Source organism: Catenulispora subtropica (genome assembly GCF_039531675.1).
Classification (GTDB): Bacteria; Actinomycetota; Actinomycetes; order Streptomycetales; family Catenulisporaceae; genus Catenulispora; species Catenulispora subtropica.
Genome location: NZ_BAAAQM010000003.1, coordinates 1 through 113829, shown reverse-complemented (window position 1 = coordinate 113829; position 113829 = coordinate 1). Strand labels below are relative to the sequence as shown.

Here is a 113829-nt window from a genome sequence, read left to right as displayed (position 1 = left end):
CGCCCGGGAGTAGCCGACCGCGTCCACCAGCGGCTGTGTCCCGGCCAGGTCCGGCACCAGCCCGAGAGCCGGCTCCTTCATGCAGAACAGCGCGTCCTCGGCGGCGATCCGGATGTCGCAGGCCAGGGCGAGCTGGAAGCCGGCGCCGATGGCGTGCCCCTGCACCGCGGCGACGGTGATCAGGTCATTGCGACGCCACCAGGTGAACGCCTGCTGATATCCGTCGATGGTGGCGTCGACCTCGGCGTCCGAGGCGGCGGCGAAGGTGGCGAAGTTCTCGAACATCGACCGGTCGAGGCCGGCCGAGAAGGACTTGCCCTCGGCGCGCAGCACCACCACCCGCACGGTGCCGGGCAGCGCCGCGCCGAGCTCGGTGAGCGCGGCCCAGAACGCGGGCGTCTGCGAGTTGCGCTTCTCGGGCCGGTTCAGGGTGATGGTGGCGGTCTCCCCGTCGAGCACCGCGTCGATCCCGGCCTCGGCGGCCCGGCGTGTCGTGTCGTCCCAGCTCATCGCGCTCTCCTGTGGTCTGCGGCAGCGTGCCGGAAAGCGAGACTACCCGTGAGTAACTTGTTCTGCCACCGCGGGTCCGCACAATGGAGGGGTCGGCTGGACCTGGAGCGCCGACATGGCGAGGGGCGGGGTGCCCATCACGCACCCCGCCCCTCGCACGCGCTTACGCAGATCAGGCGGTCTTCGCCTTGCCGCGCGTCGCGCCGCCCCGACCCCGCAGGGTCACACCGGATTCGCTGAGCATCCGGTGCACGAACCCGTACGAACGGCCCGTCGACTGCGCGAGGGCACGGATCGACTCACCCGCCTCGTACTTCGCCTTGAGGTCGACAGCGAGCTGCGACCGCGCGTCGCCGGTGACCCGGCTGCCCTTCTTGAGAGTCTCGGCCACACGTGCCTCCTGGAGTGGATGTGCGCTCTAGGTACACATGATCACCCCTCGCAGCGCTCTTGGCCACCGATTCGGCGATGTTGCCCATAACATCAATGTCACGTCGCCCGATCCGACGAGTGGATCACACCGGTTTGTCCCGATATCACATGATCCAGATCTCGGGGGAAATCAGCCCCCTTGGTTACAGCGACGCGAACGCCCCCGCGCTAAGCCAGCGAAACCAGGTCCAGGTACTGCTCGCTCCACAGGTCCTCGTCACCGTCCGGCAGCAGGATGACCCGCTCCGGGCCCAGGGCCAGCACCGCGCCCTCATCGTGGGTCACCATGATCACAGCACCCTCATACGTGCCCAACGCCCCCAGGATCTCGGCCCGCGACGCCGGGTCCAGGTTGTTGGTGGGCTCGTCGAGCAGCAGCACGTTGGCGGTGGACACGACCAGGGTGGCCAGCGCGAGCCGCGTCTTCTCCCCACCGGAGAGCACGCCGGCCGGCTTGTCGACGTCGTCGCCGGAGAACAGGAACGAGCCGAGGGTCTTGCGCACGTCGGCCAGGTCCAGGTCCGGGGCCGCGCTGCGCATGTTCTCCAGCACGGTGCGCTCCGGGTCGAGGGTCTCGTGCTCCTGCGCGTAGTAGCCGAGCTTGAGCCCGTGGCCCTTCTCGACCTGGCCGGTGTCCGCCTCCTCGACGCCGCCGAGCAGGCGCAGCAGGGTGGTCTTGCCGGCCCCGTTCAGGCCCAGGATGACGACCTTCGAGCCGCGGTCCACGGCGAGGTCGACGTCGGTGAAGACCTCCAGCGACCCGTAGGACTTGGACAGCCCGGTGGCCATCAGCGGGGTCTTCCCGCACGGCGACGGCGTCGGGAAGCGCAGCTTGGCCACCTTGTCCGACTGCCGCACCTCCTCCAGCCCGGCCAGCATCCGGTCGGCCCGCCGTGCCATGTTCTGCGCCGCGACGGTTTTCGTCGCCGAGGCCCGCATCTTGTCGGCCTGCGCGTGCAGGGCCGCGGCCTTCTTCTCGGCGTTGGCGCGCTCGCGCTTGCGGCGCCGCTCGTCATCCTCGCGCTGCTTGAGGTAGAGCTTCCAGCCCATGTTGTAGTAGTCGATGGCCGCGCGGTTGGCGTCCAAGTGGAACACCTTGTTCACGCACTGCTCGACCAGGTTCACGTCGTGGGAGATGACGATGAACCCGCCCTTGTAGCTCTTCAGGAAGTCGCGCAGCCAGACGATCGAGTCGGCGTCGAGGTGGTTGGTCGGCTCGTCGAGCAGCAGCACCTCGTTGTCGCCGAACAGGATCCGGGACAGCTCCACCCGGCGGCGCTGACCGCCGGACAGGGTGTGCAGGGGCTGGCTCATCACGCGGTCCGGCAGACCGAGGGCCGCGGCGATGGTCGCGGCCTCGGACTCGGCGGCGTATCCCCCGGCGGCGAGGAACTCGTCCTCCAGCCGCGCGTACCGGCGCATCGCCTTGTCGTGGACGGCCGGGTCGGTGGAGGCCATCCGCTTCTCGTTCTCGCCCATCCGCCGCAGGATGTCGTCCAGCCCCCGGGCGGACAGGATCCGGTCGCGCGCGATCACGTCCAGGTCGCCGGTGCGGGGGTCCTGCGGCAGATAGCCGACCTGCCCGGAGCGGGTGATCGTGCCGGCGGCCGGGATCGTCTCACCGGCCAGGGTCTTGGTGAGCGTGGTCTTGCCGGCCCCGTTGCGGCCCACCAGGCCGATGCGGTCGCCGGGGCCGACCCGGAAGGAGGCCTTCTCGATCAGGATGCGGCTGCCGGCCCGGAGCTCGACGTCGGTGGCGGTGATCACGACGCACTATTTTACGGGGCGCCGCGCGTGCTCCGGTCCATCGGTATTACCGGCACTGTGACTATCACCGGCACTGTGACTCAGATCGCCTGCAGACCCGCTATGAGACGGCTGCCCAGGCCGCGGTCCACCCGCTTGCTGTCCCGCCAGCAGACCGCGAACGAGCGTCCGGCCCGCCACGAGCTCAACGCGGTGCGGGTGTAGCCGACGGTGGCGGAGGGCAGCTCGTCGACCTTGAACCAGCCCAGTTGCTCGCACTTGCCGGGCTCGGCGTTCACCGGGCCGCCGGACCAGCGGCTGGCGGTGAAGAACAACTGCATGCGGGGCTCGCCCCCGGCCTCGCGGTGGTGGACCGTCACAGCGTGCTCGAGGTCACCCGGGTCTATGCGCACGCCGAGCTCCTCGCGCGCCTCACGGACCAGAGCCTGCATCGCGTCCTCGCCGGACTCGACGTGTCCGGCCGGCACGTGCCAGCGTCCCGCGCCCCACACGCTGCCCTTGCGCAGACCCAGCAGCACACGGCCGTCGTCGGGCCGCTGCAGAATGAGATGGACGGCCAGCAGGCACGACGCCCGGCCCTTGTCCGTGAGCTGACGGGTGGCGGACACAAGCTCCCCCTTTGAACACGCGGCACTTGACCATCTCGTTACTTCAACAAGTACCAACCTACCCACAGGTACCGGCCTTTACGCAAGGGTCAAATGCACATGCATTTGGCGAGTGCGGCGGCTGAACCGTTATCGCCGCGGGTTCCACGCCATGCAAAACCGCCCGATCCATCACGGACCGGGCGGCGCACGTCCACCCTCCGAGCCCTCCGAATCAGGAGTCTCAGTCGTTGGAACGCAGAACCCTCATACGTTGAACCCGAGCGCGCGCAGCTGCTCGCGCCCGTCGTCGGTGATCTTGTCCGGACCCCACGGCGGCATCCAGACCCAGTTCACCCGGAAGTCGGCGACCAGACCGTCCAGCGCCATCCGCATCTGGTCCTCGATGACGTCCTGCAGCGGACAGGCCGCCGAGGTCAGCGTCATGTCGACGACCGCGATGTTCGCGTCGTCCACGGTCAGCCCGTACACCAGGCCGAGGTCCACGACGTTGATGCCCAGCTCCGGGTCCACCACGTCGCGCAGCGCCTCGGTGACGTCCTCCACCGGCGCGATCGCGCTCTCCGCCGTGCTCATGCCTTCACTCCGCTCTTGTCCTCGGACCCGAGCGCCTGGGCGGTCGCGTCCTTCCACGCCATCCACGACAGCAGGGCGCACTTCACGCGCGCCGGGTACTTGGAGACGCCGGCGAACGCGACCGCGTCCTCCAGCACCTCCTCATGCGCCTCGGCGAACTCGTGGCCCTCGCCCTTGGACTGCATCAGCTGCAGGAAGGTCTCCTGGACCTCCCGCGCCTGCTCCACACTCTTGCCGATGAGGAGGTCGGCCAGCACCGAGGCCGAGGCCTGGCTGATCGAGCAGCCCTGGGACTCGTACGAGATGTCGCTGATCACGTCGCCGTCCAGGTCGACGCGCATGGTCACCTCGTCGCCGCACGTGGGGTTCACGTGATGCACCTGTGAGGCGAACGGCTCCCGCAGACCCTTGTGGTGCGGGTTGCGGTAGTGGTCCAGGATGATCTCCTGGTACATCGATTCCAGCTGCATCTGTCGCTTCCCAGCCTTCCCCTTCGCGCCTTTCAGACTCCGAAGAACCGCTTCACCTGGTCCAGGCCGTCGACGAGGGCGTCGACCTCGGCGGGCGTGGAGTACAGATAGAACGACGCCCGCGTGGTCGCGGGAATTCCGAACCGCACGCAGACCGGCCGCGCGCAGTGGTGGCCGACCCGGACGGCGATGCCGTGCTCGTCGAGCACCTGGCCGACGTCGTGCGGGTGGATGTCGCCCAGGGTGAACGAGATCGCCGCGCCGCGGTCCTCGTTGGTGCTCGGGCCGATGATCCGCAGGCCGTCGACCTCCTGCAGCCGCTTGAGCGCGTACTCGGTGATCGCGTGCTCGTGGGCGGCCACGTTCTCCATGCCGATCGCGTCCAGGTAGTCCACCGCCGCGCCGAGCGCCACGACCTCGGCGATCGGCGGCGTGCCGGCCTCGTACTTGTGCGGCAGGCCGGCGTAGGTGGACTTCTCCATGGTGACGGTCTGGATCATCTCGCCGCCGCCGAGGAAGGGCGGGAGCTCCTCCAGCAGGTCCCGGCGGCCCCACAGGACGCCGACGCCGGTCGGGCCGAGCATCTTGTGCCCGGTGAAGGCGACGAAGTCGGCGCCGAGCTCCGTGACGTCCAGCGGCATGTGCGGCGCGGACTGCGAGGCGTCCAGCACCACCAGCGCGCCGACCTCGTGGGCCCGCTTCACGATCGTCTCGATCGGGTTGACGGTGCCCAGGATGTTGGAGATGTGGACCAGCGAGACCACCTTGGTGCGCTCGTTGATCAGCTCGTCCAGGTTCGACAGGTCCAGGCGGCCCTCGTCGGTGATCCCGAACCAGCGCAGCTTCGCGCCGATGCGCTCGGCGGTGAGCTGCCACGGCACGATGTTGGAGTGGTGCTCCATCTCGCTGATGACGATCTCGTCGCCGGGGCGGATGCCGTAGGGCTCGCCGGCCCAGCCCAGCACGTTGGCGACCAGGTTCAGCGCCTCGGAGGAGTTCTTGGTGAACACCACCTCCTCGCGCGGGGCGTTGATGAACGCGGCCACCTTGTCGCGGCCGCCCTCGTACAGCGCCGTCGCCTCCTCGGCCAGCACGTGGATGCCGCGGTGCACGTTGGCGTTGTGCAGCGAGTAGTACTCGACGATCGCGTCGATGACCTGGCGCGGAGACTGCGAGGTCGCCGCGTTGTCCAGGTACACGAGCTTCTTGTCGCCGTGCACGGTGCGGTGCAGGATCGGGAAGTCCTCGCGGATCCGGTCCGTGTCAAGGAACTGAGGGGTGACAATCATGAGGGATCAGGCTCCAGCCTCTACTGCATAGCTCTGGTAACCCTCGGATTCCAGCTTGTCGGCCAGCTCCGGGCCACCCGATTCCACGATGCGGCCGTCGGCGAAGACGTGGACGTGGTCCGGCTTGATGTAGCGCAGGATCCGCGTGTAGTGCGTGATCAGCAGCGTGCCGACCTCCCCGGACTCGCGGACCCGGTTCACCCCCTCGGAGACCGTCTTCAGCGCGTCCACGTCCAGGCCGGAGTCGGTCTCGTCGAGGATCGCGATCTTCGGCTTCAGGAGCTCCATCTGCAGGATCTCGTGGCGCTTCTTCTCACCGCCGGAGAAGCCCTCGTTCACGTTGCGCTCGGCGAAGGCCTTGTCCATCTGGATGGCCTCCATCGCCCCGTTGACCTCCTTGACCCACGTGCGCAGCTTCGGGGCCTCGCCGCGGATCGCGGTCGCCGCGGTGCGCAGGAAGTTGGAGACGGTGACGCCGGGGATCTCCACCGGGTACTGCATCGCCAGGAACATGCCGGCGCGGGCGCGCTCGTCCACGGTCATCGCCAGGACGTCCTCGCCGTCCAGGGTGACGGTGCCCTGGGTGATCGTGTACTTCGGGTGTCCGGCGATGGAGTAGGCGAGAGTGGACTTGCCGGAGCCGTTGGGGCCCATGATGGCGTGCGTCTCACCCTGCTTCACGGTCAGGTTCACACCGCGCAGGATCTCGCGGGGGCCGTTCTCGCCCTCGACGGTGACGTGCAGGTCCTTGATTTCCAGAGTGGCCATTCTCTTACGCCTCCTTGACGGCGACGTACAGATCATCGCCTTCGATCTTCACGGGGTACACGGGCACCGGCTCCGTGGCCGGCAGGCTCGACGGCTTGCCGGTCTTCAGGTCGAACATCGAGCCGTGCAGCCAGCACTCGATCTCGCAGTCCACTACCTCGCCCTCGGACAGGGCCACGTTCGCGTGCGAGCACACGTCGTGGATGGCGTAGAACTCGCCCTCGTGCAGCACCAGGGCCACCGGGGTCTCGCCGACCACGACCGCCTTCGGCAGGTCCGGGGTCACCTCCGAGACGCCGCACGCCCGGATCCAGGTCTGGGCCGTGCTCTGCTGGCCGCTCACGCCACGGCCCCGGCGAGCTCGTCCTCCACCTTGGCCATCAGCCGCTCTTCGAGCTCGGCGATGCCGATCCGGCCGATCACGTCGGCGAAGAAGCCGCGCACCACCAGGCGGCGCGCCTCGTCCTCGCGGATGCCGCGGGCCTGCAGGTAGAACAGCTGCTCGTCGTCGAACCGGCCGGTGGCGCTGGCGTGCCCGGCGCCGACGATCTCGCCGGTCTCGATCTCCAGGTTCGGCACCGAGTCGGCGCGCGCGCCGTCGGTGAGGACCAGGTTGCGGTTGAGCTCGTAGGTGTCGGTCTGCTCGGCCTCGGCGCGGATCAGCACGTCGCCGACCCACACCGTGTGCGCGTCCTGGCCCTGCAGCGCGCCCTTGTAGGTCACGCGGGACTTGCAGTGCGTGGCGCTGTGGTCGACCAGCAGCCGCGCCTCCAGATGCTGGCCGGCGTCGGCGAAGTAGACGCCGAGCAGCTCGGCGTCGCCGCCGGGCGCGGTGTAGGCCACCTGCGGCGTGATCCGGACCAGGTCGCCGCCGAAGCTGACGTTGATGGACTGGAAGCGCGCGTCCCGGTCGAGACTGGTCTGCTGCTGCGACAGGTGCACCGCGTCGTCGGCCCAGTCCTGCAGCGCGATGACGGTCAGGGAGGCGCTGTCGCCGACCAGGAACTGCACGTTCTCCGAGTAGGTGGCGCTGCCCTGGTAGTCCAGGACCACGACCGCCTTGGCGAACGGCTTGACGTCGACCAGCAGGTTGCCGAAGGCGGTGCCGCCGGTGCCGGTCAGCGTCACCCGCACCGGCTCGGCGATCTCGGCCTCCTGCGGGACGGTGATGACGGTGGCCTCGGTGAAGTGCGCCCACGCCAGCGCCGAGGTGCGGTCCACCGGCGCGCCGGCCTTGCCCAGCCGGGCGTCGTCGCGGCCCACGGTCTCCACCGCGACCGGCTCCGGCGCCTTGACCTCGATGCCCACCTTGCCGTCGGCCGAGGGGCTCTCGTGCAGCCCGCGCAGCCGTTTCAGCGGGGTGAAGCGCCAGTCCTCCTCGCGGCCGGTCAGCACCGGGAAGTCCGCGGGGTCGAAAGACGTGTGGCGCTCCACGCGCGCGTCGGTCGGCTGGCTCACGGCACGGCCGGTGCCCGGGCCGGCCAGGCGGTTGCCCGCGCCCGGCTCGTTCACGGTCACGGCGGCGGCCGTCTTGGCGCCAACCTGGTTCTGCGGGTCAGACATCAACGTCCCGTATCTCTGCTCTTCGGGTGGGTCTACTACTCGTCTCGGGTCCAGCGGGCGCGTCAGCCGACCGCGCCCTCCATCTGCAGCTCGATGAGCCGGTTGAGCTCCAGCGCGTACTCCATCGGCAGCTCGCGCGCGATCGGCTCGACGAAGCCGCGCACGATCATCGCCATCGCCTCGTCCTCGGTCAGGCCGCGGCTCATCAGGTAGAACAGCTGGTCCTCGCTGACCTTGGAGACGGTCGCCTCGTGGCCCATGGACACGTCGTCCTCGCGGACGTCCACGTAGGGGTAGGTGTCCGAGCGGGAGACGGTGTCGACCAGCAGCGCGTCGCACTTCACGGTGGACTTGCTGTGGTGCGCGCCCTCCTGCACCTGGACCAGGCCGCGGTAGGAGGTGCGGCCACCGCCGCGCGCCACCGACTTGGAGACGATGGTCGAGGAGGTGTGCGGCGCGGCGTGCACCATCTTGGCGCCGGCGTCCTGGTGCTGGCCCTCGCCGGCGAAGGCGACGGACAGCGTCTCGCCCTTGGCGTGCTCACCGAGCAGCCACACGGCCGGGTACTTCATCGTCACCTTGGAGCCGATGTTGCCGTCGATCCACTCCATGGTGGCGCCGGCCTGCGCGGCCGCGCGCTTGGTCACCAGGTTGTAGACGTTGTTCGACCAGTTCTGGATGGTGGTGTACCGCACGCGGGCGTTCTTCTTCACCACGATCTCCACGACCGCCGAGTGCAGCGAGTCCGAGGAGTAGATCGGGGCGGTGCAGCCCTCGACGTAGTGGACGTAGGAGTCCTCGTCGGCGATGATCAGGGTCCGCTCGAACTGGCCCATGTTCTCGGTGTTGATGCGGAAGTAGGCCTGCAGCGGGATCTTCACGTGCACGCCCTTGGGGACGTAGATGAAGGACCCGCCGGACCACACCGCGGTGTTCAGCGCGGAGAACTTGTTGTCGCCGGAGGGGATCACCGTCGCGAAGTGCTCGCGGAACAGCTCCGGGTACTCCTTCAGAGCGGTGTCGGTGTCCAGGAAGACGACGCCCTGCTCCTCCAGCTCCTTGTTGATCTGGTGGTAGACGACCTCGGACTCGTACTGCGCGGCGACACCGGCGATCAGGCGCTGCTTCTCCGCCTCCGGGATACCCAGCTTGTCGTACGTGTTCTTGATGTCCTCCGGCAGCTCGTCCCAGGAAGCGGCCTGCTTCTCGGTGGAGCGGACGAAGTACTTGATGTTGTCGAAGTCGATGCCACCGAGGTCGGCACCCCACACCGGCATCGGCTTCTTCTCGAACAGACGCAGCGCGCGCAGCCGCATGTCGAGCATCCACTGCGGCTCGTTCTTCTTCGCGGAGATGTCGCGGACGACGTCCTCGTTCAGGCCACGGCGCGCCGACGCCCCGGCGACGTCCGGGTCGGCCCAGCCGTACTCGTAGGTCCCAAGGCCTTCGAGCTGCTCGTGCGAGGTGGTGGTCATGATGCGTTCCCTCCGGAAGCCTCGGTGCTCTTGCTGGTCCCGGTGGCGCTCGTCATCGGGATGAAGGTCGTACAGACGCCGTCGCCGTGGGCGATGGTCGCGAGTCGTTGGACATGGGTTCCCAGCAGCTCGGCGAAGGCCTCGGTCTCGGCCTCGCACAGCTGCGGGAACTGCTCGGCGACATGCGCCACCGGGCAGTGGTGCTGGCACAGCTGCCCGCCGGCGGCCGGCGCCAGGCCGGACTCGCGCAACGTGGCTGCGTACCCCTCTTCGGTGAGGAGCTTGGCCAGCAGTGCGGGCCGCTCGTCGGCGGGAACACCGTCGAGCCGCTCACGGAAACGATCGGCAAGCTCGGCGACACGCCTGCGCGCGAACGCCTCCACAGCCTCATTCCCGACACTGTCCGCCAGGAACTTCAAAGCGTCGACGGCCAACTGGTCGTACGCCTGGTAGAAGACGCCCCGCCCTCGATCGGTGAGCGCGAACACCTTCGCCGGACGCCCCCGGCCGCGCTGGCCGTAGGTCCGCTGCTGCCGCGCCTCGACGAGGTTCTCGGCGAGCAGCGCATCCAGGTGTCGCCGAACCCCCGCGGGGGTCATCTTCAACCGCTTGCCGAGGTCGACAGCCGTCGAAGGACCGTTGGCGAGAATGGAGCGCGCGACCCGGTTCCGGGTGCCGACGTGCAGGTCAGAAGCATCGTCGGCAGGCGACGACACGCTGACGGTCTGGCTCGGCACGCTTTCCACAACACCAGTGTGCCTTTATTCGTTCCCGCGTACCAAGTAAGGTGGGCCTAATAAGTCACGCGGGTGTGACGTAATTCACGCCGCGCGTTCGGGTTCGGCATGCCGCACGAGCGCCGCCGCCCCGATCAGGCCGGCGTCGCCGCCGAGGGCCGCCGGATGCACCGTGACCTCGCGGGTGAACGACAGCCGAGCGTACTCCTTCAAGTGCTCGCGCAGCGGCCCGAACAACAGCTCCCCCGCCTTCGCGACGCCGCCGCCGATCACCGCGGCCTCGATGTCGACCAGGGCCGCGGTCCCCGCGATCGCCGCCGCCAGGGCCTTGGCCGACAGGTCGAAGGACGCCGACGCCGCCGGATCGCCCGCGCGAGCCGCCTGCGCGACCTCCGCCGCGGACGGGCTGCCGACCCGCGCGGCGATCGCCGTGCCGCTCGCGATCACCTCCACGCAGCCGCGCGCGCCGCACGGGCACGGCGGTCCGTCCAGCTCCACGCACATGTGGCCGATGTGCCCGGCGTTGCCGCTCGGGCCCGGCCGCAGCCGTCCGCCGAGGATCAGGCCGCCGCCGACGCCGGTGGAGACCACCATGCAGACGACGTTCTCGCGGCCCTTCGCGGCGCCGCGCCAGTGTTCGCCGGCCGCCATCGCGACGCCGTCGCCGGCCAGGGTCACCTCGCGGCCGGTGAGGTCGGCGACGCGGGCCGCCAGCGGGAAGTCGCGCCAAGCCGGGATGTTCACCGGGGAGACGGTGCCCTTGGCCGCGTCGATGGGACCGGCACTGCCGATGCCGACGGCGCGTACCCGCTCCCACCGGGGATCGGCCATGAGCCGGCCGAGCAGGGACTCGACCGCGGTCATCGGCTCCTCGGCGGGCGTCGGGTGCTCGTGCCGGGCCAGCAGGTCGCCCTGCCGGTCGACCAGGCCCACCGCGATCTTCGTGCCGCCGATGTCGATGGCCGCGTACACACTTCCTCCGGATGCTCTCAGATGGGAGAAGCCGCCGAACTGGGGGCTCAGGATCCCCAGCTCGGCGGCGGCTTGCTCAGGCGGGTCTGCCCGGCGGCGGGCCTCAGCCCAGCGCCAGCTCGTCGATCGCCGCCAGTTCCTCGGACGAGAACTCCGGCCCGGACACCGCGGCCACGTTCTCCTCCAGCTGCGTCACCGACGAGGCCCCGATCAGCGCCGACGTCATCCGCGGGTCGCGGAACACCCACTGGGTGGCCATCTGCGCCAGCGACTGCCCGCGCTTGCCGGCCAGCTCGTTCAGGCCGCGCAGCCGGGTGAGCAGCTCCGGCGTCAGGTGGTCCTTGGACAGGAAGCGGCCGATCGACGCGCGCGAGCCGGCCGGAACGGTCCCGTCCAGGTAGCGCGACGTGAGCAGCCCCTGCTGCAGCGGGCTGAACGCGATGCAGCCCATCCCGGTCTCCTCGGTCGCGTCCAGCAGCGCGTCCTCCTCGATCCACCGGTTCAGGATCGAGTACGACGGCTGGTGGATCAGCGCCCGCACCCCCATCCCCCGCAGCAGCTCGGCGGCCCGCCGCGTCTGCTCCGAGTTGTAGGAGGAGATGCCGACGTACAGCGCCTTCCCCTGCTGCACCGCCGAAGCCAGCGCACCCATCGTCTCCTCCAGCGGAGTCTCCGGGTCGAAGCGGTGCGAGTAGAAGATGTCGACGTAGTCCAGGCCCATTCGGGTGAGCGACTGGTCCAGCGACGCCAGCAGGTACTTGCGCGAGCCCCACTCCCCATACGGCCCCGGCCACATGTCGTAGCCGGCCTTGGTCGAGATCACGACCTCGTCCCGGTACGGCCGGAAGTCCTGCGCGAACACCCGCCCGAAGTTGATCTCGGCGGAGCCGTAGGGCGGCCCGTAGTTGTTCGCCAGATCGAAGTGCGTCACCCCGAGGTCGAACGCCCGCCGCAGGATCGCGCGCTGCTCGTCCAGCGGCTTGCCGTCGCCGAAGTTGTGCCACAGCCCGAGCGACACCACGGGCAGCTTCAGCCCGCTGGCCCCGCTCCGCCGGTACGGCATCCGGCCGTCATAGCGCTCCGGCTCGGCGGCATAAGGGGGAAGGACGTTCATGCGGTTCAGGCCTCCGAGGAGCCGGTCGTACGGGCGAAGCGCAGGGTAACGAGCTGGAACGGCCGCAAGTTCAACCGGAGCCCGGCACCCTCTGTGGCCACCGCCACACCCTCTCGGCTGATCGGCCGCTCAAGCAAATCGCAGGTCTCGAAACCCGAGACGTCGAAGCCCGGCGTGACGAACGCCGAGGCCCGGCCGCCGTGCGACTCGTAGACGCGCAGGACGACATCGCCGCTGCCGTCGTCGGCGAGCTTGATCGCGGAGGCGGTGACGGCGTCGTTGTCGATGGTGAACAGGGGCTCGACCGCACCCGCGCCCGCGACGCGCCGCTCGGCCAGGTTCACGGCGAAGCCCTCACGCACCGCGTCGCCGATGCCCGCGCCGACCACCAGCGCGTGCCGGAAGCGGTGCACGCCCTGGTCGGTCTCCGGGTCCGGGAAACGCGGGGCGCGCAGCAGCGAGATGCGCGCGGTCGTCGTGGTGCCGCCGTCCTCGCGCACTGTGCGGGTGACGTCGTGGCCGTAGGTGGACCCGCTGACCAGCGCGACGCCCCAGCCCGGCTCCTCGAAGTGCACGAACCGGTGGTTGCAGGCCTCGAACTTCGCGGCCTCCCACGAGGTGTTGGTGTGCGTCGGCCGGAAGATGTGACCGAACTGGGTCTCCGACGCATAGCGGTCGGCGTGGATGTCCAGCGGGAAAGCCAGCTTCAGGAACTTCTCGGTCTCGTGCCAGTCCACCTCGGTGGCGATGTCCACGCGCTTGGCACCCGGCGCCACGGTCAGCGTCTGCACCACGCGGGAGTCCCCGAACGCCCGGGTGACCCGCACCCCACCGGGAACCGCCGCCACCGACTCGGCGTCGGTCAGGTCGGTCACGGTGTTGCGGTAGAACTCGTCGACGTCCCAGGCGTCCCACATGTTCGGGAAATCCGGGTGGATCTGGAGCAGGTTCGCCGCCGACCCGGCCGGAACCGTCTCGCGACCGCTCTCGATGTCGACCACCGACACCACCAGGCCGCGGCCGTCGACCTCGACCCGCACCAATCCGTTGTCGAGCACGTATCCGCCCTCGGCGCGGGGCTCGGCCGCAACCGGTTCGGCGGCGGCCACCGCGGCGGCGGCACCGGCCCCGACCCCGGAACGGGTGTGCGGCGTGCTGTTGAACAGGACTTCGCCGTCGCCGTCGGCCACCAGCGCGGCCTGGGCCCCGCCGATGATCCCCTCCAGCTCCTCCGCCAGCCGCTTGTACGTCGCCTCCGCCTCACGGTGCACCCACGCGATCGACGACCCCGGCAGGATGTCGTGGAACTGGTGCAGCAGCACCGTCTTCCAGATCCGGTCCAGCGCCGCGTACGGGTACTCGAACGCGTTGCGCACCGCCGCCGTCGCGGCCCACAGCTCCGCCTCGCGCAGCAGGTGCTCGCTGCGCCGGTTCCCCTGCTTCGTCCCGGCCTGGCTGGTCAGCGTCGCCCGGTGCAGCTCCAGGTACAGCTCCCCCACCCACACCGGCGGGTTCTGATACTCGGCCTCGGCCTTGGCGAAGAAGTCCGCGGGCTTCTCCCACTCGACCTTCGCCGAGCCCTCCAGGTCCTTCATCCGCTTGGCCTTGGCGATCATCTCGCGGGTGGTCCCGCCGCCGCCGTCGCCCCAGCCGGTCGGGGCCAGCGACACCGAGGCCCGGCCCTTGTCCTTGAAGTTGCGCGCGGCGTGCGCGATCTCATTGCCCTTCATCGAGCAGTTGTAGGTGTCGATCGGCGGGAAGTGGGTGAAGATCCGCGTGCCGTCGATGCCCTCCCACAGGAACGTGTGGTGCGGGAACTTGTTGACCTGGCTCCAGGAGATCTTCTGCGTCAGCAGCCACTTCGACCCGGCGGCCTTGATGATCTGCGGCAGCCCGCCGGCGAAGCCGAAGGTGTCGGGCAGCCACGCCTCGTCGTTCTCGACGCCGAACTCGTCCAGGAAGAAGCGCTTGCCGTGCACGAACTGCCGGGCCATCGCCTCCGAGCCGGGCATGTTCGTGTCCGACTCCACCCACATGCCGCCGGCCGGGACGAAGCGGCCGTCCGCGACCGCCTTCTTGACCTTCTCGTAGACCTCGGGGCGGTGGGTCTTGATGAAGTCGTACTGCGCGGCCTGCGACATCGTGTAGATGAAGTCCGGCTCGTCGGCCAGCAGCGCGGTCATGTTCGCCGTGGTGCGCGCGACCTTGCGGACGGTCTCACGCAGCGGCCACAGCCACGCCGAGTCGATGTGCGCGTGGCCGACCGCCGAGATCTTGTGGGCCGACGGCACGGCCGGGGCGGACAGCACAGCCACCAGGCACTCCCGCGCCGCCGCCGCGGTCGCGTTCACGTTCTGCAGGTCGACGGCGTCCAGCGCCTTCTCCACCGCGCGCACGATCTCGTGGCGCCGCGCCGAGTCCTCGGGCAGCTCGGCCATCAGCTCGCCGAGCACCTCCAGGTCGGCGACCAGGTTCCACACCGTCTCGTCGAAGACCGCCAGATCCAGCCGCTCCAGCTGGTACTGCGGCTGGTCGCCGGCGGTCTCCTTGTCGCCGAGCAGCGTCGGCAGGAAGGGGTGGTAGTCCAGGATCACCGGGTTCGACGCCGCCTCGACGTGCAGCAGCACGGTCTCGCCGCCGCTCGCGTGCTCGGCCACTCGCACCCACTGGTTGCGCGGGTTCAGGCCCTTCACGGGCGAGCCGTCGGGCCGGTAGACCAGGCCCTCGCACTGGAAGCCGGGCATGTTCTTGTCGAAGCCGAGGTCGATGATCGCCTCGACCGTCTTGCCGGCCCACGCGGCCGGCACCGTGCCCTCGACGGTGAGCCAGCTCGTGCCCCACGGCGCGCCCCACTTGGCGCCGACGGCGATCGGCTCGCGCGGCGCGGCCAGGCCCTCGGCCACCGGCACCGGCTCACCCGGCGCCACCCAGATCGAGGCGGTCAGCGGCACCGACTCCGGGTAGATCGCCGGCACGATGCGCTCCTCCAGGACGCGCTTCAGTCGGTGCTCCACCAAGGCCCGGTTATCGTGCATCGCTCTTGCTCCAAACGTCCTCGACCGTCAGCACCTCGGTGATGCCGCGCGCAGTCAGATGATTCTTATCCCCCGCGAGCCCGGCCAAGACAACGGCGGGCCGCACGCCGAGGTCGACCAGGCGCATGAACGCCTCGTAGAAGCGGCCGCCGGGGGCGCACGTGGCCCGCTCCGCGACCTCTTCGGGCAGGTCCACGGCCAGCGCGGTGGTGCGCGGCTTCGGCGGCGTCCAGGACGCGCGGGCCTCCCCGACGATCTTCGCCAGCTCCAGTCCGGCCGGCTTGGGCTCGCGGGCGCTGGTCAGCAGGCCCAGGCTGTACTCCAGCTCGGGGAAGTCGGCGAGCGCGCGGTCCACGTCGTGCGAGCACCACCAGGTGACGCCCCACATGTCCGGGCAGTCCAGCGCGTTGGCCACGGTGGCGCGGGTGAACTCGGCGGCCCGGTCGGCCGGGATGTGCGGCTGCGGCGCCCCGACCTCCTGCAGCCACACCGGCCGGCGCGCGTCGACGGCCCAGGCCTTGGACAGCTCGATCATGTACTCGGCGTGGTGCGCCACCGCGGTCGATTCCGAGCCATAGCGCTGCTGCGTGCCGTTGAACACCCAGGAGTGGATCGCGGTCGCGGCGCCGTGCCGAGCGGCGTGCGCCGGGGTGAACGGATGGTCGTCGAGGTACCAGGCGGCGTCATAAGAACAGTGCAGATGGAACTTGCCCGGCGCGCCCTCTTCGCAGGCCTCGAGCAGCCGGTCCAGCCACGCCGCCGCCTGCGCCGGCGTGATCCGGTCCGGGTCCGGGTGCGGGTCGCCGGAGAACTGGTTGGTCTCGTTGCCCAGCGTCATGCCGATGAAGTTGGGGCGGTCGGCCAGCGCCGCGGCCAGTGTCCGCAGGTACTCGGCCTCGCCGGACACCACGTCCGGATCGGTGAACATGTTCCGGCGGTGCCAGCTGGTGACCCACGCCGGCTGGAAGTCGAAGCTGGACAGGTGGCCCTGCAGGCCGTCGACGTTCACGTCCAGCCCGCGCTCGCCGGCCGCGTCGGCCAGCGCCACCAGCTGCTCCACCGCGCGCGGACGGATCAGCGTGCGGTTGGGCTGGAACAGCGGCCACAGCGGGAAGACCCGCACGTGGTCCAGGCCCAGCGCGGCGATCGAGTCCAGGTCGGCCCGCACGGCGTCGAGGTCGAAGTCGAGCCAGTGGTGGAACCAGCCGACGCTGGGGGTGTAGTTGACGCCGAAGCGCGGCGCGTTCGGAGTCTGCGGGTCTACCGTCATAACCGGGGCTGGTCCCTCGTGTGTGTTCGTGTGCTGGTGGCGGTGCGAAACGGGAGTCGGGGTCACCCCTTGATGGCGCCCTCGGAGACTCCGCGGAAGAAGAACCGTTGCAGGGCCATGAACAGCACGAGGATCGGGATCAGCGCGATCATCGTGCCGGCGGCGATGGTCCGCGGGTCGTGCGACCACTGCCCGTCCAGGTAGGACAGGCCGACGGTGAGCGTGAGCTTGTCCGGGGTCTGCAACACCAGCAGCGGCCACAGGAAGTCGTCCCACGCGCCGATGAACGAGAAGATCGAGATGACGCTCAGCGTGCCCTTGACCGCGGGCAGGCCGACGAAGCGCAGACGCTGCAGGGTGTTGGCGCCGTCGATGATCGCCGCCTCCTCGACCTCCTTGGGCATCGCCATGAACGCGTTGCGCATCAGGAGCACGTTGGTCATGGCGATCATGTCCGGCAGGCAGACGCCCAGCAGGGTGTCGCCCAGGCCCATGTTGGTGATCATCTGGAACTTGGAGATGATCGTGACCTCGGCGGGCAGGATCAGCGTCGAGACGAACACCCCGAGCAGCAGCTTGCGGCCCTTGAACTTGAGGCGGGCCAGCACGTAGCCGGCCAGGGTGGCGCCGACGATGTTGCCGGTCACGTTGACGGCCGCGACCGTCAGCGAGTTGAACGCGAAGTGCCACACCGGGATGGTCCGCTGCACCTCGCCGTAGTTGCCGAGGGTCGGATGCTGCGGCAGCAGGTGGATGTTCTGGGTGAAGACGTCCTCGGCCTTGCTTTTCAGCGAGGTCGACAGCTCCCACAGCATGGGCCCGATCGAGATCAGCAGCACCGCGATCAGCGTGGCGTAGCGCACGACCAGCCCGGTGCGGGTCGGCGCGTCGAAGATCGGCGAGCGGCCCCTGCGGTCCGGATGCCGGACGGCCCGCTGCTTCCGGCCGGACTTGCGCGGCGTGCTCTCGCGCCGCTCCCGGCGCTCTTCGGCCGTGGTCGCGCTCATCAGGACTCCTCCTGCGCGTTCTTGTTCAGGCGGGTCAGGAACAGCAGCGGGATCGCGGTCAGGAAGAACAGGAACACACTGATCGCGCTGGCGTAGCCGAGGCGGCCGTCGCTGCCGGAGGCGGCCTGCTGCACCAGCATCACGATCGACACGTCCTGCCCGCCGACGCCGCCGGTGCGGCCGCCGAGGATGTAGAGCTCGCTGAACACGCGCATCGCGTTCACCGCGATCAGCACCGATATCAGGAGCATGGTGCCGCGCACCCCGGGAACGGTGACGCTCCAGAACCGGCGGACCGCGCCGGCTCCGTCCACCGCCGCGGCCTCGTGCAGTTCACGCCGCACGCTGCCGAGCGCGGACATGTACAGGAGCATGTAGTAACCCAGCCCCTTCCACACCGTCAGCGCGATCGCGGAGAGCAGCAGCAGCCAGCGGTCGGTCAGGAACGGGATGGTCTTGTGGATGAAGCCCATCTCCTGGGCCAGGTTGTTGAACAGTCCCCGGTCGTCCAGCAGCCATTTCCAGATCAGCGCCACGGTCACCGCCGAGGCGATGACCGGGAAGTAGAACGCGGTCCGGAAGAAGGCGATGCCCGGGATCTGCCGCTGCACCAGCAGGGCCAGCAGCAGCGGCAGCATGGTCAGCAGCGGGACGCAGATCACCATGAAGATGATCGTGTTGAGGATGGCGTCCCGGATGTGCGGGTCGTGCCACAGGAGCCAGTAGTTCTTGAACCCGATGAAGTGCCCACCGGTCAGCTGGTGCACGTTGGTGAACGACAGCGTGACGGTGTTGATGGCCGGCCACAAGCTGAACAGCGCGAGCCAGATCAGCGCCGGCAGCATCAACAGCCATGGTGTGTAGAACCGGTGGGACCTCATCGGCTTCCTCTTCACTTCCCGTCTGGACTTCAGGACTCCTCGGCCGGACTTACTGCGTCAGCAGCCCGTTCGCCTGGTTGACCGTGTTGTCCAGGGCCTGCTTCGCCGACTCCTTGCCGGTCATGGCCTTGGCGATCTCCTGGTTGAGGATGGTGTTCATCGCGTCGGTCCAGATCGGCGGGGTGAAGTTCACCGCGGTCTGCATGTCCTTGTACGCGATCACCGACGCGTCGCCCTGCGTGGTGCCGTCGCTCTTGCTGTACGCCGGGTCGTTGGCCGAGGCGGCCGAACCCGGCAGGAAGCCCGGGGCCAGCTTCAGGAACGCGACCTGGTTGTCGTTGTTGGTCACGAACTCGGCGAAGGCCAGCGCCAGCGGCAGGTTCTTGCTCTTGCTGGCGACGGAGATCCCCTGCACGTACAGCGGCGCGGTGTCCAGCGCCGGGGACGGCACCATGTTGGGGACCAGCGACGGGTTGTCCTTCTGCATGCTGGTGATCGCGTTGCCGCCGCCGGTGGTCCAGGCCACCTCCTGCTTGGTGAACAGCTTGTAGTTGCCCTCGTAGCTGTTGTCCAGCACGTTCGACGGCATGTACCCGGCCTTGTACGCCTGGGTGTACTTGTCCAGCATCGCCGCGGCCGCGTCGGTGTTGAACGCGAACTTGGTGCCGTCGGAGCTCAGCAGCTTGGTGCCGGTGTTGGCGATGTCCCCCAGGCCCGGCGCGCGGGACATCAGGTAGTCCTTGCCGCCGGAGTTGTCGTGCATGATCTTGGCCTGCGCGACCAGCTCGTCGAAGGTCTTCGGCGGCTTGCTCGCGTCCAGCCCGTCCTTGGCCATCATGGCCTTGTTCCAGTAGCTGACGTCGGTCCCCAGGTACCACGGGAACCCGAAGTTCGAGGCGCCGTTGTCGACGTCCTGGTAGCTGTACGCGCTCAGCCCGCTCTTGACCCAGTCGGTCTCCAGCGTCGGCACGTTCTTCTTCAGGTCCAGCAGGTTGCCGGTCTTGGCCACCGAGTGCGCGATGTCCGGCGGGAGGTTCACCACGTCCGGCAGGCTTCCGGTCGTCACCTGGCTGGTGACCTTCGTCGGGTAGCCGTCGCCGGGCTGGTCGATCCAGTTGATGTCGGTGCCCGGGTGCGCCGCCTTGAAGTCGGCGATGAGCTTCGTGAAGTACGGCGTGAACTTGTCGTTCTTCAGCGACCAGGTCTGGAAGGTGATGGAGCCCGACAGCGCCGCGGTGCTGGCGACGGTCTTGTCGGCGTCCTTGGTCGACGACTTGCTGCCCACGCCGCAGCCGGCGGCCAGCAGGGTCGCGGCCACGGCTATAGCGGATACCGCTGTGGTCCTGCGCATGTTCATGACTCCCGATCTTCGCAGTGTGAGGGGATCTTCTTGGAGCGTGAGGGTGTCGTTCAGGAGTGCCCGCTCGTTCACGAGGGTTTTACTAAACCGCTCTAGTGAAAAGGGACTATGCTCTGCCCGATCCGGGGTGTCAAGACATGGCGGGACCACCACCGGAGAAGGGATACCGAACCGTGACCAGACCGACCATCGACGACATAGCCCGGCGCGCCGGCGTCTCCAAGAGCGCGGTGTCGTTCGCACTGAACAACCGCCCGGGCGTAAGCCCCGCCACTCGCGAACGCATCCTGCGGGTGGCCTCGGAGATGAACTGGCGCCCGCACAAGGCGGCGCGCGCCCTGGGCGGGGCCCGCGCCGACGCCGTCGGGCTGGTCGTGGCCCGGCCCGCGCAGACCATCGGCGCCGAGCCCTTCTTCGGCCTGCTGCTGGCCGGACTGCAAGCCGGCCTGTCGGCGCGCTCGGTCGCGCTGCACCTCATGGTCGTCGAGGACACGTCCGCCGAGATCGAGGTCTACCGCCGCTGGACCTCGGAACGGCACGTCGACGGCTTCGTCGTGGTCGACCTCCAGCACCGCGACCGGCGGGTCCCGGTCCTGGAGGAGCTGGCGGTGCCGGCGGTGGTCCTCGGCGGCCCGACCGGCCACGGCTCCCTGCCCAGCGTCTGGGCCGACGACCGCGAGGCGATGCTGTCCCTGGTCGACTACCTCGCGGCGCTGGGCCACCGCCGCATCGCCCACGTCGCCGGCGATGAGGCGTTCCACCACACCCGCCGCCGGATGCGCGCCCTGAAGGACGCCGCCCGCCGCCTGCACCTGGCCGACGCGGTCTCGGTCCCGACCGACTTCAGCGACGCCCAGGGCGCCTCGGCCACCCGCGCCCTGCTCTCCGCCCCGCGCCGCCCGACCGCGCTGATCTTCGACTCGGACGTGATGGCGGTCGCGGGCCTGGCGGTGGCCGCCGAGATGGGCGTCGCGGTCCCGGCCGGCCTGTCGGTGGTGTCGTTCGAGGACTCGCTGCTCACCCGCATCGTGCACCCGGCGATCACAGCGCTGGGCCGCGACACCTTCGCGCTCGGCGGGCAGGTCGCGGCGGCGCTGCTGGCCGCGATCGACGAGCCGGGGTCGGTGCGGGACGTGAAGACGGCGACGCCGCGGCTCACCGTGCGGGAGAGCACCCGAGCCCCTTACACCGAGCGCCAGGGATGAACCGGTTCAGCGATCTTCTCAACCGGTTCAGCTCTCCTCGTCGCGCTCACCGTGCCATCCTCCCGCCCGCTCACCCGGTCGCCCGGTCGCCCGGTCGCCCGTTCGCCCGAACAGCCCATCCGCCTTGCCGCCCCCCGCGCTCCGGGGCTCGGCTGGTAGCGACCGGGGGCTTCCAGCCGTGCGGTTCGCGCGGCCGCTCCCGCGCGGATGGGAGTACCGACATGTTCGTCCGCACCATGTACATCACCACCGACCCGGCCGACGTCGGCCCCGCCCTGGACGTGATCGTGAAGGCCGTCCCCGGGATGATCGCTGAGCAGACCGGCTTCCATGGCATCGGCATCTTCGCCGACCGGACCCTGGGCAAGATCCTCACCGGCTCCTGGTGGGAGAGCGAGCAGGCGCAGATGGACAGCGACGCCCAGCTCCGCGACCGCCGCATAGAGATGCTCGCACCTGTCATCTCGACGATCACGACCATGTCCCTGGAGGCCGTGGCCTACACCCGGCCCACGCCCGGACCCGCGGCCGGCGCCGGCTTCCGGCTCCAGCGGATGATGTTCGACCCGGCGCAGGCCGACCGCATCATCTCCACCTTCCAGGAGGCGGGGCTGCCGCAGCTGGAGGCCCTCGACGGGTTCCGCGGCGGCAGCATGCTCATGGACCGGGCCCGCGGCATGGCCTCGGTCGGCGTCATCTACCGGGACATGGACGCGCTCGCCGCCTCGCGCGGCCCGCAGGCCGCGGTCCGGAAGGCGGCTTTCGCCCGCATGCCGGGCGTCGCGCAGCTGATCGCGCTGGAGGAGATGGAAGTCGTGGAGATGGACGTCCCGACGCCGAGCGCGTGACGGCCTAGACCGGCCAGCCCGGCGGGTTGTCGATGGTGATCAGCAACCGCCGCGCGGCTCCGGCCGCGGACGGCGGCTGCCACGTCAGGTGGTAGCCGCCGTCGCCGGGCGAGGGCGAGCCGCCGAAGACCGCGCCGCCGGCGTCGAGGACGCGCCAGCCGTGATCACGCAGGGTGGCGCTCAGGACTTCCACCGGGTCGCCCACCCCTCCGACCTCCACCACCAGGTACTCCGGCTGCTGGTCCCCGGCCTGGCCCGACGCGGCGTGCAGGATCGTCACATATGGCCCCGCGACCGACCCGTAGACCTGCGCCGGGACTGTCGGGCCCACGCCCTGGGCCCTTTCGTACCAGTACAGCGCGAAGCCGCTGACAACGACCGTCAGCACCGCGATCCGCCACCGCCGCGCCGACCTCTTCCAGCGCGCGTCGTCCCACACGTCAGCCACCCCGTAGCCCTCTCAGCCAGCGTGTGGCGCACGTTACAGCGTCACCCGGCGCCGAGCACCCCTTGGCGACTTCGTAGAATCTCCGGTATGGGACAACCAGCCGTAGAAGTGACCGGCCTGGTCAAGAGGTACGGCGCGAAGACCGCGGTGGACGGCTTGAACCTCCAGGTGGAGGCCGGGACCGTCACCGCCGTGCTCGGCCCGAACGGGGCCGGGAAGACCTCGACGATCGAGTGCTGTGAGGGCTACCGCAAGCCCGACGGCGGCACGGTCCGTGTCCTCGGGCTGGACCCGGTCGCGCAGGGCGAGCAGCTGCGCCCGCGGATCGGCGTGATGCTGCAGTCCGGCGGCATCTACCCCACGGTGCGTGCGGTGGAGATGCTCAAGCACACCGCGAAGCTCTACGCGAACCCCCTCGACACCGACGCGCTCGTCGAGCGGCTCGGGCTCGGCTCGGCCGGCCGGACCCCGTTCCGGCGGCTGTCCGGCGGCCAGCAGCAGCGGCTGTCGCTGGCGCTGGCCGTGGTCGGGCGCCCGGAGCTGGTGTTCCTGGACGAGCCCACCGCCGGCCTGGACGTGCAGGCCCGGCACGCCACCTGGGAGCTGATCGAGCAGCTGCGGCACGACGGCGTGACCGTGGTGCTCACCACGCACCTGCTGGACGAGGCCGAGCGGCTGGCCGACACGGTGGCGATCGTCGACGCCGGCCAGGTGGTCGCGCACGACACCCCGGCCGGCCTGGCGGCCGCGCACGGCGCCGCCGACACCGCGATCCGGTTCACCGCGCCGCCCGGCCTGGACCTGGCCGAGCTGCTCGGGACGCTGCCGAAGGACCTGACCGCGGTCGAGCAGCCGCCGGGTTCGTACACGGTGGCCGGCGACGTCACCGCCGACGTGCTGGCCAAGGTCACCTCCTGGTGCGCGGCCAAGGACGTGATGCCGCAGGGCCTGAACGTGGGCCGCCGCACCCTCGAAGACGTCTTCCTCGACCTCACCGGACGGGAGCTCCGTTGACCGCCACAGCCTCCGCCGACGAGACCGGGGCCGTACGGACCTCCCACCCGGCCGCGCCGCTGAGCTTCACGCCCGCGCCCGGCGCCGCCCCGGCCCCCCGCATGATCCTGGCCCAGGCCGCGCACGAGGTCCGGCTCATGCTCCGCAACCCGGAGCAGCTGCTGCTGACCATCGTGATCCCGGCGCTGATGATGGTCCTGTTCGCCGGCGAGTCCCTGATCGCCACCGACGGCCCGGGCAAGCGCATCGACTTCTACGCCCCGGGCCTGTTCGGCGCCGCGGTCCTGTCGACCGCCTTCACCGGCCTGGCCATCGCCACCGGCTTCGAACGCCGCTACGGCGTGCTCAAGCGGATGGGCGCCACCCCGCTGCCGCGCTGGGGCCTGATCGTGGCCAAGGCGTTGTGCGTACTGTGCGTGGAGGCCATCCAGGTCGCCCTGCTGTCGGTGATCGCCCTGGCCATGGGCTGGAAGCCGCACGGCGACCCGCTGGCGGTCGTGCTGCTGGTGGTGCTGGCCACCGCCACCTTCGCCGGCCTGGGCATGCTGATGGCCGGCACCCTCCGCGCCGAGGCCACCCTGGGCCTGGCCAACTTCGTCTTCCTGCTGTTGCTGGCCGGCGGCGGCGTGATCATCCCGCTGTCGAAGTTCCCCTCCGGCGTCCGCCACGTGCTCGACGCCCTCCCGATCAGCGCCCTCACCAACGGCCTGCGCGACGTGCTCCAGCACGGCGCCGCCCTGCCCTGGGCCAACGTCGGTATCCTCGCCGCCTGGGCGGTGGCCGCGATCGCGGCGGCCGCCCGCACCTTCAAATGGGAGTAGCTGGACCATGACGCAGACCGCTGGGGACGCGACCGGCACCGCCCCCACGACCGGCGCTCCCGGCACCGCGACGGCCGCCACTGTCACCGCCGTCGCCCCCGCGGCCGCCGGGTCCGGCTCAGCGACCACCCGCGCGGTCCCCGGCCTCGGCCTCCTGCGCTGGCGCCCGACCCCCGCGATCGTCCAGTGGGCCTGCTTCGCCGCCCTGGTCGCCAACATCGGCATCATCGTCACCGGCGGCGCGGTCCGGCTCACCGACTCCGGCCTGGGCTGTCCGACCTGGCCCACCTGCACCGACGGCAGCCTGGTCCCGACCCGGCAGCTCGGCGCGTACGGCGCGGTCGAGTTCACCAACCGCATGCTGACCTTCGCGGTCTCGGTCGCGGTGGGCGCCGCGATCGTGGCCTGCATGCGCTGGCATCCGCGGCGCGCGGCGCTGGTCAAGCTGTCGTGGTCGCTGTTCTTCGGCGTGGTGGCGCAGGCGGTCATCGGCGGCATCTCGGTGCGCACCCACCTGGCCCCGATCTGGGTCGCCGTGCACATGCTGGTGTCCATGGCGATGGTCGCGGTGGCCTTCGTGCTGTGGACACGCAGCCGTGAGCCGGGCGACGGGCCCGCGACGCCCACCGTGCAGCCGTTCCTCCGGCAGCTCGGCTACGTGCTCACCGCCGGCGTCGCCGCGCTGCTGGCGGCCGGCACGGTGGTCACGGGCAGCGGCCCGCACTCCGGCGCCAAGGCGGGCGACCCGGGCAACAAGCGCTTCCCGCTCACCCCGGCCAACGCCACCCAGCTGCACGCCGACCTGGTCTTCCTGGTGGTCGGCCTGACCATCGCGCTGTGGTTCGCGCTGAAGGCCACCGGTGCCGCGCCGCGCATCCTGGTCGCCGTGCGCGACCTGTTCGTGGTGCTGATGGCGCAGGGCGTCATCGGCTACGTCCAGTACTTCACGCACCTGCCGGTGCTGCTGGTCGGCATCCACATGTTCGGCGCCGCGATCGTCTGGGTCGCGACCTGGCGAGTGCTGCTGGCCATGCGGGAAAGGCCCGCCGTGGCGGCTCCCGCGGCCGTAGCCTGAACGAGGCCGTGTCCCCGGCCTGATGCTCGCAGGCCGGGGACACGTTCTCAGGTGCGGTCGACGCTCACTTCTTCGGCGGGATCTCCGTCCCCCACGACGCGGTCCAGCCCGCGGGAGGCGTGACACTGAGGGAGTCGACGTACCCGGCGAGGTCCTGCTTCGCGTGCTCGGCGAACTCCCGCGACACGCTCAACGGCCACGGTGTGTCGAGGGCGAGCCCCCGGAGCTGGTCCAGCGTCAGCGGCGGCACGGCGCGGGTGGCCGTCACCTTCGCCTGGTAGAACTTCGTGTCCGTGTTCCGCTCGGAGATCATCACTGTGTGATCGTCTGGGAACAGAACCTGTGCGGAACGCGTGATCACGCCCTGTTCCTTGTCAGGCGCCTCCTCCAGGAGGACGGCCGTGCCGTCGGCGGTCACGGTGCTCACGCACGTGGTCGCGTGGTCGGCGACGCCCACCTTCGCGCAGTCGAAGAAGCTCTTGTCGTGCGGGAACTCGGCGTGCTGCGCCACACGCACCGTCACCGCCCCCACGCCTGCTTGGTCGGTCACGTCCACCGTGCCCGAGACCTCAAGACCGTTGCCGCTGGAGTCGTCCTCACCGTGGTACGCGGTCGGCGTCCCGCACGGCAGCGCGGTCTTCAGCAGTTCCGTCAGCGAGCGCGGGTCGAGCGGCACCTGACCGCCGGAGGCGTGCGCCGCCTTCGCCTCGGCCGACAGAGCCGGGTTCGCGGTCGTGGCCTGGGTCGGGCACTGAGCCGGTCTGGCGGTGGCCGACGGCGCGGTCGACGCCAAGGTCGTCGCCGCCACGGCGGGGCTGCTCGCCGGACTCGTACTTCCCGCCGCCGTCCGGCCGCCCGCCCCGCCCAGCGCCACCGCTCCCCCTGCCACCCCCAGCACCGCCGCCATGCTCAGCGCACTGGCGACCGCCCGGGTCCGCACCACCCGCACCCGCGCCCCGGCGAACACCGCGGCCGGACCGCCGCTGATCGGCGGCTCCTCCCCGATCTCCGCCCCGAGCAGATCCCTGATCTCGTTCTCGTTCATGCCCTGGCTCCTTCCGAGCCGATGTCGAGTCCGAGTCGGCCGTCGCGGGAGTCGCCGAGCACCACCCGCAGCGCGGCCAGCGCCTTGGCGGTCTGGCTCTTGACCGTGCCGGCGGTCACCCCGAGCAGGGCGGCGGTCTCCTCGACGCTGCGGTCCTCCCAGTACCGGAGCACCACCGCCGCGCGCTGCCGGGGCGGCAGCCCGCGCAGGGCGGAGAGCACGGTCAGGCGGGTTTCCCGGTCCTGGCCGACACTCAGGTCCGCGACGTCGGCGGCGGCGACGGGTTCGGCCCACGACCTCTCCCGGCGCCGCCACAACCGCTTGTTCTCCTCCAGGAACAGCCGCAACAGCACCTGCCGCGTGTACGCGTCCAGGCTGTCCACCCGCCGCCGCCGCGCGGCGACCACCACCTTGACCAAGGTCCCCTGGACGAGGTCCTCGGCCCGGTGCCAGTCACCGCACAGCAGATACGCCGTCCGGCGCAACGCCAGATACCGCCCGCTGACGAACTGTTCCAGCTCGTCCTCGACGGCGGCACCGTCTCTGCGCGCCATGGGAGACCCCCTCCGACCGACTCAATCTTCTGTCACCGGTCCTTGAGGGGTCGGCCCGGGCGCACGGTTGCCCCGGACCGCGGAGGAATCAGCGGGAGCTCAGAAGCCCGGCCCGGCGATCACCAGATCGGCGATCCCGGACGCCTCGACCACGCCCTCGCGGGCCGGCACGAAGCACGACTCGCCCTGGGTCAGGGTCACCGCGCCGCGGGTCCCGCGCAGCTCCACCTCGCCGGACAGCGCCAGCACGATCCGCGGGCCGGTGCCCGGCAGCGTGGTGCGCAGCGTCGTCTTGGTGTCCAGCACCGCGTGGTAGAGGCGGAACTCCGGCGCCGGGGTGTCGAACTCTTCGACGCCCGCGCCGAGCGCCTTGCCGTGGCGCACCGGAACCGGCACCGAGGCGTCCATGACCCGCAACAGCTCGGCGACGTCGATGTGTTTGGGCGTCAGGCCGGCGCGCAGCACGTTGTCGGAGTTGGCCAGCAGCTCGATGCCGGTGCCGTGCAGGTAGGCGTGCAGACCGCCGGCCTCCAGGAAGACCGCCTCGCCCGGCTTGAGCACCACCCGCTTCATCAGCAGCATGGCGACCAGGCCGGCGTCCCCGGGGAAGTCGCGGGCCACGCGCAGCATCGCGGCGAAGTCCTCGGCGTACGGTTCGCCCTTCTCCACGCCGCGCTCGGCGGCGTCGAGGACGTTCGAGACCAGCTGCTCGCGGGTGTCCGCCGGCCACTCCAGCAGCCGCCCGATCGCCGCGGCCACGGTGGCCGGCTCGGGCCGCGCGGCGAGCTCCGCGCGGAGGGGCTCCAGCTCGGCGGCGCCCAGGGCGACGACCTCGGCGAGGACCCGCTCCGCGTCCGCCGCGTCCCGGCATCCGGCCAGCGCCTCGAAGGCGGTGAGCGCCATCAGGATCTCCGGCTTGGGCCAGTCGTCCACGTAGTTGCGGGCCGGATCGCCGGCCGCGAGGCCACGCTCCTGCTCGGCGGCGTACCCGGCCTCGGCCTGGGCGCGCGTGGGATGGGTCTGGATGGACAGCGCCTTGGCCGCCGACAGCACCTTGAGCAGGAACGGCAGCCGGTTCTTGAACCGGGCCGCGACCTGCGGGCCGAGCATCCCGACCGGATCGGCGGAGATGAAGTCCAGCAGCGTGGCCTCGCCGCCCTCGATGCGGGACGGCGCGCTGGGGTGCGCCCCCATCCAGAGCTCGGCCTCGGGCTTCCCGGAGGGCTCACGCCCGAGCAGGTCGCTGATGGCGCTGGGCGATCCCCAGGCGTAGTTCTGCGTGGTGTTGGTCAGCCGGTACACGTCTCCACAGGCTAGTGGAAGACAGGCCTCAGCCCACGAGAGGGCTCACCGCGGCGGCCACGAACAGCAGCGCCAGATACATGTTCGAGAAGTGGAACAGCCGCATCGGCAGCAGCTCGACGCCCTGCTTGCCGGCCCGCGCCCGCAGGTCCAGGCGGTGCGCCTCGACCAGGAACACGACCCCGAGGACGGCGGCCGCGATCGGGTAGACGATCCCGGTGTGCCCGATCGGCCACAGCAACAGCGAGCAGGCGACAGTGGCGTAGGAGTACCAGACGATCTGCCGAGTCACCTCGCGCGCCGGCGCCACCACCGGCAGCATCGGCACGTTCGCCGCCGCGTAGTCCTCGCGGTAGCGGATGGCCAGCGCCCAGAAGTGCGGCGGCGTCCACAGGAACACGACCATGAACAGCACCACCGGCGCCCAGGCCAGGTGACCGGTCGCGGCGGTCCAGCCGATCAGCGCCGGGAAGCACCCGGCCGCGCCGCCCCACACGATGTTCTGCGGCGTCCGCCGTTTGAGCACCATCGTGTAGACGAGCACGTAGAAGGCGTTGGCCGCGAGCGCCAGCGCCGAGGACAGCCAGTTCACGAACAGGCCGAGCCACAGCGTGGAGACGACGCCGAGCACGAGCCCGAACACCAGCGCGTTCTGCGGCGTGACGGAGGCGGCCGGCACCGGGCGGCGCCGGGTGCGGCGCATCTCGGCGTCGATGTCGCGGTCGACGTAGCAGTTCAGAGCGTTGGCGCTGCCGGCGGACAGATACCCGCCGACAGTCACCGCGATCACCGGCCACAGCGGCGGGACGTGCCGCAGCGCCAGGAACATCACCGGGATGGTGGTGATCAGCAGCAGCTCGATGATCCGCGGCTTGGTCAGGGCGACGTACGCCCTGACGACCGCCACCGCCTGCCCGCCGCGGTTCGCGCCGCTTGTGAAAAGCTCGGACCCGACCTCCGGCAGCGGGCCGACGGCCCGGGACGGAGCCGTGGCCGCGGGAGTCTCGACCGTGGTCAAAAGCCCGTCCTCCATGGATGCCTGATTCGGACAACACGCAACTTTAGACCGTCGCCCGCACCGCTCACGCGCCGGGTCGCCTTATCGCGCATTGCGTCGCCCCGCGACTACTCCCCGCCTGCGAACCGCAGCTCTCAGACCGGCTCCACCTGCCGAATCACCCGGGTTAGCCCTATGTACCCGTCCCACCTGGTGACTCGGAACGCAGGGCCCCTGCGGTCCGAGTAGGCTGGCGAAACGAGACTTGAATCATGGTGCGCGAAGGTCCCACAAGCTGTACAAGAGCGTGGGGCCTTGGCGCGTGAACTGCGAAGGAGCGCTTCCGGTGAGCACCGCAAGCACCGCAACCCCGTTCGAGTGGACCGACTTGGACAAGCGCGCCGTGGACACCGTGCGCACGCTGGCCATGGACGCGGTCCAGAACACCGGTAACGGTCACCCCGGAACGGCGATGTCCCTCGCCCCGGCGGCCTACCTGCTCTTCCAGCGGCACCTTCGCTTCGACCCGGCCGACCCGAACTGGGTCGGCCGGGATCGTTTCGTGCTGTCCTGCGGTCACTCCTCGCTGACCCAGTACATCCAGCTCTACTTCTCGGGTCTGGGCCTGGAGCTGGACGACCTCAAGAAGTTCCGGCAGTGGGGCTCGCTCACGCCGGGCCACCCGGAGCGCGGCCACACCGCCGGCATCGAGGTCACCACCGGCCCGCTCGGCCAGGGCCTGTCGAACGCGGTCGGCATGGCGATGGCCGCCCGCTACGAGCGCGGCCTGTTCGACCCGGACGCCGCCGCGGGCGAGTCGCCCTTCGACCACCACGTCTACGTCTTCGCCTCCGACGGCGACCTGGAGGAGGGCGTCACCTCCGAGGCCTCCTCGATCGCCGGCCACCAGAAGCTCGGCAACCTGGTCGTCGTCTACGACGACAACCACATCTCCATCGAGGGCGACACCAAGGTCGCCTTCGGCGAGGACGTGCTGCACCGCTACGAGGCCTACGGCTGGCACGTGCAGCACGTGGACTGGCTGGCCGGCGGCGAGTACCACGAGGACGTCCGGGCCCTGCACGAGGCGCTGCTGGCGGCCGAGGCGGAGACCGGCCGGCCCTCGATCATCCGGCTGCGCACCATCATCGGCTGGCCGGCCCCGAACCTGCAGAACACCGGCAAGGCGCACGGCGCCGCACTGGGCGAGGCCGAGGTCGCGGCCACCAAGAAGGTCCTGGGCCTGGACCCGGACAAGCACTTCGACGTCGACCCCGAGGTCCTGGCGCACGCCCGCCAGGTCGGCGCGCGCGGCGCGGTCGCGCACGCCGCCTGGGACGGCGAGCTCGCGGCCTGGCGCGCGAAGAACCCGCAGCGCGCCGCCGAGTTCGACCGGATCTCCCGGCGCGAGCTGCCGGCCGGCTGGGCCGAGAAGCTGCCGAGCTTCGAGCCCGGCAAGGACGTGGCCACCCGCAAGGCCTCCGAGGCCGTGATCCAGGCGATCGCCGAGGCGGTGCCGGAGCTGTGGGGCGGTTCGGCCGACCTGGCCGAGTCGAACCTGACCACCATCAAGGGCGGCAAGTCGTTCCTGCCCGCGGTGTACGGCGAGACCGAGTTCGGCGCGTCCTCGCCCTACGGCCGGATCCTGCACTTCGGCATCCGCGAGCACGCGATGGGCTCGATCCTCAACGGCATCGCCGCCCACGGCAACACCCTGCCGTTCGGCGGCACCTTCCTGGTGTTCTCCGACTACATGCGCCCGGCGGTGCGTCTCGCGGCCCTGATGCAGCTGCCGGTGACCTACGTCTGGACCCACGACTCGATCGGCCTGGGCGAGGACGGCCCGACCCACCAGCCGGTGGAGCACGTAGCCTCGCTGCGCCTGATCCCGGGCATGACGGTGGTCCGCCCCGGCGACGCCAACGAGACCGTCGGCGCCTGGAAGGCCCTGATGGAGAAGCACACCCGGTCCGACGCGCATCACGGCCCGGTCGGCGTCGCGCTGACCCGGCAGAACATCCCGACGTTCGACCACGACGCTCTGAACTCCGCGCTGGACGCGGTCGAGGGCACCGCCAAGGGCGGCTACGTGCTGGCCGAGGCCACCGGCGGCGCGCCGAAGGTGATCCTCATCGGCACCGGTTCCGAAGTGCAGCTCGCGGTGCAGGCCCGCGAGGCGCTGGAGGCCGACGGCATCCCGACCCGCGTGGTGTCGATGCCGTCCACCGAGTGGTTCGACGAGCAGGACGACGCCTACAAGGAGTCGGTGCTCCCGGCTTCGGTCAAGGCGCGCGTGTCGGTCGAGGCCGGCGTGGGCACCGGGTGGCAGAAGTACGTCGGCGACGCCGGCCGCAGCGTCTCGCTGGAGCACTTCGGCGCCTCCGCGGACTACCAGACCCTGTACCGCGAGTTCGGTATCACGGCCGAGGCCGTGGAGGCCGCGGCCCGGGAATCCCTGGCCGCCGCCGGCGCTTGATTCTTGAGTGAAGAGGGAGAAGAAGACGAGATGACGAACAAGAACCTGGACACGCTCTCCGCCGCCGGCGTCGCGATCTGGCTGGACGACCTGTCCCGCAAGCGGCTGCAGACCGGGAACCTGGCCCAGCTGATGTCCGAGAAGAACGTCGTGGGCGTCACCACGAACCCGACGATCTTCCAGAAGGCGATCGTGGGCTCGGAGGTCTACACCGAGCAGCTCAAGGACCTCGCGGTGCGCGGCGTGACCGTGGACGAGGCGGTCCGCATGATCACCACCGCCGACGTCCGCGACGCCGCCGACGTGCTGCGCCCGGCGTACGACGCCTCCGGCGGCCAGGACGGCCGGGTCTCCATCGAGGTCGACCCGCGCCTGGCGCACCAGACCGCCGCCACCGTGGCCGAGGCCAAGCAGCTGTGGTGGCTGGTGGACCGCGAGAACCTGTTGATCAAGATCCCGGCCACCCGCGCGGGCCTGCCGGCCATCACCGAGACGCTGGCCGCGGGCATCAGCGTCAACGTGACCCTGATCTTCTCGCTGGAGCGCTACCGCGAGGTGATGGACGCCTTCCTGGCCGGCATCGAGCAGGCCCACGCCAACGGGTACGACCTGAGCAAGATGGCCTCCGTCGCGTCGTTCTTCGTCTCGCGCGTGGACACCGAGGTCGACAAGCGCCTGGACAAGCTCGGCAAGAACGAACTGCGCGGCAAGGCCGCCGTGGCCAACGCCCGCCTGGCGTACCAGGCGTACGAGGAGGTCTTCTCCGGCGAGCGCTGGACGGCCCTGGCGCAGGCCGGGGCCAAGCCGCAGCGGCCGCTGTGGGCCTCGACCGGCGTGAAGGACCCGGCGTACCCGGACACCATGTACGTCGACGAACTGATCGTGCGGCACGTGGTCAACACCATGCCCGAGGCCACGCTGGACGCCGAGGCCGACCACGGCAAGCCGGTCGAGGACTCGATCCACGGCACGTATGAGGAGTCGAGGAAGGTCCTGGACGACCTCGAGGCCGCCGGCGTCTCCTACGACGACGTCGTGCAGGTGCTCGAGGACGAGGGCGTGGACAAGTTCGAGGTCTCCTGGAAGGAGCTCCTGGACTCGGTACAGGGCGAACTGGACCGGCTGAAGTGAACGCTCCGGCCGGTTATCCGCACAAGGGCGGGAGCCACCCCGGCTTCCAGCTCTCCCAAGCGGAGAAGACCCAGCTCGCCCACGAGACGGCGCCGGATGGCGCGGCGGCGAACCCGCTGCGCGACGCCGCCGACCGCCGGCTGCCCCGCATCGCCGGGCCCTGCGGCCTGGTGATGTTCGGCGTCACCGGCGACCTGTCCCGCAAGAAGCTGATGCCGGCGATCTACGACCTGGCGAACCGGGGGCTGCTGCCCCCGGGCTTCGCCCTGGTCGGCTTCGCCCGGCGGGACTGGGCCAACCAGGACTTCGCCGAAGAGGTGCACCAGGCGGTGAAGGAACACTCGCGGACCCCGTACCGCGAGGAGGTCTGGCGGCAGCTGTCCGAGGGCTTCCGCTTCGTCTCCGGCGAGTTCGGCGACAAGCAGGCCTTCATCGAGCTGAAGGAGACCATCGACAAGCTCGACGCCGAGCGCGGCACCAACGGCAACCACGCGTTCTACCTCTCGGTGCCGCCGAAGTTCTTCCCCGGCGTGGTCGAGCAGCTGCACGAGGTCGGCCTGGACCAGGGCCCGGAGGGCTCCTGGCGCCGGGTGATCATCGAGAAGCCGTTCGGGCACGACCTGGCCTCGGCCCGCGAGCTGAACGCCATCGTGGACTCGGTGTTCCCGCCCAAGTCGGTCTTCCGCATCGACCACTACCTGGGCAAGGAGACGGTCCAGAACATCCTGGCGCTGCGCTTCGCCAACGAGATGTTCGAGCCCATCTGGAGCCGGGACCACGTGGACCACGTCCAGATCACGATGGCCGAGGACATCGGCATCGGCGGCCGGGCCGGATACTACGACGGCATCGGCGCGGCCCGCGACGTCATCCAGAACCACCTGCTGCAGCTGCTGGCGCTGACCGCGATGGAGGAGCCGGTGTCGTTCGACGCCGACGCCATCGCCGCGGAGAAGACCAAGGTGCTCTCGGCGGTCCGGCTGCCGGACGACCTGGGCACCTACACCGTGCGCGGCCAGTACGCGGCCGGCTGGCAGGGCGGCGAGAAGGTGATCGGGTACCTCCAGGAGGACGGCATCGCGCCGGACTCCACCACCGACACCTACGCCGCGGTAAAGCTGGAGGTGAACACCCGCCGCTGGGCCGGCGTGCCGTTCTACCTGCGCACCGGCAAGCGGCTGGGACGCCGGGTCACCGAGATCGCTGTGGTCTTCAAGCGCTCGCCGTTCCTGCCCTTCACCCCGACCCAGACCGAGGAGCTGGGGCAGAACGCCCTGGTGATCCGGGTGCAGCCGGACGAGGGCGTGACCGTGCGCTTCGGCTCCAAGGTCCCGGGCACCTCGATGGAGGTGCGCGACGTGAACATGGACTTCGCCTACGGCGAGGCGTTCACCGAGTCCTCGCCGGAGGCCTACGAGCGGCTGATCCTGGACGTGCTGCTCGGCGACGCGCCGCTGTTCCCCCGGGTCGAGGAGGTCGAGCTGGGCTGGGAGGTCCTGGACCCGATCGAGGCGTACTGGGCCGCGAACGGCAAGCCGGAGCAGTACACCTCGGGCACCTGGGGGCCGGCCAAGGCCGACGAGATGCTCGCGAAGGACGGACGGAGCTGGCGGCGGCCATGATCAAGCACCTGGATTCCACCACCTCGGCGAAGATCGCCAACGCCCTGATCGACATCCGCAAGGAGGCCGGGGCGGCCACCACCGGCGCGGTCCTGACCCTGGTGATCGAGACCGACGAGCGGCACCACTACTACGCCCTGCGGGCCGCGCGCGAGGCCTCGCGCGCGCACCCCTCGCGCATCCTGGTCGTGATCCCGCACCCGGAGCAGCCCTTCTCCGGGCTGGACGCCGAGGTGCGGGTGGGCGACGAGATGGGCCCCGGCGAGGCGGTGGTGATGCGGCTGAACGGCGATCTGGCCGACCACGCCGACGCCGTGGTGCTGCCGCTGCTGCTGCCGGACACCCCGGTGGTGACCTGGTGGCCGGCCGAGTCCCCGGTGGACCCGGCCGGAGCGCCGCTGGGCAAGCTGGCGATGCGCCGGATCACCGACGCCTCCGGCACCCACCAGCCGTCGTCGCTGGCCGAGCGGCTGCGCGGCTACTCCCCCGGCGACACCGACCTGGCCTGGACCCGCTGCACCCCGTGGCGCTCCATGCTGGCCGCGGCGCTGGACCAGCTGCCGACCACGGTGAAGTCGGTGAAGGTCACCGCCGAGGTCGACAACCCGTCCTCGACGCTGCTGGCGGTCTGGCTGGGCTGGCGCCTGGGCGTGCCGGTGACGCTGTCCACGGACAAGGGCCCCGGCATCACCGGGGTGCACCTGGGCACCGCGGCCGGCGAGATCAGCCTGACCCGCCCGGACGGGATGCTGGCCGTGCTGTCCATGCCGGACCAGCCGGACCGGCACGTCGCCCTCAAGCGGCGGGAGCTGGCCGACCTGCTGACCGAGGAGCTGCGCCGCCTGGACGTCGACGAGGTCTACGAAGAGGTGCTGCGGCACATCACCGACCACGACGTGGAGGCGATCACCGAGGCCGCGCCGGTGCCGGCGAAGAAGGGCACCATCACGGTGACCGCGCAGCCGTCCGACGGGCCGCTGGGCGACCAGCCGGCGAAGTCGGCCGAGAAGGTGCGCGAGCAGCAGGACCCGGCGATCGACGAGGCGCCGGCCGCGGACGACGCGAAGAAGGCGCCATGAGCGCCACCCCCCAGGTCATCGTCCACCAGGACGCGGAGGTCCTGGCTCAGGCGGTGGCGGCGCGGCTGATCACGCGGGTGGTCGACGTGCAGGCGCTGCGCGGGGCCGCGCACGTGGTCCTGACCGGCGGCACCGTGGGGATCAAGACCCTGGCCGCGGTGGCCGCGTCCCCGGCGCGCGCCGCCGTGGACTGGTCCCGGGTCCAGCTGTGGTGGGGCGACGAGCGGTTCCTGCCGACCGGCCACCCCGACCGCAACGAGACCCAGGCGCGCGCGGCGCTGCTGGACGGCCTGGTCGCCGAAGGGCTGCTGCCCGCCGGCAACATCCACCCGATGCCGGCCGCGGACTCGGTCGGCATCACCCCCGAGGAGTCGGCGGAGCGGTACGCGGCGACGCTGGCGGACTACGCGCGCGAGGGCGCGGACGTCCCGGCGTTCGACGTGCTGCTGCTGGGCATGGGCCCGGACGGGCACATCGCCTCGCTGTTCCCGGGGCATCCGGCGCTGTACGAGGAGCAGCGGAGCGTGGTGGGCGTGCACGGCTCGCCGAAGCCGCCGCCGCTGCGGGTGTCGCTGACGCTGCCGGCGATCCAGCAGGCCGCCGAGGTGTGGGTGGTCGCCGCCGGCTCGGAGAAGGCGAAGGTCACACACCTGGCGCTGTCCGGCGCCGGGCCGGTGCAGATCCCGGCGGCCGGAGCGCGCGGCCGGGGCCGGAGCCTGTGGCTGCTGGACCGGGCCTCGGCTTCGGAGCTGCCGAAGGAGCTGGCTCCTTACTCGCTGTCCTGAGACACCGGAGAGGAGGGCCGCCGGATATCCGGCGGCCCTCCTCTCTTTCTCATCCGGTGACGGAGCCGACGATCTCCACACCGGTCACATGGGCCGAGGATCCGTAGAACGGGCAGAAGCCGGTGTACGGCGGCGGCATGACCGGGCAAGGAAGGGTGAAGGACCACCAGTCCGTTTCCAACTCAGGCATCGACGGCCAGTCTCCGACATACGTCTTGCCGGCGAACCCGCCGCTGTCGACCGTGTCGAGGTAACCGTAGTAGCGCGTGGTCGGCGACGTGGTGTCGACGCCGAAGGAGTCGAACTTGTTGATGTCGACGTCGAGGCTGACTGTCCCGGTGCCGCCTCCGACGCAGAACGTGGTGCCGTCGGTCTTGGTGAGCTTGAACCACACCACGTGGGTGTTGTAGTTCGAGCTCGTGCACGCGGCCTGCTGGGCGCCGCCGGTCGCGGCCGCGGGCGTGACGCTCCCGACCAGCGCGGCGCCGAGGGCGAGCGTCACGGCGGCGAGCTTCTTGGACTTCCGCACGGTTGGTCCTTCCCGTCGATTCCATTCCGCCGGGACGGTAGGAAGCGGCGGCAGAGGACTGCCACAGTGACGCTCAACGGCTCATGACAGGCCGCCCCTGCCCTCGTGGACGCGCCGGAAGACCTCGGACCAGGGCGCCGGCCGCAGGTCCGCGCCGGTCTTGACCACGGTGCGGCGCCCGACCGCGTGCACCACGCCGTCGAGACCGACGAAGCGGAACCCGTAGGCGCAGCTGGTGGTGCCGAGCTTGGCCACGCGCAGCTCCACGTCCAGGTCGCCGGTGGCCGCGACCGGCACCAGGAACTCGATCTCGTACGCCTTCACCAGGTGCCGGCCGTCGCCGTTCGCGGACAGCTCGGGGCGGTGCTCGTACCAGGCGGTGAGCGCACGTTCGGCGTGGACGGCGTACCGGGCGTTGTGCAGTACGCCGACCTTGTCGAGCTCGTCGAACCAGATCCGGGTGCGGAACACGTGCAGCGGCGGCTCCGGCGCGCCTCCCTCAACGACTGTCATGGGTCCAGCTGTACCGGACCGGGGCCGCCGGAGACGACGTGATTCCGGCCACATACCATACCTACTCTGGGCGTCATGACTGCCACCGACCAGGCGCCGGAGACCCCCGCGCCGATACGGAGCCACACCCATCCGTTCCTGCCGTACCGTCCCGAGCGCCTCGACCAGGCCGAGGCGGTCCGGCGCGGCCAGCAGTTCCACCAGCACCTCGAAGGGCGCCGCAGCGTGCGCTTCTTCGCCCCCGATCCCGTTCCGGCGGAGATGATCGAGCTGGCCGTGGCGGCCGCGAACACCGCCCCGTCCGGCGCGCACCAGCAGCCGTGGAAGTTCGTCGCGGTCAGTGATCCGGAAGTCCGCCACCGCATCCGCGAGGCGGCCGAGGAAGAGGAGCGCATCAACTACGAGGGCGGGCGCCTGCCGGCGGCGTGGCGCGAGGCGCTGGGGCCGCTGGAGACCGACTCCGACAAGTCCTACCTCGAGACCGTGCCGTGGATCGTCGTGGCGTTCGCCGAGAAGAGCACGCCGATGCCGGACGGCCGGCTGCGGAAGAACTACTACGTCAACGAGAGCGTGGGCATCGCCTGCGGACTGTTCATAGCCGCGCTGCACACCATGGGCCTGGCCACGCTGACGCACACGCCGAACCCGATGGCGTTCCTCACCGAGATCCTGGGCCGCCCCGGCACCGAGCGGCCCTACATCCTGTTCCCGATCGGCTATCCGGCCGCCGACTGCGAGGTGCCCGACCTGGCCCGCAAGCCGCTGCCGGAGGCCCTGGAGTACTTCCCGGGCTGAGCCGGCGCCGGGGCGCGTCTTGACCCCCTCAAATTCTGAGAGTAGCTTTCATTTTGAAGTTACTTTCAAGAGGAGGGGACTATCATGATCGCGGAAGACCAGCGGCCGGCGCCACCCGCGGCGGCCGACGGACGCAAGTGGTGGGCCCTCGGCGGGCTGGCGCTGAGCCTGATCGTCGTGGGCCTCGACCTCACGGTGCTGAACGTCGCCCTGCCGACGCTCGCGACCTCGCTGCACGCCTCGACCAGCCAGCTGCAGTGGTTCGCCACCTCCTACAACCTGGCCATGGCCGTCGCGCTGCTGCCCGGCGGCCTGCTGGGGGACCGCTTCGGCCGCAAGAAGATGCTGCTGATCGCCCTGACCGCGTTCGGCGTCGCCTCCGGCTTCTGCGCCTTCGCCTCGTCCCCGGGCGAGCTGATCGCCTGGCGCGCGGTCCTCGGCCTGGGCGCGGCGATGCTGATCCCGCTGAGCATGAGCGTCCTGACGGTGCTGTTCACGCCGGAGGAGCGGCCGCGGGCGATGGGCATCTGGGCCACCGCGAACATGCTCGGCATCCCGCTGGGCCCGATCCTGGGCGGCTGGCTGCTGGACCACTACTGGTGGGGCTCGGTTTTCCTGATCAACCTGCCGGTGGTGGCGCTGGCGCTGCTCGCGGTGCTGTGGCTGGTGCCGGAGTCGCGCGCCGAGCGCAAGCCGCGGATCGACGTCCCGGGCCTGGCGACCTCCGCGATCGGACTGGCCGCCGTCACCTACGGGCTGATCAAGGCCGGCGACGCCGGCTGGGGCTCGGCCGAGGCGCTGGTGCCGATGATCGGCGGCCTGGTGGTGCTGGCCGGCTTCGTGCAGTCGCAGCGCCGCCCGGTGCAGACCCTGATCGACCTGGAGCTGTTCCGCGCCCCCGGCTTCACGTGGGGCACCCTCCTGGCCACCATCGTCAGCTTCGCGCTGTTCGGGCTGATGTTCACGCTGCCGCAGTTCTACCAGGCGGTGGAGGGCGCCGACGCGCTCGGGACCGGCCTGCGGCTGCTGCCGCTGATCGCCGGACTGATGGTCGGCGTGCGCGCCGGGCAGCCGTTCCTGTCGAAGGTGGGCCCGGGCCGGATGATCGGGACCGGGTTCGCGCTGCTGACCGTCGCGCTGGCCGTCGCCACCACCACCGGCGTGCACACCGGCTACGGCTTCGTCGCCTTCTGGCTCACGCTGGGCGGCGTGGGCGTGGGCCTGGCGATGCCGACCGCGATGGGCGCCGCGCTGGACCAGCTCAGCCCGGAACGCGCGGGCGTGGGCTCGGGCCTGCTGATGACCATCCGGCAGATCGGCGGCACACTGGCGGTCGCGATCCTGGGCACCGTGCTGAACAGCGAATACCAGGACCGGGTGAAGGGCGCCACCGCCGCGCTGTCACCGCAGGACGCCGCCGCTGTCGCCCGCAGTGCCGGATCCGGCGTCGCGGTGGCCACCCGGAAGCTGCACTCGCCGGGCCTGCTGGAGGCGGTGCGCTCGGCGCTGATGCACGCCACGAGCCTGACGATGTGGGTCAGCGCCGGCTTCGCCCTCCTCGGCGTCCTGGCCGCCACCCGCCTGCGCCGCGCTCCGGTACCCGCCACCACCGGACAAGCGCGAGAATCGAGTGGTGATCTCCTCAATGCCGCCGACTGACCGATCCGCCCTCGCACCGGCCCCGATGGGACTCCGGGAGCGGAAGAAGGCGCAGACGCGGGCCGCGATCCAGCGGCACGCGCTGCGCCTGTTCCAGGAGCAGGGCTACGACGCCACCACCATGGAGCAGATCGCCGCCGAGGCCGACGTCTCGCCGAGCACGCTGTACCGCTACTTCCCGACCAAGGAGGACCTGGTCCTCCAGGACGACTACGACCCGATGATGGCCGCCGCCTTCCGGGCCCAGCCCCACGACATGCCGCTGCTGGAAGCGTTCCGCGCCGCCGTGCACGAGGTACTGCTCAGCATCAGCACCGTGGACCGGGAGGAGGCCGCGACCCGGGCCCGCCTGAGCTTCACCATCCCCGAGGTCCGCGCCCGGGCCCTGGACCACATGCTCACCACCTCGGACATGATCGCCGAACTGTTCGCCGAGCGCCTCGGCCGCTCGGTCGACGACCTGGAGATCCGGGTCATGGCCGGGACGATCATCGGCGCCATCCTGGGCTCCCAGCAGGTCTGGATCGCCGAGCCGGACTCGGACCTCCTGGACATCACCGAGCGGGCGCTCCAGTGCCTGATCGACGGCCCCGTCCGTCCCAGCGGTACGTGACAACCGGTAGCCTTCAGGACGTGGACATAGAACCGGTACCGTGCCGCTGCATCGTGTGTCAGGACTCCGCGAACGAGGCCGCGTGGGACTCACGCGACCGCGAGATCGCGCGCAACGTCCGCCACGTCGGCTGGCACGCCATGGGGGTCACCGGCGACGACACGCCCGACTGGGCCTACAGCATCGGCTTGTGGCACAGCACCGGCGGCCCCGAGATCTGCGTCACCGGCCTGCCGGTGGAGAACGCCATGCGCCTGGTCACGGGCATCGCCCTCCAGGTCACCCGCGACAACCGCCCGCTCGCCCCCGAGAAGCGCCGCGCCGGCGTCATCGAGGGCTTCGACATGGCCGTCCGCGCTGTGCACCCGAGCTGGTACCCCGCGATGTTCGGCGCCGGGATGGACTTCATCCGGGTCCCGCCGTGGCCGATGGTGCAGGCCTTCTGGCCGGACCGCACCGGACGCTTCCCCTGGGAGGAAGGCGCCGACCCGGAGCAGCGGGACAAGCAGCCGTTCCTGTGGCTGGACCGCAACGAGCATCCGACCAGCGTCTGGGCCGCCTCTTCCCTGAGCCTCTGAGGATCCCCCGGGGCTCCACAGCCTGGCGTCTTGTCCATGCTCCATCCGGACTGAGCATCCCCGGAGCCCCACAACCTGGCATCTTGCCCTTACTTCGCCCGAGCTGAGGATCCCCCCGGGGCTCAAAGCCTGAGGTCTTGCCCTTACTCCATCCGGGTCGCAACCGGATCTGCGGACCCTTATTCGGTTGCGACCCCTCCCCGCCCGTTGGCAGCATCGCCGCCATGACCGCGCCCCACCGCCCGCCGAGCATCAGGATGGTCCGCGGGGACATCACCGAGCAGTCCGTGGACGCGATCGTGAACGCCGCGAACTCCTCGCTCCTCGGCGGCGGAGGCGTCGACGGCGCCATCCACCGCAAAGGCGGCTCCCAGATCCTGGCCGAGTGCCGCGCCCTGCGCGCCTCACAGTACGGCCGCGGCCTGCCCACCGGCGAAGCAGTCGCCACCACGGCGGGCCGCCTCCCAGCCCAGTGGGTCATCCACACCGTCGGCCCGGTCTACTCCGCAACCGAAGACCGCTCCGCACTGCTGGCCGCCTGCCACACCAACTCGCTGCACATCGCCGACTCACTCGGCGCCACCAGCATCGCCTTCCCAGCCATCTCCACCGGCATCTACAGCTGGCCCCTCGCCGACGCGGCCCCGATCGCCATCGCCGCGGTCCTGGCTACACCGACCACCGTGCAGGAAGTCAGATTCGTGCTCTACGACGAGACGGCCTACGAGATCTTCCAGAGAACCTGGCAGGACTGGAAACCATGACCGCCTTCCCCCTCCTCTGGCTGATCGGACCATCAGCCGTCGGCAAGAGCACCATCGGCCACACGACCTTCCGCATGCTGGCCGCAGCCGGTGTCAACAGCGCGTTCGTCGACGGCGATCAACTCGGCCTCTGCTACCCCGCCCCCGACGGCGACCCCGGCAACCACCACCTCAGGGCCGCGAACCTCGCCACCGTCTGGCGAGGCTACCGCTCCGCGGGGGCCGAATGCCTGATCCTCAGCGGCTACGTGTGGACCACCGACGAGGTCAAGCTGTACACGGACGCGGTCCCCGGCATGTCCCTGACTCTGTGCCGACTCCGTGCCAGCCGCTCAGTCCACGAGGAGCGCTACCTCCATCGCGGCTGGATGCCGGAGCACCTCCCGGACGCCCTGCGGGAGGCGGACGACCTGGACGCCATCGGGCTTCCGGCACACGTCATCGAAACCGACGGCCTGTCACCCCACCAGATCGCCCAGCAGATATGCGGCCCCACGGGCATCTGGCCCATGCCTTCCGCCCACCGAACGGCGACCCGCGATGTCTAACGCGCTCTCCCACCCGTCATCCGGCTCTGCCGCCCCCGCGGCGTCGGCAAATCCGCCCTCGATGTCTGACGCGCCCATCCCACCCGTCATCTGGCTCTGCGGCCCCCGCGGCGTGGGCAAGTCGACCATCGGCTACAGCCTCTTCACCCGCCTCAACCAGGTCACCAAGAGCGCCTACCTGGACCTGGCGCAGATCGCCTTCTGCCATCCCGTCCCACCCGACGACCCCCACCACCACACCCTCAAGGCCACGACTCTCGCCGCCTGCTGGCCCACCTTCCGCACTGCCGCGGCCCACCACCTGGTGGTCAGCGGCACGGTCACCACCTCCGACGACCTCGACACCTACCGCACAGCTCTGAGCCCCACTCCCCTCACCCTGATCCGCCTCGACGCCTCCGCCGACACGCTGACCGCCCGCCTCGCCCTCCGCGCCCAAGGCTCCGGCCCCGCCATCCCCGGCGACGACATCCGAGGTCTCCCCGCCCCAGCCCTCCGCGCTCTCACCGAGAACGCCCTCCGCGAAGCCACCGCCACCCAGGCCGCGGGCATCGGCGACCTCACCCTCGACACCACCGACCTGACCGTCCAGGAAGCCGCCGACGCCCTGCTGGAGATGCTCCGCGCACGCTGAAACCGGGCAACGCCTCACCCGACAGCCGCACCCATCCTCTGGATCGCCTCGGTCAGGATCTCCGGCGACGTCGCTATGTTGATCCGCACCCGGCCCTCGCCCCCGGTACCGAACGGAACACCCGAGTTCACCGCGACGCGCGCCCGCTCAAGAAACACCTTCGAAGGATCCTCAGGCAGGTTCAGAGGCCGACAGTCCAGCCACTGCAGGTAAGTCCCGGCACCGGACCGCCACCGGACCGCCGGCAAATGAACGGCCAGCAACTCACCGAGCAGGACCCGGTTGGCATCCAGCCCCGCCAGAAGAGCGTCAAGCCACTCGCCCCCCTCACGCAGCGCCGCGACATGAGCGATCACCCCCAGGTGACTGGGCCCATGACTGACCTCCTCCGGCATCCGCGCCAAGTCGGCGGCGGAAGCGGGCCCGGCGACGGCCAACGCCGCCTTCAACCCGGCCAGGTTCCACCCCTTCGACGCCGACATCAACGACAACGCGTTCTCAGCGCCCGCCACACTCCCGTACGGCGTGAACCGCTCCCCCGCCGCGACCAGCGGCGCATGAATCTCATCCGCCACCACCCGCACCCCGTACTCGGCGGCCAACTCCGCGACCCGCTCCAACTCCGCCACCGTGTGCACCGCTCCGGTCGGGTTGTGCGGGTTGCACAGCAGGAACGCGATCCGGCCGCCGCCGTCGGCTCGGCCCCTGCCCTGTTCCTCCCCCCGCCCCCGCCCCCGCCCCCGCCCCCGCCCCCGCTCGATGAGCTCCCGGAACACCGCCGCCAACACGTCGAAGTCGATGCGTCCGTCCTCGCCGAGCGGCGCCTCCACCACCTCGCGGTCCATGTGCCCCACGAAGTCGTAGAACGGCGGGTACACCGGGCTGTTCACCACCACCGGATCGCCCGGCCCGGTGACCAGCTTCAGCATTTCCACCACGCCCATCATCACGTCCGGCACGATGGCCGACCGCTCCGGTGTGACACCGTCCCAGCCCCAGCGCTTCCGGGCGAACTCGCCCAGCGCCAGCGCGTAGGCGTCGCCGACCGGGTAGCCGGTGTCACCCCGGCGCACGGCGGCGGTCAGCGCCTCGGCCACCGGTTCCGGCGTCGGCACGTCCATCTCGGCGACCCACAGCGGCAAGACGTCGTCGGGGTACTGACGCCACTTCATGCTGGTCCGGGTCCGGAGCTCGGCAAGCGTCAAGCGGGTCAACGGATTCTCTTGGCGAGGCTGCATGAAGCACACAGTAGACGTCGTGAGCCGTGTTGAACCGGGTCCGTTCCTCACACGTGAAGCTGGGTACGTAGTGTGTTCGGCTACTGGTTTGTCACCCTTCTACTGGTTCCTCACCTCATTGGATGCGAACAATGACACTCGACGCCCAGACCACCCCCACTGAACTCGTCAGCTGTGGGGGCGCCACCCGGCGCCACGCCCTCGCCGGCTTGGCGGCGGCGGCCGGAGCCCTCTGTGCCGGCTGCAGTTCGAGCGGCAGCAAGGACAATTCCGGTGCTCCGCCCACGAGCCAGCCGGCCGGCGGCTCCACGACGGCCGCTTCCTCGTCCTCTGTCGGGTCCTCCTCTCCTGCTTCCTCGTCCGGATCCTCTGACGGCACCACCGCGAGCAGCGGCTCCGCCCCGGGTGCGGGCGGCGACGCCCTCGCCCCGGTCTCAGCGGTCCCGGTCGGCGGCGGCAAGATCCTGGCCGACCGCCAGATCGTGCTGACCCAGCCCACCGCCGGCGACATCAAGGCCTTCAGCGCCGTGTGCACCCACCAGGGCTGCACCGTGGCCAGCGTCGACGGCCAGCTCATCACCTGTCCCTGCCACGGCAGCCAGTACAAGATCACCGACGGTTCCGTCGTCACCGGCCCGGCCTCCCGAGCCCTGGCTCCCCACCGGGTCAAGGTCGAGAACGGTCAGATCCTGCTGGTCTCGTGAGCAGGACGCACCACCTCCTCCACTAGCCACGTCATCCCACCCGGCCGGTACTGGCGCCGCGATCCGACGACCACGTGCCGCACCCCGACCGCGGTCAGCTCGGCGATGGCCTTCCGGGCCTCCGCCGCGCCGTCGTCGGCCACGATGACCTGAACCGAGCGCTCGACGTCCGACGGATCCCGGCCGGCCGCCTCGCACAGCCGGTCGAGGATCCGCGAGCGCGCGGCGACGTGTTCCACCGTGTTGTGCGGCGGCCCGGGGATGTTCCAGATGTCCGCGTGCTCCGCCACCACGCGCAGAGCACGCTCACCCCAGGCCCCGATCAGCAACGGCGGACCCGCCGGCTGGATCGGCTTGGGCGCGTTCCTGGTCCCCACCAGCGTGGTGAACGGGCCCTGATAGTCGAATTCCTCTTCGGTCCACATCTTTCGTAGTATCCGTACTGTCTCGTCCAGGCGCGCTATCCCCTCTCCCGGTCTGATGAGCGGTATGCCGTAGGCCGCGAACTCCGCGACCGCCGGGTTCTCCCCCAGCACCCCTCCGGCATCCGGCGGCTGCACCGTGCCACCCACGCCGATGCCCATGACCAGCCGTCCGCCCGATATCACGTCCACGGTCGACGCCATCTTCCCCAGCAGCGCCGGGGACCGAAGCCGGTTGCTCGTCACCAGCAGCCCCAGGCGCAGTCGCGATGTCTGCGCCGCCAGTGCGCTCAACGTCGTCCAGCCCTCCAGGACCTCACCACCGCGGTCGCCGGCCAGCGGCAGCAGATGGTCCCAGAGCCAGGCGTCCGCTATCTCCGTCATCTCGTCAGCCTCCTGCCACACCCGGCGCACGTCCTCATAGGACACGTGCATGAGGCTGGTCTTGAGGCCGATCTTCAACTCCATATCGTCACTGTAGCAAATCGTCAGCACCGCTGACAATCAGCGCATGGGTAGACTACCCATATGGCCGACCTGCTGACCTCCCGACTCGGCTACCTCCTGAAGCACGCGCAGCTCAACTTTGCGGCTTCCGGCGCGCGAGCCCTGGAACCGTTGGGGATCACCGGACGGCAACTCGCCGTGCTGGTCGTCCTCGATGCCGCCGAACCGCTGTCCCAGTTGGACGCGGCCCGCGAACTCGGCGTGGACCGCACGACGATGGTCGCCCTGGTCGACGAGCTCGAAGCCAAGGACCTGGTGGAACGCCGCCGCAGCCCCGACGACCGCCGCAAGAACATCGTGGGCCTGACGGCGCACGGCAAGAAGGCGCTCGCCGAGGGCGAGCGCCTTCACAAAGAGACGGAAAAGGCCTTCCTGGCCGAGCTCACTCCGATCGAGAGCGAGCTCTTCCTCCGCATCCTGAAGAAGCTGGCTGCCGACACCGCGAGAGAAGCCGACGGCGAACCAGACCAGGACGAGAACGAGAACGCCTAGAAAGGCGAAATCAGGCTGCCGCCCCCAAAGCCCGCCGCGAAAGCTGATCAGCCAACCGTGTCGTCTCCGGCAGCCGGTACTTGGGCGCCAGCTGCAACGCCAACCGCGTGGCGTCCTCCACCGTGATCAGATGCCCCGGCGAAACGAACACCGGCTTGGTCGCATACTGCGTCCGCAGTGCCGCCCCGACGACCGCCCCGTCGTGCACCAGCTCGGCGGCCTCCCCACGCTGTTCCCCCGGCTCGGCGAACCGCCCCACGAACGCCGTCTTCGCCACGCCCAGCGTCGGCTTGCCGGCCAGCACCCCGAGGTGGCACGCCAACCCGAACCGCCGCGGATGCGCGATCCCGTACCCGTCGCACACGAGCACATCCGGCTCCACCGTGAGCTCGGCCAACGCGGCGATCAGCGCCGGCAGTTCGCGGAAAGCCAACAGCCCCGGGACATACGGGAACTCGACATCCATCACCGCCGTCGCCATGTCCTCCACCGCGAGCGTGTCGGCATCCAGCACGACGACCGCCCCGGCCACCCGCGAGGAACCGATGGCGTAGGCCACATCCAACCCGGCGATGTACCGGTGCGGCGCGAGCGGCGTCGACACGTCCACCAAGGCGGACAGCCGCTCCTGCTCCGCCTCGGCCTCCGACGCCGTACGCGGCCATTTCTCATGTGTGATCAGCACTGCACATCCCCCTGTTTCCCCCATCGCGTCCGGACGGCGGACCGGGTCACCCCGGAACCCGCCGACCGGACCCGCCGATCACGGTGCCGCCGGACAGCGGTCAGACCCGCTCCCGCACCGCCTTCACGATCTCGGCGACGGCCTCGTCGACCGGCACACCGTTGTTCTGCTCCCCGCTGCGGTACCGGAACGACACCGCGTCCTTCGCCACGTCGTCGTCCCCGGCCAGCAGCATGTAGGGGACCTTCTGCTTCTGCGCGTTCCGGATCTTCTTCTGCATCCGGTCGTCGGAAGCGTCGATGTCGACCCGGATCCCCTCGGCCCGCAGCTTGGCCGCCACCTGCTCCAGGTAGGGAACGTGCGCGTCGGTGATCGGGATCCCGACCACCTGCACCGGCGCCAGCCACGCCGGGAACGCCCCCGCGTAGTGCTCGGTCAGCACCCCGAAGAAGCGCTCGATCGAGCCGAACAGCGCCCGGTGGATCATGATCGGCCGCTGCCGCGAACCGTCGGCGGCCTGGTACTCCAGGTCGAAGCGCTGCGGCAGCTGGAAGTCCAGCTGGATGGTCGACATCTGCCAGGTGCGGCCGATCGCGTCCCGCGCCTGCACCGAGATCTTCGGGCCGTAGAACGCCGCGCCGCCGGGGTCCATGACCAGCTCGAGGTCCTCGCCCTCGGCGACCTCGCGCAGCGTTTCGGTCGCCAGGTCCCACTCCTCGTCGGTGCCGACGTACTTCTCGGGGTCCTTCGTGGACAGCTCCAGGTAGAAGTCGTTCAGCCCGTAGTCGCGCAGCAGGTCCAGCACGAACCGCAGCAGGCTGACGAGCTCGTCGCGCATCTGCTCGCGGGTGCAGTAGATGTGCGCGTCGTCCTGCGTCAGGCCTCGGACCCGGGTCAGGCCGTGCACCACGCCGGACTTCTCGTACCGGTACACCGTGCCGAACTCGAACAGCCGCAGCGGCAGGTCGCGGTAGGACTTGCCGCGCGCCTTGTAGACCAGGTTGTGCATCGGGCAGTTCATCGGCTTCAGGTAGTACTCCTGCTTGCCGTGGCCCTCGTCCAGCACCATGGGCGGGAACATCCCGTCCTTGTACCAGTCCAGGTGGCCCGAGATCTCGTACAGGTTCCCCTTGGTGATGTGCGGGGTGTTGACGAACTCGTAGCCCGCCTCCTCGTGGCGCTTGCGCGAGTAGTCCTCCATCACCCGGCGGATGGTGCCGCCCTTGGGGTGGAAGACCGGCAGGCCGCTGCCGAGCTCGTCCGGGAACGAGAACAGGTCCAGTTCGGCGCCGAGCTTGCGGTGGTCGCGCTTCTCGGCCTCGGCGAGGAACTCCAGGTGCTCCTTGAGCGCGTCCCTGGACTCCCAGGCGGTGCCGTAGATGCGCTGGAGCTGCGGGTTCTTCTCGCTGCCGCGCCAGTAGGCGGCGGCCGAGCGCATCAGCTTGAAGGCCGGGATGTACCGGGTGTTCGGCACGTGCGGGCCGCGGCACAGGTCCTTCCAGCACAGGTCGCCGGTCTTGGCGTCGAGGTTGTCGTAGATGGTCAGCTCGCCGGCGCCGACCTCGACGTCCACGCCCTCGCCGGCGTCGTCGGAGGAGGCGCTGCCCTTCAGGCCGATGAGCTCCAGCTTGTACGGCTCGGAGGCGAGTTCCTCCCGCGCCGCTTCGTCGGTGACCGGGCGCCGGGAGAACAGCTGGCCCTGCTTGACGATCGTCTGCATCCGGCTCTCGAGCGCCTTCAGGTCTTCCGGCGTGAACGGCCGGTCGACGTCGAAGTCGTAGTAGAAGCCGTTGCGGATCGGCGGGCCGATGCCCAGTTTGGCCTCCGGGAAGGTCTGCTGGACCGCCTGCGCCAGCACGTGAGCGGCGGAGTGGCGGATGATCGCCCGGCCGTCCTCGGAGTCGGCCGTCACCGGCTCGACCACGTCACCGGCCTTGGCCAGGGTGGAGAGGTCCACGAGACGCTGGCCGGCGCCGTCGGCGAGGCGGGCGGCGACGACTGTGCGGTCCCCGGCGAACAGGTCGGCCAGCGTCGTGCCCACCGTGACCGTCCGCTCGTCCCGGCTCTGGCCGTCGGCGATCGTCACTGCGAAGTCGGACACGGGGCTCTCCTTCAACGGGGTTCAACTGGTCTGCACCGATGTGCAGAAAACTCTACCGATCGCGAAGGGCACCGCGCTCCACGCCGATTGTCACTCCCCGCCGTCGACCGGGGAGCGTCACCAAAGGACACTCCAGACCTGCACAGTCACCTTCGCCACACCTGCCAGTCCTGTTGAATCAGCGTTATACGCAGCGTTGCCTCCCGTTCACTCCTGCTGCCTAGGGTGCAGCTGTGGGGGTCGATATAAGGGGACGGAAGACACCGAACAAGCTGCGCATGTGGACAGCCGCGATCTTGGCGCTGGCGGGGGCGACGCTCGGTACGGGGACATTGGCGATCGCGGACACGCAGCACGGAGTGGACCGGGTCGGGCATGAGACCGCACCGCAGGCCCAGGCGGCCTCGGACCTGTACTTCGCGCTCAGCGACCTGGACTCGCAGACCGCCCGCCGCATCCTGGCCATCGGCGACGACGACCTGGCCACGCCCGAGGGCGACGCCCAGGCCACCGTCGCCCGGCGGGTCGGCGAGATCGACGCGGACCTGCGCCGGGCCATCGGCGGCACCACCGACCCGGCGGTGCAGACCCAGTTCCAGACCATGTTGGACAAGGTCGCGCTCTACCACGACCTGTCCGCCACGGCGATCTCCCAGGACCAGCTGTCCCAGACCACGGCCAAGGGCCGCCCGAACTCCATCGCGCTGTCGTATTACAGCCGCGCGACCGACGTCATGCACCTCGATCTGCTGCCGGTCGCCGCCCAGCTGCGGGACGCCTACGCAGCCCAGCTGCACGCCTCGGCCAAGCACCAGGACGACGCGTGGTCCGTCGACACCGCCCTGGTGCTCGTCACCGGCCTGGCGCTGCTCGCGACGCTGCTCGGGTTCCAGCTGGTCCTGTCGCGGCGGTTCCGCCGGACCCTGAACCCCTTCCTGGTCGTGGCGACGGTCGCCACCGCCGGGTTCCTCGGGGCCGGTCTGGCGATGACCGCGCAGCAGACGGACCGTGTTCAGAACTCCGTCAACCAGCACATGACGCCCTACCTCGGCATCCAGCAGGCACGCGCCGTCACCTTCGACGCCGTGGGTGCCATGGTCCGCTACGCCGTCGCCCCCGATTTCGGCTACGACCGCGGCTACACCGCCGACGTCGCCGCGCTCAACGGCGCCGCCGGGCAGCCGGGCCTGCTGCACAACGGGCTGACCGGCACCGACGCGGAGCTCGCCGCCCGGGCCGGCGCCGATTGGACGACCGTCCAAGCCGACGCGGGTAAACTCAAGAGCGAGGTCGACGGCGGCGACGTGGACGGCGCGCTCATCGAGGCCACCGGCATCGCCGGCGGACAGCTGGGCCAGGACTTCTACGCCCTCGACACCCATCTCGGCCAGGCGGCGGACGAGCAGCTGAACGCCTTCGAGGCCGGCATGGCCGACGCGCGTTCCGGCGTGTCGGGCTGGGGCGCGGTCCCGACGGCCGTGTTCGTGGCGGTGATGGTCCTGACGCTGGCCGGGGTGTGGCGGCGGCTCGCCGAGTTCCGCTGAGCCGCGAATCCGCGCGCCGATCCACCCGTCCGCCCGGTTTCGGCACGGCCCTGGCGGGCACGAGTACCAGGTCCGAGCCCGAACCGGGCAGACGAGAAATTCGTATACTGATCGACCAGGGTGCGCACGCCGGTCGGCGCCGCACCGACACCGCGTCCTTTCCGGAAGGACCTCGCCATGATCACCGCGATCGTGAGCGCCATCATCGCCGCCGCGGCGGCGGGAGCAGCGGCCATGGGTGCCTCGCTGCGCACCGTCAAGCAGTACGAGCGGGGCATCGTGTTCCGCTTCGGCCGGGCCATGGACACCGTCCGCCAGCCCGGCCTGACCCGCATCGTGCCCGTCGTCGACAAGCTCCGCACGGTCAACATGCAGGTCGTGACCATGCCGGTGCCGGCCCAGGAAGGCATCACCCGCGACAACGTCACGGTCCGCGTCGACGCCGTCGTCTACTTCCGCGTCATCGACCCGGCCCGAGCGCTCATCTACGTGCAGGACTACCAGTACGCGGTCTCGCTGGTCGCCCAGACCTCACTGCGTTCCATCATCGGCAAGAGCCTGCTGGACGACCTGCTGTCCAACCGCGAGCCGCTGAACCAGGGCATGGAGCTGATGCTGGAGACCCCGGCCACCGGCTGGGGCGTCGAGATCGACCGCGTCGAGATCAAGGACGTGGCCCTGCCGGAGTCGATGAAACGGTCGATGGCCCGCCAGGCCGAGGCCGACCGGGAGCGCCGGGCCCGGATCATCGTCGCCGACGGCGAGTTCCAGGCCTCGGAGAAGCTGTCCGACGCCGCACGGATCATGTCCCAGACGCCGGCCGCGCTCCAGCTGCGACTCCTGCAGACCATCGTGGAGGTCGCGGCCGAGAAGAACTCGACGCTCGTGCTGCCGTTCCCGGTCGAGCTGCTGCGGTTCCTCGAGAACGCCGGCGGGTCGGCCGCGACGGCGGTGACCGCGATGAGCAAGGCGGTGACCTCGCTGACCGAGGAAGCGCACGGCGAGGTGAAGAAGGGTCCGGATGCCGTCGCGATCGAGAACGCGGCGGGAGGCGAGGCGACGGGCGCGCCCGGTGCGCAGCCGGCAGCGGGACCCGAGCCCCTCGACGACATAGACCAGGCGCTGGCCGCTGAGGCCGCCGCCGAGGCCGCCGCCGAACTGGAAGTCCGCGAGGCCCCCGACCTGACCGAGGAGGAGATCGCCGAAAGGGCCGCCGAACTGGCCGGGGAACCGCCTGACGAGAGCGCCGAGCAGACCGCGGAACTGTCCGGGCCTCCGGCCGGCGGACCAGCCGGTTCCGACGGGGCCGGCGCCTCGGGCATGCCTTCCGACCCCGCCGACGCCCCGGCCCCGCAGGGGCGGTCAGACTCCTGACAGCTCGGCCGACGCCGCGCCGGTGCAGAACCGATGCGACCTGGGCGCCGGCACGCTGGGCCAACATCACCCGCTGCAGGTCCCGCGCCTGGTCGATGGGCCTTCCCTCCACACTCGACAGCACGTCGCCGACCAGCCCCCCGGCCCGCCCCACGGGGCTGCCAGCTGACGGACCCGCAGCGTGTCGGCGTCGGCCAGGGTCGCGGCCTGCACCCGGCCCGGCGCATGCGGAGCACCGCCAGGTCCGAGAGCCGGTCGCGGCCGGACCTCGTCGCCGCACCGGCGCAAAACAAACAGACAGGATTGTTTTTGCATACCCCGCCTGGCAGGCTGGCGGACATGAGCTTCGTGGAGCCCGAGGAGCGCGTCGCGCTCCGCCAGGCGGTGCGCGACCTGGCCAAGCGGTACGGACCGGACTACGTGCGGCGGCAGGCCAAAGCCGGCCAGAAGACCACCGAGTTGTGGCAGGAGGTCGGACGGGCCGGCTACCTGGGCGTCAGCCTGCCGGAGGAGTACGGCGGCGGGGGCGGCGGCATCGCGGACCTGGCGGCGGTCGGCGAGGAGCTGGCCCGCGCCGGCTGCCCGCTGCTGCTGATCGTGGTCTCCCCGGCGATCTGCGGCACCATCATCGCCCGGTTCGGCACCACGGCCCAGAAGGACAAATGGCTCCCGGGGATCGCCGACGGATCGTTCAGGATGGCCTTCGGCATCACCGAACCGGACGCCGGCTCCAACTCCCACAAGATCACCACCACCGTGCGCCGCGAAGGCGACGAGTGGGTGCTGACCGGCCAGAAGGTGTTCATCTCCGGCGTCGACGAGTCCGACGCGGTCCTGGTCGTGGCCCGGACCAAGGACGCGGCCACCGGCAACCTCAAGCCGGCCCTGATGGTGGTCCCCACCGACGCTCCGGGCTTCACCAAGACCATGATCGAGATGGAGATCGCCGGACCCGAGAAGCAGTTCCAGCTCTTCTTCGACGACGTCCGGCTCCCGGCCGACGCCCTGGTCGGCGACGAGGACGCCGGGCTGCTCCAGCTGTTCGCGGGCCTGAACCCGGAGCGGATCATGGCAGCCGCCTTCGCCGTCGGCACCGCGGAGTACGCCCTGGACCGGGCCACCGACTACGCCAAGACGCGGACCGTGTGGCGGGACCGGCCCATCGGCACCCACCAGGGCGTCGCGCACCCGCTGGCCCAGGCCGCGATCCACGTCGAGCTGGCCAAGGTGATGACCCAGAAGGCCGCCTGGCTCTACGACAGCGGCGACGACGTGGCGGCCGGCGAGGCGGCGAACATGGCGAAGTTCGCCGCCGCCGACGCCGCGGTGGAGGCCGTCGACCAGGCGATCCAGGCGCACGGCGGCAACGGCCTGGCGACCGAGTACGGGCTCGCGCCGCTGCTCGCGGCGACGCGGGTGACGCGGATCGCGCCGGTGAGCCGGGAGATGATCCTCAACTTCGTCGCCCAGCACACGCTGGGGCTGCCGAAGTCCTACTAAGCCGTCGCCGGCTTGAGGAGGGTCCCACCGAGGGACCCTCCTTTTTGTTACACCTCAGCACCCGAACACCAGCACATTTTCTCGTAACAGAATGACAGAAACCTCCCATAGTCCCCGGATGTCCGTTTACAGTGGATTCAAGCACGAAAGTTCGAATCATCCGAGGAGGGGACCATGTCCACCATCAGCAACCTGCCGCACCCCCGCACCGGCCTCACGCACCTGGCCAACGGCAGCACGGCGGGCAGCGCCGCGAACGCAGGCACCGCCCCCACCGCCGGTCCACCGACGACTCCGGCTCCCGCCCCAGGTCTCAGCGACCGGGTCGATCATCTCGATGCCCTGATCTGGGCCGCGGCCCGTACCACCGACGACCCGCAACTCGCCGTCGGCAAGGCCCGCGAGTTCGCCGAGGGGATCTTCGTCAGCCTGGTGGTGGCCGCCGGCTCCGGCAGCCACCGGTTGAACTGTTCGGTGCCCACGGCCACGGGCCCGGTCACCGCCGACGAGGATCTGCGCTTCGAGATCGCCGCCGACGTCCCCGCGGTGAGCCTTCCCGCCTCCGGCGCCGAACGTGAAGTCTGCGAACTGTTCGCCCTGGCCCACGTCAGCGGGGTCGAGGCGACCGCGATCCTCCGAACCCGACCGCTGTCCGGCGGCGACTTCGGCTCCACCTTCGGCATCGGCGACGGCCTCGGCGGGGAAGGCTACGTGGTGCGCGGCTGGCGGCTCGCCGACGGCCGAAGCGCGCCGATCGACGCCGCGGGCATGTTCGCGTTCTGCTGCTCCGAGGCCAGCAGCGGCGAGCCCCTGCCGCTGGACCCGACCACCCGCTACGCCGACGCCCGAGCACTGGTCATGACACCCCGGCCGGGCTGAACCAGTCGGCACGGTACGCGGCCCAGTCGTCGGGCGTCGCGGCGAAGTCGACGTACAAAGCCACGCCGAACGGCCGCGCCGGCGGGTGCGCGCCAAGCGCCAGCCGCACACCGGTCAGGGCGGCCGCCATCGTCTCCGCGGAGTCCCAGTGCCCCGGATCGTGTGTGTGGAAGGCCGGCACCCCGATCAGCAGATCGACGCCGGTCGGCACCGACCGCAGCGCCACCTCGGTCTGCCGCGCGACATACCCGCGATACGCCCACTCGGTCGGCAAGGAGGTGTCGTACGCCATGACCGCGACCTGATCGCAGTGCCCGGCGACACTCCGCAGATACCCCTGAGACCACCATTTCGGATGCCCCGCGAGATAGTCCCCCGGCACCCGCCACCCGGAGAACGGCTCCACCTGCGGCACCGACACCGACAGCACCGCGTGATGAGAGGAGGTGACGGCCCGCGACGCCGCCAGAACGTCGACGAATCCCGAGTCGCCGTCCGACACCGGCTCGAAGTCGAAGTGGACACCGTCGAAACCGCGGTCCAAGGCGGCACCCACGCCCGTCACGACTCGCGCCCGCGTAGCGGCATCCTCCAGATGCAGACTCGTGCCGCCCACCACCTGCCCCAACCACGCCTGCACCCGCACCCCGGGCAATTCCCGGTGCACACGGTCCAGAAACCACGCGGCATGCGGACTCTTGGCCTGATCAAGCGAGCCATCCATGCCGAACGGCCCGTCGTGCACGAACAGATCCTTGACACCTGAAGACCGAACCAACACCACCAACCCGTCGAAGTCGGCATCAGTCTTGGCAGCCCGATCACTGCCCTCGGGCCACCCCACCCACGCGTGGCCGAGCCACAAGGCATCGTGCCCAGTGCTGCGCGCCGCCGAAGACGGAGTCCCAGCGCCCTCGGCATAAAGGGCGACACCTGCGCCACCGATCACCACGGCCACCACGCCGACCATCACCGCCACCGAGGTCAGCACCCGGCGCCACCCCCGCGGCACGCGCCGATACCACGCCACCAGCCGCCTCAGCGGGTTGCGACGGCCAGCCCCGGTACCGGGCTCCGTCCCGGCCTCCGCACCGGGCTCCGTTATTCGCTCTGCCCCAGCCTCGTCCGACTCCACCCCGGACCCGTCCTCCGGCCTTCGCGCCGGCATCGACTCGGGCCCTGGCTCGGACGCGTCCTCCGAACTCGACACTCAGCGGTCACCCACGCGAGCCACCGAACTGCTGAGGAAGATCATTCGGCGACGGCAGAGCACCTATGACGTCGAACAAACCGAGCAACGCGATCGTCACACCGACCACCCCCAGCAGCAGCGCGGCCTGACCGGCAGGCCGAGCCCACCGCGCGTGCCGATCCGAACGCCACCGAGCGAGCACCGCCAGGGCCACCACGATCGCCACCCCCGCGAAGGCACCCTGCCCGAGAAACCGGGTATGCCCAAGCTCCCGCAGCGTGGCCAGGGGGTCATACGCGGAGTCGAAGCTGGACCGGTGGCTGTAACTGTCCGCGATCTCCCGATTCTGAGCCAGTATCTCGATCATGCTCGCACTGGTCAGACTCACCACCGCCGACCCCAGCGCGAACAGCGCACCGGCGTCCACTCCCGGCAGGAACCGCGCGGCAAGCTCACGCCGCCGCAACCGCCGCTCCTCCCGACCGGCCTCCACCTCACCCGGCTCAATACCCGCATACTCATCATCGCTGGACAGAACCAGCTCCATCACCGCGTCATGCGGCTCATCGAAAGCTGCCTCGTCCACCATCGCCCCACCCACATCCGCTCCACGGCGCCCGGAAAGCCGCAGCCTGTCGGCGAGCCTAACGCAGCCCCACCACCACCAGCACCGGCCCGTGAGCTCCGACTCGACTTCCCTCCGGGTACCCGGCACCGCCACATCAACGCACCCAGCCCGGTCACCACTCCGACGACAGCCCCAGGCTCCAACGCCACCTGCGGCCCGCGCCCTGCCACTGGCCCGCCAGGCTCCCACAGCTCAGGTCTGGCCCGGCTGCGATCTGGCCTCGCTCACTACTGCTGTCGCTCCGACTGAATGTACGGGCTCTGGCTCTTGCCGCGGTCAAGCCTTAACGCGTCGGCCCGGCTGGAGCCATAGCTCCCGTTGCCGTTCTGGACCGTGCCACGGCCCCATCCCGACTCCGCTCCTAGCCCCAATGCCGTTCCGAACCTGGCCAGGCTCCGGTCCCGCGCGGCTCCCATCCTGGCCGCAGTCCCCTTCCGGACCCGGCCCGCCTCCGGTCCTGGTTCCAGTTCTTGTTCTGGCGGCAGGGCTCGGCCTCAGGCCGGCTCCCGAACCACATCCCCACTCGCCACACCGCTTGTCGGCACCGCCCCGGCGACCCCCGCCTCCACCGTCGCAGCACCCGTCATCGTCGGCGCCGCCACGTTCAGCACCGCCGCCGTGACCCGGGCCTCCTCGGCGCGGAGCACCGCGATGCGGGCAGTGGCGCGGCGGCCGATCAGCAGCCATGCCGGCACCCCCGCCACACCCAACACCAGGCTCGCCCATGGCACCGCGGACCGGCCGACGTCGCTCAGGGCCCAGCCGCCGACGAGCGGGCCGACCACGCCGGCGATGCTCCACACCAGGGTGCTCATGCCCTGGTACCGGCCTCGGAGGTGGGCTGGTGCCAGGTCGGCGCCGAGGGCCATCTGCGGTGGTGTGGTGCCGATCTCGGCGAAGGTCCAGACCACGACGGAGGCCGCGTAGACGCCCATCGCATGGCCGATGCTGGAGACCAGGAGAGGTACTGCGAAGCCTGCGCCCATGAGAAAGGAGGAGACGGCCAGGACCGAACCGTCGGAGAAGCGGCGTGCCCAGGTCGTGAGCGGTAGTTGCAGGACACCGATCAGGATGCCGTTGAGGGCGGCGACCACGCCGTAGGCGCCGGGGCTGAGGCCGTCGTCGCCCATCATGATGGGCTGGACGGTCGCCGACTGGGAGTAGATGATCGCGCCGACCAGGACCGCGCCCAGGAAGCCGAGGAAGATGCGGTCGCGGAAGACGTCGGCCAGGGTGCCTGTGCCGGCCGGTCCGTCGTCGGCCGGAGTGCCGGAAGCGGCTGCCAGGTGGGCTGTGGGCCGGGTCTCCGGCACTTTGAAGAAGACGACGACGGCGCACGCCAGGTTGGCGATCGCGTCGCCCACGAAGAGCAGTGTGTAGCTGTGGGCGGCGACCGCGCCGGCCGCGAACATGGCGATCGCGAAGCCCAGGTTGATGGCCCAGTAGTTCAGGGCGTAGGCCCGGCCGCGGTCCGCCGACGGCACGACGTCGGCGATGATCGCGCCGGTCGCGGGACGGGTGGCGTTGTTGGCCAGCCCGGCCAGGAACGCCAGCACCGCGATCAGGGTCACGGAGTGCACGACGCCCAGTGCCACCAGGGTCACGACCGAGGCCGCCAGAGCGCCGAGCAACGTCACCCGGCGTCCCACCCGGTCGGCGAGTACGCCGCCCACCACCGCCGAGACCGCGGCGCCCACCGCGTTCAGCGCGGCGACGAACCCGGCGAAGGCCGCCGAGTGCCCCAGTGACCGCGTCAAGTAGTACGACAGGAACGGCGCTACGAAAGCGCCGGTGCGCACCACCAAGGTGCTGACCCACACCCACCAGAAGACGCGCGGCAAGCCACCGACGTCCAGCACCCGAAGCAAGCGGGTCCGCAAATCCCACCCCAGTCCGCGGCTCGCCGCGTCAGTCGTCGAAGACGCGCGGTAATCACCGTCACGCTGGATCAGAGATTACTGACCGACTCTGACAAGCGCACCGCCTTTTCCAGGCGGGGAGATGGCGGGCATGCACCCGGACCAAACAGAAGGACCGATACGACTTCGCGTATCGGTCCTGTCATGCTGTTGTGTGTGGGCGATACTGGGATTGAACCAGTGACCTCTTCCGTGTCAGCGGTACGCCAAGGCTTCGTAGGCGCTGTCGACGGGAGGGCGCCCCCCGGCCTCACCATAGCGTTCGGTGCGCAATCGTCCACGGACGTCCGCCGGAGTTCGCCCCGATTGTCACTCAGTTAGACCCTCACATGTTCCCAGCTGCAACCGGACCCGCCCCTGGTGACCATGAGCGTTCGGCATCTAGCCTTCCGACGTGGGGGACATCGAGAAGAGCAACAGCCGTCTGTCGTGGCGCCGCGGGGACCGCCGGGCGCGGGTGTACCGTCCGGGGCCGTTCGCGCTGATATTGGCCGGGCTGTTGGCCGCCGGGTTGGTCGCCGCCGCAGTGGTCTACGTGGTGCTGGTGCATGACGTGCCTGGCATGAGGGCGAACCGTGCCGACACCCTGAAAACGGCGCTGTTGGTGATCGGCGGGTCCGGTGCTCTGGCCGGGTTGTACGTGGCCTACCGCAAGCAGCGCACGGATGAGGCGAACCATCTGCGCGACCAGGACAAGCTCTTCACCGAGCGGTACACCGCCGCCGCCCAGCTGGGCAACCCAGCCCCCGCAGTGCGACTGGCCGCGTCTACGCCCTCGCCCGGATCGCCGACGACTCCGAACGTGACCGGCCCACCTGCCTGGAAGTGTTGTGCGCCTACCTGCGCATGCCCTACAGCCCCGACGACCCCAAGTTCGATCCGGCCGAGCGGCAAGTCCGCACCACCGCCCAGACCGCCATCGGCGCACGGCTGCGTCCCGACCATCCCGGATTCTGGCCCGACGCACGGATCGACCTCACCGATGCACGACTAATAGGGCTGGATTTCAGCGGCATCACTGTAGGCGAGTTCAGAGCAGACCACGCGAGATTCGACGACGACGCCAAGTTCGGCGGAGCGACGTTCAACACGCGGGCCTGGTTCCGGGGGGCGTCGTTCAGCAGGGACGCCGGATTCGACCAGACGACGTTCCACGGGGACACCTGGTTCCACGGGGCGACGTTCAAAGGAAACATCCGGTTCAGCGGGGCAAGGTTCCACGGGGACGCCGAGTTCGGTGAGGCGAGATTCCGTCGGGATCATCCGCCGGTGTGGCCGGTGTGGCCGGAGGCGTTCGCCGAGCCAGCGGGGCTCGTGTGGGTGGACCCGGACCCGGATCCGCCCGCAGCCCCTCCGAACGGACCCTGAAATTCCCGGATCAGCGCCCGCATAAGGCTCGTTTCGCGGAACGCGCAGGAAAGACCGTTACGGCCGGACCAGCGTGTGCTGCGCTGGCCGGTATCGGCACAGTCCTAGTCTGTGATCATGACGGAGCTCAAGGACGGGGTTAAGGAGCAGTCGAGCGGTAGTTCTCGACGAGAACGATCGAAGCTGCTTTCGGGCCTGCTTGGGCACTGGGGCAAGGAGGAGAGTAAGAGCCAGGGGGATGAGCAGCCGCTGGCTTACTTTCCGAGGCCGTTCGCTCCGAGGTATGCCGGGTTGGTGGTAGCCGGTGTGGTCACCGCTATTGGGGTGTACGCCCTGCTCGTGTCCCTCGTGCCCGGGATGGATAAAGATCGCGCGGACACCATGAAGACTGCGCTCCTGGTAGTCGGCGGGTCCGGTGCGCTGGCCGCGCTGTACGTGTCCTACCGCAAGCAGCGTACGGATGAGCACAACTACGTCCGGGACCAGGACAAGCTCTTCACCGAACGGTACACTGCAGCCGTTGCTCAGCTGGGCAATGAGAATGCTGCGGTGCGGCTCGGCGGAGTCTATGCCTTGGCCCGCATCGCCGACGATTCCAAACGGGACCGGCCTACCTGCCTCAGCGTGCTGTGCGCTTACCTACGCATGCCGTACGACCGGTTCAACCCTGATGCCAACAAGCGCCAGCGTGAGCGTGAGGTCCGCACCACCGCACAAGGTATCCTCGCTGTCCGGCTGCGCCCCGATCATCCTCCCAGAAGATTCTGGGAGAATGCCGATGTCGACCTGAGCGGCGCCTATCTCATCCAAGCCAGTTTCAACGGCATCACGGCGAGAAGCTTTAACGCCTCCTCGGCGACGTTTAGCGGCCGGACCAGCTTCGAGGGGGCGACGTTCGACAAGGATGCCAGCTTCGAGAAAGCGACATTCAAAGAAAATGTCAGCTTCGAGGGGGCGACGTTCGAAGATATTGCCTTGTTCAGGGAGGCGACGTTCAAAAAGGGCGCCAGCTTCGAGGGAGCGACGTTCAACGGGCATGTCCGGTTTGATATGGCAACGTTCGGCGAGCTATACGGAGATGCCATATTTGATGGAGCGACGTTCAACTCGCTGAATTCGTTCGTCAAGACTGTATTCAAAGGTGGCGCCTCCTTCCACGCGACGTTCAACATCAAGCCCGGATTTATCGAGAATACGTTCAATGGAGAACATCCGCCGAAGTGGCCGGACGATATCGACAAGCCATGGAGGATCCTGTGGGAGCCAGCCTTACCACCGTTGCCGACCCCCGGTCCGGATCCGGAGCCGCCGGCGGGCCGCGCTGACCCGCCGGATCCTACATGAAACTCCCACGTTCCCCGTCCGCATAAGACCTATGCGGAACGCGCTGGTCAGCTTCCGTTTCTCTGGTCTAAGCGGCGTCAACCACGGTGGCGGTGTCCTTTCGTCTGGTGACCATGTGTGCTTGACCTCTAGCCTTCTGGCGTGGGGGAACTGGAGAAGAAGGACAAGCGCTGGTTGTGGCGCGGTCGTCGAGGCTCGGGCGGTCCGTTGGCGCCGTTCGGCGTGGTGTACCTGGCGCTGCTGGGATTGGGCACGGTCGGGGCCCTCGCGGTGTACCTGCTGCTGGTCGCGTTCGTACCCGGGGCGTCCGGGAGCAGGCTGGACGCGATGAAGACCGCTTTGTTGGTGGTGGCCGGTTCTGGGGCTGGCGCCGGGCTGTACGTGCAGTACCGCAAGCAGCGGACTGACGAGGCGAAGAGCGCCCTTGATCATGCCAACAGCCGCCGCGATCAGGACAAGCTGTTCACCGAGCGGTACACCGCTGCCGCCGCCCAGCTGGGCAACGCCGCGGCCGCGGTCCGGCTCGCCGGCGTGTACGCCCTGGCCCGGATTGCCGACGACTCCGAGCGCGACCGGCCCACCTGTTTGGAGGTGCTGTGCGCCTATCTGCGTATGCCGTATGACCCGGACGACCCGAAGACAGAGCCGGCCGAGCGACAGGTCCGCACCACCGCCCAAACCGCCATCGCCGCACGGCTATACCCCGACCATCCCGGGTTCTGGCACGACGCCCGAATCGACCTTGCCGGTGCCTACCTGATCGACTGGAATTTCGTGGGCTTCACGGTAGGTGAGTTCAAGGCAGACCGCGCGACGTTCAGCGGGGGCGCCGGGTTCGGCAGGGCGACGTTCACCGGGGATGCCCACTTCGTCGGGGCGACGTTCACTTTGGCCACCTATTTCGGCGGGGGGACGTTCAATGGGGCCGCCTGGTTCAACGGGGCGACGTTCAGCGGGAGCGCGTCGTTCGGCGGGGCGACGTTCAGCGATTTTGCCGGGTTCGGCGGGGCGACGTTCAGCGGGGACGCCCACTTTGACGAGGCGACGTTCAACAGCAACGCCGGGTTTAACAAGGCGACGTTCAACAGCAACGCCCGGTTTGACGGGGCGACGTTCAACAGGGGCGCCGAGTTCCGCGCGGCGACGTTCCGCCAGGACCTTCCACCGGTGTGGCCTGCCGGGTTCACCGAGCCGACGGAAATCGTGTGGGTCGCCCCGTCGAACCGGACTCGGATCCCAACCCGCCAGCGCACCCCGCCAACCCCCCCGACCGCACCGTAAATTTCCCGAATTACCCTCCGCATAATGAACTGATGCGCAGGTGAGCGCACCACCCGTTCGGCACTGGTCGTACTCCGCCCGCTTGTTTCGCAGGAAGAGATGGAGATCGTTCGCGAGCTGTGGCGCGAGGCTCATTACCCCGCCAGGGCAGGGAGAGGCATCGTCGACAATTGTCGTCGTTGGTCACCCATCGTCGCCTCCGCACGGCCCTGGGACGGCCCAACGGCCTCTTCCGGCGGTACTCCAGTGGTTCACAGGCCCCGCCGACAAGGGGCGCAGCTCGGCGTCACCATGGTGCTTGGTTCGTACTCGTCTACAGACGTCCGCCGAAATTCGCCCCGTTTGTCATTCAGTTTGAGCCTCACACGTTCCCAGATGCAGGCTGGCCCGCCCCCTGGCGACCATGGGTGTTCGGCGTCTAGCCTTCCGGCGTGGGGGATATCGAGAAGAACAACAGGCGTCTGCCGTGGCGCCGTGGGGAGCACCGTGCGCGGGTGTATCGCCCAGGGCCGTTCGGGCTGTTCTACGCCGGGCTATTGGCGACTGGCCTGGTCGCCACCGCGGTGGTGTACCTGGTGCTAGTGCATGAAGTACCGGGCATGCGAACGAACCGTGCCGACACCTTGAAGACCGCGCTATTGGTGATCGGTGGCTGTGGGGCGCTGGCTGGGTTGTATGTGGCTTACCGCAAGCAACGCACTGACGAGGCCAACCACCTGCGGGACCAGGACAAACTGTTCACGGAGCGGTATACCGCCGCCGTTGCTCAGCTGGGCAACGCCGCCGCCGCGGTGCGGCTGGGTGGGGTGTACGCGCTCGCCCGGATTGCCGACGATTCAGAACGCGACCGGCCCACCTGTCTCAGCGTGCTGTGCGCGTACCTCCGCATGCCGTACAACCCCGATTCCACAGAGCCGGCCGAACTTCAAGTCCGCACCACCGCCCAGGCTGCCGTCGCCGACCGGCTACGCCCCACCCATCCGGGATTCTGGTCCGATGCCGAGGTCGACCTGAGTGGCGCCTACCTAACCAGACTCCATTTCGAGAAAGTCACGACGAGCAGTTTCAACGCGTCCGGAGCGTCGTTCAACGGACCTGCCTATTTCGAGGAGGCGACGTTTGGCGTCGCCATATTCACAGAAGCAATTTTTAAGAAACAAGCTTGGTTTCATATGGCCACGTTCAGCGGTATCGCTGCATTCCACGAGACAACGTTCAGCGACAACGCCGGGTTCGAGTTGGCGTCATTCGGCACGGGCGCCCTGTTCGGCGGGGCGACGTTTGAAAGGGGTGCCAGGTTCTTCAGGGCAGCCTTCGCCTCAAATGCTGTTTTCAATGGGGCGACGTTCGCCGGGGATGCCCATTTCGACCAGGCAGACTTCAAAAAAGAAGCCCGGTTTCAGGCCACGGCGTTCGGTGCCGAGGCCGTGTTTGACGACGCGACCTTTGAGAGTGGTGCAACGTTCGACGACGCGCGTTTTGATGGAGGCGCCCGATTCGACAAGACGACGTTCGGCGAACATACCCGGTTCGAGGGGACAAGGTTCCACCGGGACCACCCGCCGACATGGCCGGATGGGGTTGCCGAGCCCGTGGGGGTCGTGTGGATCAACCCGAACCCGGCCGGCGTCCCCCCGGATGGGCCATGAAGCCTCCGGCTCGCAACACAGCTCCCCCGCTAGCACCATCAGGAGTATCGAAAATTTCTAGCTCCAGCTATCCAGCAGTGTCATCATGAGCAGATGACTCAGCAGATGCCGCCAGATGGGCGCACCGCGTATAGGGTTACGATCAACCTCGACGGCAGAGCGCCCCAAGTTTTCCACATGACCCTTCCCGGGACGATCCCGGAGCTCAACATCGCAACGCTCCGAGTCGGAAGGCGTGGCGGAGCCAATGAACGAGACTATGCGTTTCGGGAGCTTTTGTATCCACGCATCGGCGCAGTAACCGTGGCTGGAGGTCATGTCGAGGCCGCGATGAAACGACTGCTTATCCTTCTAATGGAGAGCTCAGGAAGATTTTCGCTGGTCGACAAGAGCTGGTCGGAGCTGCACACTCTCCTGGTCAAGGAGTCGCGGAAGCCTGGTGGTCGAAGGAAAGAGCTCGCAGGGATCCTTCAATGGGCAGTAGACAATCGACTAAAGGAGCGTCGCGACAATGTCGTACACGCGTATTGGTGGATCTTTGATGATGTCGAGGTTACTCGCTCCCGCTTTTTCCGTAAAGAAGATGGCGCGAACATGACAGGCACGTTTGCAGATCTCGACGAAGATGCGAACCTACTCTTTGAATATGCTCAGAAGCTAGACGACTTGCTGGGCGAAGACTGGGCTCGGGCACTTCTGTTTCGCGATTAGAGCGCTAGCTGGTACTTGCCACGAACCAAGCGAACCGAGCCGGACCGTCCGATCCGAGGGTTGCAAGCCTTGGCAGGTGAACGTGTCCTGTTCCGCGGCCCACACAAGGGTTGCGCGCCAGGCACACTGGCGGGCCGGTCTCAATAGCTCCGAAACCCTCGACGGCATAAGGGCTAGTCTGGTCTAGTCGAGACAGGGAAGGGGCCACGTGAGCGAGGCTGTGACACGCCGGGGACACCGCTGGGTCGCCGACGTCCTGCGAGACCGCATCGAGAACAACGTGTATCCGGCAGGTACGCAACTTCCCACAGAAGCGTCCCTCGTCGAAGAGTTCGCTATAGCGCGCGACACGGTACGCCGAGCGCTCGCCGTGCTTGCAGAGGACGGACTCGTAGTCACGACTCATGGCCGCGGTACCTTCGTCCGTGACGAGCGAGACGCAGGAATCGGGCAGCCGAAGCATGCACAAGTGGGTGCCAAACTCAGAGCGCTTATTGAAGCTGGTGAGGTCGAGGCTGACGCGGCGTTTCTGACGGAGGCCGAGGTCCAGCGACGGTTCTCTGTCTCAAGGCGGACGGCCCGTGCAGCCCTCAAGGGCATGGAGGATGACGGCCTCCTCTACGTCACAGGCAGGAGGAGGCTGGTCGCGCGTCAGGACTCCGATACGTCGCGGCCGAATTCGAGGTAAGCGGGGACAGTCGAATCAAGCGCTGCCACAGCTGCGCGAAGACGACGTTCCAGCGAGGGGCGCACGTGGTCTGCGGCTTCGTCCAGCGTCACAAACTTATACGACGACAGCTCGTCGGCCTGGAGCGAAACGGCATCGAGCTGACCTGCGGTGAGCGTTCCGCCATCGAAGATGAACATCACTCCATCGCGCCATACCCCATGGCGGGGGATCCAGTCCACGACCAGGAGTCGTCCAGGCTCAATGTCGAGCCGCATCTCCTCGCGCACCTCTCGTCGGCACGCTGCGAGGGGTGATTCGTCATCCTCGGCCAGGCCACCTGGAATGTCCCACGTGGGCTTGTACACCGGCTCAACCATGAGGATGCGTCCGGCGTCGTCGTGGAACAGGAGGCCGCCGGCAACCCGCTTCCGCGGAAGGCGCGAGGCAATGCCGGGGTTAAACTCCTGCTCAGGCTCGCCCTCGGCGCGCATATCGTCGTCGAAACCCACGTTGCTACCGTAGCCGACCATCAAGACGTGGTAGGGGATTCTGTACGCACGCGCTCAACGAACTCCCGGGCCGCCACGTTTGTAGCGTGCGGCTTGAGCGTCGCCGCTAGATCGGCAACGTGCCGCCGTGACCGAACTGACTGGAGGGCGCCGGGTGTCTCCAGCGCCTTTGTACCCAGTGCGGCGGCATGGTCGATATCCCGGCCGAGCACAGCAATTCGAGCGAGTTGGACGGTGCCGTACAGCTGCCGCCGTGCCTGGCCCCGAAGCCGTTCCAGCACGGCTTCAAAGTGCTCTGATGCATGTCCGGGATCTCCGAGATCTACCCAACACGTACCTGCGTGGCTGGAGAACACGACCTCATCAAACGGAGAGGACCAGTCCGGCCGGTCACTTGACTGGGCCGCAGTGAGCAGATCCTCTGCTCTGCTAAGCGCTTCTCCAGTAGCGCGGATATCCCCAAGCTGAGCATGAGACCGAGCTTCAAACATAGCGGCTTCCGCGAGCACGACCGCAGCTGCCCCAGCTTGGCTGCTGGCGGCCCGAGCAAGCCGCAACGCTTCGTTGGGATGGCGCAAATAGAGTGCCTGATCGCTCAAGCTCGTGAGAATGTACGACCCGAGCGCTCGATCCCCCGCGGCTTCCGCCATGCGAAGGGCCTGAACGAAGTACCGCTGGCCGGCGGCTTGCCGCCCCGTGTCGTACGCCATCCACCCGATGATCTCGCAGAGAACAGCGGTTGCCGCGAACATCTCCCGGCGCACCGCATCAGTACATGTGCCACGAAGTCGAGGCACCACGCGGTCCCGAAGGAATCGAGCCGCGACCTCCCTTGATTTCTCGCCGCCGATTTGCCGGTCGAGTTGATCGAACGTATTCGTGGCCTGACGGATCTCCAGCACGTCAGCCATGGCGACTACGAGGCTGCCCGTTCTCGTCAGATCGTCTTGGCCGCCCGCAAAGAGCCAGTCGAGTGCGGCGGTTGTGAGGGACGTCGGGTCATATGGAGCGTTAAATAGGCCGGCACTGCGCGCTACATCGTGACCGGCAAGGTTGGCCAACTCGACTAACGCCGTTGCCAGCGATGTTTCGTAACGCTCGCCATCGATAATGCGAGTGGCCTGCCCTCGTTCTTGCCAGCCGAAGTCCTCTGGTTTCAGCCCGTAGACCTCGCAAAAGAGCTCGGCATACGGCGAATCAACGGCTTTCGCCGTGTTTTCCCATCGCGCCAACATCCGCATCAGGCTCGATCGCGTGGCCAGTGAAATCCCCTGAACTGCGGCACGCGATTCAAGTTCAACCACGAGCTGAAGCTTCTTCCACCCGCGCTTCTCGCGCTCCTGTCTCAGCCTAGTCGTCATATCAGACCCCGAGTTATACACCGACCGTCGCAGTGGTCTCACACATGGTGTAACAGCACCACCGCCCAAGGCAAGCGATCACTGTCACCCCTAGTCATCCTCTGTCCCCCACTGTCGTCTGCCGCACCGACAGGTGCCGCACGCATCGTGGAACTGCACCCAGCAACGGATGCGACGCAGAGGCTTGACAGACCTGCGGAGCGCTCGGACTATGTATCTAGTCGTCTAGGTACATAGCTCGCTCACAAGAGGTTGCCGAGACGGCCCAACTAGCGGAGGTAGATCATGACCAGTCACTCAACTCGTTCTCGGTCCTGGTTCCAGGGCCGGTACTTCGCGCTGGCCAACTTGACCGGTGCCGAAGTCCACGACTCCCGCATGAACTGCTCCGTGCAGGGGTCGAAAACGACACTGCACGGCACGCCATCGCAGATGCGACACATCGCCAGCCAGCTGATGCGAGCCGCGGACCTGGCCGAGGCCGTCACCGCGCAGTCCTGACGTCCTGCCGACCCTGGCCCGACCCGCCTGTACCGCGGACCGTGGCCAAGGCCGACAGGCCGCAGCCGGCGCAAGCCGTGGCACTGCATTGAGAACTGAACAGAGACCAGCCTGAGGTTCGAGGAACCGGCGTCGAAACACGAGTGGCGCCAACGGTCCCGAAGAACCGTTCGGAAGGCAAAACCGCAGCGTATGTGCTGCCTGCCCGCCACGGACCACATCTATTGAGCCCGTGGCCAGCGGAGAACACAGAACCCTGGCGGTAGATCGGAAGGCATTTCCATGAAGCCGGACAAGACCCAAACGCCCCTGCGCGTCAGCACGCAGCCCCTATACCTGATCGACCTGGCCGGTGACCGGCCGATGCTCGCCTGTCCGGAGTGCCGGACCTGGCTCGTCGTGGCGGACGGCATGCTGCCGCCGCACCGCAGCGACCACCGGCCCGACCAGCCCCAGCGTGACAAGACCGCCCCGCGCCGGCCGCGCTGCGGGGCGTCGCGCCGGCCGGTGGTGTTGGACCTGTCGCCGAGCAGCTGGGCGCGCGAGTCCGCCATCGGCGCGCGAGACGCCGGGATGCGCCGCGGAAACCGGGTGTTCGCTGACCCGCGCTCCGAGTCCAGCCCGCAGCCGCCGGTGCCGGTTCCGGTGTTCCGGCCCGCGAAGTCGTAGCTACAACCCCATACAGAACCTCACCCGCCCGGTCAGGCCCGATGCCAGGCCGGGCTTTCTCATGTTCGTTTTTCGATCCTGAAGGAGGTCAGGGATGAACCGCGCTTTGCCGTTGCGCCGCCCCGGTGCCGGCCGTATCGGGCATCCGATCCGCGCCACCGTAACCGCTCAGCCCGCCGAGACCATCGCCGAGCACCTGGGTGTGGACGTCCGCGGCGCCGGGCCGCTGGCCGGTGCTGCATGTGCGTCCCCGCTGCTGGCCCGTGACGTGATGTTCCCGGACAAGGGCGACCGTGCCGGCGCCGAGTTCGCCCGCAGGGTGTGCGCGTCCTGCCCGGTGGACAAGGACGTGTGCCTGGCCAGGTTCGGAACGCTATCGCACGGCGTCGTTGCCGGGCTGACGGCAGCCGAGCGGCGCGCACAGCGCGTACGTGCCAGGGCGGCGGTGGCTCAGTGACCGGGCTGACGATCCTCGTCGCTGTCGTGGCGATGGTGCTGGTGATCGGCCGTGAGCGGCGGATCTATAAGGCCAACAAGGCGTTCCGCGCCGCCGCGGTGCAGGTGGTGTCCCCGCCCGGGCCGCGCTGGTGGCAGGTGGCGCTGTCCAACCTGATCTATGCCGCGCTGATCGGCGCGTTGCTGCTGGCGCTGGTGCGGCTGGTCCCGGCCAACGACACGACACCGGGCCCGTCGACCCCGTTGGACGGCACCACCGACGGCAGCGGGCCGTCCACCGGTACCGCGCACTCTTCTGCTTCCTCAAACTCTTCGACTCCGAAAGGGGGCTTCCCGATGACCGACGCGTTCGCGATCCAGCGGGTGCGGGACGGCTACCTGGCCGACATCGCCCGCCGCAACACCCTGATCCAGGAGCACCAGCAGTCCGCCGCGGCGCTGGAGGCCGACAACGTCATCGACGCCCGGCACGCCGAGGTCGCCGCCGCGCTGATCGACCAGATCAACGCCGACGCCGCGGCGGTGTGGGCGCCGGTCACCGAGGTGGACGCCGCCGTGCTGGCGACGTCGCACACCTTGACCGCCGGACTGCCCCGGTCGGGCAAGTCCGCCGCGCTGCCGCTGCTGCTGGCCGCGCTGTACAGCGCGGTGTCCGACGTCACCGGCATGGACGCTAAGGACGTGGAGTACATGGTTCACGACCACTTCGGTGGCGGGGACTGCCCGGCGTGCCTGCTCACCGGCGCTGGCGACCTAGCCGCGCTGGACGGCATCGACGGTGCGTGATGCCCCGGATCTCGGAGCGCTTTCTAGACCCTGAGGGCAAACACTTCGGCATCCCCACCTACCCGTGGCGGATGGCCCCTGAGGGGTTGGCCACACGCCGCCAGCTGGCGACCGCCGGGCTCCGGCCCGGCGGTGCGCCGGTGGTTGCCCAGATCATGTGGCCCCGTGGCGGCGAGCAGGTGGGCGTTGCCTACCTGTACGACCTCACCGCGGCGGTGCCGAAGCGGCCGTTCACCGCCGGGCTGGGCCGGTCGGTGGCGGCGATGCTGGCCGCCCGCTCGACCTGCGGCAGCTGCGGCACCGTCTACAAGTACTGCCTGCCCAAGAGCCAGGACTGCTGGCGCTGCCAGAGCGGGAGCGGATCCTGATGCCGATACGGGCTTCTGAGCGTGACCGCTACCCGGGCAACTGGCGACAGATCAGCGACCGGATCCGGTTCGTGCGCGCCGCCGGGCGCTGCGAGTGCACCGGGCAGTGCGGCACGCACCCTGCGGGCCGCTGTACCGCCGTCCACGGCCGACCGCACCCGGTTACCGGCTCGCGCGTGGTGCTGACCACCGCGCACCTGGACCACACCCCCGAGAACTGCGACGAGACCAACCTGGCCGCGATGTGCCAGCGCTGCCACCTGGCCTACGACGCCGCCCAGCACGCCGCGAACGCCTCCCACACCCGCGCGGTCAAAGCCGCTCAGGGCCTGGAACCGCTGTTCGACCTTCCATCTGAAGGGAGCGACCTATGACCACCCTCGTTGAGCACGTGAACGGACACGCCCCCGCCGCCCCGGTCACGCCCCTGGCGGCACCCGATCCCGCCCCACCCCTCGCCGAGCAGCCCGCCGCCCCGGTGGTGATGGCGATCGAGGGCCCGCTGAAGAAGGTCGTGAACGCCGTGAGCGCGGCGGTCGGCGCGCTGGGCCTGCTGGGGTTCGTGAACTCCTTCCACCGCGTGGACGCCACCGCGCAGCCCAGCTTCCACGGCCTGGCCTGGACGGTGCCAACCGGCATCGACTTGGGCATCTTCGTGTTCTCCGCCCTGGACATCGTGCTGGCGATCCTGGACATGCGGATCGTGTGGCTGCGGCTGGTCCCGTGGGCGCTTACCGCGGTCACGATCCAGCTGAACATCGCCGACCAGACCGGGCAGCTGCCGCTGTCCGGGTTCGACAAGCTCGCGCACGGTGTGCTGCCGGCGATGTGGGCGCTATCGGTCGAGGTCGGCGCACACGTGGTCCGCAAACGCGCCCGCCTGACCTCGACCACACGCATGGACCGGGTGCGGATCTCCCGGTGGCTGTTGGCGCCGCTGCCGACGCTGGGCCTGTGGCGGCGGATGGTGCTGTGGGAGGAGAAGTCCTACCCCGCCGCCCTGCTGCGCGAGAAGACCCGTGTGCTGGCCCGCACCGACCTGGCCGACCGCTACGGGCGCTGGTGGCGCTTCACCGCCCCGCGCCGCGAGCGTGCCCTGTACCGGCTCGGCGACCTCGTTCCGGCGACCGTCGCCGACCTGATGGCCGCCGGACCGTCCACACCCGAAACGCCCGCCGGTCCGCCCACCGAGGAACGGACCGTCCGCGCCGACAATCCGGACCGGTCCGCGACCGGTCCCGGACCCAAGCGCGGACCGTCCGGGAAGACGAAGCGGACCGGTCCGCAGACCAAGGGGCGGCCGTCCGCTCGCCGGTCCCGGACCGCAAACGCGGACCAGGCAGCGGACATCGCGGACCTGATCCCGCTGGGCGAGCAGGTGGCCGCCGCCATCACCGCCGCGGACGGACGGCTCACCCGGGCCGCGCTGGTCGCCGAGATGCGCAAGCGCGGCATGCCGGTGTCCAACGAGCGCGCCGGAGTCCTGCTGACCCACCTGCGGACCGCAACCCCCGCCGACACCGCTCAGACCGAGACGACCGAGCAGACCGAGCAGCAGACCGGAACCGAGGAGGTGGCCTGAGATGACCGAGACCTACGAACACGACAACTACGAGCCGAAGGGCGCGCGGGTCATCGCCTTCCCGACCCGCGGCGCTGACGGTGACGACGGTCTGGGCGTGCCCGACTGGGTCAACGCCGACCAGACCGCGGCCGGCGGGCTGCGGCTGTCCGAGGCGGCGACGGACTCCCACGTCATCGAGGGCGTCATCGTGGACCGCACGGCCGGACCGTCGCGGGCACAGCGGCGGATCCGACGCCGCCAGCAGTTGGGCGCCGCCCGCGCCGCGCTGTCGCACCCGGCGGTGCGCGGCGGCGGCCGTCAGCTGGTCTACCTGGCCCTGGGCCTGCGTGTGGCCGGGCGCCGGTACTGGCAGTCCCGCACCACGGTGGTGCACGAGCAGATGATGCGCTCGGCAGTGGCCAGGAACGACCACACTGCGGCGCTGGAGTGGGAGGAGCGGGCGGCGATCCGGCGCTTCGAGCGGCACGAGCGGCGCATGGAACTGCTGTCGGCGCCGGTGGAGGCCGCCCGTGCGGTGTTCGCCGGCACCGTGGGCGGGGCATTCCTGCTGCTGGTCGCGGGTATCGCGCTGTGGCTCAACTCCGGACACATTGCGGATGTGGCCACCCCGTTCGAGGTGACCGCGACCGTGGTGAAGACGACCGCTGACATCCTGCGCCTCACGTGGCGTCCGCTGATCGCGCTGGCGCTGTTGGCCAGCCTGCTGGGGTTGTGGCAGGCAGGCCGCAACGACCGCGACGCGCTGCCGGTGTGGCTGGCCCCGGCCGGGCAGCTGCCCGCGGCGGACGACGCCTACATCACCCCGTCGATCGTGGTCGTGGCCCTGCGGGATCTGGGCATCGCCGACCTGCGCAAAGCCATCGACAAGATGGAGGACGGCGGCGCCGGGATGCTCGGGCCGATCAGCATGGCCGGGTGCGGCGTCGAGGTGGACGTCACCCTGCCCTCGGGTATCTCCACCGATCAGGTCGTCACCAAGCGCCGCAAGCTGGCCGAGAACATGGGACGGCACGAACACGAGCTGTTCATCACCGTCCCGCAGGGCAAAGGCCAGCGGCCCGTGGTCCACCTGTGGATCGCCGACCCCGGCGCCCTGGATGAGCCGGTCGGGGAGTCCCCTCTGGTGCTGGATCCCAGCACGGTTTCGGATTTCATCCACGGCCGTGCCCCGTGGGGGCAGGACCTGCGCGGGAACAAGGCGATGGTGTCGCTGTATCAGCGGCATGTGCTGGTCACCGGCCTGTCCAACCAGGGCAAGACCGCCGCGCTGCGGGCCCTGGCGCTGTGGGCGGCCCTGGATCCGTGCGTGGAACTGTGGATCGCCGACTTGAAGGGGATCGGCGACTGGTCGATGTTCAAGGGCCTGGCCACGGTCCTGATCGAAGGCCCCACCGACGCCCACGTGCTGGCCGCCACGCAAATGTTGGAGGCCGCAGAGGTGGAGATGCAGCGGCGTACCGACGTGGTCAGGGAGTCCGGCTCGGCCAAGGGCATCACCGAGGCCATGGCCCGAAAGCGCGGTTCCGGGCTGCACCCGCTGATCGTGATCGTGGACGAGGCGCAGGTAGCGTACATGTGCCCGGGCATCGAGCCCGGCGACAAGCAGAAGCGCCCGCTGGGCGGGCAGAAGGCCACCTCCCGGTTCTTCATGGCCGCCCGCGGCATGCACAACCAGGGCCGGGCGGCGAACACCACGCTGTGGGAGGGGACGCAGGACCCGACCGATGAGAACCTGCCCAAGCTGGTGCGCGAGGGTGCGCACGTGCGGGCATCGCTGGTTTTGGGCACCGAGTCGCAGTCGAAGATGGCCCTGGGTGAGACCCCGGTGAAGAAGGGCGCCGCCCCCCACAAGCTGCGCCAGGGCCTGGACAAGGGAACCCTGGTCGTCGTCGGCGACGGCATCGACATCCCGGTCGGTGAGCCGTCCGTGAACGTGCGCACCCACTACATCGACGGCGACGCGGCCTGGGAGATCGCCGAGTACGCCAAGACGCTGCGCAAGCAGGTCACCACCCGCGACAGCATCGCCGACGACGACCAGGACAAGCCGGACCTCGATGTGCTGGCCGACGTCGCCACGGTCATCAACGGCGAGACCCGGGTGCCCAAGCAGGAAGTGATGCTGCGCCTGGCCGAGGTCGACGACCGTTACCGGGAGTTCACCGACGCCCGGCTCAAGGCCGAACTGGAAGCCGCCGGCGCCCCGCAGTACACGTACAACGGCGTCACCCACGTCCACGGCGACCGCGTCCGCGAAGCCCTCGCCCGACGGTTTTCCGCCACCGAATAGCCAGGGAAGCGGTCAGAGAGGCCGGTCGGATCCAGAGAGATCTCTCTAACCGCCTCTCTGACCGACCACACCTCACCTGGCCAGTGCATATATCGATCTTAGAGAGGCAGAGAAGCAGAGAACCCGGGGTTTGGAGATGCTCCAAACCCCGAAAATCCGCTGCCTGCTGGCCCGGTGCGTGTCTCTCTACCTCACTCCTCGCCCGCCAGATCACGCCACGAGCGCTCGCGGAAGACAGGACACAACCATGACCCGAAACACCACAAGAGCACGCCGCTTCACCGCCGCGGGCAGCGCCGTCAACCCCGGCGGGAAGCCGGGGCGATCGCGCACCGAGTACCAGACGGTGAACCTGGGCGGGCGCCGGCTGCGGGTGGCCAAGACACTGTCCGAACGCACCAACACCCGCCGCGGCTACTGCAACAGCTGCTCCGGCAACGGCTGCCCGGACTGCGCCGGGAAGGGACGCGCCACCGGCAACCGCAACGGCGCGGCTCGAACGTCCCGAACCTCGCGCCCGGCAACCGCCCGGACGCCGCGCTCCGCCAAGCGCAGCAAGGCCAAGCGTCCGCGCCGCCCCGGGCTGCTGGGGCTGCTCGGCTTCCGCAAGCGGGTACCGCTGCGCCGCCGCGCCAAGTCCTGGGTGCGCAACCTGTTCGGCGCCAACACCACCGCCAGTCGCCGCGGCGGCGCGGCGCGGGGAGGGCAGGTGGTGGCGATCGGCGGCAACCCCGGCGCGTCCTGGTGGCGCTGCCCGCGCTGCGGCGCCGGCGAATACGCCCTGCCCGATGACGACGTGGCCACCGGTCGCGCCGCCCGGCACGTCGCCGAGACCCATCCCGGCATGCCGTTCCGCCTCGACCCGCAGTAGCCCGCGCGGTGTGCGGCCCGCCCAGCGTGGGCCGCACACCGCGCGGCGCCGCCCCGACTACCGCCCGAGGAGGGCTGAGCACGATGACCGAGCTTGCGATCCCGCCGCCCTACCCGGGCACCATCCACACCACCACCGACAACACCACGACGACGACACCCACCGCCCCGACCGCTACCGCTACCGTCCCGCGGCGGCTGCCGGTGTCGCCGACCTCGGTTGCCCTGGCCCTCGCCTCCCCGGCCGTCACCGTCACCATGCTGGCCCTGGCCCGGCACTGGTCCGATCACGGGGCCCGGCACAGCATCGGCGACATGGTGCCGCTGGGCGCCAGCGCCATCCTCGGCCTGGCCCTCACCGCATGGGCCGCTGCCGTCCAAGACGCCATGCTCGTCGGCACCTGCGCCAGCCTGACCGCCGCCGCACTCGCCGTCGGCATGATGGCCTACCCCACCGGCCTTTCCGAGCCACTGATCGTCACCGCGGTGGCGACCGTGCTCGGGTGGGCACTCACCCGCCGAGTTCGGCGGGCCCGCCACATCCGAGCCGAGCGCTACGCCGAACGCCAGAAGGATCGCGACCACGAGGCGAACGTCATCGGCATGCAGTGCCAGACCGCCATAGAAGTCGCCGCGCTGCACGAGCAGGGCGCCACCGACCGGGAAAAGCTGCGGCAACTCGGTGCGACCAAACGCGCCGAGCTGAGCCTGGACGCCGCCGAATACGAGGCGCTGAGGCTGGAACGCGACACCCGGCGCCGACACTTCATGACCGTCAGCCCCACCGCAGCCGCCGCGCTGGACGCCGAACCGGTGGACACCGACCTCGGCGCCACCGCCCGGGCCGCCCTGAGTGTCGCCGCGCCGCTGGCCGGGCTGGCCGGCCGCAGCTGCGCGGTCGACACGTCGTCGGCCGTTCCGCTGGGTCTGCCCACCCGGAACGCCTCATGACCGCAGCGACACAGGCGCTGTTCCTGCTCGGCTCGCATCAGCCCGGATGGCTGGCGTGTGCTGGGGTGCCGCTGTTCATCTCCGACCGTCGGCTACGGCCGTACAAGACACTGCCTCGCGCAGCTGCGCCGTGGGCACTGGACTCCGGCGGCTTCACCGAACTGAAGGACTACGGCGACTGGACCACCAGCCCCGAGGACTACGTGATCCGGGTACGCCGCTACCGCGACCAGATAGGGCGCCTGATGTGGGCGGCGCCGCAGGACTGGATGTGCGAACCGGCCGTCATCGCCGGCGGACGGATGGGCCCGCTGACCTTCGTCGGCACCGGCCTATCCGTCGCCGAGCACCAGCGACGCACGGTCGAGAACTTTCTGCAGCTGCGAGACCTGGCCCCGGATCTGCCGTTCGTGCCGGTCATCCAGGGCTACACCCTGCCCGAGTACCTGGCCTGCGTCGGCCTATACGAGGACGCCGCCGTGGACCTGGCCGCCTTCCCCGTGGTCGGCCTGGGCTCGGTATGCCGCCGACAGGGCACTGCAGAAGCCCACGACATCATCACCGCCCTGCGCCAGCGCGGCATCCCCCGGCTGCACGGCTTCGGAGTCAAAACGCTGGGCCTGGCCCGCTACGGGCACCTGCTGTGCTCGGCTGACTCCCTGGCCTGGTCGCTGGATGCCCGCCGCGAGGGTACCCCTCTGCCGGGCTGCACCCGTCACAAGAACTGCGCCAACTGCCTGCGCTACGCCCTGCGCTGGCGCACCGGCGTCATCAACACCCTCCCGAAGAGCCCTGGCCATCGGCCCCGGTGACCAGCCCACCCACAGCAAAGGAGAACCGACGCATGACCGTCACCGACACCACCGACTTGGCCGCGCAGGCCCGCCAGGCCTACACCACCGCCCAGGCCCAGAACCGCTACCGCGAGATGCGACACCGCACCGAACAGGTCGAGAACATCTACCGCGCCCTGGCGAACCTGAACATCACCCCGGCCGACTCCACCCCGGCGTTCGTCAACACCGTCAGCGGCCAGATCTGCATCCCGCTCATCGCCGGCGAACTCCGCTTCGAAACCGTCGCCGAAGACGACCCGGACAGCTTCGACTTCCCAGTGCAGACCCACGCGGTGGCCGCCGAGTGGGACGCCGACGCCCGCATGGTCCACCTGGTCGCCGACGCCGACTACGACAGCGCCGCCTACAACTCCACCGGCCGGGTGCTGTACCCGGCCGGATACCTGCGCACCCTGGCCGACCTCGGCGAAGCGCTCGAACACGGCGGACGCAAGCCCCGCCTGCCGGACACCACCGAGACCAAGACCGACCGGATCCTCGGCGCGGTCAACGGCGACCTCATCGACGCCCACGGCTACGCCATCCTGGCCGCCGCCGAAGCGGTGTGCGCTGCCCTGGCCGACATCGCCGACGCCATCCGCGCCGGAAACCGCCTGTAGCCGACCTGGCAACACCCTGACCCGCATCCAGCAACCACACGGACCCTCAACCAGAAAGGACCCGAACCATGACCGAGACCCTGCTGCCCACCACCACCCACAACGCGGTCAGCATCACGGTGCCCGACGCCGCGATGGCCGACGCGATCGAGACGATGATCCGGTTCGCCAGCCTCGCCCCGGCGATGCCGAAGCTGGGCGCCTGGAGCCTGCGCCGCACCGGCACCGGCACGTGGAAGGTGCGCGCGATGTCCGGCTTCCACGGCAACGAGGCCGCCGACATCGACGCCATCCGCCAGTGGGCCACCGTCCTGGACGGCGGCACCACCCAGCTGTCCGACGAGCAGGGCACCGAGGAGTTCGGCTACCGCGAGCTGACCGCCCACGGCACCCTCGGCGGCCACACCGAGGTCGTCATCTGGGACCACATCGCCTGCCACGACACCGAGGACTGACCCTGCGCCGGGCGCGGCGCCGATTCCGCCAAGAACACCGCCGCGCCCGGCCCACCGATCCCCTCAACACGCATTACGAACCGAGAGGACCAGCACCATCATGACCGAAACCGACACCAGCAAGCCCCCGGCCCACTATGAGGGCTGGTGGGAAGTGCCCGCCGGGCTGCTGCTCGCCTCCCAGCTCGCCGCGATGGACCTGCCGCGCATCCCCGGCGGCCCGGTCGCCGGCATCGTGCAGGCCGAGAACTGGCACGCCGACGGCCGCGACGACGCCTTCCGGCTGTACCGGCTGTCGGAGTCGCTGCCGTCGGCGGCGTCGGCGGCGCAGCTGGAGGCCGCCGACGCCAAGCGCATCCGGAACCGGGTCTACCGCTGCGAGGAATGCGGGGCGTGGTCGGAACAGGCACTGCCCCGCTACCCGCTAGACGACCTCCTGCTCAAGGACGTCGAACCGCGGTACCTGTGCGGCTGCTGCCGCCACCTCACCCGGGTGGCCGGCTACCAGGCCTACTACGCCGCCCGCCGCGCGCAGACCGCGACCTGGGCGGCGCGCATGACCGCACCGGGCGCCGCGCTGGCCATCACCGCATCCGAGATCCGGCCCGTCGGCACCACACCGTCGGGCAAGCGGCACCCGATCACCGGCATCGCCATCCTGGCCTTCGACATCGCCGACGGCCGCAAAACCTTCGACGCCACCGTGCTGCGCCGCCCGGCCAAGCCCGGCAGCAAGACCAAGGGCATGCTGGACCCCGAGCCGGGCGCGGCCAAGTTGCGGGCCGCCATCAAGGGCAGGACCCTGATCTGCTGGCGCGCCGAGCAGCTGGAGCCGCTGCGCCCGATCCTGGCCCCGAACAACCGGCACGCCACCCTCGGCGAGGCCGCCCATGGGCACGTCACCAACTGGCGTGCCGACCTCGATGTGCGCACCGGCCACCTGCGCCCGGCCACCGACCCCGGCCGCCCGGACCGGCTGGCGCTGCTGATCCGCCGCATCGCCGCCAGCGGTCAGGAGGTGTCGGCGTGAGCATCACCTTTACCGACATCTTCTGTGGCGCCGGCGGATCCTCCACCGGACTGGTGAACGCCGGCATGGAGCTGCAACTCGCCGCCAACCACTGGGAGCGGGCCATCGAGACCCACTCGGCGAACCACCCGGGCGCCGAGCACCTGTGCGCGGACATGGACCACTACGACATGCGGCGCCTGCCGGACACCGACGTGCTGTGGGCCTCTCCGATCTGCACCGAGATCTCCCCCTCCGGCGGACGCAAGCGCCGCAGCCGCAAGGGCGCCCCGCCGCCCGGGCAGGAAGGCATCCAGGAACTCGGGTACGTGCCACAGACCGGTTTCGAGCGCACCCGCGCCACCGCCTACGACATCCTGCGCGCCACCGAGGTACACCGCTACAAGGTGGTGATGTACGAGAACGTGCCGGAGTTCGCCACGGACTGGGAGCTGTACTCCTGGTGGGTTCAGGGCTTCAAGGTCCTGGGCTACCGGCACGTGGCGGTGTCGGTGAACGCCGCGCACATCGGCGGCGCCGGCAACACCCCGGCGGCGCAGTGGCGTGACCGCTACTTCGGGATGTTCGTGGCCGAAGGGCTGCCGCTGCCGGACCTCGCGCCGCGCCCGACCGCCTGGTGCCCGGTGTGCCAGGAGAACGTGGCCGCCATCCAGTACTGGAAGGACACGCCGTTCACGCGGCGGTACGGCAACATCGGCAAGTACCGCGATCAGTACGACTACCGCTGTCCCAACGGCACCCGGTGCCGGCACGCGATCGTCGAACCCTACGTCGCCCCGGCCGCATCCATCATCGACTGGAGCGACCGGGGCGTGCTGATCGGCGAGCGGGCCGAACGCAAGATGCGCCCGCTGGCCACAACCACCATCGCCCGGATCGAGGCTGGGCTAGCGATGCTCGGCAAGCGGCGGATGGTGGTGACCGTCAACCACGACGGGCACGACGGCCGCGCCTTCGACCCAAGTGCCGGGCCGCTGCCGACCCGGAGTGGGAAGATCGGGGAGGCGGTGGTGGTGCCGTCCGGTGGTACCTGGAACAGCACCCCGTACCTGGTCGACGGTCCGTTCCGGACCCGCATGACCCGCGAGTGCGAGGCCCTGGCGTTCCCGCCGGAAGCCGCGCACGCGTTCGTGGTCGAGTACCGCAACCACGCCACCGCCTCCCCGGTGACGGCGCCGATCGCCGCGGTAACCGCGCAGGGCAACCACCACGGCCTGGTCATCCCCTACCGCAAGGGCCTGACCAAGACCACGGACGAGCCGCTGCTGACCATGAGCACCGTGGACCCGGCCGGGCTGGCCCGCCCGGCGCCCAGCGTGGAGGAGTGCCATTACCGGATGTTGCAGCCGCGCGAGCAGCTGCTGGCACAGCGCTTCCCCCGCGACTACATCGTGCACGGCAACCGCGGCGAGCAGACCATGCAGGCCGGCAACGCCGTCCCGGCCAACGTCGCCCAGTGGCTCGGCGGCAAAGCCTTGGCGGTGCTGTCGTGACCGGCACACGCCGCCGTGCCTGCACCGGCAAGAAGTCGCACCGACGACGTCCGGACGCTGACGCGCACCGTGACCGGCTCATCGCCAGCGGCGCCGCCCCGGAGGGGATCCGGGTCTACCGCTGCCGCCACTGCGGTTTCTTCCACGTCGGACACAGCGGACCCACCGGCAAAATCCACCGCTGACCCCTCCGGCGCCCACTCGACGAACGGCCCGCAGACCACCGGTCAGCGGGCCGTCATCGTTCCCCTGACCGCTTCTCTTGGAGGCCCTGCTTGTGAGTGCTGACATGCTCACCGCTGCCCTCGACCTCGCCGAGCGCGGCAACATCGTGTTCCCTCTCAAACCCAACGGCAAGACCCCGGCCATCCCCTCGGCCCACGAACCCGGATCCGACTGCCGCGGCGAATGCGGCCGACTCGGACACGGCCTGTGGGACGCCACCGACGACCCGGCCATCATCCACCGGTGGTGGGGCTACTGCCCGGCGGCCAACGTCGGCATCAACTGCGGCGCATCCGGGCTGTACGTCCTGGACCTGGACACCCCCAAACCCGACACGCCACCGCCATGGCCGCCGTTCGACGTCGAAGGCGTGCGCGACGGCTTCGACGCCCTGGCAGTGCTGGCCGAGCACTGGGTGGAACCCCTGCCGCTGGGCGGGCTGGAAGTCCGCACCGGCCGCGGCGGCACACACCTGTACTTCCGTCAGCCTGACGGCGCGCAGCTGCGCAACACCGCCAAGAAACTCGGCTGGCTCATCGACACCCGCGGCGTCGGCGGCTACGTCGTCGCCCCCGGCTCCATCGTCGCCGGCAAGCCCTACACCATCACCACTCAGGCCGAACCGGCCCCACTGCCGCGCTGGATCCGCCGACTGGCCGACCCCCCACCGCCCCCACCGGTACCGCCGCGCCGTTTCCGCGGCACCCCCAACCCCGACAGGTACGCCGCCGTTGTCCTTGAACGCGAACTCGCCCGGCTCAACGCCGCCGGTGCCGGGGAGCGCAACGACACCTTGAACGCCGTCGCGTTCAACCTCGGCCGACACGTCGCACGCGGCACCTTCACCTACGCCGAGGCCGAGAACGAACTGCTGCACGCCGCCCAGGGCCTCGGCGACGCGAACAAGGGCCCGGACATGGCCAAGAGCACCAACACCATCCGGCGTGCCCTGGCCGATGGACAGCGGAAAGGAACCTGATGGCCGACGAGCAGCCCGCCGACACCCCAGAACCCGAATCCGACCCGCCCGGCGAAGACGTCCTGGACTCCCTCGCGGCCATCGCCAACGGCGCCGGCGCCGAGGTCGAAGCCCAGTTCCAGCAGCTCGACAAGCCGAAGAGCACCGACAGCACCAAGTCCGGCAGCGGATCCGGTGCCGGTGGTGATGGCAAGGAAAAGGGCCCGAGCCAGGCCACGCGCCTGGTCGAGCTGGCCAACGCCGCGTTCCGCACCGTGGCCGGCGCCGACGGCAAGACCTACGCCGTCGCGCTGACCGGCCCCCGCATCGCCTTGCCGCTGCGGGGCGAGATGGGCCTGCGGCTGCACCTGGCCTCCACCTACTACGCCGAAACCGGATCAGCCGCCGGATCCTCCGCCCTCGCCGACGCGCTCACCGTCCTGGAAGGACAAGCCATGACCACCACCCCCGAACCCGTCGCCCTGCGCGTGGCCCGGCACGAGAACACCCTCGTGCTCGACCTCGGCCACGCCGACGGACGCTGCATCGTCATCAGCCCCGGCGAATGGCACCTGGAACCGGAATCCCCGGTGCTGTTCCGCCGCACCCGCCTCACCTCCCCGATCCCGCTGCCCTCCCGCGAGGTCGGCGGGCTGGCCAAGCTGCACGAGCTGCTGAACGTCTCCGACTCCGGATTCCGGCTCATGGTCGCCTGGCTGGTCGCATCCTTGTTCCCGGACATCGCCCACCCCATCCTGACCATCTGCGGAGAGCAGGGCACCGCCAAATCCACGTGCGGGCGGCTGCTCGTCTCCGTAGTCGACGAATCCCCGGCGCCGCTGCGTACCCCGCCCAAGGACGCCGGATCCTGGCCCGCCCAGGCCGCCGCGTCCTGGACGGTCATGCTCGACAACATCTCCACCATCGCGCCGTGGATGTCCGACCTGCTGTGCAAAGCCGTCACCGGCGACGGCATGGTCACCCGCGCCCTCTACACCGACGACGACGTCAACATCCTGTCCTTCCGCCGCGTCCTCGGCATGACCACCATCGACGCCGGCGCCCTGCGCGGCGACCTGGCCGAGAGGATCCTGCTGGCCGAACTCGACCCCATCCCGGCCGACAAGCGCCGCACCGAGGAAGAGGTCAACACCCTGTTCGAACAGATCCGCCCGGCCGTCCTGGGCGGCGTCCTCGACCAAACCGCCGCCGTCCTGGCCGCACTCCCGAACGTGAACGTCGCCGAGCTGCCCCGGCTCGCCGACTTCGCCCGGATCCTGGCCGCACTCGACCACGTCAACCAGGCCGACGGCTGGACCACCCTGGACGACTACACCACCCTGGCCGCCGAACTCACCGAAGCCGTGATCGAGGCCGACCCCTTCGCCGACGCCGTCCGCACCTTCGCCACCAGCCAGCGCAGCTGGGAGGGCGGCGCTGCCAAACTGTTGGAAGCCCTCACCCCCGCCGAGCCGCCGAAGACCTGGCCCCGCACCGCCCGCGCCTTGTCCGGACACCTGCGCCGTGTCGCCCCGGCGCTGCGGCGCAACGGCGTCAACGTCGAGTTCACCCGGGGCAAGGAGCGGCTCATCAAGCTGACCTTTTAAAGGGTCCCGAATTCGACCGTCGGTACCGTCGGTACCGTCGGCAAACCCGATCTGACCAGCACCGATCCGCCGACGGTACGCCGACGGTAGGGCCCCAAATGCCGACGGTAGGGACCCCGGCCAACCACAGCGGGCCCCGGACACCAACCGCCCTACCGTCGGCAAAAGCAGCCCTACCGTCGGCGTACCGTCGGCACGCACACCACCTCTGACGTGTGCGAATACCTCATGCGCCGACGGTACCGACGGTACCGACGGTCAAATCCGGCCCCATCCAAAAAGGCCACCACCCGCTCGCGCAGCTGCGCGCAAACGCACTCTCTGCCACGCCGGCCCCGACGCCGCGCGCCTCCACGCAGAGGGCGCCGGGGCCGTGCCTCACGGAAGGAGGTCCACCGTCATGACCGCCGCCGCGCACGAAACCACCATGGCGCACGAGCCGCGCCTTTACGACATCCCCGACCTGGTCAGGATCCTGCGCCTGAGCCGCTCCGTCATCTACGAGCAGATCCGCGCCGGCCGCCTGCGCACGGTCAAGCAGGGGCGTTCCCGCCGGGTCTCCGAAAAGGCCGTCTACGACTACATCGCACTACTCGAAAGGGAGGCCAACCAGTGAGGACAGCCGTCGCCGATGACGACGACAAGCCCGAACCCAAGAAGCGCCGTTCCCGCGGGGACGGCGCTTTGTACTGGAGCGAGGAACGCCAGCGCTGGATCGCCGAGGCGACCGTCGGATACCGGCCGAACGGGAAGCGCATCATCAAGAAGGCCAGTGACAAGACCAAGACCGGCGCGAAGGCGAAGCTCAAAGAAATCCTGCGCGACTACGACGACGGTCTGACAACTGCCTCCGGGAACTACACGGTCAAGGACGCCGTAGAGGACTGGCTTACCTATGGCCTTCCGGGGCGGCATGAGCGGACCGTCGAGAAGTACCGAATCCTGGCAGAGGTCCACGTCATTCCGCATCTGGGCAAGGTCAAGCTTCGTGACCTGACTGCTGAGCAGGTAGACCGCTGGCTCACCGCGCGAGCCGCGTACCTTGCTACCAGCAGCGTGCAGGACCTGCATTCGCTCCTGCGACGGGCCGTTTCCCGCGCACAAGCACGCGACAAGGTGAAGCGGAATGTCGTCATGCTCTGCGAACCCCCGACAGGAAAGCGCCCAGGTCGGCCATCGAAGGCGCTGACGTTCGCGCAGGCGGAAGCCATTCTCGACGCAGCCGAACGCACCCCCATGCACGCGTACATCGTGACGTCGCTGTTGACCGGCGCGCGGACCGAGGAGCTGCGGGCCTTGACGTGGGGTCACGTCGATCTCGTCGGCAACCCGGACGCGAAGCCCGCTGTACCGCCGAGCATCATGGTGTGGCATTCGGTCCGCGACGACGGCGACACCAAGACCCAGAAGTCACGACGAACGCTGGCGCTGCCCGTGCGCTGCGTCGAAGCCCTCAAGGCGCATGGCCTTCTCCAGAACCTCAGCAGGGAAGGCACCGACAGAGGGTGGGAGGACGACGATCTGGTGTTCTCCACGGCCGACGGCGGTGAGCTGGACGCCGCCAACGTCCGGCGCGACTTCCGACGCGTGGCGAGAGCGGCCGGCCTCGACGCGAAGCAGTGGACGCCGCGGGAGCTGCGTCACAGCTTCGTGTCACTGCTGTCCGACTCCGGCATGCCGATCGAACAGATCTCCCGACTGGTCGGACACAACGGGTCGGCAGTGACGGAGCGGGTCTACCGGCACCAGCTCCGCCCGGTTCTCCAGGAGGGCGCACAGGCGATGGATGGTCTGTTCCCTGGGACGTTCCGGGAGACGTAGTCACTCAGTTAGACACTCACACACGCCAGAGGCCCCATCCGATCTTCGGATGGGGCCTCTGAGCTGGTGGGCGATACTGGGATTGAACCAGTGACCTCTTCCGTGTCAGGGAAGCGCTCTCCCGCTGAGCTAATCGCCCGTGCTTGTATTACGTTGTCCTGCTGCCTTGCTGTCCTGCTGTCCTGCGAGGTGGTGACGGGATTTGAACCCGTGTAGACGGCTTTGCAGGCCGTTGCCTCGCCTCTCGGCCACACCACCGTGGGAGCCCGATCAGGCGCCGTACAACTACCCGACCAGCCCTTCCGTCCGAGCGGATGACGAGACTCGAACTCGCGACCCTCACCTTGGCAAGGTGATGCTCTACCAACTGAGCCACATCCGCGTGCGCGTCCGGGGCTTTTTGCGGCGCCCCCTGGCGACACCATGAACTGTAGCGGATCCGGGCGGGGATCCAAAAACCATTCCCCTCAGCTGTCACAGGGTGGGGTTGAAACCAGGGTGTAACGGGGCAGAACGGTGTCCATGGTTGCTGTCGGCTGTCGGTCGGTTACCGTGGGATGCCATTCGTTCGGGTGGTTCGGCGACGGTGCCGGGCCGGCGTGCGGTCGGGCGCGGCCACGATGGACCGGGTCCGGCAGCTGGGCCGGCTGGCGGTGTGGACGGGAAGGGGCCCTGCGGTGGCTCGGATGAGGCGGCGGATCGCACGGATGGCGGCCTGGGGCGTGACGGGCCTGCTGATCGTCGCGGGTGTGGCGGCGGCCACCGCGACCGGGGCTCCGAGTGCCCCCAAGGTGCTGCGGCCCCTCCCGCGGATCGTCGGGGGTGCGGCGGCGCAGGCCGGGGCGTTCCCGTTCATGGCCGCGCTCCAGCAGTGGGAGGGCAACGGCTATCTGACGGTCTGCGGCGGCACGCTCATCGCCCCCGACGAGGTGCTCACCGCGGCGCACTGCGTCGACCAGTGGACCATCGGGCAGCTGACGTCCGCCGGGCAGCCTCGGCAGCGGGTCGTCGTCGGGCGGACCGTGCTCTCGGGGGACGACGGCGCGGTACGGCTTCCGAGGGCGATCCGCGTCGACCCGACCTGGGACTCGGCCACCGAGGTCGACGACGCCGCGGTGCTGCAGCTGGACGCGCCGGTGACGGGCGTCCCCACGCCGACGCTGCCGGGCTCCGGCAACCGGGCCTACGAGCAGCCCGGGGTGGATGCGCTCACCGTGGGCTGGGGCAGCACCCGGCCGCAGAGCCCGACCGACGCCGGCGCCGGCGTGTACCCCGACGAGCTGCGCCAGGTTTCCCTGCCGCTGGTCGGTGACGGCCCCTGCCAAGGCGTCTTCGACGGCGTGCACAACCCCACCCTCTACCCGAAGGTGATGCTCTGCGCCGGCGGCGACGGCCACCACGACGCCTGCACCGGCGACTCCGGCGGCCCGCTGCTGACCGCCCTGACCGGCGGCGTCTGGGAGCTGGTCGGCATCACGAGCTGGGGCAACGGCTGCGCCGTCCCCGGCACCCCGGGCGTGTTCACCCGGCTGTCCGCGCCGGAGATCCACGACTTCGTCGCCGCGTCGGGCGGAGACGTGCTCTTCGGGCCGTAAGCGGCGGAGAGCCCCCAGATCGTCCGCCACGTCGGGTAGGGCTGTGACCTTCGGCGTGAGCCGCCGCAGCTCCGCGACAGCCCCAGAGGGGCCGCCGTCCAGCGAACCGCGAGACAATGAGTTGTGCCCTCCCCCGCCCGCCGCCGCAGCGCCATATCCCGCGAAGCCGGAACCGGCTCCACACCCCCGGCGCCCCTGGCGTACTTCGCCGGCAAGCTGGCGACCGGTCTCCGGGATGTGACCTCGGACCTGACCGCACTGGACTCCACGGGCTACTGGGCCGTCGTCGGGACCTACGAGGGCGCATGGACCCTGGCCCGCTTCGACGACGTCCGGGAGGCGCCGCTGCCCGCGCCGAGCGCGCCCTGGACCGGTCCCGCCCGCGACGCGTGGACCACCTCGCTGGACCAGTCCGCCTACGAAGGCGCGGTCAAGAAGATCCGCGACGAGATCGCCCACGGCGAGGTCTACCAGGTCAACCTCTGCCGGGTGCTGTCGGCCCCGATCGCCCCCGAGGCCGACCCGCTGGCTCTCGCCGCGCGTCTCGCCGACGGGAATCCGGCGATCTACGCCGGCGTCGTCGACGTCCCCGGCGCCCGCGTCGTGACCGCCTCCCCCGAGCTCTACCTGCGCCGGGTGGGACGGACCGCCATCTCCGAGCCGATCAAGGGCACCGCGCGCACCCCCGACGCGTTCCTGCCGAAGGACACCGCCGAGAACGTCATGATCGTCGACCTGGTCCGCAACGACCTGGCCCAGGTGGCCGAGATCGGCACCGTGGAGGTCCCCTCGCTCCTGCGCGTCGAGCCGTATCCGGGCCTGGTGCACCTGGTGTCGACGGTGACCGCGGAGCTGGTTCCGGAGGCCGGCTGGCCGGAGCTGATCGCCGCGACCTTCCCGGCCGGATCGATCTCCGGGGCGCCGAAGAGCAGCGCTCTGCGGATCATCGACGAGCTCGAGACCGCGCCGCGCGGCCCGTACTGCGGCGCCGTGGGGTGGGTGGACGCCGACCGGGGCATCGGGGAGCTGGCCGTGGGCATCCGCACGTTCTGGTGGCGGGACGGCCGCCTGTGCTTCGGCGCCGGAGCGGGTATCACGTGGGGATCGGATCCGCGCGGCGAGTGGGACGAAACGGAGCTCAAGGCCGCCCGGCTGCTGGCGGTCGCGTCGGGCCCCACGCCGGCCCGCGAGTGAAGGAGACTGGGAGCCATGAGCACTGACAAAGTCTGGGTCGGCACCGGCCTGGTCGACGCCGGGGTCCCGCACCTCTCGGTCTTCGACCACGGCTTCACCGTCGGCGACGGTGTGTTCGAGGCGGTGAAGGCGATCGGCGGCCGGCCGTTCGCGCTCACCCGGCACCTGCAGCGGCTGGCCCGCTCGGCCGCCGGGCTGGGCCTGCCGACCGTGGACGTCGACGCGGTGCGGCACGCCGTGACCGAGACCCTGCTCGCCAACGACGTGCCGCCGCTGGCCCGCATCCGCATCACCTACACGGCCGGCGTGGCGCCGCTCGGCTCCGAGCGCGGCGACCACGGCCCGACGCTCGTGGTCGCGGTCGGCGCCACCAGGCCGCACGCCGACTCGACGGCGATCGCCACCGTCCCGTGGCCCCGCAACGAGCGCGGCGCGCTGGCGGGCATCAAGTCCACGTCCTACGCCGAGAACGCCAAGGCGCTGGAGCGGGCGCTGCGGGCCGGCGCCAGCGAGGCGGTGTTCGCCGACACCACCGGGCGGCTGTGCGAGGGCACCGGGAGCAACGTCTTCGTGGTCCGCGACGGCCGCGTCCTCACCCCCACCCTGGACACCGGCTGCCTGGCCGGTGTGACCCGCGCCCTGGTCCTGCAGTGGGTGCCGGGCGCCGAGGAGACGGACCTGCCGCTGGAGGTCCTCCAGGACTCCGACGAGATCTTCCTGACCTCCACGCTGCGCGACGTGCAGGGCGTGCACCGGGTCGACGACCGCGAACTGCCCGCGCCGGGCCCGGTCACCAAGGACGTGATGGCGGTCTTCGCCGAGCGGTCCGCCGCGGAGCACGACCCTCTGTAGCCACAAGCTGGAAATCCCCGCGAGGCGGAAAACAGCGGAAAACAGCGCCCCCGCCGACGGTGATCGCGTCGGCGGGGGCTCGCTGGGTTCGGGGCCTCGGCTGAACTCGGGCTCAGTTGTCGGCGAACAGGTGGACGAGTTCGGCGTCCAGGTCGTAGAAGCGGTGCTCCAGGCCTGGCGGGACGGCGGCGTTGGTGCGCTTCAGGAAGGACTCCAGCGCCCGCGCCGGGGCCTCCAGCAGCGCCTCGCCCTCGGGCGAGCTCAGTGCCAGACACACGATCGCCTGGCCCCGGCTGCGCGAGGGCCAGACCCGCACGTCGCCGGTGCCGGTGGGGCGGCGCAGCCCCTCGGCGAGCAGCTCGCGGGCGAACACCCAGTCCACGGTGTCCTGCCCGCCGGTGTGGAACGTGGCGTGCACGGCGTAAGGGTCGGCGGTGTCGTAGCGCAGGCCCGCGGGGACCGGCAGCGAGGAGTCGCCGGAGATGACGAGACGCAGCTGCAGCTCACAGGTGACCGATGAGCTCATGGCGGTCGGCCTTTCGCTAGGAGTGCGCCGAGGCGGGCGGTCCCGAACTCAGCGGTTCACACCCCCGCGTTCCATGTGGTCCGCGTCGAGGGGCGCGAAGGAGGAATGCCACGGTCCGGTGGTCCGTAAACCCGTGTGCCCGGTATACGGCGTTGTGCGTAGGCCATCAGGTCGAGGACAAGACCTTGACGTGCAGGACCGACCGCGGGAGGTCGCGCGGCGCAATCCCCCGAATCGGGACAGAACCCACCGTATACCACCGGTGACACAAGGTGACCATTTCCTGCGGTCCGGGCGGGTCGCCGCCCCTTACGCCGCACCCCCGCCGCGCGGCGCGCCCCACGGGGAAAGGGGTGCGCACGAGACCGTCCGGATGCGGTAAGGTTACGGACGTCGGAACGGCCCAGAGGGGCTGAGGGGACAAAAAGCAAGGGCGATTAGCTCAGCGGGAGAGCACTGCCTTCACACGGCAGGGGTCACTGGTTCGATCCCAGTATCGCCCACATCAAGGGACGGCCGCATATCAATTGATATGCGGCCGTTTTCGTCGTTCCCGCCGGAACTCACCGCACTCCCCTCGGCCGGAACTGGACGCTGATCCGCGGGCCCAGTGGCCGGGCCGACTTCGGGACCGCATGCTCCCAAGTGCGCTGGCAGCTGCCGCCCATCACCAGCAGATCGCCGTGGCCGACCTCGTAGCGGAGGGCGGGGGCGCCGCCGCCCCGGGGGCGGAGGGCCAGGGTGCGGGGAGTGCCGAGGGAGATGATCGCCACCATGGTGTCGTGGGTGGAGCCGCGGCCGATGGTGTCGCCGTGCCAGGCGACGCTGTCGCGGCCGTCGCGGTAGAGGCACAGGCCGGCGGTGGTGAAGGGCTCGCCGAGTTCGGGGGCGTAGTGGCGGTTCAGGGCGGTGCGGGCCTCGGTCAGGAGGGGGTCGGGCAGTTGCTCGTCGTCGCCGTAGAAGCACAGGAGGCGGGGAACGTCGACCACGCGTTCGTACATCATCCGGCGTTCGGCTCGCCAGGGTACGGATTCCATCAGGCGGGTGAAGAGCTCGTCGGCGCCGGAGATCCAGCCGCGGCGCAGGTCGAGCCAGGCGCCGTCGGTAAGGGGGACGCGTTCGACGGAGTCGCCGAGGGGGCCGACGGCCTCCGGGGTGCCGGCGTCGAGGAGGGAGCCTTGGAACCAGCCGTTGTCGAACATGTGTTCAATACTAAGCGGAGGGCGAGGTCGGGACGCTAGGGTCTTCGCACACGCCGACAACAACGTCACGAGCACAGCAGGAGTCACGCCGCCATGAGCGCCACGGTCGTCGCCAAGGAACTCACCGCCGGGCACGGCGACCGCGTGCTGTTCTCCGGGCTGGACCTGGTGGTCTCCCCCGGCGACGTGATCGGCCTGGTCGGGGTCAACGGGGCCGGGAAGTCCACGCTGCTGCGGCTGCTGGCCGGTTTGGACACGCCCGAGCAGGGCGGCGTGCAGATCAGCCCTCCGAACGCCACCATCGGCCACCTGCCGCAGGAGCCCGAGCGACGGGCCGGGGAGACGGTGCGGCAGTTCCTGGCCCGCCGCACGGGTGTCGCGGCGGCCCAGGAGGCGCTGGACGCCGCCACGGAGGGTCTGGTGGAGGGCGTACCGGGGGCGGACGACGCCTATTCCGAGAGCCTGGAGCGCTGGCTCGGCCTCGGCGGCGCGGACCTCGAGGAGCGGGCCGACGCGGTGGCGGCGGACCTGGGCCTGGCCGTCGACCTGGACCTGGAGATGACGGCCCTGTCCGGCGGGCAGGCGGCGCGCGCCGGCCTGGCCGCGCTGCTGCTGAGCCGCTACGACGTGTTCCTGCTCGACGAGCCGACGAACGACCTGGACCTGGACGGCCTGGAGCGGCTGGAGCGCTTCGTCGCCGAGCTGCGCGCGCCGGTGGTGCTGATCAGCCACGACCGGGAGTTCCTGGCGCGCAGCGTGAACCGGGTGGTCGAGCTCGACCTCGCGCAGCAGCTGATCCGCCAGGTCGGCGGCGGTTACGAGGACTACCTGCGGGAGCGGGAGGTCGAGCGCCAGCACGCGCGCGAGGAGTACGAGGCCTACGCCGAGACCAAGGCCGGTCTGGAGGCGCGGGCTCACATGCAGCGCAACTGGCTGGAGAAGGGCGTCAAGAACGCGCTGAAGAAGCGGCCGGACAACGACAAGAACGCGGCCAGGTTCCGTGCCGAGTCCACGGAGAAGCAGGCGGCGAAGGCCCGCCAGACCGAGCGCCGGATCGAGCGCCTGGAGGTCGTGGAGGAGCCCCGCAAGGAGTGGGAGCTGCGCATGACGATCGCCGCCGCGCCCCGCTCCGGCTCGGTGGTGGCGACCCTGCGGGAAGCGGTGGTCCGTCGTGGCGACTTCACCTTGGGCCCGGTCAACCTGCAGATCGACTGGGCCGAGAAGGTCGCGATCACCGGCGCCAACGGCTCGGGCAAGACCACTCTGCTGGCGGCCCTGCTCGGCCGGATCCCCCTGGACGAGGGCTCGGGTTCGGTCGGCTCCGGCGTCGTGATCGGCGAGGTCGACCAGGCCCGGGGCCTGTTCCTCGGTGAGCAGGCGCTGCTGCGCGCCTTCGAGGAGCAGGTGCCCGAGCTGGAGCCGGCGGACGTGCGCACCCTGCTGGCCAAGTTCGGCCTGAAGGCGGACCACGTGCTGCGCTCGGCCGCGACGCTGTCGCCCGGCGAGCGGACCCGCGCGGCCCTGGCCCTGCTCCAGGCCCGCGGGGTGAACCTGCTGGTGCTGGACGAGCCGACCAACCACCTGGATCTGGCCGCGATCGAGCAGCTGGAGTCGGCCCTGGCGAACTACCCGGGGACGCTGCTGCTGGTCACGCACGACCGGCGGATGCTGGAGGCGGTGCAGACGACGCGGCGGCTGAACGTGGAGGCCGGGAAGGTCAGCGAGGTCTAACCCCGGTCTCGAGCTCCTAGCTCGCCGCCCGCTGCCCCTCGGCGAAGAAGGCCGTGATCTCCTCGACGGTCGCCGCCAGCGGCAGCGCGGCTCCGAACGGCGCGTTCCAGAACTCGCCTTCGCGCGGCTTGTGCGGGCCGACGTACATGTACGGCTCGTTGAGGTAGTTGTCGCCGGGAGACACGCCGTAGTTGACCTCGTCGACGGTCACGCCGACGTCGAAGTGCTCGGGCCACAGCACCGGGGTGGCCTCGGGGGCGAAGGCGCGCAGGGCCTGGTCGCCGCGGTACAGGGCGTCCAGCAGGCCCAGGGCCTCCGCGGGATCCAGTTCCGGGTGCTCGGGCGGCTGGGCGCCGGAGCCGTCGTGGTACAGCCCCACCGGGGCGCCGGCGGTCACGCCGAGGCGTTCGCCGAGTTCCTGGTAGCTGGCCCCGCGCACCGGCACCGGGCTTCCGTTGGACCACACGTTCAGGTGATCCGCGCGCAGTTCCGGCTCGGTCACCGTGGCGATCGCGCCCGGCAGCACGCGCAGCCGGATGGTGTGGTCGCGCCGGTACTGCGGACCGGCGAGCAGCAGCTCCGCGATCCCGTGCAGCGCGTCCCTGGTCTTCTCCACGCCCATCGCATGCCTCCAGCGCAATTAACCAGAAGAAGGAATCCCCGGCGTCAGCCTATCCTTGACGTGCCATGGAATCTCAGCTCAAGACGGCTCCGCTCGCCGAGCTCACCGCTCGCCTCGCGGAGCTGACGCCGCATGACCGGCACCGCCTGTCCCGCCGCATCGACGGCGCCCGACGCATCCGCAACCCCAAGGCGCTCCAGGCTGTGGCGGCGGAGATCGAGGCCGAGATCCAGACCGCCCTGGGCCGGGTCGAGGCCCGGCGGGCCGGCGTCCCGAAGATCACCTATCCGGACAACCTCCCGGTCAGTGCGCGCCGCGACGACATCGCGGCGGCGATCCGGGACCACCAGGTCGTGGTGATCGCCGGTGAGACCGGGTCCGGGAAGACGACGCAGATCCCGAAGATCTGCCTGGAGCTGGGCCGCGGCGTCACCGGGCTGATCGGGCACACCCAGCCGCGCCGGCTGGCGGCCCGCAGCGTCGCCGAGCGGATCGCCGAGGAGCTGGGCCAGCCGCTGGGCGAGACCGTCGGCTACAAGGTGCGCTTCACGGACCAGTCCAGCGACGACACGCTGGTCAAGCTGATGACCGACGGCATCCTGCTGGCGGAGATCCAGCAGGACCGGATGCTGCGCCGCTACGACACGATCATCATCGACGAGGCGCACGAGCGGTCGCTGAACATCGACTTCCTGCTCGGCTACCTCAAGAGCCTGCTGCCGCGCCGCCCCGACCTGAAACTGATCATCACCTCGGCGACCATCGACCCGGAGCGTTTCGCCCGCCACTTCGCCGGCCGGGACGGCCGGGACGCGCCGATCGTCGAGGTCTCCGGCCGCACCTATCCGGTCGAGGTCCGCTACCGGCCGCTGCTGCTGGACGACCCGGAGCTGGACGCCGACGCCGCCGACCGCGACCAGATCCAGGCCATCAGTGACGCCGTGGACGAGCTCGGCCGCGAGGGCCAGGGCGACATACTCGTGTTCCTCTCCGGCGAGCGCGAGATCCGCGACACCGCCGACGCGCTCAAGAAGCGCAACCTCCGCCACACCGAGATCGTCCCGCTCTACGCCCGTCTGAGCTCCGCCGAGCAGCACAAGGTCTTCGAGGCCCACACCGGCCGCCGCATCGTTCTGGCGACCAACGTCGCCGAGACCAGCCTCACCGTCCCGGGCATCCGCTACGTGATCGACCCCGGCTCGGCCCGCATCTCCCGCTACAGCAACCGCACCAAGGTCCAGCGGCTCCCGATCGAGCCGGTGTCGCAGGCGTCGGCGAACCAGCGCAAGGGCCGGTGCGGCCGGCTGTCCGACGGTATCTGCATCCGCTTGTACTCCGAGGACGACTTCCTCTCCCGCCCGGAGTTCACCGAGCCGGAGATCCTGCGCACCTCCCTGGCCTCGGTCATCCTCCAGATGAGCGCGCTGGGCCTGGGCGACGTCGCCGCCTTCCCGTTCCTGGACCCGCCGGACGCCCGCAACATCCGCGACGGCGTGAACCTGCTCCACGAGCTCGGCGCGCTGGATCCCGAGGAGCAGGACCTGCGCAAGCGCCTGACGCCGGTCGGCCGCAAGCTGGCGCAGCTGCCGGTGGACCCCAAGCTCGGCCGCATGGTGCTGGAGGCGGACCGCAACGGGGCGCTGAAGGAGATCATGATCATCGCTGCCGCGCTGTCCATCCAGGACCCGCGCGAGCGCCCCGCGGACAAGCAGCAGGCCGCCGCCGAGAAGCATGCCCGGTTCAAGGAGCAGGGCTCGGACTTCCTGGCCTGGCTGAAGCTGTGGGATTACATCAAGGAGAAACAGAAGGAGCTCTCCTCCAACCAGTTCCGCAAGCTCTGCAAGGCCGAGTTCCTGCACTACCTGCGCATCCGCGAGTGGCAGGACGTCCACAGCCAGCTCAAACAGATCGCCAAGCAGCTGGAGCTCACGCCGAACAGTGTCGAGGCCGGCCCGGACCAGATCCACATCAGCCTGTTGAGCGGTCTGCTGTCGCACATCGGCCTGAAGGACTCGGAGTCGTTCGAGTACATCGGCGCGCGTAATGCGAAGTTCGCCATCTCCCCCGGCTCGGTGCTCTTCAAGAAGTCGCCGCAGTGGGTGATGGCCGCCGAGCTTGTGGAGACCACCCGCTTGTGGGGCCGCGTCGTCGCCACCATCAAGCCGGAGTGGGCCGAGCCGCTGGCACAGCATCTAGTAAAGCGAACGTATAGCGAACCCCACTGGGAGAAGTCCGCGGGCGCCGTCATGGCGTTCGAGAAGGTGACGCTCTACGGCATCCCCCTTGTCGCCTCCCGCAAGGTGAACTACGGCAGCATCGACCCCGAGGTGTCGCGCGAGCTGTTCATCCGGCACGCGCTGGTCGAGGGCGACTGGCAGACCCACCACAAGTTCTTCTCCGAGAACCGCAAGCTGCTCGCCGAGGTCGAGGAGCTGGAGAACCGCGCACGGCGCCGCGACATCCTGGTCGACGACGAGACGTTGTTCGACTTCTACGACGACCGCGTACCGGCCGACGTGGTCTCCGCTCGGCACTTCGACTCCTGGTGGAAGAAGACCCAGCGGGAGGAGCCGGACCTGCTGAGCTTCGAGAAGTCGATGCTCATCAACGACGGCGCGGGCGCGGTGGTGGAGCAGGACTATCCGGACTCCTGGCGCCAGGGCCGGATGAAGTTCAAGCTCACCTACCAGTTCGAGCCGGGCGCGGACGCCGACGGCGTCACCGTGCACATCCCGCTGGCCGTGCTCAACCAGGTCACCGCCGACGGGTTCGACTGGCTGATCCCGGGCCTGCGCGAGGAGCTGCTGACCGCGCTGATCAAGGCCATGCCCAAGGCGCTGCGGGTGAACTTCGTGCCGGCGCCGAACTTCGCCCGGGCGCTGCGCGGGAGCCTGGTCCCGAACGACGGCCCGCTCCGGGACGCGGTCGCCAGCGAGCTGCGCGCGGTGTCCGGGCACCGGGTCGAGCCGACGGACTTCGACCTGGACCGCGTGCCGGACCACCTGAAGATGACGTTCCGGATCGTCGACGACAAGGGCCGCAAGCTGGCCGAGGGCAAGGACCTGGAAGCCCTGCAGCTCAAGCTCAAGGTCAAGACCCGGGACGTGATCAACGACGCCGCCGACGGCCTGGCCCGGGAGGGCCTGAAGACCTGGACGGTCGGCACGCTGGCGAAGACCTTCGAGCAGAAGCGGCGCGGCCTGACGATGAAGGCCTATCCGGCGCTGGCCGACGCCGGCGACAGCGTCGCGGTGCGGCTCTACGACACCGCCGAGGACCAGCGGCGCGCCATGGCCGCCGGCACCCGCCGGATGCTGCTGCTGAACATCAACTCGCCGATCAAGTACATCAACGGCCGGCTGAGCAACCCGGCGAAGCTGGCGCTGAGTCACAACCCCTACGGCAACGCCCTGGCGCTGCTGCAGGACTGCGTGGCCTGCGCCGCCGACCATCTCATCGCTCGCAACGGCGGCCCGGCGTGGGACGAGGCGTCCTACCAGAAGCTGTACGACGCGGTGCGCGCCGACCTGGCCGACGTCTCCATGCAGGTGGTGCAGCAGGTGGAGCGGATCCTCGCGGTCTGGCAGGAGGTGGAGCGCAAGCTCAAGGGCATCACCAGCCGCTCGCTGCAGACCGCGCTGGCCGACGTCCGCGCCCAGCTGACCGCGTTGATCCACAAGGGCTTCGTCTCGGAGAGCGGCTTCGAGCAGCTGCCGCATCTGGCGCGCTACCTGCGCGCGGTGGAGCGCCGGCTGGACAAGCTGCCGGACAACCCGAACCAGGATCAGCTGCTGATGTACCAGGTCCACGACGCGCAGGACGAGTACCAGCTGCTGCTGGACCGGCTCCCGCCGGGCCGCCGGAGCGACCCCGACGTGCGGCGGATCCGGTGGATGCTGGAGGAGCTGCGCGTCAGCCTGTTCGCGCAGCAGCTCGGGACGCCGGAGACGGTGTCTGCCAAGCGGATCTACCGGGCGATCGACGCTATCGAGGGCTGAGTGGCGGCGGGCCGTGCGACGGGTCGGGCAACGGGCCCGGACGACGTGAGCGCCGTCGGCCATATCAGGGTGCGTCGAACCAGGGTATGATCCGGCGCCATGACCCCTGCCGCCGGAACCCCGTGGTCCGACCCCGTAGCCGGCGACCGCTCCGCGACGGAGGCCGACGCGGCGGACCGGATGGATACTTCGACCGCGCATCCGGCGCGTGTCTACGACTACTGGATCGGCGGCAAGCAGAACTTCCCCGCCGACCGCGACGTCGCCACCAAGATGGCCGAGGCGATGCCGGGCATCCCGCGGCTGGCCCGCGCGAACCGCGCCTTCCTGGGACGCGCCGTGCGGTACGCGGCCGAGCGGGGCGTGCGGCAGTTCCTTGATCTGGGCGCCGGCCTGCCGGCCGCGGGGAACACGCACGAGATCGCGCAGTCCGTGCACCCCGACGCCACGGTCGTCTACGTCGACAACGACCCGCTGGTCACCGTCCACGGCCGGGCGCTGCTCGCCGACGAAGCGCGGACCCGGGTCTTCGAGGCCGATCTGCGCGACCCGAAGTCGGTGCTGACGCATCCGGATGTCACCAGCCTCATCGACTTCGACCAGCCGGTGGGGCTGCTGCTGGTGGCCGTGCTGCACTTCGTCACCGACGACGCGGATCCCGCCGGGATCGTCGCGTCGTTCACGCAGACGCTGGCGCCCGGCAGCCACCTGGTGATCTCGCATGCGGGATCGGACCTCGTGCCGGTCGAGACGGACAAGCTGCGGCCGATCTACCGGTCGTCGGCCACCGGCGCCCTGCGCGACCACGGGGAGATCGCCGCTTTCTTCGAGGGCTTCGACCTGGTCGAACCGGGTCTCGTCCGGCTGCCGTTGTGGCGGCCGGAGGAGGCGCCGCCGGAGGACCTGTCGCAGTACTGGGTCTACGGCGGGGTCGGCGAAAAGCGGTAATTACCCTCGGCGGGGTCGTGACCGGCGCACCAACATCGCCAAGTGCGTTGCCGGGCCGGTGTCCGAGCCGAAAAGATGGCTGCGTGTCCCAGCAACCCGAACAGACCGCACCGCTGACCCTGCAGATCCTGCCCGACGGGAGTGAGCGGGTCTTCGACGGCTCCCGCCGGGTCGTCATCGGCCGCGACTCCAACCAGGTCGACGTCATCGTCTCCGAGCCCCGGGCCTCCCGCGTCCACGCAGCGCTCTACGTCAGCGGAGGGGCGTGGATCCTCGAGGACGTCAGCAGCCAGGGCACGTTCGTGCAGAACACGCGCCTGACGCAGCCGATGACGCTGCCCGGCCCCGTGGTGGTGCGGCTCGGCCACCCCGTCGACGGGCAGGAGCTGCGGCTGGTGCCGGGGGCGCGGCGGCCGAACCTGCCGCCGCCCGGCCAGCCCGGCCACCAGGCGCAGCCCGGCCAGCCCGCTCAGCATCAGGCCGCGGCACCCCAGCAGCCCGCCGTACAGCAGACCCCGCCCGGATTCCAGCCGAGCCCGCCGCCGCGTCCGGTGGCACAGCCCGGCCATCCGCAGCAGCCGCCCGCGCCCCACCAGCAGTGGGCCCAGCAGCCCGGCGCCATCCCGCACCAGACCCCTTACGTCCCCCAGCACGTACCGGCCCAGCAGCCGCAGCAGCCCCGCCTCGGCGAGTACACCGGCGTCTACCAGACCGCCGCCAACGCCTCCACCAAGCTGCGAATAGGCCGCGACGCCACCAACGACATCGTCCTGCACGACCTCCAGGTCTCCCGCTTCCACGCCGAACTGCATCTGCGCCCCGGCGGCCGCGGCTTCGAGATCGTCGACCTGCGCAGCCACAACGGCACGTTCGTCGACGGCAACCGGGTCGGCCGCTCCGAGGTGCGCGAGGGCGCGGTCATCGCGATCGGCCGGCACCTGCTGCGGCTGCGCAACGGCCAGCTCGAGGAGTTCGTCGACACCGGCTCGGTGACGTTCTCCGCCGCCAACCTGTCGGTGCTGGCCGGGCCGAAGGTGCTGCTGGACGACGTGAGCTTCGCCCTGGAGGGCGGCGACTTCCTGGCCGTGCTCGGCCCGACCGGCGCCGGCAAGTCCACCCTCATGAAGGCCCTGACCGGCAACCGCCCCGCCGACCGCGGCGCCGTCCTCTATAACGGACGCGACCTTTACGCGAACTACGCGGAGCTCCGCAACCGCGTCGGATACGTCCCGCAGGACGACATCCTGCACCCGCAGCTGAAGGTCCGCGACGCCCTGCGGTACGCGGCGCGGCTGCGCTTCCCCCCGGACACCGCGGCCGCCGAGCGCGAGCACCGCGTCGAAGAGGTCATGGCCGAGCTCGGCCTGACCGAACGCGCGGAACTGGCCGTGGAGAAGCTGTCCGGCGGCCAGCGCAAGCGCACATCGGTGGCGATCGAACTGCTGACCCGGCCCTCGCTGCTGATCCTCGACGAGCCCACCTCGGGCCTCGACCCGGGCTACGAGAAGTCGGTGATGGACCTGCTGCGCCGCCTCGCCGACGGCGGCCGCACCGTCATCACGGTGACGCACAGCATCCAGAGCCTGGACCGCTGCGACCGCATCCTGTTCCTGGCCCCCGGCGGGCAGACCGCGTTCTTCGGGCCGCCGCCGGAGACGTTGCAGTTCTTCAGCCGCGGCACCTACGCCGAGGTGTTCCAGGACCTGGACCGCGCCGCGCCCGGCTTCGCCAAGAACGCGTTCGCCGGTTCTCCGGCCGATCACCAGTACGTGCGGGCACCCCTGGGCGCGCAGCTGAGCAAGGCCAACGGCGCCGGCCCCGCCGTCGCGCAGCAGGCCGCGACCCCGGCGGCGAACGCGAACCCGCACTGGGCCCACCAGCTGTCCACCCTGTTCCGGCGGTTCAGCTCGGTGGTGATCGCCGACCGGCGCAACACCCTGATGCTGTTCATGCAGGCACCGATCCTGGGTCTGCTGATGCTGGCGGTGCTCGGCTCCAACGACCTGTCGACCACCGACCCGGTGGCCGCCAAGAAGGCCGGCTCGGTGCTGCTGGCGCTGGTCCTCGGCGCGACCTACCTCGGAGCGTCCAACTCCATCCGGGAGATCGTGAAGGAGAGACCGATCCTCACCCGGGAACGGGCGATCGGGTTGTCTCCATCGGCGTACGTGCTGTCGAAGGTGTTGCTGCTCGGTCTGCTCACCATCGCGCAGGCCGCGGTCCTGGTGTTCCTCGGCATCGTGCGGCAGGGCGGGCCCGGGCACGGATCCGTGCTGTCCTCCGGCCAGTTCGAGCTGTTCCTCGGCGTCGCCCTGGCCGGCCTGGCCGCCATGGCCCTGGGACTGCTGATCTCGGCCTTCGTCTCCAACGCCGACAAGGCGCTGACCATCCTCCCGGTGATCTTGTTCGCCGAGTTCCTGTTCACCGGCTCGGCCTTCCCGGTGAACAAGACTCCGGGCCTGGCCCAGGCCAGCTACCTGGCCACGGCGAAGTGGGGCTACTCGGCCGCCGCGTCCACCGCCGACGCCGACGTCCTGCTCGGCACCGGCTGCAACGACACCATGCCCGAGCCGCTGCCCGGCGCGAAGTGCGACGCCACGCAGGCGCACAAGGCGGGGGTCTGGTGGGGCGACATGACGGCGCTCAGCGCGCTGACCGTGGTGTGCATCGCCGGTGCGTGGCTGGCCATCCGGCCGGTGGGGCAGCCGAAGCGGAAGTGACGGACCGACACCGCAGACGAACGGCGCGCGCCCCGTATCTTCTGGACGCGCGCCGTTCGTCGTCTGCTTCGCAGTACCAGTGCCGACCTACGCGGCCCCCGCCGCAGCAGTCGCCCAGCACCCCGCGACCCGCCGCAGCGGCAGCTCCACTCGCACCGTCTTCCCGCCGCCATCGGCGTCGGCCGGCACCTCGGTCCGCCCCCCGGCTTCCGCCGTCAGGTCCCGGACCAGCTGCAACCCCCAGCCGCCGCTGTCGTCGGGATGCGGGCTGAGCAGCGCCTTGGGCCGGTGCGGGTGGCGGTCGTGGACGGCCACCGACAGGCAGCCGTATTCCAGCGCCAGTGTCACCTCGGCCTGGCGGCACAGCAGCGCCGCGTGCTTGGCGGTGTTGGTCACCAGCTCGCTGATGATCACGATCGCTGAGTCGACCACGGGTTCGTCCAGGTCCAGCCCCCAGTCGACGAGGATCTCGCGCGCGACGCGCCGCGCGGCCGAAGCCCCCTCGGACTTCGTGGGCACCGCGAAGGTGATCCGGTAGCCGCCAAGCGGCTCCCGCCCGACCCCGAGCACTTCCATCACCTCACACGTCTGTGGCGCGCTTCGTCCCGTATCGGAACGGCTCCCCCGCCGTCGGTACAGTTGCCATGCTGTCCGTGCCTTGGCAGTCATGCCCCCTGCACGGCAGATTCACTCCTGCGAATGCACGTTCATTTGGAGGCGGCATTGAAGAGCGAGCAGGCGATAGCCGACCGCTTCGCCCTCGACGACCTGCTCACGGCCTATGCGGTGGCCATCGACACCGATCAGGTGACGGAACTCACACGGCTGGCCACCGAGGACGCGGTGTTCGACTACCAGTCCAGCGGCGGGCCGCGCGGTCCGGTGGCGGAGGCGCAGCAGTGGCTGGAGAAGGCCCTGGCCCAGGTGCCGGTGCGGGCGCACCTGATCGTGAACCGGCGCTTCGACATCCATGAGGACAGCGCCTGCGTGGAGGCGCACTTCTTCAACCCGATGTCGGTGCGCGTGCCGGGGCAGAAGGGCGACATCTGGAACCCCGGCGGCGGCTTCTACTTCGTCGGTTTCCGCCGCACGGAGAAGGGGTGGCGGATCTCAGAGCTGGTCATGTTGGAGACCTGGAGAGTCGCCGTCGGCGTGCGCGCGGCCGGCGGTTCGAGCGGGCACCACGGCGCCTGACGAAGCTCCGGACGCGGCGGGCTGGCCGGGGTCGGCGTCGTCGACCTGGTCAGCCCGGCGCGTCGGTGCTGTCAGGAGTGCGCGGCCGGGAGATCGGCGCCCGCGCTGCTTTCCCCCCGGGCCTTCACCACCGAGTGGACGAAGGCGGCCACGATCATGGACGTGCCGGCGATCGACGCGACCCAGTCCGGCACGTCCTTGCCGATCTCCACCAGCAGCAGCACGGCGAGGATGCCGATCGAGTAGTACGCCCCGTGCTCCAGGTAGACGTACTTGTCCAGGGCCTTCTTGCGGACCAGGAAGACGGTCAGGCTGCGGACGTAGGCCGCGCCGATGCCCAGGCCGATGGTGAACAGGGCGATGTCCACGGTGACCGAGAAGCCGCCCATGACGCTGTCGAAGGAGAACGACGCGTCCAGAACCTCCAGGTACAGGAACAGCATCAGCGCCTGGCGTCCTTGCGGTGGTGTGTCGCTGCCGGCCGCGGCCAAACTCTCGCTCTTGTCGGCCGCGCTGTCCGACAGCCGCTTGATCGTGAAGTACGTGACCAGGCCGATCACGCCGGCCGTCGGCACGCCGAGCTGGTGCTCCTTGCCGAAGGTGAGCGCGGCGACGCCCAGGAACAGCACGACGCCGACCACCTGGAACGCCTCCAGCGCCAGCGGCTTGAACCGCTCGCCGAACGCGGCGAGACGCCGTTCGAAGAACGGCAGCCAGATCTGGTCGTGGTCGCTGAGGAAGAAGTCCATGAAGATCATCAGCAGGAAGACCCCGCCGAAGGCCGCGATCAGCGGCTGCACGTTGAGGATCTCGTGGGAGTAGCCGTTCGGGTCCTTCACCGAGGAGCTCAGGACGTGGAACGGGTTCTGCCGCGTGGCGGCCACCAGCACCACCAACGGGATCAGCAGCCGCATGCCGAACACGGCGATCAGGATGCCCACGGTCAGGAAGAGCCGCTGCCAGCGCTCGTCGAAGCGGCGGAGCACGGTCGCGTTCACGACCGCGTTGTCGAAGGACAAGGCCACCTCGAGCACCGCCAGCATGGCCACGACCGTCGCCGAGCGGACGCCGCCGAGCCAGAGGGCGAAGACTAAACCCAGCAGGGTGGCGCCATAAGCCAGCCTGAAGTCCCGTCCGCGCATGTCACGGCCCTTTCTGCCAAGCACGCAGCCGTCCGGGACGCCGGAAGCCGACCGCGCCGTAGTGATCGGGCCGCCTGACGCGCACCCACCGTCTCTCTTTCTTAGGATGCCCTATTCAGTCTTCTAATACACGGGCGGGGGCATGAAAAGGGGGGCTTCGCACTCTGCTTCGCGCCCCGTAACTTGTCGCCAAAGGTATGCCCGCGCGTTACCGTTCGTTCCGGGCCCGGCGTCAAGCTGATCGGCGTCGCGGGGCTCTGCGGACTGTCAAGGACTTCCGTATCGGGGCATGGGGTGTAAGGGGTTTGGGATTGGCTGCGCTAGAGGGGGCGTTGGAAAGCGCCGAAGAGGTGCCGGACGCCGCTGTGGGACGGGGTGGGCGGCGGCGCTCGGCGTCGCTGTCGCGAGAGCACGGCCTGGCCTGGCTGTTCCTGCTCCCGTCACTGGCCGTCTTCGCGGTGTTCATCCTGTATCCGCTGGTCGAGTCGTTCGTGCTGAGCACGCACGGGTCGGATATCTTCGGCAACTCCTCGCGTTACGTAGGGTTCAAGCACTTCCAGGATCTGTTCGCCGACCCCGACTTCTACACGGTCCTGAGCACCACGGCGATGTTTACGCTGCTCACCGTGGTTCCCGGGGTGCTCGGAGCGTTGGTGCTGGTGCTCCTCATGGAATCCCGGATCCGGGGCATCCGCATCTTCCGAAGTGCTTTCGCCCTGCCCTTCGCCTTCTCCGCGGCCAGCGCATCGGTGATCTTCGCCGTGATCTACAACCCGGCGATCGGCATCGCCAACGGGATGCTGGGGCACTTCGGCGCCAAGCCGGTGGGTTGGCTGACGGACCCGGCCTGGGTGCTGTTCTCGGTGGCCGCCGTCCAGGTGTGGCTGACGCTGGGCTACAACGTGCTGGTGCTGTCCGCCGGCGTGGCGGCGATCCCGGCCGACATCCTGGAAGCCGCCCGGCTGGACGGCGCGACCGGGTGGCGGCTGCACCGGTCGGTGGTGGTGCCGCTGCTGTCGCCGCAGTTGTTCTTCCTCACGGTGGTCTCCACCGTGAACTCGCTGCAGGCGTTCACCGCGATCCGGGTCCTGGCCCCCGAGGGCGGCCCCGGCGCCAAGGCCATGACCCTGGTGTACGTCATCTACAACAGGGGCTTCGAGAACGGCAACAGCGACCTGGGGACGGCCAGCGCCTATGCGATCGTCCTGCTGGTCATCGTGCTGATCCTCACCGCGATCCAATTCGGGGTGCTGGAGCGGAAGGTGTTCTACCGGTGAGCGCGACGGTGCGGGACCGGCTGGCCAAGGCCCTGGTCTACCTGGTGCTGATCGCCGCCGCGCTGGCGGTGGTGTTCCCCGTCTACTACGCGCTGGCCGGCAGTGTCATGCCGACCCGCGACCTGACCAAGGCGCCGCCGGCGCTGGTGCCGTCGGGGCTGCACCCGCGCAACTTCACGGACGTCTTCAACGCCGTGCCGTTGGGGCACCAGTACCTGAACAGCGTGATCGTCGCCGGGATCATCACGGTGGCGCAGGTGGTGACCTCGCTGCTGGCCGCCTACGCCTTCGTGTTCCTGCCCCTGAAGTGGCGCGGCGCGGTGTTCGGGCTGTTCCTGGCCACCTTGATGATCCCCTGGGAAGCGATCATCATCCCCAACTACAAGACCATCGCCGACGCGCACCTGGCGAACACCTACTTCGCGCTGGTGCTGCCGTTCCTGGCCTCCGCGTTCGGGACCTTCATGCTGCGCCAGTCGTTCCGGCAGTTCCCGATGGAGCTGCGGGACGCGGCGCGGATCGACGGCTCGGGGCACTGGCGGTTCCTGTGGCGGATCGTGGTGCCGGTCTCGCGGCCGACGATCGCGGCGATCGCCGTGTACTCGTTCCTGTCGGCGTGGAACCAGTACTTCTGGCCGCTGCTGGTCACCGACAACCCCAAGATGCAGACGTTGCAGCTGGGGATGTCGCAGCTGAACAACTCCGAGTCGGCCGACCCGCGGCTGATCCTGGCCGGGGTCGCGCTGTCGGTGCTGCCGACGCTGCTGCTGGTGGTTTTCGGGCAGAAGTTCATCGTCAAGGGTCTGACCAGCGGGGCGGTCAAGTAGCACCGTCCCGTCTCACTTCACAGGGGAGATCTCAATGAGGAGAACGTTCCACGGCCGCTCCGCGCGCATAGCCGCCGGGCTGCTGGCCGCCGGGCTCGCGCTGGCCGCGTGCAGCTCGTCGTCGTCGAAGGACGGCTCGTCCGGTGGTTCCAGCGGGGGCTCGTCGAACGGCGCTCCCGGGGCGGACGCGCTGGACAAGGCCACCGGTGTGGTGAACCTGACCTTCTGGCACAGCATGAAGGACACCAACCAGAAGGCGGTCACCGCGATCGTCGACGCCTTCAACGCCAAGTACCAGGGCAAGATCCACGTCACGGACACCTACCAGGGCAACTACGACGACGCGATCGCCAAGTACAAGACCTCGGTGACCTCGCACTCCACGCCGTCGATCATGCAGGTCTACGACGTCGGCACCCGGTTCATGGTGGACTCCAAGCAGACCCTGCCGATCGCCGACCTGGCCGCGAAGGACGGCTTCCCGCTGACCGACCTGCAGCCGAACATCGTGAACTACTACTCGATCGGCGGCAAGCTGCAGTCGATGCCGTTCAACTCCTCGATGCCGCTGCTGTACATCAACGTCGAGGCGTTCAAGAAGGCCGGCCTGGACCCGGCGAACCCGCCGAAGACGCTGGACGAGCTGGCCGACGCCGCCAAGAAGCTGACGGTGAAGGACTCCGGCGGCACCACCACCCAGTACGGCTTCGGCGCGGCGGACTACGGCTGGTTCGTCGAGCAGCTCACCGCCGAGTCCGGCGCGCCCTACTGCGACAACGACAACGGCCGCACGTCCCGCGCCACGAAGCTGAACCTGACCTCCGGGGCGCCGCTGGCCTACACCAAGTGGTGGTCCGACCTGGTCAAGGGCGGCTACGCGGCCAACACCGGCCGGCCCACCGCGGACGCCCAGGCGGCGTTCAAGAGCGGCAAGGTCGCGATGAACCTGGAGTCCACCGGCGTGCTCGGCGGCTATGTGGACGCCGGCGCCAAGGCCGCCACGCCGTTCACCGTGGCCACCGCGCCGTTCCCCAAGGCCAGCGCCTCCGACAGCGGCGGCCCGGTGATCGGCGGCGCGTCGCTGTGGATCGACCGGGTCGGGCACTCCGACGCCGAGGTCCGCGCGGCCTGGGAGTTCGCCAAGTTCGCCTCCTCCGCGCAGCAGCAGGCCGCCTGGCACCAGGCGACCGGCTACTTCCCGGTGAGCGTGGCGGCGCTGCAGGACCCGACGGACGTCGCCTACCGGCAGCAGCACCCGCAGTTCCAGACCGCGATCGACGAGCTGACCGCCACCAAGCCGAGCACCGCCACCGCCGGGTGCGTGCTGGGCGTGATGCCGCAGGCGCGCGCCGACCTGGAGCAGGCGATGCTGAACGTGGCGACCACCGGCACCACCCCCGAAGCGGCGCTGGCGGACGCGTCGTCGAAGATCTCGAAGCTGATCAGCGACTACAACTCGGCCGTCGGCTGAACCGCCGGGTGATTTAAACCCGGAGGAAGCGCAGTCATAGGATGGCTGCGCTTCCTGCCTTTTTGGGCGGAACCACCACGCAAGACGACACGAGCAAGGGCCAGGAGCCATGGTGACGCCAGCCTCGACCACGGTGCCGATGCCCGCTCCGCTGACCGGGTCGGAGGTGGCGACGGCGTGGCACTGGAACGCCGTCGTGATCGCGATCCTGCTGGCGGTCGCGGGGCTCTACGCGGCGGGAACGGTGCGGGTGCGGCGCAGCGGGGAGGCCTGGCCGGTCAACCGGACGGTGGCGTTCTGGCTGGGCCTGGCGCTGTTCGGGTGGACGACGATGTCGTTCCTCGGGGTGTACCAGCAAGTGCTGTTCTGGCCACGGGCCGTGCAGATCATCACGCTGCTCATGGTGGTGCCGCTGTTCCTGGCGCTCGGCGCACCGGTGCGACTGGCGGTCGAGGGCGGACCGCGATGGCTGGCGGTGGCGATCCGGCGCGCGCTCGCCTCGCGGATCGCGGCGCTGGTGACGTTCCCGGCGGTGGTGTCGCTGGTGTTCCTGGCGACGCCGTTCACCGTGTACTTCTCGCCGCTGTACGAAGACACGCTGCGCTCGCGCGGGGCGGCGTGGGTGCTGAGCTTCGCGCTGACCGGGCTGGGGTTCTTCTACTACTGGACGCGGTTGCGGCTCGACCCGGTGCCGAAGGAGTACCCGCACCTGGTGTCCGTGTGGATCACGTTCGCGGAGGCGATCGCCGACGGGGCACTGGGCCTGACGCTGATGCTGGGGCACAACCTGGTCGCCGGCGACTGGTACACGGCGCTGAACCGGGGCTGGGGGCCGACGCCGAAGCAGGACCAGGTGTGGGGCGGCGGGGCGCTGTGGCTGATCGGCGACCTGGCCGGCGTGCCGTTCATCGGGGCTCTGTGGCGACGGATGTTCACGGAGGACCGGGAGCGGGCCGCCGAGGTGGACGCGGAACTGGACGCCGCGGAACTGGACGCTTGGGCGACCCCGGCACCGGCGTCCATTTCTCATACTTCTGCGGCAGGCGCCGCCGAAGCCGCCCCCGATGAGGAGTCACTGCGCTCCCGTCCCTGGTGGGAGACCGATCCGGTGCTGGGCCGCCGTTACGGGTTCCAGGACGAGGACTGACCAGTTCCCCGACGATCACCCATTCGGCCTCGTCTGTTTACACGAGGTTGATCTAAGCATCATGACGGATGTCCGTTTTGATGCGATCCAGGAGAGTTGTCCACATCGCCGGGACCGCAGCGACACCCCGTCGCCGGCCTGGACGGTCGTAGCACGATCTGGAGGACAACCACCATGAACTTTCGCAAGACGCTGACCACGCCGCACGCCCGCCGCTGCTCCACGGCGGCGATCGCGACAGCTGCCGCCGCCCTGATGCTGACGCCGGCGACGGCGTTCGCGAGCGGGCATCCGGCCGGGCCGGAGCGGCCGGCGAGGGTGGGGCATGACGTGAAGCATTCGACGTCCGGGCACGCGGGCCCGGGACACGCCGGCCACAAGAACGGCCATAAGAACGATCAGCAGCCCGGTCACAAGAAGGGACGGCCGAGCCACCACACCGGCTCGGCCGGAACCGGCGCGCATCACCCCAAGGGTGTCATGCACCGAGTCGCCGACCCCTCCACCACCGACGGCGCCAGCCCGGACTCGGGCGGCACGGACCGGAAGCCGCCGTCGTCCAACACCCCGAAGACCCCCAAGTCCGACAACCAGAAGACCCCGAAGTCCGGCCCGAAGAAGTCCCCCGAGTCCGGCCCCGTCGCCACGGTGACAAAGCTCTCGATGGGCAAGAAGCTCACCTCCACCCGCGCCGTCACCATGTCAGCCCGCGTCTCCATGGCCCACCGCACCGCCGGCACCCCGCGTGAAACCGGCACCGTCGACTTCTTCGTCGACGGCTCCTCCTCCGGCCCGATCCCCATCTCCAGCAACCGGGCCTCGGTCAAGGTCAAGCTCAGCCCCGGCAAGCACACCGCCACCGCCAAATACAGCGGCGACTCCGCTCACTCCGCGAGCGAGTCCGGCCCGGTGAGCTTCACCGTCAGCGAGTAGCACCCGCCCGACGCGACGCGGGCGGCCGGCGACACCCGGGACGCCGACCGTCCGCTCCGCGACCGATGGGTGGGCTGCACAACCAGCGCATGCCCCGGCCATCCGACCTCCCGCAGTCTCGGCACGGCCTGCCACAAGGCTGCCCGACCACCGCGTTTCCTCGCCATCCCGCTCGCGCCACTCGACGCGCTGCCCGCTGCCCGCTGCCCGCTGCCCGCTGCCCGCGCCACCACTACTACCCACACCGGCCATCCCGCTCCGCGCAGCGACCCGCAGCTGGTCCGGCCTCCAACCTGCCGGCCAGGGCCTCAGGGCTCACGCGCCGAGCCGCCCCACCACCGTGCAATCCGGCCATCCGGCCTCGCACTCATCCGGCCTCGCGCTCGCGCTCATCAGGGCGGCGGCTCGGCAGCGGCGCCTACAGCTCGAAGGACAGGCCGCTGGTCGCGACGTAGATGCGGCCTTCGTAGTCGCAGGAGGCGGCATCGACGTATTCGTCGGGTTCGGCGCCGGCCCAGAGGTGGGTGAGGATCAGGCGGCCGACGTCGGCTTGGGTGGCTTGGCGGGCGGCGTCGCGGGCGGTGGAGAGGTTGCCGCCGTCGTCGGTGGGGGTGTGGGTGGGGTAGGTCGCTTCGGCGATCAGGGCGTCGGCGCCTTGGGCGAGGGTGGGGAGGGAGGGGGTGGGGCCGCCGTCGCCGGTGTAGACGAGGGAACTGGTGGCGGTGGTGAGGCGGAGGGCGGCGTTGGGGAGCCAGTGCGGGAGGAGGGTGGTGCGGGCGTCGAAGGGGCCGATGGCGAAGGTGTCGCCTGGTTCGAAGTCGTGACGGGTGAGGGCCGCGTCGAGCATGCCGGGGCGGTCGAGGGCCAGGACGGCGTCCAGGGCTCGATGGGGGGCGTGGACGCTGAGGGGTTTCGGGTCGTTGCCGCCCAGGGCGCGGGCCCGGAGCAGGGGGTTGAGGTCGGAACAGTGGTCGGGGTGGCCGTGGCTGATGTAGACCGCGTCCAGGTCCTCGACCGGCATCACCGCCATCAGCTCGGGCAGGACCGCGTAGCCGGCGTCCACGAGGAGGGAGAATCCGTCGTGTTCCACCAGGAATCCACTGCAAGGCTCCGTAGCAGTCGGCCACGCACCGCTGCCGCCCAAGACCGTCACGCGCATGCGTCGATCATGCCCCGACAAGGCCCTCGCGCGCGACGCCCGGTCCGCGATCAGAACATGATCGGACCGCCGCCGGGTCCGCACCTACTGTCGGCGCGGCAGGAGGCTGATATGCACCGGCGGCGTGGCGGGTCGTCCGGTCGGCGAGCCGGCTCCGCTGCGCGTGGCCCGCCGCGGCGAGGGTCGGCGACGGACGGGGTCAGCGCCGCGGCGCGTACATGATGATCGCCATGCCCACCAGACACACGGCGGCCCCGATGATGTCGAAGCGGTCCGGGCGGTAACCGTCCGCGACCCACGCCCACAGCAGCGATCCCGCGACGAACACCCCGCCGTACGCGGCCAGCACCCGGCCGAAGTCCCCTGACGGCTGAAGCGTGGCCACGAATCCGTACAGCGCCAGGCTCACCGCCCCGCACGCGGTCCAGGACCAGCCCCGATGCTCGCGCACGCCCTGCCAGATCAGCCAGGCTCCGCCGATCTCCAGTACGGCGGCCACCACGAACAGCACCACCGACCGCGCCACCGTCACCGGTCCTCGACCTCCCAGTTCCCGACCACTGACCACGTATCCTGCAAGCGGCGAGGCGAAGGCGCACCATCCGCGACCCGCACCATCCGCGGCCCTCGCCGCCGGCCACCGCGCCGCCAGCCTAGATCCTCACCTCCCAGGAGTCCGTCCCAGAGCACGCTCCGCGAGACGCACGACAGCCCCCTCCGTCTCCGGCGAGTGACACCTCCTCGACACCAGTCAAGAATCCGCAAAGATGTTCACTCGACCTGGCTTGCTTCTGAACTTCAGCCGCTATCGTGTGGCGGCAGCCCGGGCCTGTGCGCGTCCGCAGGAAGCGGGTTCGCCCAGCAACGCCGACCCACGGAGTGCCGATGGCCGTTAGCAGCCGACGTTCGAGGTCCGGGCATGGGAGCAGCGGGGGCGGAAGAGGACGCGGAGCCGGGCACAGTCACGGGCACGGGCCGGCGACGCCCGCGTCGCCGCGGCTGCGCACGCTGATCACCGTGTTCCTGCTGCCGGTGGCGGCGGCCGCGGTGGCCGGGTTGGCCCTGTTGTGGCCGCAGAACACGAAGCCGACGTCGCCGATGCCTTCGCAGACGTGGGTGCACGGCACGGTCACCGCCTCCAAGCTGGTGGAGGCGGCTGCCGGGGGTACCGGCAACGCGCCCGGGAACGGTGCGCCCACCGGGCTGGGTACGCAGGACAAGATGAACAACCAGCTCACCATCCAGATCACCGACGGGCCGACCAAGGGGACGTCCGCGACGGTGACCGTGGGGGTGGATCCCGCGACGCCCAAGTACGCGGTCGGGGACGACCTGGTGCTGGTCTACGACCGGAGCCAGCCGCCGGAGGGCCAGTACGACATCCGGGACTTCCAGCGGGGGCCGCCGCTGATGAGCCTGGCGATCGTGTTCGCGCTGTTCGTGGTCGTGGTGGGACGGTGGCGGGGCGTCGGGGCGATCGCCGCGTTGGCCGTGTCGTTCGGGGTGCTGATCAAGTTCACGCTGCCGGCCATCGTGGCCGGGGAGAACTCGATCGAGGTGGCGGCGGTGACCGCCGGGGTCATCCTGTTCGCGGCCATGTACGCCACCCACGGCGTCTCGGTCCGGACCTCGGTCGCGGTGCTCGGGACCGCGCTCAGCCTGGTGCTGATCGGCGGGTTGGGCATGGTCAGCACCGAGCTCGCGCATCTGACCGGACTGGGTGAGGACACGGCGCAGACGGTGGCGGGGCTGTTCGGCAAGGTCGACGTGCAAGGTCTGCTGTTGGCCGGCATCATCATCGGCGCGCTCGGCGTCCTCAACGACGTCACCGCCACCCAGGTCTCGTCGGTCTGGGAGCTGAAGGCCGCCGACCCGTCGCTGGGTGCCGGCGAGCTGTTCCGGGCCGGGATGCGCATCGGTCGCGACCACATCGGCTCGACCGTCAACACGCTGGTCCTGGCCTACGCCGGCGGGAGCCTCCCGCTGTTCGTCCTGCTGACGACCTCCAGCCAGGGCTGGTCCGGGGCGGCCGGGGCCGAGGTCGTGGCCGAGGAGATCGTGCGCACGTTGGTCGGTTCGATCGGGCTGGCCGCGGCCGTGCCGATCACGACGGGGCTCGCGGCGTTCTTCGCCGCCGGGGAGGACCTCGACGACGACGAGGACGACGCGGCGTCCTTGTCCTATTCGGACCTGCAGGAGCGCCGAGGCCGCCGCCGCGGCGTGATCGACGACCTCAGCGACGACACCCCGGTCACCGACGACACCCTGGCCGGAGCGCGCCTGGGCCGCAACAGCGCCTCGGCCGGCCGCGTCAGCCCGGTGTCACGCATGCCGGAGAGCCGGCGTAGTGGCGAGTGGAACCTGGACGGCACCCGAGCGGGCGCCGGGGCCGGATCAGGAGGCGGCGACAACCGCGACCTCCGCCGCGCGGCACCCCGCCCGATGCCCTACCCCGCTCCCCCGCAGCAGCCCGCGCCGGATCCGTACGGCCAGACCCCGTACGGCTCGTCCGACCCCTTCGAGAATCCGCAGTACTACCAGTAGAAGCGGCTGGGCGCGGGAGAAGCTCACCCGCGCCCACGCACATCCCGAGGCGTCACCAGCTGCTGTGCAGCGGCTTCCCCTCGGCGTACCCGGCAGCGCTCTGCACCCCGACCACGGCCCGCTCGTGGAACTGCTCCAGGTCCTTCGCCCCGGCGTAGGTGCACGAGCTGCGCACTCCCGCCGTGATGGCGTCGATCAGGTCCTCCACGCCCGGCCGCTCCCGGTCCAGGTACATCCGCGAGGTGGAGATCCCCTCCTCGAACAGCGCCTTGCGGGCCCGGTCGAACGCCGAGTCCTCGGCGGTGCGCAGCTTCACGGCGCGCGCCGAGGCCATCCCGAAGTTCTCCTTGTAGAGCCGGCCGTCGCTGTCGCGGACGGCGTCGCCGGGCGACTCGTAGGTGCCGGCGAACCAGGATCCGATCATCACGTTCGACGCGCCCGCGGCCAGGGCCAGGGCGACGTCGCGCGGGTGGCGGACGCCGCCGTCGGCCCACACGTGCTTGCCGAGGCGGCGGGCCTCGGCGGCGCACTCGTGGACCGCCGAGAACTGCGGGCGGCCGACGCCGGTCATCATGCGGGTGGTGCACATGGCGCCCGGGCCGACGCCGACCTTGACGATGTCCGCGCCGGCCTCGATCAGGTCGCGGGTGCCCTCGGGGGAGACCACGTTGCCGGCCACCAGCGGCACGCCCGGGTTGAGCGCGCGGACCGCGGCCAGGGCCTCGAACATCCTGTCCTGGTGGCCGTGGGCGGTGTCGATGACCAGGACGTCGGCACCGACGCCGAGCAGCTCCTCGGCCCGGGCGGCGACGTCGCCGTTGATGCCGATGGCCGCGCCGATCCGCAGGCGGCCGCGGGAATCCAGGGCCGGCTTGTACAGGGCCGAGCGCAGGGCGCCCTTGCGGGTCCACAGGCCGGTCAGCTTGCCGTCGGCGTCGACGACCGGGGCCAGCCGGTGCTTGCCGTTCAGTGCGTCGAAGGCCTGCTGGGCGCCGGTGCCGTCGGGGATGGTCAGCAGGTCCCGGGACATGATGTCGGCCAGGTTGGTGAACCGGTCGACGCCGGCGCAGTCGGCCTCGGTGACGATGCCGACCGGCCGGTCGTCCGCGTCCACGACCACCAGGGCGCCGTGCGCGCGCTTGGGCAGCAGGGCCAGCGCCTCGCCGACGGTGCTGTGCGGCCCGAGCTTGATCGCGGTGTCGTGGACCGGGCTGCGGTCCTTGACCCAGCCGATGACGTCGGCGACCACGTCGAGCGGGATGTCCTGGGGGATGACGGCGATGCCGCCGCGGCGGGCCACGGTCTCGGCCATGCGGCGGCCGGCGACGGCGGTCATGTTGGCCACGACGAGGGGGACGGTGGTGCCGGTCCCGTCGGAGCTGCTGAGGTCCACCGCGAGGCGGGAGCCGACTTGGGAACGGCCGGGGACCATGAACACGTCGTCATACGTCAGGTCGTACGGCGGGGAGTAATCATTCAGGAAGCGCACGTAGTAAGACTGTATCAAAACGGTCACGAGCGCCTCCCCCGCCGGTGAGAGGGGTCACCGGACGGGGAAAGGCGCTCGCTGTGGGACCTCCGTGAAGGGTGCTGCTACTCCGCGCTCAGTAGACGATCACGGTGTCCCCGACCCGGGTGTCCGCGAAGAGCCGGTCCACGGCGGCCCGGTCGCGGACGTTCACGCAGCCGTGCGAGTGGTGCGCGTAGCCGTAGGTCTTGAAGTCGATGGAGAAGTGGACCGCCTCGCCGCCGCTGAAGAACATCGCGTCCGGCATCGGGGTGTGGTAGATCGTCGAGACGCAGTCCTTCATCTTCATGTAGATGTCGAACTTGCCCTTGCGCGTCGGGTTGTTCTCGTCGCCGAACCGCACGTCCATGCCGTACTGCGGCTTGCCGTCGACCACCCACAGCAGGGTCTTGGTGCTCATGTCTATGCAGATCACGCGGCCGGTCATGCAGCGCGGGTCCATCGGGCCGGGGGTGTTGCTGCCGTGCGGCACGCCGGTCAGCCAGCCGGTGCCGGTCGGCGGCTTCGGGGCGGGCGGCGTCCACTTCGGGGTCGGGGCGCCGGGCCGCGGCGTGAAGACCTTGGACGGCACCGACGTGGGATCGGCCGGGTTGGTCGTCGTCGCGGCGTTTTCGACCTTGCCGGACGTGCTGCCGGCCGGGGCCGCCGGCAGGGCCTGAGTGCTCGGCGCGGAGCGGGGGCTCGCAGCCGTCGACGGGGCCGCGTCCGGGGCGGCGGCCGGCGACGTGGCCGGCGCGCCCGACGTGGCCGG

General features: G+C 69.9%; 107 protein-coding genes and 4 tRNA genes (1 of these 111 only partly in view). 64 read left to right on the top strand and 47 right to left on the bottom strand.

What is annotated here, in order from left to right:
- The 19 genes from ABD466_RS04215 to ABD466_RS04125 all read right to left on the bottom strand — a co-directional run.
- Positions 1-510, bottom strand: the 5' portion of a protein-coding gene (locus tag ABD466_RS04215; RefSeq protein WP_344655574.1) for an enoyl-CoA hydratase/isomerase family protein. The gene continues 267 nt to the left of window position 1, outside the view; the window shows 510 of its 777 coding nt (coding positions 1-510); its start codon is at positions 508-510; the stop codon falls past the left edge of the window.
- A gap of 172 nt (positions 511-682) precedes the next feature.
- Positions 683-901: a helix-turn-helix domain-containing protein gene (locus ABD466_RS04210; RefSeq protein WP_344655573.1), complete on the bottom strand. Its 219-nt coding sequence runs from the start codon at positions 899-901 to the stop codon at positions 683-685.
- Between the two features lie 209 nt (positions 902-1110).
- Positions 1111-2709, bottom strand: a complete 1599-nt coding sequence (locus tag ABD466_RS04205; RefSeq protein ID WP_344655572.1) for an ABC-F family ATP-binding cassette domain-containing protein — start codon at positions 2707-2709, stop codon at positions 1111-1113.
- A gap of 80 nt (positions 2710-2789) precedes the next feature.
- Positions 2790-3317: an NUDIX hydrolase gene (locus ABD466_RS04200; protein ID WP_344655571.1), complete on the bottom strand. Its 528-nt coding sequence runs from the start codon at positions 3315-3317 to the stop codon at positions 2790-2792.
- A gap of 246 nt (positions 3318-3563) precedes the next feature.
- Positions 3564-3893 carry a metal-sulfur cluster assembly factor gene (locus ABD466_RS04195; protein ID WP_344655570.1) on the bottom strand — a complete coding sequence of 110 codons (330 nt, stop codon included), beginning with the start codon at positions 3891-3893 and terminating at the stop codon, positions 3564-3566.
- Positions 3890-4363 carry a Fe-S cluster assembly sulfur transfer protein SufU gene (gene sufU, locus ABD466_RS04190; protein WP_344655569.1) on the bottom strand — a complete coding sequence of 158 codons (474 nt, stop codon included), beginning with the start codon at positions 4361-4363 and terminating at the stop codon, positions 3890-3892. Before sufU ends, ABD466_RS04195 begins: the two co-directional genes overlap by 4 nt.
- A gap of 32 nt (positions 4364-4395) precedes the next feature.
- Positions 4396-5652 (bottom strand): cysteine desulfurase, encoded by a 1257-nt coding sequence (locus ABD466_RS04185; RefSeq protein WP_344655568.1) that lies wholly within the window; start codon positions 5650-5652, stop codon positions 4396-4398.
- Between the two features lie 6 nt (positions 5653-5658).
- Positions 5659-6420, bottom strand: a complete 762-nt coding sequence (gene sufC, locus ABD466_RS04180; protein ID WP_344655567.1) for a Fe-S cluster assembly ATPase SufC — start codon at positions 6418-6420, stop codon at positions 5659-5661.
- Between the two features lie 4 nt (positions 6421-6424).
- On the bottom strand, positions 6425-6763 hold the full coding sequence (locus ABD466_RS04175) for a non-heme iron oxygenase ferredoxin subunit (RefSeq protein WP_344655566.1): 339 nt from the start codon (positions 6761-6763) through the stop codon (positions 6425-6427).
- Positions 6760-7983 (bottom strand): Fe-S cluster assembly protein SufD, encoded by a 1224-nt coding sequence (gene sufD / locus ABD466_RS04170; protein WP_344655565.1) that lies wholly within the window; start codon positions 7981-7983, stop codon positions 6760-6762. The genes ABD466_RS04175 and sufD overlap by 4 nt, the downstream gene beginning before the upstream one ends.
- Positions 7984-8045: 62 nt before the next feature.
- Entirely contained in the window at positions 8046-9458 is a 1413-nt protein-coding gene (gene sufB / locus ABD466_RS04165; RefSeq protein ID WP_344655564.1) for a Fe-S cluster assembly protein SufB, read from the bottom strand.
- Positions 9455-10195 (bottom strand): helix-turn-helix transcriptional regulator, encoded by a 741-nt coding sequence (locus tag ABD466_RS04160; RefSeq protein ID WP_425558535.1) that lies wholly within the window; start codon positions 10193-10195, stop codon positions 9455-9457. The genes sufB and ABD466_RS04160 overlap by 4 nt, the downstream gene beginning before the upstream one ends.
- An 84-nt stretch (positions 10196-10279) precedes the next feature.
- Entirely contained in the window at positions 10280-11167 is an 888-nt protein-coding gene (locus tag ABD466_RS04155; RefSeq protein WP_344655563.1) for an ROK family protein, read from the bottom strand.
- A gap of 103 nt (positions 11168-11270) precedes the next feature.
- Positions 11271-12281, bottom strand: a complete 1011-nt coding sequence (gene mgrA / locus ABD466_RS04150; protein WP_344655562.1) for an L-glyceraldehyde 3-phosphate reductase — start codon at positions 12279-12281, stop codon at positions 11271-11273.
- A gap of 5 nt (positions 12282-12286) precedes the next feature.
- Positions 12287-15316 (bottom strand): alpha-mannosidase, encoded by a 3030-nt coding sequence (locus tag ABD466_RS04145; protein ID WP_344655561.1) that lies wholly within the window; start codon positions 15314-15316, stop codon positions 12287-12289.
- Entirely contained in the window at positions 15306-16586 is a 1281-nt protein-coding gene (locus tag ABD466_RS04140; RefSeq protein WP_344655560.1) for a glycoside hydrolase 5 family protein, read from the bottom strand. The genes ABD466_RS04145 and ABD466_RS04140 overlap by 11 nt, the downstream gene beginning before the upstream one ends.
- 62 nt (positions 16587-16648) lie before the next feature.
- On the bottom strand, positions 16649-17593 hold the full coding sequence (locus ABD466_RS04135; protein WP_344655559.1) for a carbohydrate ABC transporter permease: 945 nt from the start codon (positions 17591-17593) through the stop codon (positions 16649-16651).
- Positions 17593-18474 carry a carbohydrate ABC transporter permease gene (locus ABD466_RS04130; protein ID WP_344655558.1) on the bottom strand — a complete coding sequence of 294 codons (882 nt, stop codon included), beginning with the start codon at positions 18472-18474 and terminating at the stop codon, positions 17593-17595. The genes ABD466_RS04135 and ABD466_RS04130 overlap by 1 nt, the downstream gene beginning before the upstream one ends.
- 49 nt (positions 18475-18523) lie before the next feature.
- On the bottom strand, positions 18524-19825 hold the full coding sequence (locus ABD466_RS04125) for an ABC transporter substrate-binding protein (protein WP_344655557.1): 1302 nt from the start codon (positions 19823-19825) through the stop codon (positions 18524-18526).
- 182 nt (positions 19826-20007) lie between these two features.
- Here ABD466_RS04125 and ABD466_RS04120 point away from each other — a divergent pair, with 182 nt between their 5' ends.
- Positions 20008-21039 (top strand): LacI family DNA-binding transcriptional regulator, encoded by a 1032-nt coding sequence (locus ABD466_RS04120; RefSeq protein WP_344655556.1) that lies wholly within the window; start codon positions 20008-20010, stop codon positions 21037-21039.
- A gap of 221 nt (positions 21040-21260) precedes the next feature.
- Positions 21261-21887, top strand: coding sequence for a hypothetical protein (locus ABD466_RS04115; RefSeq protein WP_344655555.1), 627 nt, complete (start codon positions 21261-21263; stop codon positions 21885-21887).
- A gap of 4 nt (positions 21888-21891) precedes the next feature.
- On the opposite strand, the gene ABD466_RS04110 is transcribed toward ABD466_RS04115, so the two are convergent.
- Positions 21892-22335: a hypothetical protein gene (locus ABD466_RS04110; RefSeq protein WP_344655554.1), complete on the bottom strand. Its 444-nt coding sequence runs from the start codon at positions 22333-22335 to the stop codon at positions 21892-21894.
- 87 nt (positions 22336-22422) lie between these two features.
- Here ABD466_RS04110 and ABD466_RS04105 point away from each other — a divergent pair, with 87 nt between their 5' ends.
- The 3 genes from ABD466_RS04105 to ABD466_RS04095 are packed head-to-tail and all read left to right on the top strand — an operon-like array spanning position 22423 to position 25245.
- Positions 22423-23349 carry an ABC transporter ATP-binding protein gene (locus ABD466_RS04105; RefSeq protein ID WP_344655553.1) on the top strand — a complete coding sequence of 309 codons (927 nt, stop codon included), beginning with the start codon at positions 22423-22425 and terminating at the stop codon, positions 23347-23349.
- Positions 23346-24170 carry an ABC transporter permease gene (locus ABD466_RS04100; RefSeq protein WP_425558528.1) on the top strand — a complete coding sequence of 275 codons (825 nt, stop codon included), beginning with the start codon at positions 23346-23348 and terminating at the stop codon, positions 24168-24170. Before ABD466_RS04105 ends, ABD466_RS04100 begins: the two co-directional genes overlap by 4 nt.
- Before the next feature lie 7 nt (positions 24171-24177).
- Complete coding sequence (locus ABD466_RS04095; protein WP_344655552.1) at positions 24178-25245, top strand: COX15/CtaA family protein; 1068 nt, start codon at positions 24178-24180, stop codon at positions 25243-25245.
- A 64-nt stretch (positions 25246-25309) separates the two neighbouring features.
- Here ABD466_RS04095 and ABD466_RS04090 read toward each other — a convergent pair whose 3' ends face one another.
- From ABD466_RS04090 to ABD466_RS04075, 4 genes are all read right to left on the bottom strand, one after another.
- Positions 25310-26290, bottom strand: coding sequence for a hypothetical protein (locus ABD466_RS04090; RefSeq protein WP_344655551.1), 981 nt, complete (start codon positions 26288-26290; stop codon positions 25310-25312).
- Positions 26287-26844, bottom strand: coding sequence for a SigE family RNA polymerase sigma factor (locus ABD466_RS04085; RefSeq protein WP_344655550.1), 558 nt, complete (start codon positions 26842-26844; stop codon positions 26287-26289). The genes ABD466_RS04090 and ABD466_RS04085 overlap by 4 nt, the downstream gene beginning before the upstream one ends.
- 99 nt (positions 26845-26943) lie before the next feature.
- The gene (manA, locus tag ABD466_RS04080) at positions 26944-28146 is read right to left on the bottom strand and encodes a mannose-6-phosphate isomerase, class I (protein WP_344655549.1); all 1203 of its coding nucleotides are present in this window, start codon (positions 28144-28146) and stop codon (positions 26944-26946) included.
- A gap of 28 nt (positions 28147-28174) precedes the next feature.
- Positions 28175-29179, bottom strand: a complete 1005-nt coding sequence (locus ABD466_RS04075; RefSeq protein ID WP_344655548.1) for a heme o synthase — start codon at positions 29177-29179, stop codon at positions 28175-28177.
- Positions 29180-29489: 310 nt separating this feature from the next.
- Between ABD466_RS04075 and tkt the strand changes: the two genes are divergently transcribed.
- The 5 genes from tkt to pgl all read left to right on the top strand — a co-directional run bounded on the left by tkt (position 29490) and on the right by pgl (position 36236).
- The gene (gene tkt / locus ABD466_RS04070) at positions 29490-31619 is read left to right on the top strand and encodes a transketolase (RefSeq protein WP_344655547.1); all 2130 of its coding nucleotides are present in this window, start codon (positions 29490-29492) and stop codon (positions 31617-31619) included.
- 30 nt (positions 31620-31649) lie between these two features.
- Entirely contained in the window at positions 31650-32750 is a 1101-nt protein-coding gene (gene tal / locus ABD466_RS04065; protein ID WP_344655546.1) for a transaldolase, read from the top strand.
- A gap of 116 nt (positions 32751-32866) precedes the next feature.
- Positions 32867-34372: a glucose-6-phosphate dehydrogenase gene (zwf, locus tag ABD466_RS04060; protein ID WP_344655744.1), complete on the top strand. Its 1506-nt coding sequence runs from the start codon at positions 32867-32869 to the stop codon at positions 34370-34372.
- Positions 34369-35451, top strand: coding sequence for a glucose-6-phosphate dehydrogenase assembly protein OpcA (locus ABD466_RS04055; protein WP_344655545.1), 1083 nt, complete (start codon positions 34369-34371; stop codon positions 35449-35451). Before zwf ends, ABD466_RS04055 begins: the two co-directional genes overlap by 4 nt.
- Positions 35448-36236, top strand: a complete 789-nt coding sequence (gene pgl, locus ABD466_RS04050; RefSeq protein ID WP_344655544.1) for a 6-phosphogluconolactonase — start codon at positions 35448-35450, stop codon at positions 36234-36236. Before ABD466_RS04055 ends, pgl begins: the two co-directional genes overlap by 4 nt.
- Positions 36237-36285: 49 nt before the next feature.
- Here pgl and ABD466_RS04045 read toward each other — a convergent pair whose 3' ends face one another.
- A complete protein-coding gene (locus ABD466_RS04045; RefSeq protein ID WP_344655543.1) occupies positions 36286-36765 on the bottom strand; it encodes a hypothetical protein in 480 nt (159 codons plus the stop codon).
- An 81-nt stretch (positions 36766-36846) separates the two neighbouring features.
- Positions 36847-37278 (bottom strand): acyl-CoA thioesterase, encoded by a 432-nt coding sequence (locus ABD466_RS04040; RefSeq protein WP_344655542.1) that lies wholly within the window; start codon positions 37276-37278, stop codon positions 36847-36849.
- A gap of 75 nt (positions 37279-37353) precedes the next feature.
- On the opposite strand from ABD466_RS04040, the gene ABD466_RS04035 reads away from it, so the two are divergent.
- The 7 genes from ABD466_RS04035 (at position 37354) to ABD466_RS04005 (ending at position 42869) form a co-directional block, all read left to right on the top strand.
- Positions 37354-38073, top strand: coding sequence for a nitroreductase family protein (locus ABD466_RS04035; protein ID WP_344655541.1), 720 nt, complete (start codon positions 37354-37356; stop codon positions 38071-38073).
- A gap of 84 nt (positions 38074-38157) precedes the next feature.
- Complete coding sequence (locus ABD466_RS04030) at positions 38158-39732, top strand: DHA2 family efflux MFS transporter permease subunit (protein WP_344655540.1); 1575 nt, start codon at positions 38158-38160, stop codon at positions 39730-39732.
- A 25-nt stretch (positions 39733-39757) separates the two neighbouring features.
- Entirely contained in the window at positions 39758-40345 is a 588-nt protein-coding gene (locus ABD466_RS04025; protein ID WP_344655539.1) for a TetR/AcrR family transcriptional regulator, read from the top strand.
- 20 nt (positions 40346-40365) lie between these two features.
- Entirely contained in the window at positions 40366-40923 is a 558-nt protein-coding gene (locus ABD466_RS04020) for a DUF4262 domain-containing protein (protein WP_344655538.1), read from the top strand.
- A gap of 224 nt (positions 40924-41147) precedes the next feature.
- Entirely contained in the window at positions 41148-41687 is a 540-nt protein-coding gene (locus ABD466_RS04015) for an O-acetyl-ADP-ribose deacetylase (protein ID WP_344655537.1), read from the top strand.
- The gene (locus ABD466_RS04010) at positions 41684-42235 is read left to right on the top strand and encodes a hypothetical protein (protein ID WP_344655536.1); all 552 of its coding nucleotides are present in this window, start codon (positions 41684-41686) and stop codon (positions 42233-42235) included. The genes ABD466_RS04015 and ABD466_RS04010 overlap by 4 nt, the downstream gene beginning before the upstream one ends.
- A gap of 61 nt (positions 42236-42296) precedes the next feature.
- Complete coding sequence (locus ABD466_RS04005) at positions 42297-42869, top strand: hypothetical protein (protein ID WP_344655535.1); 573 nt, start codon at positions 42297-42299, stop codon at positions 42867-42869.
- A 14-nt stretch (positions 42870-42883) separates the two neighbouring features.
- On the opposite strand, the gene ABD466_RS04000 is transcribed toward ABD466_RS04005, so the two are convergent.
- Positions 42884-44107 (bottom strand): MalY/PatB family protein, encoded by a 1224-nt coding sequence (locus tag ABD466_RS04000; protein WP_344655534.1) that lies wholly within the window; start codon positions 44105-44107, stop codon positions 42884-42886.
- 131 nt (positions 44108-44238) lie between these two features.
- Here ABD466_RS04000 and ABD466_RS03995 point away from each other — a divergent pair, with 131 nt between their 5' ends.
- Entirely contained in the window at positions 44239-44811 is a 573-nt protein-coding gene (locus ABD466_RS03995; RefSeq protein ID WP_344655533.1) for a Rieske (2Fe-2S) protein, read from the top strand.
- Here the strand turns inward: ABD466_RS03995 and ABD466_RS03990 are convergent.
- Positions 44790-45701: an LLM class flavin-dependent oxidoreductase gene (locus ABD466_RS03990; protein ID WP_344655532.1), complete on the bottom strand. Its 912-nt coding sequence runs from the start codon at positions 45699-45701 to the stop codon at positions 44790-44792. The two genes, ABD466_RS03995 and ABD466_RS03990, sit on opposite strands and share 22 nt — an antisense overlap.
- A 60-nt stretch (positions 45702-45761) precedes the next feature.
- Here ABD466_RS03990 and ABD466_RS03985 point away from each other — a divergent pair, with 60 nt between their 5' ends.
- Entirely contained in the window at positions 45762-46232 is a 471-nt protein-coding gene (locus ABD466_RS03985; protein WP_344655531.1) for a MarR family winged helix-turn-helix transcriptional regulator, read from the top strand.
- 10 nt (positions 46233-46242) lie between these two features.
- Here the strand turns inward: ABD466_RS03985 and ABD466_RS03980 are convergent, their stop codons facing one another.
- Positions 46243-46917: an endonuclease V gene (locus ABD466_RS03980; protein ID WP_344655530.1), complete on the bottom strand. Its 675-nt coding sequence runs from the start codon at positions 46915-46917 to the stop codon at positions 46243-46245.
- A 100-nt stretch (positions 46918-47017) separates the two neighbouring features.
- On the bottom strand, positions 47018-49018 hold the full coding sequence (gene thrS / locus ABD466_RS03975) for a threonine--tRNA ligase (RefSeq protein ID WP_344655529.1): 2001 nt from the start codon (positions 49016-49018) through the stop codon (positions 47018-47020).
- A gap of 278 nt (positions 49019-49296) precedes the next feature.
- Between thrS and ABD466_RS03970 the strand changes: the two genes are divergently transcribed.
- From ABD466_RS03970 to ABD466_RS03955, 4 genes are all read left to right on the top strand, one after another.
- Positions 49297-50562 carry a hypothetical protein gene (locus ABD466_RS03970; protein WP_344655528.1) on the top strand — a complete coding sequence of 422 codons (1266 nt, stop codon included), beginning with the start codon at positions 49297-49299 and terminating at the stop codon, positions 50560-50562.
- A 177-nt stretch (positions 50563-50739) separates the two neighbouring features.
- On the top strand, positions 50740-51936 hold the full coding sequence (locus ABD466_RS03965; protein WP_344655527.1) for a slipin family protein: 1197 nt from the start codon (positions 50740-50742) through the stop codon (positions 51934-51936).
- Between the two features lie 339 nt (positions 51937-52275).
- Positions 52276-53436: an acyl-CoA dehydrogenase family protein gene (locus ABD466_RS03960; protein ID WP_344655526.1), complete on the top strand. Its 1161-nt coding sequence runs from the start codon at positions 52276-52278 to the stop codon at positions 53434-53436.
- Between the two features lie 174 nt (positions 53437-53610).
- Complete coding sequence (locus tag ABD466_RS03955; protein WP_344655525.1) at positions 53611-54315, top strand: hypothetical protein; 705 nt, start codon at positions 53611-53613, stop codon at positions 54313-54315.
- On the opposite strand, the gene ABD466_RS03950 is transcribed toward ABD466_RS03955, so the two are convergent.
- The 3 genes from ABD466_RS03950 to ABD466_RS03940 all read right to left on the bottom strand — a co-directional run bounded on the left by ABD466_RS03950 (position 54293) and on the right by ABD466_RS03940 (position 57994).
- Positions 54293-55306: a glycoside hydrolase family 18 protein gene (locus ABD466_RS03950; RefSeq protein WP_344655524.1), complete on the bottom strand. Its 1014-nt coding sequence runs from the start codon at positions 55304-55306 to the stop codon at positions 54293-54295. The genes ABD466_RS03955 and ABD466_RS03950 overlap by 23 nt on opposite strands.
- 226 nt (positions 55307-55532) lie before the next feature.
- Positions 55533-56096, bottom strand: coding sequence for a hypothetical protein (locus ABD466_RS03945; protein WP_344655523.1), 564 nt, complete (start codon positions 56094-56096; stop codon positions 55533-55535).
- 533 nt (positions 56097-56629) lie between these two features.
- Complete coding sequence (locus tag ABD466_RS03940) at positions 56630-57994, bottom strand: MFS transporter (protein WP_344655522.1); 1365 nt, start codon at positions 57992-57994, stop codon at positions 56630-56632.
- Positions 57995-58900: 906 nt separating this feature from the next.
- Here ABD466_RS03940 and ABD466_RS03935 point away from each other — a divergent pair.
- From ABD466_RS03935 to ABD466_RS03910, 6 genes are all read left to right on the top strand, one after another.
- Complete coding sequence (locus ABD466_RS03935; protein WP_344655521.1) at positions 58901-59422, top strand: pentapeptide repeat-containing protein; 522 nt, start codon at positions 58901-58903, stop codon at positions 59420-59422.
- Between the two features lie 117 nt (positions 59423-59539).
- Positions 59540-60766 (top strand): pentapeptide repeat-containing protein, encoded by a 1227-nt coding sequence (locus ABD466_RS03930; protein ID WP_344655520.1) that lies wholly within the window; start codon positions 59540-59542, stop codon positions 60764-60766.
- Between the two features lie 141 nt (positions 60767-60907).
- Positions 60908-62047, top strand: coding sequence for a pentapeptide repeat-containing protein (locus ABD466_RS03925; protein ID WP_344655519.1), 1140 nt, complete (start codon positions 60908-60910; stop codon positions 62045-62047).
- A 431-nt stretch (positions 62048-62478) separates the two neighbouring features.
- On the top strand, positions 62479-63696 hold the full coding sequence (locus ABD466_RS03920) for a pentapeptide repeat-containing protein (RefSeq protein WP_344655518.1): 1218 nt from the start codon (positions 62479-62481) through the stop codon (positions 63694-63696).
- Positions 63697-63789: 93 nt separating this feature from the next.
- The gene (locus tag ABD466_RS03915; protein ID WP_344655517.1) at positions 63790-64407 is read left to right on the top strand and encodes a hypothetical protein; all 618 of its coding nucleotides are present in this window, start codon (positions 63790-63792) and stop codon (positions 64405-64407) included.
- 208 nt (positions 64408-64615) lie between these two features.
- Positions 64616-65095, top strand: a complete 480-nt coding sequence (locus tag ABD466_RS03910) for a GntR family transcriptional regulator (protein ID WP_344655516.1) — start codon at positions 64616-64618, stop codon at positions 65093-65095.
- Here the strand turns inward: ABD466_RS03910 and ABD466_RS03905 are convergent.
- Both ABD466_RS03905 and ABD466_RS03900 read right to left on the bottom strand, forming a co-directional pair.
- The gene (locus ABD466_RS03905; protein ID WP_344655515.1) at positions 65059-65586 is read right to left on the bottom strand and encodes an NUDIX domain-containing protein; all 528 of its coding nucleotides are present in this window, start codon (positions 65584-65586) and stop codon (positions 65059-65061) included. The genes ABD466_RS03910 and ABD466_RS03905 overlap by 37 nt on opposite strands.
- Before the next feature lie 20 nt (positions 65587-65606).
- Positions 65607-66947, bottom strand: coding sequence for an NsdA family TPR-like regulatory protein (locus ABD466_RS03900; RefSeq protein WP_486334152.1), 1341 nt, complete (start codon positions 66945-66947; stop codon positions 65607-65609).
- 285 nt (positions 66948-67232) lie between these two features.
- Between ABD466_RS03900 and ABD466_RS03895 the strand changes: the two genes are divergently transcribed.
- The 20 genes from ABD466_RS03895 to ABD466_RS03800 all read left to right on the top strand — a co-directional run bounded on the left by ABD466_RS03895 (position 67233) and on the right by ABD466_RS03800 (position 84468).
- A complete protein-coding gene (locus ABD466_RS03895) occupies positions 67233-67448 on the top strand; it encodes a hypothetical protein (RefSeq protein WP_344655513.1) in 216 nt (71 codons plus the stop codon).
- A gap of 282 nt (positions 67449-67730) precedes the next feature.
- Positions 67731-68117, top strand: coding sequence for a hypothetical protein (locus ABD466_RS03890; RefSeq protein WP_344655512.1), 387 nt, complete (start codon positions 67731-67733; stop codon positions 68115-68117).
- 94 nt (positions 68118-68211) lie between these two features.
- On the top strand, positions 68212-68574 hold the full coding sequence (locus tag ABD466_RS03885; protein ID WP_344655511.1) for a WhiB family transcriptional regulator: 363 nt from the start codon (positions 68212-68214) through the stop codon (positions 68572-68574).
- Positions 68571-69359 (top strand): hypothetical protein, encoded by a 789-nt coding sequence (locus tag ABD466_RS03880; RefSeq protein WP_344655510.1) that lies wholly within the window; start codon positions 68571-68573, stop codon positions 69357-69359. The genes ABD466_RS03885 and ABD466_RS03880 overlap by 4 nt, the downstream gene beginning before the upstream one ends.
- Positions 69359-69727, top strand: coding sequence for an RRQRL motif-containing zinc-binding protein (locus ABD466_RS03875; protein WP_344655509.1), 369 nt, complete (start codon positions 69359-69361; stop codon positions 69725-69727). The genes ABD466_RS03880 and ABD466_RS03875 overlap by 1 nt, the downstream gene beginning before the upstream one ends.
- Positions 69727-70101, top strand: a complete 375-nt coding sequence (locus ABD466_RS03870; RefSeq protein WP_344655508.1) for a hypothetical protein — start codon at positions 69727-69729, stop codon at positions 70099-70101. The genes ABD466_RS03875 and ABD466_RS03870 overlap by 1 nt, the downstream gene beginning before the upstream one ends.
- Positions 70098-71309 (top strand): DUF2637 domain-containing protein, encoded by a 1212-nt coding sequence (locus tag ABD466_RS03865; protein WP_344655507.1) that lies wholly within the window; start codon positions 70098-70100, stop codon positions 71307-71309. The genes ABD466_RS03870 and ABD466_RS03865 overlap by 4 nt, the downstream gene beginning before the upstream one ends.
- 1 nt (position 71310) lies before the next feature.
- Positions 71311-73602, top strand: a complete 2292-nt coding sequence (locus ABD466_RS03860) for an FtsK/SpoIIIE domain-containing protein (RefSeq protein WP_344655506.1) — start codon at positions 71311-71313, stop codon at positions 73600-73602.
- A 247-nt stretch (positions 73603-73849) separates the two neighbouring features.
- The gene (locus ABD466_RS03855) at positions 73850-74473 is read left to right on the top strand and encodes a hypothetical protein (protein WP_344655505.1); all 624 of its coding nucleotides are present in this window, start codon (positions 73850-73852) and stop codon (positions 74471-74473) included.
- Between the two features lie 83 nt (positions 74474-74556).
- Complete coding sequence (locus tag ABD466_RS03850) at positions 74557-75423, top strand: hypothetical protein (protein ID WP_344655504.1); 867 nt, start codon at positions 74557-74559, stop codon at positions 75421-75423.
- Positions 75420-76235: a deazapurine DNA modification protein DpdA family protein gene (locus ABD466_RS03845; protein WP_344655503.1), complete on the top strand. Its 816-nt coding sequence runs from the start codon at positions 75420-75422 to the stop codon at positions 76233-76235. The genes ABD466_RS03850 and ABD466_RS03845 overlap by 4 nt, the downstream gene beginning before the upstream one ends.
- Before the next feature lie 32 nt (positions 76236-76267).
- Complete coding sequence (locus ABD466_RS03840) at positions 76268-76879, top strand: hypothetical protein (protein ID WP_344655502.1); 612 nt, start codon at positions 76268-76270, stop codon at positions 76877-76879.
- A gap of 68 nt (positions 76880-76947) precedes the next feature.
- Positions 76948-77334, top strand: coding sequence for a hypothetical protein (locus ABD466_RS03835; protein ID WP_344655501.1), 387 nt, complete (start codon positions 76948-76950; stop codon positions 77332-77334).
- A 100-nt stretch (positions 77335-77434) separates the two neighbouring features.
- Positions 77435-78364, top strand: a complete 930-nt coding sequence (locus ABD466_RS03830; RefSeq protein WP_344655500.1) for a hypothetical protein — start codon at positions 77435-77437, stop codon at positions 78362-78364.
- Entirely contained in the window at positions 78361-79857 is a 1497-nt protein-coding gene (locus ABD466_RS03825; RefSeq protein ID WP_344655499.1) for a DNA cytosine methyltransferase, read from the top strand. Before ABD466_RS03830 ends, ABD466_RS03825 begins: the two co-directional genes overlap by 4 nt.
- Positions 79854-80042 (top strand): hypothetical protein, encoded by a 189-nt coding sequence (locus ABD466_RS03820; RefSeq protein WP_344655498.1) that lies wholly within the window; start codon positions 79854-79856, stop codon positions 80040-80042. The genes ABD466_RS03825 and ABD466_RS03820 overlap by 4 nt, the downstream gene beginning before the upstream one ends.
- 104 nt (positions 80043-80146) lie before the next feature.
- Positions 80147-81061, top strand: a complete 915-nt coding sequence (locus tag ABD466_RS03815) for a bifunctional DNA primase/polymerase (RefSeq protein WP_344655497.1) — start codon at positions 80147-80149, stop codon at positions 81059-81061.
- Positions 81061-82647, top strand: a complete 1587-nt coding sequence (locus ABD466_RS03810; protein ID WP_344655496.1) for an ATP-binding protein — start codon at positions 81061-81063, stop codon at positions 82645-82647. The genes ABD466_RS03815 and ABD466_RS03810 overlap by 1 nt, the downstream gene beginning before the upstream one ends.
- 400 nt (positions 82648-83047) lie before the next feature.
- Positions 83048-83263 carry a helix-turn-helix domain-containing protein gene (locus ABD466_RS03805; protein WP_344655495.1) on the top strand — a complete coding sequence of 72 codons (216 nt, stop codon included), beginning with the start codon at positions 83048-83050 and terminating at the stop codon, positions 83261-83263.
- Positions 83260-84468, top strand: a complete 1209-nt coding sequence (locus ABD466_RS03800; RefSeq protein WP_344655494.1) for a site-specific integrase — start codon at positions 83260-83262, stop codon at positions 84466-84468. The genes ABD466_RS03805 and ABD466_RS03800 overlap by 4 nt, the downstream gene beginning before the upstream one ends.
- Before the next feature lie 64 nt (positions 84469-84532).
- Here ABD466_RS03800 and ABD466_RS03795 read toward each other — a convergent pair.
- From ABD466_RS03795 to ABD466_RS03785, 3 genes are all read right to left on the bottom strand, one after another.
- Positions 84533-84607 (bottom strand) — tRNA-Val (locus ABD466_RS03795).
- A gap of 48 nt (positions 84608-84655) precedes the next feature.
- Positions 84656-84726 (bottom strand) — tRNA-Cys (locus ABD466_RS03790).
- A gap of 51 nt (positions 84727-84777) precedes the next feature.
- A tRNA-Gly gene (locus ABD466_RS03785) sits at positions 84778-84850 on the bottom strand.
- A 304-nt stretch (positions 84851-85154) separates the two neighbouring features.
- On the opposite strand from ABD466_RS03785, the gene ABD466_RS03780 reads away from it, so the two are divergent.
- From ABD466_RS03780 to ABD466_RS03770, 3 genes are all read left to right on the top strand, one after another.
- Positions 85155-86063, top strand: a complete 909-nt coding sequence (locus tag ABD466_RS03780; RefSeq protein WP_344655493.1) for a S1 family peptidase — start codon at positions 85155-85157, stop codon at positions 86061-86063.
- A gap of 153 nt (positions 86064-86216) precedes the next feature.
- Positions 86217-87257 (top strand): chorismate-binding protein, encoded by a 1041-nt coding sequence (locus ABD466_RS03775; protein ID WP_344655743.1) that lies wholly within the window; start codon positions 86217-86219, stop codon positions 87255-87257.
- A 15-nt stretch (positions 87258-87272) separates the two neighbouring features.
- Positions 87273-88109: an aminotransferase class IV gene (locus ABD466_RS03770; protein ID WP_344655492.1), complete on the top strand. Its 837-nt coding sequence runs from the start codon at positions 87273-87275 to the stop codon at positions 88107-88109.
- 112 nt (positions 88110-88221) lie between these two features.
- Here the strand turns inward: ABD466_RS03770 and ABD466_RS03765 are convergent, their stop codons facing one another.
- The gene (locus tag ABD466_RS03765) at positions 88222-88635 is read right to left on the bottom strand and encodes an SsgA family sporulation/cell division regulator (RefSeq protein ID WP_344655491.1); all 414 of its coding nucleotides are present in this window, start codon (positions 88633-88635) and stop codon (positions 88222-88224) included.
- Between the two features lie 431 nt (positions 88636-89066).
- Between ABD466_RS03765 and ABD466_RS03760 the strand changes: the two genes are divergently transcribed.
- A tRNA-Val gene (locus ABD466_RS03760) sits at positions 89067-89138 on the top strand.
- A 60-nt stretch (positions 89139-89198) separates the two neighbouring features.
- Here ABD466_RS03760 and ABD466_RS03755 read toward each other — a convergent pair.
- A complete protein-coding gene (locus ABD466_RS03755; protein ID WP_344655490.1) occupies positions 89199-89837 on the bottom strand; it encodes an alpha-ketoglutarate-dependent dioxygenase AlkB in 639 nt (212 codons plus the stop codon).
- Between the two features lie 93 nt (positions 89838-89930).
- Here ABD466_RS03755 and ABD466_RS03750 point away from each other — a divergent pair, with 93 nt between their 5' ends.
- Entirely contained in the window at positions 89931-91568 is a 1638-nt protein-coding gene (locus ABD466_RS03750; protein ID WP_344655489.1) for an ABC-F family ATP-binding cassette domain-containing protein, read from the top strand.
- Positions 91569-91584: 16 nt separating this feature from the next.
- On the opposite strand, the gene ABD466_RS03745 is transcribed toward ABD466_RS03750, so the two are convergent.
- Positions 91585-92190, bottom strand: coding sequence for a hypothetical protein (locus tag ABD466_RS03745; RefSeq protein WP_344655488.1), 606 nt, complete (start codon positions 92188-92190; stop codon positions 91585-91587).
- Positions 92191-92255: 65 nt separating this feature from the next.
- Between ABD466_RS03745 and hrpA the strand changes: the two genes are divergently transcribed.
- The 3 genes from hrpA to ABD466_RS03730 all read left to right on the top strand — a co-directional run bounded on the left by hrpA (position 92256) and on the right by ABD466_RS03730 (position 99856).
- A complete protein-coding gene (gene hrpA / locus ABD466_RS03740; protein WP_344655487.1) occupies positions 92256-96188 on the top strand; it encodes an ATP-dependent RNA helicase HrpA in 3933 nt (1310 codons plus the stop codon).
- 99 nt (positions 96189-96287) lie between these two features.
- Entirely contained in the window at positions 96288-97136 is an 849-nt protein-coding gene (locus tag ABD466_RS03735; RefSeq protein ID WP_344655486.1) for an SAM-dependent methyltransferase, read from the top strand.
- An 83-nt stretch (positions 97137-97219) separates the two neighbouring features.
- Complete coding sequence (locus ABD466_RS03730; RefSeq protein WP_344655485.1) at positions 97220-99856, top strand: ATP-binding cassette domain-containing protein; 2637 nt, start codon at positions 97220-97222, stop codon at positions 99854-99856.
- 87 nt (positions 99857-99943) lie between these two features.
- Here ABD466_RS03730 and ABD466_RS03725 read toward each other — a convergent pair whose 3' ends face one another.
- Entirely contained in the window at positions 99944-100432 is a 489-nt protein-coding gene (locus ABD466_RS03725; protein ID WP_344655484.1) for an ATP-binding protein, read from the bottom strand.
- Positions 100433-100555: 123 nt separating this feature from the next.
- On the opposite strand from ABD466_RS03725, the gene ABD466_RS03720 reads away from it, so the two are divergent.
- A complete protein-coding gene (locus tag ABD466_RS03720; protein ID WP_344655483.1) occupies positions 100556-101050 on the top strand; it encodes a nuclear transport factor 2 family protein in 495 nt (164 codons plus the stop codon).
- A 71-nt stretch (positions 101051-101121) separates the two neighbouring features.
- Here ABD466_RS03720 and ABD466_RS03715 read toward each other — a convergent pair whose 3' ends face one another.
- Positions 101122-102192 carry a DUF475 domain-containing protein gene (locus tag ABD466_RS03715; RefSeq protein WP_344655482.1) on the bottom strand — a complete coding sequence of 357 codons (1071 nt, stop codon included), beginning with the start codon at positions 102190-102192 and terminating at the stop codon, positions 101122-101124.
- A gap of 311 nt (positions 102193-102503) precedes the next feature.
- Here ABD466_RS03715 and ABD466_RS03710 point away from each other — a divergent pair, with 311 nt between their 5' ends.
- From ABD466_RS03710 to ABD466_RS03690, 5 genes are all read left to right on the top strand, one after another.
- On the top strand, positions 102504-103469 hold the full coding sequence (locus ABD466_RS03710) for a carbohydrate ABC transporter permease (protein WP_344655481.1): 966 nt from the start codon (positions 102504-102506) through the stop codon (positions 103467-103469).
- Positions 103466-104296, top strand: coding sequence for a carbohydrate ABC transporter permease (locus tag ABD466_RS03705; protein WP_344655480.1), 831 nt, complete (start codon positions 103466-103468; stop codon positions 104294-104296). Before ABD466_RS03710 ends, ABD466_RS03705 begins: the two co-directional genes overlap by 4 nt.
- A 34-nt stretch (positions 104297-104330) precedes the next feature.
- Positions 104331-105767, top strand: a complete 1437-nt coding sequence (locus ABD466_RS03700) for an ABC transporter substrate-binding protein (protein WP_344655479.1) — start codon at positions 104331-104333, stop codon at positions 105765-105767.
- A gap of 109 nt (positions 105768-105876) precedes the next feature.
- Positions 105877-106914 (top strand): cytochrome c oxidase assembly protein, encoded by a 1038-nt coding sequence (locus ABD466_RS03695; RefSeq protein ID WP_344655478.1) that lies wholly within the window; start codon positions 105877-105879, stop codon positions 106912-106914.
- A 174-nt stretch (positions 106915-107088) separates the two neighbouring features.
- Positions 107089-107847: an Ig-like domain-containing protein gene (locus ABD466_RS03690; RefSeq protein WP_344655477.1), complete on the top strand. Its 759-nt coding sequence runs from the start codon at positions 107089-107091 to the stop codon at positions 107845-107847.
- A 418-nt stretch (positions 107848-108265) separates the two neighbouring features.
- On the opposite strand, the gene ABD466_RS03685 is transcribed toward ABD466_RS03690, so the two are convergent.
- Together ABD466_RS03685 and ABD466_RS03680 are read right to left on the bottom strand one after the other, a co-directional pair.
- Positions 108266-109006 carry an MBL fold metallo-hydrolase gene (locus tag ABD466_RS03685; RefSeq protein ID WP_344655476.1) on the bottom strand — a complete coding sequence of 247 codons (741 nt, stop codon included), beginning with the start codon at positions 109004-109006 and terminating at the stop codon, positions 108266-108268.
- A gap of 199 nt (positions 109007-109205) precedes the next feature.
- On the bottom strand, positions 109206-109538 hold the full coding sequence (locus tag ABD466_RS03680) for a YnfA family protein (protein WP_344655475.1): 333 nt from the start codon (positions 109536-109538) through the stop codon (positions 109206-109208).
- A gap of 485 nt (positions 109539-110023) precedes the next feature.
- On the opposite strand from ABD466_RS03680, the gene ABD466_RS03675 reads away from it, so the two are divergent.
- Complete coding sequence (locus ABD466_RS03675; protein ID WP_344655474.1) at positions 110024-111550, top strand: YibE/F family protein; 1527 nt, start codon at positions 110024-110026, stop codon at positions 111548-111550.
- 52 nt (positions 111551-111602) lie between these two features.
- Here the strand turns inward: ABD466_RS03675 and ABD466_RS03670 are convergent, their stop codons facing one another.
- Both ABD466_RS03670 and ABD466_RS03665 read right to left on the bottom strand, forming a co-directional pair.
- On the bottom strand, positions 111603-113039 hold the full coding sequence (locus ABD466_RS03670) for a GuaB1 family IMP dehydrogenase-related protein (RefSeq protein WP_344655742.1): 1437 nt from the start codon (positions 113037-113039) through the stop codon (positions 111603-111605).
- Positions 113040-113154: 115 nt separating this feature from the next.
- Positions 113155-113829, bottom strand: a 675-nt coding sequence (locus ABD466_RS03665) for a L,D-transpeptidase (RefSeq protein WP_344655473.1), incomplete at its 5' end; no start/stop codon positions are given.

What these genes read in the sequence shown, in the direction of transcription:
- ABD466_RS03715 (WP_344655482.1), bottom strand. Translation starts at nt 102,192, where the DNA reads ATGCGCGGACGGGACTTCAGGCTGGCTTATGGCGCCACCCTGCTGGGT.
- ABD466_RS04130 (WP_344655558.1), bottom strand. Translation starts at nt 18,474, where the DNA reads ATGAGGTCCCACCGGTTCTACACACCATGGCTGTTGATGCTGCCGGCG.
- ABD466_RS03845 (WP_344655503.1), top strand. Translation starts at nt 75,420, where the DNA reads ATGACCGCAGCGACACAGGCGCTGTTCCTGCTCGGCTCGCATCAGCCC.
- ABD466_RS03780 (WP_344655493.1), top strand. Translation starts at nt 85,155, where the DNA reads ATGAGGCGGCGGATCGCACGGATGGCGGCCTGGGGCGTGACGGGCCTG.
- ABD466_RS03865 (WP_344655507.1), top strand. Translation starts at nt 70,098, where the DNA reads ATGACCACCCTCGTTGAGCACGTGAACGGACACGCCCCCGCCGCCCCG.
- ABD466_RS03930 (WP_344655520.1), top strand. Translation starts at nt 59,540, where the DNA reads ATGACGGAGCTCAAGGACGGGGTTAAGGAGCAGTCGAGCGGTAGTTCT.
- ABD466_RS03840 (WP_344655502.1), top strand. Translation starts at nt 76,268, where the DNA reads ATGACCGTCACCGACACCACCGACTTGGCCGCGCAGGCCCGCCAGGCC.
- ABD466_RS03725 (WP_344655484.1), bottom strand. Translation starts at nt 100,432, where the DNA reads ATGGAAGTGCTCGGGGTCGGGCGGGAGCCGCTTGGCGGCTACCGGATC.
- pgl (WP_344655544.1), top strand. Translation starts at nt 35,448, where the DNA reads ATGAGCGCCACCCCCCAGGTCATCGTCCACCAGGACGCGGAGGTCCTG.
- ABD466_RS03855 (WP_344655505.1), top strand. Translation starts at nt 73,850, where the DNA reads ATGACCCGAAACACCACAAGAGCACGCCGCTTCACCGCCGCGGGCAGC.
- ABD466_RS04025 (WP_344655539.1), top strand. Translation starts at nt 39,758, where the DNA reads ATGGGACTCCGGGAGCGGAAGAAGGCGCAGACGCGGGCCGCGATCCAG.
- ABD466_RS03955 (WP_344655525.1), top strand. Translation starts at nt 53,611, where the DNA reads ATGTCCACCATCAGCAACCTGCCGCACCCCCGCACCGGCCTCACGCAC.
- ABD466_RS04055 (WP_344655545.1), top strand. Translation starts at nt 34,369, where the DNA reads ATGATCAAGCACCTGGATTCCACCACCTCGGCGAAGATCGCCAACGCC.
- ABD466_RS04035 (WP_344655541.1), top strand. Translation starts at nt 37,354, where the DNA reads ATGACTGCCACCGACCAGGCGCCGGAGACCCCCGCGCCGATACGGAGC.
- ABD466_RS03895 (WP_344655513.1), top strand. Translation starts at nt 67,233, where the DNA reads ATGACCAGTCACTCAACTCGTTCTCGGTCCTGGTTCCAGGGCCGGTAC.
- ABD466_RS03875 (WP_344655509.1), top strand. Translation starts at nt 69,359, where the DNA reads ATGCCCCGGATCTCGGAGCGCTTTCTAGACCCTGAGGGCAAACACTTC.
- ABD466_RS04195 (WP_344655570.1), bottom strand. Translation starts at nt 3,893, where the DNA reads ATGAGCACGGCGGAGAGCGCGATCGCGCCGGTGGAGGACGTCACCGAG.
- ABD466_RS03750 (WP_344655489.1), top strand. Translation starts at nt 89,931, where the DNA reads ATGAGCGCCACGGTCGTCGCCAAGGAACTCACCGCCGGGCACGGCGAC.
- ABD466_RS04125 (WP_344655557.1), bottom strand. Translation starts at nt 19,825, where the DNA reads ATGCGCAGGACCACAGCGGTATCCGCTATAGCCGTGGCCGCGACCCTG.
- ABD466_RS04005 (WP_344655535.1), top strand. Translation starts at nt 42,297, where the DNA reads ATGTCTGACGCGCCCATCCCACCCGTCATCTGGCTCTGCGGCCCCCGC.
- ABD466_RS04030 (WP_344655540.1), top strand. Translation starts at nt 38,158, where the DNA reads ATGATCGCGGAAGACCAGCGGCCGGCGCCACCCGCGGCGGCCGACGGA.
- ABD466_RS04085 (WP_344655550.1), bottom strand. Translation starts at nt 26,844, where the DNA reads ATGGCGCGCAGAGACGGTGCCGCCGTCGAGGACGAGCTGGAACAGTTC.
- ABD466_RS03745 (WP_344655488.1), bottom strand. Translation starts at nt 92,190, where the DNA reads ATGGGCGTGGAGAAGACCAGGGACGCGCTGCACGGGATCGCGGAGCTG.
- ABD466_RS04105 (WP_344655553.1), top strand. Translation starts at nt 22,423, where the DNA reads ATGGGACAACCAGCCGTAGAAGTGACCGGCCTGGTCAAGAGGTACGGC.
- ABD466_RS04090 (WP_344655551.1), bottom strand. Translation starts at nt 26,290, where the DNA reads ATGAACGAGAACGAGATCAGGGATCTGCTCGGGGCGGAGATCGGGGAG.
- sufC (WP_344655567.1), bottom strand. Translation starts at nt 6,420, where the DNA reads ATGGCCACTCTGGAAATCAAGGACCTGCACGTCACCGTCGAGGGCGAG.
- ABD466_RS03945 (WP_344655523.1), bottom strand. Translation starts at nt 56,096, where the DNA reads ATGGTGGACGAGGCAGCTTTCGATGAGCCGCATGACGCGGTGATGGAG.
- ABD466_RS03735 (WP_344655486.1), top strand. Translation starts at nt 96,288, where the DNA reads ATGACCCCTGCCGCCGGAACCCCGTGGTCCGACCCCGTAGCCGGCGAC.
- ABD466_RS03960 (WP_344655526.1), top strand. Translation starts at nt 52,276, where the DNA reads ATGAGCTTCGTGGAGCCCGAGGAGCGCGTCGCGCTCCGCCAGGCGGTG.
- ABD466_RS04145 (WP_344655561.1), bottom strand. Translation starts at nt 15,316, where the DNA reads ATGCACGATAACCGGGCCTTGGTGGAGCACCGACTGAAGCGCGTCCTG.
- ABD466_RS03805 (WP_344655495.1), top strand. Translation starts at nt 83,048, where the DNA reads ATGACCGCCGCCGCGCACGAAACCACCATGGCGCACGAGCCGCGCCTT.
- ABD466_RS03690 (WP_344655477.1), top strand. Translation starts at nt 107,089, where the DNA reads ATGAACTTTCGCAAGACGCTGACCACGCCGCACGCCCGCCGCTGCTCC.
- ABD466_RS03720 (WP_344655483.1), top strand. Translation starts at nt 100,556, where the DNA reads ATGCACGTTCATTTGGAGGCGGCATTGAAGAGCGAGCAGGCGATAGCC.
- sufB (WP_344655564.1), bottom strand. Translation starts at nt 9,458, where the DNA reads ATGACCACCACCTCGCACGAGCAGCTCGAAGGCCTTGGGACCTACGAG.
- hrpA (WP_344655487.1), top strand. Translation starts at nt 92,256, where the DNA reads ATGGAATCTCAGCTCAAGACGGCTCCGCTCGCCGAGCTCACCGCTCGC.
- ABD466_RS03860 (WP_344655506.1), top strand. Translation starts at nt 71,311, where the DNA reads ATGACCGAGACCTACGAACACGACAACTACGAGCCGAAGGGCGCGCGG.
- ABD466_RS04000 (WP_344655534.1), bottom strand. Translation starts at nt 44,107, where the DNA reads ATGCAGCCTCGCCAAGAGAATCCGTTGACCCGCTTGACGCTTGCCGAG.
- ABD466_RS03695 (WP_344655478.1), top strand. Translation starts at nt 105,877, where the DNA reads ATGGTGACGCCAGCCTCGACCACGGTGCCGATGCCCGCTCCGCTGACC.
- ABD466_RS04135 (WP_344655559.1), bottom strand. Translation starts at nt 17,593, where the DNA reads ATGAGCGCGACCACGGCCGAAGAGCGCCGGGAGCGGCGCGAGAGCACG.
- ABD466_RS04140 (WP_344655560.1), bottom strand. Translation starts at nt 16,586, where the DNA reads ATGACGGTAGACCCGCAGACTCCGAACGCGCCGCGCTTCGGCGTCAAC.
- ABD466_RS04040 (WP_344655542.1), bottom strand. Translation starts at nt 37,278, where the DNA reads ATGACAGTCGTTGAGGGAGGCGCGCCGGAGCCGCCGCTGCACGTGTTC.
- ABD466_RS04015 (WP_344655537.1), top strand. Translation starts at nt 41,148, where the DNA reads ATGACCGCGCCCCACCGCCCGCCGAGCATCAGGATGGTCCGCGGGGAC.
- ABD466_RS03850 (WP_344655504.1), top strand. Translation starts at nt 74,557, where the DNA reads ATGACCGAGCTTGCGATCCCGCCGCCCTACCCGGGCACCATCCACACC.
- ABD466_RS03685 (WP_344655476.1), bottom strand. Translation starts at nt 109,006, where the DNA reads ATGCGCGTGACGGTCTTGGGCGGCAGCGGTGCGTGGCCGACTGCTACG.
- ABD466_RS03995 (WP_344655533.1), top strand. Translation starts at nt 44,239, where the DNA reads ATGACACTCGACGCCCAGACCACCCCCACTGAACTCGTCAGCTGTGGG.
- ABD466_RS04010 (WP_344655536.1), top strand. Translation starts at nt 41,684, where the DNA reads ATGACCGCCTTCCCCCTCCTCTGGCTGATCGGACCATCAGCCGTCGGC.
- ABD466_RS03970 (WP_344655528.1), top strand. Translation starts at nt 49,297, where the DNA reads ATGTGGACAGCCGCGATCTTGGCGCTGGCGGGGGCGACGCTCGGTACG.
- ABD466_RS03990 (WP_344655532.1), bottom strand. Translation starts at nt 45,701, where the DNA reads ATGGAGTTGAAGATCGGCCTCAAGACCAGCCTCATGCACGTGTCCTAT.
- ABD466_RS04075 (WP_344655548.1), bottom strand. Translation starts at nt 29,179, where the DNA reads ATGGAGGACGGGCTTTTGACCACGGTCGAGACTCCCGCGGCCACGGCT.
- mgrA (WP_344655562.1), bottom strand. Translation starts at nt 12,281, where the DNA reads ATGAACGTCCTTCCCCCTTATGCCGCCGAGCCGGAGCGCTATGACGGC.
- sufU (WP_344655569.1), bottom strand. Translation starts at nt 4,363, where the DNA reads ATGCAGCTGGAATCGATGTACCAGGAGATCATCCTGGACCACTACCGC.
- ABD466_RS03885 (WP_344655511.1), top strand. Translation starts at nt 68,212, where the DNA reads ATGAACCGCGCTTTGCCGTTGCGCCGCCCCGGTGCCGGCCGTATCGGG.
- ABD466_RS03985 (WP_344655531.1), top strand. Translation starts at nt 45,762, where the DNA reads ATGGCCGACCTGCTGACCTCCCGACTCGGCTACCTCCTGAAGCACGCG.
- ABD466_RS03935 (WP_344655521.1), top strand. Translation starts at nt 58,901, where the DNA reads ATGCCCTACAGCCCCGACGACCCCAAGTTCGATCCGGCCGAGCGGCAA.
- ABD466_RS04185 (WP_344655568.1), bottom strand. Translation starts at nt 5,652, where the DNA reads ATGATTGTCACCCCTCAGTTCCTTGACACGGACCGGATCCGCGAGGAC.
- ABD466_RS03815 (WP_344655497.1), top strand. Translation starts at nt 80,147, where the DNA reads ATGCTCACCGCTGCCCTCGACCTCGCCGAGCGCGGCAACATCGTGTTC.
- sufD (WP_344655565.1), bottom strand. Translation starts at nt 7,983, where the DNA reads ATGTCTGACCCGCAGAACCAGGTTGGCGCCAAGACGGCCGCCGCCGTG.
- ABD466_RS03900 (WP_486334152.1), bottom strand. Translation starts at nt 66,947, where the DNA reads ATGACGACTAGGCTGAGACAGGAGCGCGAGAAGCGCGGGTGGAAGAAG.
- ABD466_RS03810 (WP_344655496.1), top strand. Translation starts at nt 81,061, where the DNA reads ATGGCCGACGAGCAGCCCGCCGACACCCCAGAACCCGAATCCGACCCG.
- ABD466_RS03765 (WP_344655491.1), bottom strand. Translation starts at nt 88,635, where the DNA reads ATGAGCTCATCGGTCACCTGTGAGCTGCAGCTGCGTCTCGTCATCTCC.
- ABD466_RS04115 (WP_344655555.1), top strand. Translation starts at nt 21,261, where the DNA reads ATGTTCGTCCGCACCATGTACATCACCACCGACCCGGCCGACGTCGGC.
- ABD466_RS03770 (WP_344655492.1), top strand. Translation starts at nt 87,273, where the DNA reads ATGAGCACTGACAAAGTCTGGGTCGGCACCGGCCTGGTCGACGCCGGG.
- ABD466_RS03700 (WP_344655479.1), top strand. Translation starts at nt 104,331, where the DNA reads ATGAGGAGAACGTTCCACGGCCGCTCCGCGCGCATAGCCGCCGGGCTG.
- ABD466_RS03915 (WP_344655517.1), top strand. Translation starts at nt 63,790, where the DNA reads ATGACTCAGCAGATGCCGCCAGATGGGCGCACCGCGTATAGGGTTACG.
- ABD466_RS03835 (WP_344655501.1), top strand. Translation starts at nt 76,948, where the DNA reads ATGACCGAGACCCTGCTGCCCACCACCACCCACAACGCGGTCAGCATC.
- ABD466_RS03965 (WP_344655527.1), top strand. Translation starts at nt 50,740, where the DNA reads ATGATCACCGCGATCGTGAGCGCCATCATCGCCGCCGCGGCGGCGGGA.
- ABD466_RS04095 (WP_344655552.1), top strand. Translation starts at nt 24,178, where the DNA reads ATGACGCAGACCGCTGGGGACGCGACCGGCACCGCCCCCACGACCGGC.
- ABD466_RS03870 (WP_344655508.1), top strand. Translation starts at nt 69,727, where the DNA reads ATGCCGATACGGGCTTCTGAGCGTGACCGCTACCCGGGCAACTGGCGA.
- ABD466_RS03755 (WP_344655490.1), bottom strand. Translation starts at nt 89,837, where the DNA reads ATGTTCGACAACGGCTGGTTCCAAGGCTCCCTCCTCGACGCCGGCACC.
- ABD466_RS03830 (WP_344655500.1), top strand. Translation starts at nt 77,435, where the DNA reads ATGACCGAAACCGACACCAGCAAGCCCCCGGCCCACTATGAGGGCTGG.
- tal (WP_344655546.1), top strand. Translation starts at nt 31,650, where the DNA reads ATGACGAACAAGAACCTGGACACGCTCTCCGCCGCCGGCGTCGCGATC.
- ABD466_RS03890 (WP_344655512.1), top strand. Translation starts at nt 67,731, where the DNA reads ATGAAGCCGGACAAGACCCAAACGCCCCTGCGCGTCAGCACGCAGCCC.